This window comes from Enterococcus avium ATCC 14025 (genome assembly GCF_000406965.1).
In the GTDB taxonomy this organism is placed as follows: Bacteria; Bacillota; Bacilli; order Lactobacillales; family Enterococcaceae; genus Enterococcus_A; species Enterococcus_A avium.
In genome coordinates this window covers 208,761-298,589 of the sequence record NZ_KE136367.1, presented here as the reverse complement: position 1 = coordinate 298,589, position 89,829 = coordinate 208,761, and the positions used below count along the sequence as shown (strand labels likewise).

84 protein-coding genes, 8 tRNA genes, 1 rRNA gene and 1 riboswitch (2 of these 94 running past the window's edge) are annotated in these 89,829 nt (G+C 40.2%); of the genes, 71 read left to right on the top strand and 22 right to left on the bottom strand.

The window, feature by feature from the left end; genetic code table 11:
* The 14 genes from rrf to gor form a co-directional block, all read left to right on the top strand.
* Positions 1 to 42 (top strand): 5S ribosomal RNA (gene rrf / locus OMU_RS20805); it begins 74 nt to the left of the window's first position.
* 8 nt (positions 43 to 50) lie between these two features.
* Positions 51 to 123 (top strand) — tRNA-Val (locus OMU_RS20800).
* Between the two features lie 3 nt (positions 124 to 126).
* Positions 127 to 199: transfer RNA gene (locus OMU_RS20795), tRNA-Lys, on the top strand.
* Positions 200 to 208: 9 nt separating this feature from the next.
* Positions 209 to 290, top strand: a tRNA-Leu gene (locus OMU_RS20790).
* A gap of 18 nt (positions 291 to 308) precedes the next feature.
* Positions 309 to 381 (top strand) — tRNA-Thr (locus OMU_RS20785).
* Positions 382 to 385: 4 nt separating this feature from the next.
* Positions 386 to 457 (top strand) — tRNA-Gly (locus OMU_RS20780).
* Between the two features lie 22 nt (positions 458 to 479).
* Positions 480 to 565: transfer RNA gene (locus OMU_RS20775), tRNA-Leu, on the top strand.
* 12 nt (positions 566 to 577) lie between these two features.
* Positions 578 to 651, top strand: a tRNA-Arg gene (locus OMU_RS20770).
* A 16-nt stretch (positions 652 to 667) separates the two neighbouring features.
* Positions 668 to 741: transfer RNA gene (locus OMU_RS20765), tRNA-Pro, on the top strand.
* Between the two features lie 118 nt (positions 742 to 859).
* Positions 860 to 1,327, top strand: coding sequence for a CtsR family transcriptional regulator (locus tag OMU_RS20760; RefSeq protein ID WP_270268334.1), 468 nt, complete (start codon positions 860 to 862; stop codon positions 1,325 to 1,327).
* Positions 1,328 to 1,332: 5 nt separating this feature from the next.
* Positions 1,333 to 3,831 carry an ATP-dependent Clp protease ATP-binding subunit gene (locus tag OMU_RS20755; protein WP_016181826.1) on the top strand — a complete coding sequence of 833 codons (2,499 nt, stop codon included), beginning with the start codon at positions 1,333 to 1,335 and terminating at the stop codon, positions 3,829 to 3,831.
* Positions 3,832 to 3,934: 103 nt separating this feature from the next.
* Complete coding sequence (locus OMU_RS20750) at positions 3,935 to 4,849, top strand: peptidase U32 family protein (RefSeq protein ID WP_016181825.1); 915 nt, start codon at positions 3,935 to 3,937, stop codon at positions 4,847 to 4,849.
* Positions 4,850 to 4,862: 13 nt separating this feature from the next.
* The gene (locus OMU_RS20745) at positions 4,863 to 6,104 is read left to right on the top strand and encodes a peptidase U32 family protein (RefSeq protein ID WP_016181824.1); all 1,242 of its coding nucleotides are present in this window, start codon (positions 4,863 to 4,865) and stop codon (positions 6,102 to 6,104) included.
* A gap of 139 nt (positions 6,105 to 6,243) precedes the next feature.
* On the top strand, positions 6,244 to 7,593 hold the full coding sequence (gene gor / locus OMU_RS20740; protein WP_016181823.1) for a glutathione-disulfide reductase: 1,350 nt from the start codon (positions 6,244 to 6,246) through the stop codon (positions 7,591 to 7,593).
* A gap of 50 nt (positions 7,594 to 7,643) precedes the next feature.
* On the opposite strand, the gene OMU_RS20735 is transcribed toward gor, so the two are convergent.
* From OMU_RS20735 to OMU_RS20720, 4 genes are all read right to left on the bottom strand, one after another.
* Positions 7,644 to 8,597 (bottom strand): biotin--[acetyl-CoA-carboxylase] ligase, encoded by a 954-nt coding sequence (locus tag OMU_RS20735; RefSeq protein ID WP_016181822.1) that lies wholly within the window; start codon positions 8,595 to 8,597, stop codon positions 7,644 to 7,646.
* An 89-nt stretch (positions 8,598 to 8,686) separates the two neighbouring features.
* Positions 8,687 to 9,490: an ABC transporter ATP-binding protein gene (locus OMU_RS20730; RefSeq protein ID WP_016181821.1), complete on the bottom strand. Its 804-nt coding sequence runs from the start codon at positions 9,488 to 9,490 to the stop codon at positions 8,687 to 8,689.
* Positions 9,468 to 10,388 (bottom strand): ABC transporter permease, encoded by a 921-nt coding sequence (locus OMU_RS20725; RefSeq protein WP_016181820.1) that lies wholly within the window; start codon positions 10,386 to 10,388, stop codon positions 9,468 to 9,470. The genes OMU_RS20730 and OMU_RS20725 overlap by 23 nt, the downstream gene beginning before the upstream one ends.
* Before the next feature lie 44 nt (positions 10,389 to 10,432).
* Positions 10,433 to 11,401, bottom strand: coding sequence for an ABC transporter substrate-binding protein (locus OMU_RS20720; RefSeq protein WP_016181819.1), 969 nt, complete (start codon positions 11,399 to 11,401; stop codon positions 10,433 to 10,435).
* Positions 11,402 to 12,144: 743 nt separating this feature from the next.
* Here OMU_RS20720 and rpoB point away from each other — a divergent pair.
* The 4 genes from rpoB (at position 12,145) to msrA (ending at position 21,542) form a co-directional block, all read left to right on the top strand.
* Positions 12,145 to 15,759: a DNA-directed RNA polymerase subunit beta gene (gene rpoB, locus OMU_RS20715; protein WP_016181818.1), complete on the top strand. Its 3,615-nt coding sequence runs from the start codon at positions 12,145 to 12,147 to the stop codon at positions 15,757 to 15,759.
* Between the two features lie 159 nt (positions 15,760 to 15,918).
* Positions 15,919 to 19,572 (top strand): DNA-directed RNA polymerase subunit beta', encoded by a 3,654-nt coding sequence (rpoC, locus tag OMU_RS20710; protein ID WP_016181817.1) that lies wholly within the window; start codon positions 15,919 to 15,921, stop codon positions 19,570 to 19,572.
* Between the two features lie 214 nt (positions 19,573 to 19,786).
* Entirely contained in the window at positions 19,787 to 20,887 is a 1,101-nt protein-coding gene (locus OMU_RS20705; protein ID WP_016181816.1) for an LCP family glycopolymer transferase, read from the top strand.
* A 130-nt stretch (positions 20,888 to 21,017) separates the two neighbouring features.
* A complete protein-coding gene (msrA, locus tag OMU_RS20700; RefSeq protein ID WP_016181815.1) occupies positions 21,018 to 21,542 on the top strand; it encodes a peptide-methionine (S)-S-oxide reductase MsrA in 525 nt (174 codons plus the stop codon).
* On the opposite strand, the gene OMU_RS24125 is transcribed toward msrA, so the two are convergent.
* Positions 21,539 to 22,141: a prepilin peptidase gene (locus OMU_RS24125; RefSeq protein ID WP_071879955.1), complete on the bottom strand. Its 603-nt coding sequence runs from the start codon at positions 22,139 to 22,141 to the stop codon at positions 21,539 to 21,541. The two genes, msrA and OMU_RS24125, sit on opposite strands and share 4 nt — an antisense overlap.
* 198 nt (positions 22,142 to 22,339) lie before the next feature.
* On the opposite strand from OMU_RS24125, the gene OMU_RS20690 reads away from it, so the two are divergent.
* A complete protein-coding gene (locus OMU_RS20690) occupies positions 22,340 to 22,807 on the top strand; it encodes a Dps family protein (protein ID WP_016181814.1) in 468 nt (155 codons plus the stop codon).
* A gap of 104 nt (positions 22,808 to 22,911) precedes the next feature.
* On the opposite strand, the gene OMU_RS20685 is transcribed toward OMU_RS20690, so the two are convergent.
* Positions 22,912 to 23,661, bottom strand: a complete 750-nt coding sequence (locus OMU_RS20685) for a MurR/RpiR family transcriptional regulator (protein ID WP_016181813.1) — start codon at positions 23,659 to 23,661, stop codon at positions 22,912 to 22,914.
* A gap of 145 nt (positions 23,662 to 23,806) precedes the next feature.
* Here OMU_RS20685 and pfkB point away from each other — a divergent pair, with 145 nt between their 5' ends.
* From pfkB to lacD, 4 genes are read left to right on the top strand one after another with little or no spacing between them, the layout of a single operon-like run.
* A complete protein-coding gene (pfkB, locus tag OMU_RS20680) occupies positions 23,807 to 24,757 on the top strand; it encodes a 1-phosphofructokinase (RefSeq protein ID WP_016181812.1) in 951 nt (316 codons plus the stop codon).
* A complete protein-coding gene (locus OMU_RS20675; protein WP_016181811.1) occupies positions 24,739 to 26,178 on the top strand; it encodes a PTS fructose transporter subunit IIC in 1,440 nt (479 codons plus the stop codon). Before pfkB ends, OMU_RS20675 begins: the two co-directional genes overlap by 19 nt.
* Before the next feature lie 11 nt (positions 26,179 to 26,189).
* Positions 26,190 to 26,648, top strand: a complete 459-nt coding sequence (locus OMU_RS20670) for a fructose PTS transporter subunit IIA (protein WP_016181810.1) — start codon at positions 26,190 to 26,192, stop codon at positions 26,646 to 26,648.
* The gene (lacD, locus tag OMU_RS20665; RefSeq protein WP_016181809.1) at positions 26,645 to 27,619 is read left to right on the top strand and encodes a tagatose-bisphosphate aldolase; all 975 of its coding nucleotides are present in this window, start codon (positions 26,645 to 26,647) and stop codon (positions 27,617 to 27,619) included. The genes OMU_RS20670 and lacD overlap by 4 nt, the downstream gene beginning before the upstream one ends.
* 39 nt (positions 27,620 to 27,658) lie before the next feature.
* Here lacD and argH read toward each other — a convergent pair whose 3' ends face one another.
* Positions 27,659 to 29,029: an argininosuccinate lyase gene (gene argH / locus OMU_RS20660; protein ID WP_016181808.1), complete on the bottom strand. Its 1,371-nt coding sequence runs from the start codon at positions 29,027 to 29,029 to the stop codon at positions 27,659 to 27,661.
* Between the two features lie 273 nt (positions 29,030 to 29,302).
* The gene (locus OMU_RS20655) at positions 29,303 to 30,514 is read right to left on the bottom strand and encodes an argininosuccinate synthase (RefSeq protein ID WP_016181807.1); all 1,212 of its coding nucleotides are present in this window, start codon (positions 30,512 to 30,514) and stop codon (positions 29,303 to 29,305) included.
* Between the two features lie 351 nt (positions 30,515 to 30,865).
* On the opposite strand from OMU_RS20655, the gene rplM reads away from it, so the two are divergent.
* The 3 genes from rplM to OMU_RS20640 all read left to right on the top strand — a co-directional run bounded on the left by rplM (position 30,866) and on the right by OMU_RS20640 (position 33,286).
* Positions 30,866 to 31,294, top strand: coding sequence for a 50S ribosomal protein L13 (gene rplM / locus OMU_RS20650; RefSeq protein WP_192935230.1), 429 nt, complete (start codon positions 30,866 to 30,868; stop codon positions 31,292 to 31,294).
* A 15-nt stretch (positions 31,295 to 31,309) separates the two neighbouring features.
* Complete coding sequence (rpsI, locus tag OMU_RS20645) at positions 31,310 to 31,702, top strand: 30S ribosomal protein S9 (protein WP_010744355.1); 393 nt, start codon at positions 31,310 to 31,312, stop codon at positions 31,700 to 31,702.
* Positions 31,703 to 31,840: 138 nt separating this feature from the next.
* Entirely contained in the window at positions 31,841 to 33,286 is a 1,446-nt protein-coding gene (locus OMU_RS20640) for an IS1182 family transposase (RefSeq protein WP_016181586.1), read from the top strand.
* A gap of 93 nt (positions 33,287 to 33,379) precedes the next feature.
* Here the strand turns inward: OMU_RS20640 and OMU_RS20635 are convergent, their stop codons facing one another.
* Together OMU_RS20635 and OMU_RS20630 are read right to left on the bottom strand one after the other, a co-directional pair.
* Positions 33,380 to 34,813: a hypothetical protein gene (locus tag OMU_RS20635; protein ID WP_016181805.1), complete on the bottom strand. Its 1,434-nt coding sequence runs from the start codon at positions 34,811 to 34,813 to the stop codon at positions 33,380 to 33,382.
* 108 nt (positions 34,814 to 34,921) lie between these two features.
* A complete protein-coding gene (locus OMU_RS20630) occupies positions 34,922 to 35,626 on the bottom strand; it encodes a helix-turn-helix domain-containing protein (protein ID WP_016181804.1) in 705 nt (234 codons plus the stop codon).
* Positions 35,627 to 36,005: 379 nt separating this feature from the next.
* On the opposite strand from OMU_RS20630, the gene OMU_RS20625 reads away from it, so the two are divergent.
* The 9 genes from OMU_RS20625 to OMU_RS20585 all read left to right on the top strand — a co-directional run bounded on the left by OMU_RS20625 (position 36,006) and on the right by OMU_RS20585 (position 44,703).
* On the top strand, positions 36,006 to 37,148 hold the full coding sequence (locus tag OMU_RS20625) for an efflux RND transporter periplasmic adaptor subunit (protein WP_016181803.1): 1,143 nt from the start codon (positions 36,006 to 36,008) through the stop codon (positions 37,146 to 37,148).
* Positions 37,141 to 37,818, top strand: coding sequence for an ABC transporter ATP-binding protein (locus OMU_RS20620; RefSeq protein ID WP_016181802.1), 678 nt, complete (start codon positions 37,141 to 37,143; stop codon positions 37,816 to 37,818). Before OMU_RS20625 ends, OMU_RS20620 begins: the two co-directional genes overlap by 8 nt.
* Positions 37,815 to 39,020, top strand: a complete 1,206-nt coding sequence (locus tag OMU_RS20615) for an ABC transporter permease (RefSeq protein ID WP_016181801.1) — start codon at positions 37,815 to 37,817, stop codon at positions 39,018 to 39,020. Before OMU_RS20620 ends, OMU_RS20615 begins: the two co-directional genes overlap by 4 nt.
* Before the next feature lie 166 nt (positions 39,021 to 39,186).
* A complete protein-coding gene (locus tag OMU_RS20610; protein ID WP_016181800.1) occupies positions 39,187 to 39,780 on the top strand; it encodes a helix-turn-helix domain-containing protein in 594 nt (197 codons plus the stop codon).
* Between the two features lie 108 nt (positions 39,781 to 39,888).
* Positions 39,889 to 40,863, top strand: coding sequence for a tRNA dihydrouridine synthase (locus tag OMU_RS20605; protein ID WP_016181799.1), 975 nt, complete (start codon positions 39,889 to 39,891; stop codon positions 40,861 to 40,863).
* Between the two features lie 191 nt (positions 40,864 to 41,054).
* Positions 41,055 to 41,570, top strand: a complete 516-nt coding sequence (locus OMU_RS20600; RefSeq protein ID WP_016181798.1) for a macro domain-containing protein — start codon at positions 41,055 to 41,057, stop codon at positions 41,568 to 41,570.
* A 69-nt stretch (positions 41,571 to 41,639) separates the two neighbouring features.
* Positions 41,640 to 42,026, top strand: coding sequence for an ASCH domain-containing protein (locus OMU_RS20595; protein WP_016181797.1), 387 nt, complete (start codon positions 41,640 to 41,642; stop codon positions 42,024 to 42,026).
* 834 nt (positions 42,027 to 42,860) lie between these two features.
* Positions 42,861 to 44,384, top strand: coding sequence for an AcpB/EbpR/MafR family transcriptional regulator (locus OMU_RS20590; protein ID WP_016181796.1), 1,524 nt, complete (start codon positions 42,861 to 42,863; stop codon positions 44,382 to 44,384).
* Positions 44,385 to 44,403: 19 nt separating this feature from the next.
* A complete protein-coding gene (locus tag OMU_RS20585; protein ID WP_016181795.1) occupies positions 44,404 to 44,703 on the top strand; it encodes a nucleotide pyrophosphohydrolase in 300 nt (99 codons plus the stop codon).
* 45 nt (positions 44,704 to 44,748) lie between these two features.
* On the opposite strand, the gene gloA2 is transcribed toward OMU_RS20585, so the two are convergent.
* On the bottom strand, positions 44,749 to 45,138 hold the full coding sequence (gloA2, locus tag OMU_RS20580) for an SMU1112c/YaeR family gloxylase I-like metalloprotein (RefSeq protein WP_016181794.1): 390 nt from the start codon (positions 45,136 to 45,138) through the stop codon (positions 44,749 to 44,751).
* Positions 45,139 to 45,211: 73 nt separating this feature from the next.
* Positions 45,212 to 45,301, top strand: a riboswitch (TPP riboswitch).
* Positions 45,302 to 45,424: 123 nt separating this feature from the next.
* Between gloA2 and thiW the strand changes: the two genes are divergently transcribed.
* Genes thiW through thiD form a run of 4 tightly spaced genes read left to right on the top strand, consistent with a single transcriptional unit; the run spans position 45,425 to position 48,154 of the window.
* Entirely contained in the window at positions 45,425 to 45,904 is a 480-nt protein-coding gene (thiW, locus tag OMU_RS20575; RefSeq protein ID WP_048717960.1) for an energy coupling factor transporter S component ThiW, read from the top strand.
* Positions 45,901 to 46,719, top strand: a complete 819-nt coding sequence (gene thiM, locus OMU_RS20570; RefSeq protein ID WP_016181792.1) for a hydroxyethylthiazole kinase — start codon at positions 45,901 to 45,903, stop codon at positions 46,717 to 46,719. The genes thiW and thiM overlap by 4 nt, the downstream gene beginning before the upstream one ends.
* A complete protein-coding gene (gene thiE, locus OMU_RS20565; protein WP_016181791.1) occupies positions 46,680 to 47,339 on the top strand; it encodes a thiamine phosphate synthase in 660 nt (219 codons plus the stop codon). The genes thiM and thiE overlap by 40 nt, the downstream gene beginning before the upstream one ends.
* A complete protein-coding gene (gene thiD, locus OMU_RS20560; RefSeq protein ID WP_016181790.1) occupies positions 47,336 to 48,154 on the top strand; it encodes a bifunctional hydroxymethylpyrimidine kinase/phosphomethylpyrimidine kinase in 819 nt (272 codons plus the stop codon). The genes thiE and thiD overlap by 4 nt, the downstream gene beginning before the upstream one ends.
* Before the next feature lie 31 nt (positions 48,155 to 48,185).
* Here the strand turns inward: thiD and OMU_RS20555 are convergent, their stop codons facing one another.
* The gene (locus OMU_RS20555; protein ID WP_016181789.1) at positions 48,186 to 48,539 is read right to left on the bottom strand and encodes a winged helix-turn-helix transcriptional regulator; all 354 of its coding nucleotides are present in this window, start codon (positions 48,537 to 48,539) and stop codon (positions 48,186 to 48,188) included.
* 320 nt (positions 48,540 to 48,859) lie between these two features.
* Between OMU_RS20555 and OMU_RS20550 the strand changes: the two genes are divergently transcribed.
* Positions 48,860 to 50,068 (top strand): MFS transporter, encoded by a 1,209-nt coding sequence (locus OMU_RS20550; RefSeq protein WP_016181788.1) that lies wholly within the window; start codon positions 48,860 to 48,862, stop codon positions 50,066 to 50,068.
* 25 nt (positions 50,069 to 50,093) lie between these two features.
* Here OMU_RS20550 and OMU_RS20545 read toward each other — a convergent pair whose 3' ends face one another.
* From OMU_RS20545 to OMU_RS20535, 3 genes are all read right to left on the bottom strand, one after another.
* On the bottom strand, positions 50,094 to 50,549 hold the full coding sequence (locus tag OMU_RS20545; RefSeq protein WP_016181787.1) for a helix-turn-helix transcriptional regulator: 456 nt from the start codon (positions 50,547 to 50,549) through the stop codon (positions 50,094 to 50,096).
* A 93-nt stretch (positions 50,550 to 50,642) separates the two neighbouring features.
* A complete protein-coding gene (locus OMU_RS20540; RefSeq protein ID WP_016181786.1) occupies positions 50,643 to 52,013 on the bottom strand; it encodes an MFS transporter in 1,371 nt (456 codons plus the stop codon).
* A gap of 306 nt (positions 52,014 to 52,319) precedes the next feature.
* Entirely contained in the window at positions 52,320 to 53,108 is a 789-nt protein-coding gene (locus tag OMU_RS20535; RefSeq protein ID WP_016181785.1) for a TraX family protein, read from the bottom strand.
* Between the two features lie 430 nt (positions 53,109 to 53,538).
* Between OMU_RS20535 and OMU_RS20530 the strand changes: the two genes are divergently transcribed.
* From OMU_RS20530 to OMU_RS20490, 9 genes are all read left to right on the top strand, one after another.
* Positions 53,539 to 53,958, top strand: a complete 420-nt coding sequence (locus OMU_RS20530) for a RidA family protein (protein ID WP_016181784.1) — start codon at positions 53,539 to 53,541, stop codon at positions 53,956 to 53,958.
* Between the two features lie 201 nt (positions 53,959 to 54,159).
* Positions 54,160 to 54,855: a GntR family transcriptional regulator gene (locus tag OMU_RS20525; RefSeq protein ID WP_016181783.1), complete on the top strand. Its 696-nt coding sequence runs from the start codon at positions 54,160 to 54,162 to the stop codon at positions 54,853 to 54,855.
* Positions 54,856 to 54,867: 12 nt separating this feature from the next.
* A complete protein-coding gene (locus tag OMU_RS23790; RefSeq protein ID WP_016181782.1) occupies positions 54,868 to 55,218 on the top strand; it encodes a PTS sugar transporter subunit IIA in 351 nt (116 codons plus the stop codon).
* A gap of 18 nt (positions 55,219 to 55,236) precedes the next feature.
* Positions 55,237 to 55,719 (top strand): PTS sugar transporter subunit IIB, encoded by a 483-nt coding sequence (locus OMU_RS23785; protein WP_016181781.1) that lies wholly within the window; start codon positions 55,237 to 55,239, stop codon positions 55,717 to 55,719.
* Position 55,720: 1 nt separating this feature from the next.
* Complete coding sequence (locus OMU_RS20510) at positions 55,721 to 56,539, top strand: PTS mannose/fructose/sorbose/N-acetylgalactosamine transporter subunit IIC (RefSeq protein WP_016181780.1); 819 nt, start codon at positions 55,721 to 55,723, stop codon at positions 56,537 to 56,539.
* Positions 56,514 to 57,329 carry a PTS system mannose/fructose/sorbose family transporter subunit IID gene (locus OMU_RS20505; protein WP_171030568.1) on the top strand — a complete coding sequence of 272 codons (816 nt, stop codon included), beginning with the start codon at positions 56,514 to 56,516 and terminating at the stop codon, positions 57,327 to 57,329. Before OMU_RS20510 ends, OMU_RS20505 begins: the two co-directional genes overlap by 26 nt.
* Positions 57,330 to 57,386: 57 nt before the next feature.
* Positions 57,387 to 58,091, top strand: coding sequence for an SIS domain-containing protein (locus tag OMU_RS20500; RefSeq protein ID WP_016181778.1), 705 nt, complete (start codon positions 57,387 to 57,389; stop codon positions 58,089 to 58,091).
* Between the two features lie 95 nt (positions 58,092 to 58,186).
* On the top strand, positions 58,187 to 59,356 hold the full coding sequence (locus OMU_RS20495) for a MalY/PatB family protein (RefSeq protein ID WP_016181777.1): 1,170 nt from the start codon (positions 58,187 to 58,189) through the stop codon (positions 59,354 to 59,356).
* Positions 59,357 to 59,493: 137 nt separating this feature from the next.
* Positions 59,494 to 60,126: a copper homeostasis protein CutC gene (locus OMU_RS20490; RefSeq protein WP_016181776.1), complete on the top strand. Its 633-nt coding sequence runs from the start codon at positions 59,494 to 59,496 to the stop codon at positions 60,124 to 60,126.
* Position 60,127: 1 nt separating this feature from the next.
* On the opposite strand, the gene OMU_RS20485 is transcribed toward OMU_RS20490, so the two are convergent.
* Positions 60,128 to 61,135 (bottom strand): YeiH family protein, encoded by a 1,008-nt coding sequence (locus OMU_RS20485; protein WP_016181775.1) that lies wholly within the window; start codon positions 61,133 to 61,135, stop codon positions 60,128 to 60,130.
* A 224-nt stretch (positions 61,136 to 61,359) separates the two neighbouring features.
* Here OMU_RS20485 and OMU_RS20480 point away from each other — a divergent pair, with 224 nt between their 5' ends.
* Positions 61,360 to 62,175: a LysR family transcriptional regulator gene (locus tag OMU_RS20480; protein WP_016181774.1), complete on the top strand. Its 816-nt coding sequence runs from the start codon at positions 61,360 to 61,362 to the stop codon at positions 62,173 to 62,175.
* A gap of 112 nt (positions 62,176 to 62,287) precedes the next feature.
* On the opposite strand, the gene OMU_RS20475 is transcribed toward OMU_RS20480, so the two are convergent.
* Positions 62,288 to 63,466 carry a M28 family metallopeptidase gene (locus OMU_RS20475; RefSeq protein WP_016181773.1) on the bottom strand — a complete coding sequence of 393 codons (1,179 nt, stop codon included), beginning with the start codon at positions 63,464 to 63,466 and terminating at the stop codon, positions 62,288 to 62,290.
* 263 nt (positions 63,467 to 63,729) lie between these two features.
* Between OMU_RS20475 and OMU_RS20470 the strand changes: the two genes are divergently transcribed.
* The 10 genes from OMU_RS20470 to OMU_RS20425 all read left to right on the top strand — a co-directional run bounded on the left by OMU_RS20470 (position 63,730) and on the right by OMU_RS20425 (position 72,137).
* Complete coding sequence (locus tag OMU_RS20470; protein WP_016181772.1) at positions 63,730 to 64,623, top strand: helix-turn-helix domain-containing protein; 894 nt, start codon at positions 63,730 to 63,732, stop codon at positions 64,621 to 64,623.
* A gap of 200 nt (positions 64,624 to 64,823) precedes the next feature.
* Complete coding sequence (locus OMU_RS20465; protein WP_016181771.1) at positions 64,824 to 65,396, top strand: LemA family protein; 573 nt, start codon at positions 64,824 to 64,826, stop codon at positions 65,394 to 65,396.
* 16 nt (positions 65,397 to 65,412) lie between these two features.
* A complete protein-coding gene (locus OMU_RS20460) occupies positions 65,413 to 66,726 on the top strand; it encodes a TPM domain-containing protein (RefSeq protein WP_016181770.1) in 1,314 nt (437 codons plus the stop codon).
* Positions 66,727 to 67,023: 297 nt separating this feature from the next.
* Positions 67,024 to 68,511, top strand: coding sequence for a BglG family transcription antiterminator (locus OMU_RS20455; protein ID WP_016181769.1), 1,488 nt, complete (start codon positions 67,024 to 67,026; stop codon positions 68,509 to 68,511).
* Entirely contained in the window at positions 68,498 to 68,914 is a 417-nt protein-coding gene (locus OMU_RS20450) for a PTS sugar transporter subunit IIA (protein ID WP_016181768.1), read from the top strand. The genes OMU_RS20455 and OMU_RS20450 overlap by 14 nt, the downstream gene beginning before the upstream one ends.
* Before the next feature lie 12 nt (positions 68,915 to 68,926).
* Positions 68,927 to 69,244 (top strand): PTS fructose transporter subunit IIB, encoded by a 318-nt coding sequence (locus OMU_RS20445; RefSeq protein WP_034877290.1) that lies wholly within the window; start codon positions 68,927 to 68,929, stop codon positions 69,242 to 69,244.
* 11 nt (positions 69,245 to 69,255) lie between these two features.
* Entirely contained in the window at positions 69,256 to 69,705 is a 450-nt protein-coding gene (locus OMU_RS20440; protein ID WP_016181766.1) for a PTS sugar transporter subunit IIA, read from the top strand.
* An 18-nt stretch (positions 69,706 to 69,723) separates the two neighbouring features.
* Entirely contained in the window at positions 69,724 to 70,824 is a 1,101-nt protein-coding gene (locus tag OMU_RS20435) for a PTS fructose transporter subunit IIC (RefSeq protein ID WP_016181765.1), read from the top strand.
* Between the two features lie 20 nt (positions 70,825 to 70,844).
* A complete protein-coding gene (alsE, locus tag OMU_RS20430; protein ID WP_016181764.1) occupies positions 70,845 to 71,549 on the top strand; it encodes a D-allulose 6-phosphate 3-epimerase in 705 nt (234 codons plus the stop codon).
* A 120-nt stretch (positions 71,550 to 71,669) separates the two neighbouring features.
* Entirely contained in the window at positions 71,670 to 72,137 is a 468-nt protein-coding gene (locus OMU_RS20425; protein ID WP_016181763.1) for a VOC family protein, read from the top strand.
* A gap of 31 nt (positions 72,138 to 72,168) precedes the next feature.
* On the opposite strand, the gene OMU_RS20420 is transcribed toward OMU_RS20425, so the two are convergent.
* Complete coding sequence (locus OMU_RS20420; protein ID WP_016181762.1) at positions 72,169 to 72,792, bottom strand: TetR/AcrR family transcriptional regulator; 624 nt, start codon at positions 72,790 to 72,792, stop codon at positions 72,169 to 72,171.
* 111 nt (positions 72,793 to 72,903) lie between these two features.
* Between OMU_RS20420 and OMU_RS20415 the strand changes: the two genes are divergently transcribed.
* Positions 72,904 to 74,076, top strand: a complete 1,173-nt coding sequence (locus OMU_RS20415) for an alpha/beta fold hydrolase (protein WP_233421648.1) — start codon at positions 72,904 to 72,906, stop codon at positions 74,074 to 74,076.
* A 42-nt stretch (positions 74,077 to 74,118) separates the two neighbouring features.
* On the opposite strand, the gene OMU_RS20410 is transcribed toward OMU_RS20415, so the two are convergent.
* From OMU_RS20410 to OMU_RS20400, 3 genes are read right to left on the bottom strand one after another with little or no spacing between them, the layout of a single operon-like run.
* Positions 74,119 to 75,870: an ABC transporter ATP-binding protein gene (locus OMU_RS20410; RefSeq protein WP_016181760.1), complete on the bottom strand. Its 1,752-nt coding sequence runs from the start codon at positions 75,868 to 75,870 to the stop codon at positions 74,119 to 74,121.
* Positions 75,860 to 77,581 carry an ABC transporter ATP-binding protein gene (locus OMU_RS20405; protein WP_016181759.1) on the bottom strand — a complete coding sequence of 574 codons (1,722 nt, stop codon included), beginning with the start codon at positions 77,579 to 77,581 and terminating at the stop codon, positions 75,860 to 75,862. The genes OMU_RS20410 and OMU_RS20405 overlap by 11 nt, the downstream gene beginning before the upstream one ends.
* Before the next feature lie 2 nt (positions 77,582 to 77,583).
* The gene (locus tag OMU_RS20400) at positions 77,584 to 78,015 is read right to left on the bottom strand and encodes a MarR family winged helix-turn-helix transcriptional regulator (protein ID WP_016181758.1); all 432 of its coding nucleotides are present in this window, start codon (positions 78,013 to 78,015) and stop codon (positions 77,584 to 77,586) included.
* A 346-nt stretch (positions 78,016 to 78,361) separates the two neighbouring features.
* Between OMU_RS20400 and OMU_RS20395 the strand changes: the two genes are divergently transcribed.
* From OMU_RS20395 to OMU_RS20350, 10 genes are all read left to right on the top strand, one after another.
* Complete coding sequence (locus OMU_RS20395; protein ID WP_016181757.1) at positions 78,362 to 79,126, top strand: ABC transporter ATP-binding protein; 765 nt, start codon at positions 78,362 to 78,364, stop codon at positions 79,124 to 79,126.
* Complete coding sequence (locus OMU_RS20390) at positions 79,123 to 80,796, top strand: ABC transporter permease subunit (RefSeq protein ID WP_016181756.1); 1,674 nt, start codon at positions 79,123 to 79,125, stop codon at positions 80,794 to 80,796. The genes OMU_RS20395 and OMU_RS20390 overlap by 4 nt, the downstream gene beginning before the upstream one ends.
* An 81-nt stretch (positions 80,797 to 80,877) precedes the next feature.
* Entirely contained in the window at positions 80,878 to 81,852 is a 975-nt protein-coding gene (locus OMU_RS20385) for an extracellular solute-binding protein (protein WP_016181755.1), read from the top strand.
* Positions 81,853 to 81,862: 10 nt separating this feature from the next.
* Positions 81,863 to 82,957: a 2-aminoethylphosphonate--pyruvate transaminase gene (gene phnW / locus OMU_RS20380; protein WP_016181754.1), complete on the top strand. Its 1,095-nt coding sequence runs from the start codon at positions 81,863 to 81,865 to the stop codon at positions 82,955 to 82,957.
* Entirely contained in the window at positions 82,947 to 83,762 is an 816-nt protein-coding gene (gene phnX / locus OMU_RS20375; protein ID WP_016181753.1) for a phosphonoacetaldehyde hydrolase, read from the top strand. The genes phnW and phnX overlap by 11 nt, the downstream gene beginning before the upstream one ends.
* 718 nt (positions 83,763 to 84,480) lie before the next feature.
* The gene (locus OMU_RS20370; protein ID WP_016181752.1) at positions 84,481 to 86,694 is read left to right on the top strand and encodes a glucosaminidase domain-containing protein; all 2,214 of its coding nucleotides are present in this window, start codon (positions 84,481 to 84,483) and stop codon (positions 86,692 to 86,694) included.
* A gap of 16 nt (positions 86,695 to 86,710) precedes the next feature.
* Positions 86,711 to 87,277, top strand: coding sequence for a signal peptidase I (lepB, locus tag OMU_RS20365; protein ID WP_016181751.1), 567 nt, complete (start codon positions 86,711 to 86,713; stop codon positions 87,275 to 87,277).
* Between the two features lie 18 nt (positions 87,278 to 87,295).
* Positions 87,296 to 88,039, top strand: a complete 744-nt coding sequence (locus tag OMU_RS20360; protein WP_016181750.1) for a hypothetical protein — start codon at positions 87,296 to 87,298, stop codon at positions 88,037 to 88,039.
* Between the two features lie 18 nt (positions 88,040 to 88,057).
* Positions 88,058 to 89,149, top strand: a complete 1,092-nt coding sequence (locus OMU_RS20355) for a coiled-coil domain-containing protein (protein ID WP_016181749.1) — start codon at positions 88,058 to 88,060, stop codon at positions 89,147 to 89,149.
* Positions 89,150 to 89,311: 162 nt separating this feature from the next.
* The gene (locus tag OMU_RS20350; RefSeq protein ID WP_016181748.1) at positions 89,312 to 89,632 is read left to right on the top strand and encodes a DsrE/DsrF/TusD sulfur relay family protein; all 321 of its coding nucleotides are present in this window, start codon (positions 89,312 to 89,314) and stop codon (positions 89,630 to 89,632) included.
* A 45-nt stretch (positions 89,633 to 89,677) separates the two neighbouring features.
* On the opposite strand, the gene OMU_RS20345 is transcribed toward OMU_RS20350, so the two are convergent.
* On the bottom strand, positions 89,678 to 89,829 hold the final stretch of the coding sequence (locus OMU_RS20345) for a hypothetical protein (protein WP_016181747.1). It continues 259 nt past the right edge of the window; only the last 152 of its 411 coding nucleotides appear in the window; its start codon lies off the right edge, out of view; the stop codon is at positions 89,678 to 89,680.

Sequence of the window (89,829 nt, the reverse complement as noted above, 5' to 3'; positions counted from 1 at the left end):
TAGTGAGGGGTTGCCCCTTGTGAGATTAGGACGTCGCCACGCGAACTCATGGAGGTTTAGCTCAGCTGGGAGAGCATCTGCCTTACAAGCAGAGGGTCAGCGGTTCGATCCCGTTAACCTCCATTTGAGCCGTTAGCTCAGTTGGTAGAGCATCTGACTTTTAATCAGAGGGTCACTGGTTCGAGCCCAGTACGGCTCATAAGTATATGCGGGTGTGGCGGAATTGGCAGACGCACTAGATTTAGGATCTAGCGCCTTACGGCGTGGGGGTTCAAGTCCCTTCACCCGCATTTTATTTTTTTGTAGTTGCCGGCTTAGCTCAGTTGGTAGAGCATCTGATTTGTAATCAGAGGGTCGAGGGTTCAAGTCCTTTAGCCGGCATCGTGCGGAAATAGCTCAGTGGTAGAGCACCACCTTGCCAAGGTGGGGGTCGCGGGTTCGAACCCCGTTTTCCGCTTTCCTGAAGACCAGGGAAGAACGCCGGGGTGGCGGAACTGGCAGACGCACAGGACTTAAAATCCTGCGGTGAGTGATCACCGTACCGGTTCGATTCCGGTCCTCGGCATAATATGAACATGCGCCCATAGCTCAACTGGATAGAGTGTTTGACTACGGATCAAAAGGTTAGGGGTTCGACTCCTCTTGGGCGCGTAGTTTTTTTGTTTATCGGGAAGTAGCTCAGCTTGGTAGAGCACTTGGTTTGGGACCAAGGGGTCGCAGGTTCGAATCCTGTCTTCCCGATCAAAAAGAAGGTGAATGCCTTCTTTTTTTTTATCCTAATTTAAAGAAAGGCGTTCTTCTTTATTTCATGCTCTAAATTCGCTATAATTATGGTCAGGAATAGTCAATAGGAGGCGATATTATGAGCAGAAATACCTCTGATTTGATCGAGTCTTACTTGAAAGATATTTTGGAGAATAGTGAAATCATCGAGATCCGCAGAGCAGAGATGGCGCAGTTGTTTAATTGCGTGCCTTCTCAGATAAATTATGTAATCAACACGCGTTTTACTTTTCAACGGGGTTATTTAGTTGAAAGTAAACGAGGTGGCGGTGGTTATATCCGAATAAGTAAAGTTAAGATTTCTGATCAGCATTATTTTTTGAAGCAATTAATGGAGTCTTTTGGAAGTGAAATATCTGAAACAAATGCTTTTGGAATTATTCAAAAATTATTTGAAGAAGAAATTATTACTGAAAAAGAAGGTAATTTGATGTTGAGTGCGGTATCGAAGAATGTTCTTGGTATCAGTCAAATTGAAAATAGACTACGTTCAAGAATTCTTCACGGATTTTTAGAACGTTTAAGTTATGAGAAAAAGGAGTGAGGAATATGGATCAGCTGTATACAGAACGCGCAAAAGCCGTGCTGGCTATTGCACAACAAGAAGCTAAATACTTTAAACACCGCTCGGTTGGTTCGGAGCATTTATTACTGGCTTTAGTGATTGAACAACAAGGGATAGCAGGCAAAACACTGCGCCAAATGAATTCAAACGAAAATGATATCCGTGAAGAAATCGAGCATATGACTGGATACGGATCAGTTAAGTCTTATCCTGAAGGCGGTTATCTACCCTATTCTCCTAGAGCAAAGCAAATTTTAATTTTTGCTGATGATGAAGCTAAACGCTTCAATGCAAAATTGGTTGGAACCGAACATGTATTATTAGGGCTATTACGAGATGATGAAATCTTAGCTTCTCATATTTTAGTTAATTTAGGACTTAGTTTGCCTAAGATGCGTCAACTTCTATTAAAGAAGATGGGTGTAAATGAAACATCGAATGGAAATCAAGGTACTGGTAGTAGACGAAAAGCACCAGCGAAACCTGTACAAAGCAATTCACAAGGAACACCAACTTTAGATGGATTGGCTCGGGATTTAACAAAATTAGCACGGGAAAAACGACTGGATCCAGTGGTAGGTCGAGATAGTGAGGTTCGCCGCGTAGTTCAAATTTTAAGTCGTCGAACTAAAAATAATCCGGTATTAGTTGGAGAGCCAGGTGTTGGTAAAACAGCGATTGTTGAAGGCTTAGCTCAGCGAATTATTTCTGGAGATGTACCAGAAGATATGCGCGGAAAACGTCTGATGATGCTTGATATGGGTGCCTTAGTGGCTGGAACGAAATATCGTGGAGAATTCGAAGATCGCTTAAAAAAAGTGATTGATGAAATTTATCATGATGGTCAAATCATTCTATTTATTGATGAACTGCATACCTTGATTGGTGCTGGTGGAGCTGAAGGTGCTATTGATGCTTCAAATATTTTAAAACCTGCGTTAGCTCGCGGTGAATTGCAAACAATTGGTGCAACAACGTTAGATGAATATCAAAAGTATATTGAAAAAGATTCTGCTTTGGAGCGCCGTTTTGCTAGAGTGCAAGTGGAAGAACCAACACCGGAGGAAGCGGAAGAGATATTGAAAGGCTTACGTCCTCGTTATGAGGATCATCATGGAGTTGAAATTACTGATGAGGCTCTGCATGCGGCAGTATCTTTATCCGTTCGATATATCAACTCGCGTCAATTACCAGATAAAGCGATTGATTTGATGGATGAATCTTCTGCGAAAGTTCGTTTAGATTCGACGGATGAAGTTTCTGAGCTTACTGAGCTAGAAGATGAAATTCAAGATTTAGTAATAGAAAAAGAAAAGGCGATTCAAAATCAAGACTTTGAATCGGCGGCTCGTTTACGGTTACGGGAAAAACAACTATCTGAAACATTGGAGCAAGCCAAAATTAAAGCTGCTAAGCAAGAAAACGGCTATATTGATCAGGTTACTGATGAGGATGTCGCAGCAGTTGTTTCTCAATGGACAGGTGTGCCGCTACAGCAATTAGAGAAAAAAGAAAGTCAACGACTGTTAGATTTGGAAAAAGTTTTGCATAAACGAGTCGTTGGTCAAGAGGAAGCTGTCAAAGCTATCTCGCGGGCGATTCGTCGAGCGCGCAGTGGATTGAAAGATCCAAATCGTCCGATTGGCTCTTTTATGTTTTTAGGACCAACTGGTGTCGGTAAGACAGAATTGGCGAAGGCACTGGCTGAAGCAATGTTTGGCAGTGAGGAAGCATTGATTCGAGTCGATATGTCTGAATATATGGAGAAATATAGTACGAGTCGTTTAATCGGATCGCCTCCTGGTTACGTAGGATATGAAGAAGGTGGACAATTAACCGAAAAAATTCGTCAGAAACCTTATTCAGTTATTTTGCTAGATGAAGTGGAAAAAGCTCATCCAGATGTTTTCAATATTCTTTTACAAGTCTTAGATGATGGTCATTTAACAGATTCGAAGGGTCGGAAAGTTGATTTCCGTAATACGATCTTAATTATGACTTCCAACATTGGAGCGACGGAAATTCGTGAAGAAAAAAATGTTGGTTTCAATGTGAAGGATATCAGTAAAGATCATGCAATGATGGAAAAACGAATTCTAGAAGAATTGAAAAAGGCTTTCCGTCCAGAATTTCTCAATCGGATTGATGAAACTGTAGTGTTCAAATCATTAGATCAAGAACAAATTCATGAGATTGTAAAAATCATGAGTCGTGCTGTTTTAGATCGTATGAAGGAGCATGAAATCAAAGTGAAGATTACATCGGCAGCTTATGACGTTATTGGAAAAGTTGGATTTGATCCTGAATATGGGGCACGGCCAATTCGTCGGGCATTGCAAAAAGAAATTGAAGACCGCTTAGCTGAGGCACTCTTATCTGGTCAAATTCAGTTGGGAGATACAGTGACTATTGGGGCTAGCAAAGGCAAGATTACATTAACTGTTAAAAATCCAAAAGAAGAAAAAATACCAGAAAAAGTTTAAAAAACTTGGGAATGATGTTTTAACGTCATTCTCTTTTTTTGTCATCAGTTGGAAACTTTTTGTAGCTATGATAGTATGAGAAAGTCTAAAAGGAGGACATACCATGATCGAACTAATTGCGACAGCAGAATCAATGGCGCAAGCTGAAGAATTATTAGCTGTCGGAGTGGATACACTATACATAGGAGAAGAGGATTTTGGATTACGACTGCCCTACTCTTTTTCTCGTGAAGAACAAAAGGCTTTGATTGATTTGGCGCACGCCAATGGGAAAAAAGTGAACGTTTCTATAAATGGTATCATGCATCCTGATAAGATGAAGAAGATACCAGAATATTTAGCCTTTTTGGCAGATGTAAAGCCAGATCACGTAGTTGTTGGTGATACGGGTGTGATTTATTTATTGCAGGAATACGATTTGCCATACATTTATGATGCGGAGACTTTAGTCACCAATGCACGACAAATCAATTTTTGGCAGAAAAAAGGAGCAGTTGGAGCGGTGTTGGCTCGCGAAGTCCCTTTTGAAGAAATGCAGCGTTTGAGTCAGCATGTCGAAGTTTCTGTGGAGGTTTTGGTTTATGGTGCTACTTGTATTCATCAATCAAAACGCCCGCTACTAGATAATTATTTCAATTATACGAAGCAATCGGAAAGTACTTCTAAGGAACGTGGATTGTTTATTTCGGAACCCAAAAAGGCAGAAACACATTATTCGATTTACGAGGATCAACATGGCACACATATTTTTGCTGATAATGATTTGAATTTGATTAAGGAATTGTCAGAGCTTAATCAAGCAGGTTATCAAACATGGAAATTAGATGGTTTGTTTACACCTGGAGCGAATTTTGTGGCGATTGCTAAAGTTTTTGCAGAGGCTAAAGCAGCAATAGAAACGAATTCTTGGGATGATGCGATGGTTGAAAACGCTCAACAAGAAATTCAAAAATATCATCCTGTTGGTCGAGGAATGGATACAGGTTTTTATCATTTAGACCCAACAGCGATTAAATAGGAGTAATAGCAATATGACAGAAAGAAAATTGAAGCGGCCGGAAGTTTTAGCACCAGCCGGGACATTGGAAAAATTAAAAACCGCCATTCACTACGGTGCAGATGCAGTATATATCGGTGGAGATGCATATGGGTTGCGTTCTCGGGCTGGAAATTTTTCATTTGAAGAGATGGAAGAGGGGGTGGCTTTTGCGAATCAGTATGGAGCTAAGGTTTATGTAGCTGCGAACATGGTGACCCATGAAGGTAATGAAGAAGGAGCCGGAGCGTTCTTCAAGAAGTTGCGTGACATTGGAATCTCGGCTGTGATTATTTCTGATCCTGCTTTGATCGAAATTTGTGCATCAGAAGCCCCTGGGTTAGAGATTCATTTATCAACACAGGCGTCTGCAACTAATGCGGAGACATTGAAATTTTGGCAAAATGAGGGTCTGGAACGAGTTGTGTTGGCCCGGGAAGTCTCAATGGAAGAATTAGCTGAGATACGCCGCAATACGGATATTCAAATTGAAGCATTTATCCATGGAGCAATGTGTATTTCTTATTCGGGCCGTTGTACACTATCCAATCATATGTCAATGCGAGATGCTAATCGTGGTGGTTGCTCGCAATCTTGTCGCTGGAAGTATGAATTATTCGATATGCCTTTCGCTCAAGAACATCGTTCATTAACAGAAAATGGTGATGTTACGGAAGAATTTTCTATGAGTGCCGTAGATATGTCTATGATCGAACATATTCCTGATTTGATTGAAAATGGCGTTGACAGCTTAAAAATCGAGGGTCGGATGAAATCAATTCATTACGTTTCAACTGTATCTAATGTTTACAAAGCAGCAGTTGACAGCTATATGGCTGATCCAGATAATTATGTCTGTAAACAAGAATGGATCGATGAACTGTGGAAAGTAGCTCAACGAGAATTATCGACTGGATTTTATTACCATGTACCGACTGAAAATGAACAACTATTTGGTCCGCGCCGAAAGATTCCTGTTTACAAATTTATTGGTGAAGTTCTGAGTTATGATGAAGTTAGCGGAATAGCGACTGTCCGCCAACGAAATCATTTTAAAATAGGTGATGAAATTGAATTTTACGGACCACATTTTCAGCATTTTGAACAGACAGTTACAGAAATGAAAAATGATGAGGGCGAATCAATCGACAGGGCACCTAACCCTATGATGGTTTTAACGATGCCTGTTGCTCAACCAGTCAAACCTGGTGATATGATTCGTAAGAAAAAAGACTGATAAATAAATCACTCGCTAAATTGGGAAGAAAGCTGATTTTTAGCGGGTGTTTTTTTAGAAAATGGTATCGGACAAAAATCAATTCTTTTTTTGCAGAATGTATTAAAATGAACGTAAACGTGAATTAGGAGGCAGATGAATGAAGGAATATGATTACATAGTTGTCGGTGGCGGAAGTGGCGGGATCGCCTCGGCTAATCGTGCTGGTATGTATGGAGCAAAAGTCTTGTTAATCGAGGGGAATAAAATCGGCGGAACCTGTGTCAATGTTGGTTGTGTACCGAAAAAGGTAATGTGGCAGGCTAGCAGTATGTTAGAGATGATTGAGCGAGATGCGCCTAGTTATGGTGTACAGGCTGATGTTGGAAAATTTGATTTTAATGAGTTGGTTGAACGTCGTGAAAAATATATCGACTTTTTACATGGAGCCTACTACCGTGGACTTGATAGTAATAATGTAGAACGAATTGAAGGTTATGCGACATTCAAATCAGATCACGTTGTCAGTGTAAACGGTGAAGAATATACTGCGTCCAATGTCTTGATTGCGACTGGCGGAAGACCAAGTCAGATGGAGATTCCTGGCGGTGAATACGCTATTGATTCTAACGGATTCTTTGAAATGACCGAACAGCCGAAAGAAGTTGTTGTTCTAGGGGCTGGTTATATTGCAGCAGAATTGAGTGGTGTGCTACAGGGGATGGGCACGCAAGTTTATTGGGCTTTCCGCCATAGTCGCCCATTACGGACATTTGATAAAATGCTGGCCGATAATTTAGTGGATATTTATCGTGATAATAAGATGAAGTTGTATGATCATCATGTGGCAAAAGAAATCAAGAAAAATGAGGATGAAACCTATACTGTCTATTTTGAGAATGGAAATACACTGACAGGAGATAAGGTGTTGTTTGCTGGCGGTCGTATACCAAATACTGACAAGTTAGGTTTAGAGAATACTTCTGTGACGTTAAACGAGAAAGGCTTTGTCATTGTCGATAAATACCAAAATACAACGAGTGAAGGTGTTTATGCAGTCGGGGATGTGATTGGCAAGATTGATTTAACACCAGTAGCTATTGCGGCAGGTCGGCGCTTATCCGAACGTATTTTTAATGGCAAAACAGAAGAATTTTTAGATTATGAAAATGTTCCAACGGTAATTTTTACACATCCAACGATTGCAACGATTGGCTTATCAGAAGAGAGTGCTATTGAACGTTATGGAAAAGATCAGATTAAAATCTATCATTCGCGTTTTACACCAATGTATTTTGCATTAAGTGACTATCGTCAAAAATGTGATATGAAATTGGTATGTCTTGGGAAAGAAGAAAAAATTATTGGCTTGCACGCGATTGGTGTGGGTGTTGATGAAATGCTACAGGGATTTGCTGTAGCGATTAAAATGGGGGCAACGAAGAAAGACTTTGATGACACCGTTGCGATCCATCCAACTGGCAGCGAAGAATTTGTAACAATGAGATAATTAGAAAGACTGTAGACAAGATCCGTTTTATGGACAATGTCTACAGTCTTTTATTGAATGGAGCTTAAGCTGATTTCGCCAGAGGAGAGATGAACTTTTTCCTCCCCTAAATCGACTACTAGCTCACCAGTATCAGTGATCGCGATGGCAGTCCCCATGTAGGATTGATCTTTCCGTTTAAAAGTGATTTTTTTACCTAATACGAATGATTTCTTTCGATAAGCATCCAGGTAAGTCGTTTGATCTGCCAATAAATTAAAGAATCGATTCCAGATGTTAATGATCAATTGATTTCTTGTTATGGTTGCTTGACCATTCGGAAACAAAGAAGTCGCTTTTTCCTGCAACTCATCAGGGTAGTTTTCCTGAGGAATGGAGAAGTTGATTCCCATACCAATAATAATGTATTTTAGTGAGTTGGTTTCAATATCGGTCATCGCTTCTGATAAAATGCCGACGATTTTTTTATGATTCAAATAAATATCGTTGACCCATTTAATTTGTGTATCCACACCTAATAATTCATCGATTGCTTCGGATACAGCAACTGCCATCAAGATTGTGTATTGTGGTAATTCTGTTAATTGCTCCTTAGGCTCCAAGAGCAAACTCATATAGATGCCCTGCTGTTTTGCAGCAAAGAAAGGACGATTGAAACGCCCTCGAGGCGCTTCCTGCATATCTGCTACGATTAGTAAAGGTGATCTTTTACCATCCATTACAGCCTGCTGAGCATCTTTCATTGTTGAAGTAGAGGTTTCTAAAACGGTTATATCGACGTCTTGATGAATGCCTTCATGAATTTCTTTTGCATCTAAAATATCAGAAGGCTGGTAACGATAACCGTTCGCGGAATGTTGAATCTGATACCCCTTTTTTTCTAATTCTTTGATTGCTTTCCATATTGCGGTACGAGATACCCCTAATTCTTGAGCTAAGGTTTCGCCGGATAAAACATTTTTTGCTGCTTTTAGACGGGCTAAAATTTTTTCCTTCGTCGACAATTTTTTCGCTCCTTTATTTTCATTCTGGGCTCAGTGTAACAAAAAAACAGGCTACATAAAAGTAGCCTGCCAAGAAAGAAGGGGGTGTATTAACTTAGTAACAAGGCATCGTCTTTTAATTCGACACCGGAGTTTTGATGGAAGAGCTCCATCAATTTTGGTACAGTCAGATTTTGTTTTTCCTCTTGTTTCAAGTCCAAAGCAATCTGTCCCTGATGAAGCATAATTAAACGATTACCATATTTGATGGCATCCTCCATATTATGGGTTACCATAAAAGCTGTTAATTCTTGCTCACGAATCAAGCGCTCGGTTAGTCCCATTACAGTTAATGAAGTTTTGGGGTCGAGTGCTGCTGTATGCTCATCTAATAAAATCAGATCAGGGCGTTGCAGCGTTGCCATTAATAGTGTGATAGCTTGGCGCTGTCCTCCAGATAGTAAACCAATCTCAGCATCTAATCGATTTTCCAAGTTCAGATTTAGCATGGCCAATTGTTCTTGGAAATAACTACGATCTTTACTTTTTACACCTAGTGAGAAGCCGCGTTTGTGACCGCGTTTCATGGCTAATGCTAAATTTTCTTCTACCGATAGACGAACTGCGGTACCCATTTTAGGATCTTGGAAGACACGACTGATTTTTTTTGAGCGACGTGTAACAGAATGTTTAGTGATATCTTCCTCATTTAAAAACATTTGTCCTTCTTCGATCGGTAATGTGCCAGCCACACTATTTAGCAAGGTAGACTTACCCGCACCATTTCCACCGATAATCGTGACAAATTCACCAGGGGCTAAACTCAAATTGATTCCACGCAGCACATGATTTTCATTAACTGTTCCACGTTCGAAATATTGATGCAAATTATTAATTCTTAATACTGGTTGCATTGTTGTCAGCCCCTTTCTTTTTTGATTTTAAGGTAAATTTTGATCGAATTTGCGGTAATGATAAACAGATTACCAGAACAATCGCTGAAGCCAATTTAGAGTCTGTTGGCTCGACGTTCATTTCGAATACTAATGCTAAAATGAAACGGTAAATAATTGCTCCAGCGACGATCGTGATCAGCCGGACTAAAATCGGTTTATTATGGAGCAGAACTTCTGCGATGATGATTGAAGCGAGACCGATAACGATTGTACCAACTCCTGAATTTAAGTCGGCAAAGCCGTTGTTTTGCGCCAATAAAGCACCTGAAAGAGCGATGCTTCCGTTTGAGATCATGTAGCCTAACAGCTTCATGTTTTCGGTTTTGATTCCATTGGCCTCACTCATATCTGGATTATCCCCAGTTGCTCGAACGGCTAAACCAATCTCCGTTCGGAAAAATAAAACTAATAATAGAATGACTAGCAACACGATTAAGAGTCCGACTAGAATAACCGCATTATTTTTTGACAATCCGAGATTTTGAGCTCCTGTAAAAACAGTACTTTCGCCTAATAATGCAATATTTGGAGCCCCCATTACACGGGAAGTAACAGAATATAAACCAGTCATGGTGATAATCCCTGCCAATAAAGCTGGAATTTTGAATTTTGTATTTAAGATACCTGTAACCAAACCAGCTAACATTCCACCACCAAATGCCAATAAAGTAGCTATTGCTGGATGCATACCGTTAACGATCCCAATCGCTGCGATTCCTCCGCCTAAAGGAAAGCTTCCTTCGGCGGTCAAATCGGCAATATCTAAAATTCGAAAGGTCATGTAAACTCCGATGGCTAATAATGACCAGAGCATACCTTGTGACGTCGCTGATAATAACAAAGTGATAACATTCATGATTCTTCCTTCTTTCTTTGTGAAGCTAGACTTAACTATTTCCTTTATTTAGGTTCTTTGATGCTGTCTGGGTCGATTCCCAAAGCTTCTGCCATCTCTTTATTGACTACTAATTTTAGGGTATCAGCAGATTCTACCGGAGTATCTGCTGGTTTTGCGTCCCCGTCTAAGATTTTTGCAGCCATTTTTCCAGTTTGTTTGCCTAGTGATTTGTAGTCAATCCCTACGGTTGCCAGACCACCGCCATCGATTTGTTCTGTTGATCCTGCAACTAACGGAATTTTCTTTTCTTTAACAACATCTCCAATGACAGCTGCGGCGCTTGCGAAGGTATTGTCTGTAGGTACATAGATGCCATCTGTTTCACCAGCTAAAGATTCAGTAACTTGTTGTACATCGTTTGTAGTGTTGGCTGTCTTGACTTTTACAGCAACGCCAGCCTTTTTCAAAGCTTTTTCAGCAAGATCTGCTTGGATTTTTGAGTTGGCTTCGCCAGCGTTGTACATGATTCCGATCGATTTTGCATCTGGAACTATCGATAATAGTAGTTCAATTTGTTTGTCGATGGGAACCATATCTGTTGTACCGGTTACGTTTCCGCCAGGTTTTTTATCACTTTTAACTAATTTTGCCTCTTCTAAATCGGTCACGGCAGTTACAGTGATCGGAATTTCAGTTGTGGCGTTTAGCAAAGATTGAGCTGCTGGAGTAGCAATGCCTAAAAGTAAATCTGGTTCATCTTTGACTAATTTCTCACTCATACTTTTCAGGTTGTCCTGATTATTTTGCGCATTTTGGTATTCGATTTTTAAATTATCGTCTTCTTTGTAGCCGCCTTCTTCTAACCCTTCTTTGAATCCTTCATAGGCATTGTCTAACGATGGATGCTGCACTAATTGTAAGACGCCTACTGTTTTCGTACTATTATTATCGTCTGTTTTATTTCCACCGCCACAAGCACCTAATATTAGTAAACTTACCAATCCAATTCCTGCCAATACTGTCTTTTTCATTATGTTCTCTCCTTTTTTTAACTGGTGAAGCTAGATTTCCATCCTTTTTCATTCATAAAAAAATCACCCGCTTAGAAGTATCGAAACTCCAAGTGGGTGATACGAGTACAAAAATAGTATACTTCTTCAGCCACTTAGATTTCTCTATGCGGCCGTTGGTACATCGAAATGCTCTAGCCATCATAGATACAAAAAACACTCAAGTTGTTTGTATCCATCGTGATGAATACAAACCTATCTAAAATAGCTAAAGTAATAGCGGTTATTCGGTTGTGAGTTTTTCATATTCAGCATGGGAACAACCTCCAACATGTTTAAGATGTAGATTAGTATACGTTAAGAAAAATGAGATGTCAATAATAAATAGTCGAATATTCTGAATATTCAAAAATGTAAGCCGAATTGAATCAATTATTAGTTGCTGAAAGTTTTAAGAAAAACTTGCGAAGCTCTGATCAAAGCCTTGAGACTATTGACTTTTATGTTTACCTCATGTATTATATGAGTTTGCTAAAACTATCTGAAATGATAAAAGGCAGGAACGAAATATTGTCCGTTCCGGTTTTTAATAGGGAAACAAAAGTAGAAGCTCGCGAATAATTTTTCAAGAGAACGTTCTATTTTTGGTTTTTTTTTGCCTAAAAGCCGCAAAAAATGTCGCTTGTTACACTAATTTAATTTTTGTAACATTATTGTAATTTATCTTCGGATCGGTTTTCAAACTTTTAAGAGGGGTGAAGAACTTGGCTGGACACGTAGTAAAATACGGGAAACACCGAGAACGTAGAAGCTTCGCACGAATCAGTGAAGTGTTGGAATTACCGAATTTGATCGAAATTCAAACAGATTCTTATCAATGGTTCCTAGATGAGGGCTTGCGAGAGATGTTTGAAGACATTTTGCCAATTGAAGACTTTAATGGAAACTTGTCACTTGAATTTGTTGACTATGAATTGAAAGAACCTAAATACACGGTTGCAGAGGCTCGTTCACACGATGCAAACTATTCTGCGCCATTACATGTTGTCTTACGTTTAGTAAACCGCGAAACTGGTGAAATCAAATCTCAAGAAGTATTCTTTGGCGATTTCCCATTAATGACGGAACAAGGAACCTTTATCATCAATGGAGCGGAACGGGTTATCGTATCTCAATTAGTTCGTTCTCCTGGCGTTTATTTCCACGGAAAAGTGGACAAAAACGGAAAAGAAGGATTTGGTTCAACTGTAATTCCTAACCGTGGCGCATGGTTAGAAATGGAAACAGACGCAAAGGATATCTCATATGTTCGTATTGACCGTACACGTAAAATTCCTTTAACGACATTAGTTCGTGCTTTAGGATTTGGTTCTGATGATACGATTTTTGAAATCTTTGGCGAAAGCGAATCTTTGCGCAATACGATCGAAAAGGATTTGCACAAAAACCCAAGCGATTCTCGTACCGAAGAAGGTTTGAAAGATGTTTACGAACGTTTACGTCCTGGTGAACCAAAAACAGCTGATAGCTCTCGTAGCTTGCTAACTGCGCGTTTCTTCGATCCAAAACGTTACGATCTAGCAAATGTTGGTCGTTACAAAGTAAATAAAAAATTAGACCTTAAAACACGTCTATTGAACTTAACTTTAGCTGAGACATTGGTTGATGCTGAAACAGGTGAAATCATTGTTGAAAAAGGAACTGTTCTTACTCACCAAGTGATGGAAGAATTGGGACCAAAACTTGAAGGCGGCTTAAATTCAGTTACTTACTATCCATCTGAGGATGCAGTTGTAACTGATCCTATGACCGTTCAAGTGATCAAAGTCTTTTCACCAAAAGATCCAGAACGTGAAGTAACAGTGATTGGTAATGCGTATCCTGACTCTTCAGTACGTACAGTTCGTCCTGCTGACATCATCGCTTCAATGAGCTATTTCTTGAACTTAATGGAAGGTATTGGCAATGTCGACGATATCGACCATTTAGGAAATCGTCGTATCCGTTCAGTTGGTGAATTATTGCAAAATCAATTCCGTATTGGTTTAGCTCGTATGGAACGTGTTGTTCGTGAGCGTATGTCAATTCAAGACCAAGAAACATTGACACCGCAGCAATTGATCAATATTCGTCCAGTTGTTGCAAGTATCAAAGAATTCTTTGGTTCTTCTCAGTTGTCACAGTTCATGGATCAAACGAATCCTCTAGGCGAATTGACCCACAAACGCCGTTTATCAGCCTTAGGACCTGGTGGTTTGACTCGTGACCGTGCTGGTTATGAAGTCCGAGACGTTCACTATTCTCACTATGGTCGTATGTGTCCGATTGAAACTCCCGAAGGTCCAAACATCGGGTTGATCAACAGCTTGGCATCTTATGCGAAGGTCAATAAGTTTGGTTTCATCGAAACACCTTACCGTCGTGTGGATCGTTCAACTGGTAAAGTAACGGATAAAATCGATTACTTAACAGCCGATATCGAGGACCATTACGTAGTAGCCCAAGCAAATAGCAAGTTGAACGATGACGGTACATTTGCTGAAGAAGTCGTTATGGCTCGTGCTACATCAGAAAACTTGGAAGTTACGATTGATAAAGTTGACTACATGGACGTGTCACCGAAACAGGTTGTCGCAGTCGCAACAGCTTGTATTCCATTCTTGGAAAACGATGACTCCAACCGTGCCTTGATGGGTGCCAACATGCAGCGTCAAGCAGTACCATTGATCCAACCACGTTCTCCATGGGTGGGTACTGGTATGGAATACAAAGCAGCTCATGACTCAGGTGCCGCTTTATTATGTAAAAACGATGGTGTCGTTGAATTCGTAGATGCGCACGAAGTACGTGTACGTCGCGACAATGGCGCATTAGATAAATACGACATCACGAAATTCCGTCGTTCAAACTCAGGAACTAGCTACAATCAACGTCCTTTAGTTGGTTTAGGTGAACAAGTTGAAGTCGGCGACATCTTAGCTGACGGACCTTCAATGGAAAATGGCGAATTGGCATTAGGTCAAAACGTCGTCGTAGCCTTCATGACTTGGGAAGGGTACAACTATGAAGATGCGATCATCATGAGCCGTCGTTTGGTGAAAGATGATGTTTATACTTCGATCCATATTGAAGAATATGAATCAGAAGCACGTGATACAAAATTAGGGCCTGAAGAAATCACTCGCGAAATCCCGAACGTTGGGGAAGACGCATTAAAGAACTTGGACGAAATGGGTATCATCCGTATTGGTGCTGAAGTTCATGATGGTGATTTATTAGTTGGTAAAGTCACTCCTAAAGGGGTAACAGAATTATCAGCTGAAGAACGTTTGTTGCATGCGATCTTTGGTGAAAAGGCTCGTGAAGTTCGTGATACATCTCTTCGTGTACCGCATGGTGGCGGCGGGATCGTTCACGATGTGAAGATCTTTACTCGTGAAGCAGGCGATGAATTATCTCCAGGTGTAAATATGTTAGTGCGCGTGTACATCGTGCAAAAACGTAAGATTCATGAAGGGGATAAAATGGCCGGCCGTCACGGAAATAAAGGGGTCGTTTCTCGCATTATGCCAGAAGAAGACATGCCTTTCTTACCAGACGGTACGCCAGTTGATATCATGTTGAACCCATTAGGTGTGCCATCTCGGATGAACATCGGACAAGTGTTGGAATTACACTTGGGAATGGCGGCTCGCCAACTAGGTATCCATGTTGCGACACCAGTCTTCGATGGTGCGCAAGATAGCGATGTTTGGGAAACAGTTCGTGAAGCTCGTATGGCAGCAGATGCTAAGACCGTTCTTTATGATGGACGTACGGGCGAACCATTCGATAACCGTATTTCTGTCGGCGTTATGTACATGATTAAATTGGCCCACATGGTCGATGATAAATTGCATGCTCGTTCAATTGGACCTTACTCTCTTGTTACGCAACAGCCATTAGGTGGTAAAGCTCAATTTGGTGGACAACGTTTCGGGGAAATGGAAGTTTGGGCACTGGAAGCTTATGGTGCTGCTTATACCTTACAAGAAATCTTGACTTACAAATCAGATGATGTCGTTGGTCGTGTGAAAACTTACGAAGCCATCGTCAAAGGTGAACCTATTCCAAAACCAGGTGTGCCTGAATCTTTCCGCGTATTGGTGAAAGAATTACAAGCTCTTGGTTTAGATATGCAAGTCTTAGATATTAATGATAAAGAAATTGAGTTGCGAGATATGGACGATGATGATGATGACTTGATCACAGTTGACGCGTTGACGAAATATGCAGAACAACAACAGTCTGCAAAAGAAGTCGAAGAGCAAGCAGCTGCTGAAAAAGCGGAACAAAAATCTGATTTGATCCAAGAAATCGAAACTGCAGAAGACTTATAAGAGAGTCGCACTTGTCTGAAGAGGTTGTATCAGAAGTGTTTAGCTTTATGGAATTTAGACTTATTTCCGAAGCAGCTACTTCTGGAACGCCGTTTATGCATACGTAAGTCAGCTACTCCCTAGCTGACTTACGATAAAATGAAATGGAGGGAAACCCTTTTGATCGATGTAAATAAATTCGAAAGTATGCAAATAGGTTTGGCTTCTCCTGAAAAAATCAGAAGCTGGTCATACGGTGAAGTAAAAAAACCGGAAACCATTAACTATCGTACATTGAAACCTGAACGCGAAGGGTTATTCGATGAAAGAATTTTTGGGCCAACCAAAGACTGGGAATGTGCCTGCGGGAAATACAAACGAATCCGTTATAAAGGGATTGTCTGTGACCGTTGTGGTGTTGAAGTCACACGTTCAAAAGTCCGTCGTGAACGCATGGGTCACATTGAACTAGCAGCTCCCGTAACACATATCTGGTATTTCAAAGGAATTCCTTCTCGAATGGGTCTTGTGTTAGACATGAGTCCGCGTGCGTTAGAAGAAATCATCTACTTTGCATCGTATGTCGTAATCGATCCAGGTAATACAAGCCTAGAGAAGAAACAATTACTGACTGAACGTGAATACCGTGAAAAACGGGATCAATATGGTCAAGAATTTCACGCAGCAATGGGTGCGGAAGCCATCAAACAATTATTAGATCATGTAGATCTAGATGGTGAATCAGCGGAATTAAAAGAAGAGTTGAAAACAGCGCAAGGACAAAAACGGACACGTGCTATTCGTCGTCTGGATGTCTTAGAAGCGTTCCGTTCTTCTGGTAACCAACCAGGTTGGATGGTTATGGATGTTATTCCTGTCATTCCGCCAGATCTACGTCCGATGGTTCAATTAGAAGGTGGTCGTTTTGCGACTTCTGACTTAAATGATTTGTATCGTCGTGTAATCAACCGTAATAATCGTTTGAAACGTTTATTAGATTTGAATGCACCAAACATCATCGTTCAAAATGAAAAACGTATGCTGCAAGAAGCGGTAGATGCACTGATTGATAATGGTCGTCGTGGCCGTCCAGTTACTGGACCAGGTAATCGTCCATTGAAATCTTTGTCTCACATGTTGAAGGGGAAACAAGGTCGTTTCCGTCAAAACTTGCTGGGTAAACGTGTGGACTACTCTGCCCGTTCAGTTATCGTTGTTGGACCTTTCTTGAAGATGTATCAATGTGGTCTGCCAAAAGAAATGGCGATCGAATTGTTCAAACCATTTGTAATGAAAGAACTCGTTCAACGTGAAATTGCTTCAAATATCAAAAATGCGAAACGTAAAATCGAACGTCAAGAAGACGTTGTATGGGATGTCTTAGAAGAAGTTATCAAAGAACATCCAGTTTTACTTAACCGGGCACCTACGCTTCACAGATTAGGTATCCAAGCATTCGAACCAATCCTAGTTGAAGGTCGTGCAATCCGTCTTCACCCATTAGTGTGTGAAGCTTACAATGCCGATTTCGATGGGGACCAAATGGCTGTCCATTTACCTTTAGGTGAAGAAGCACAAGCCGAAGCTCGTATGCTGATGCTTGCTGCAACGCATATCTTGAACCCTAAAGATGGAAAACCCGTTGTTACACCATCTCAAGATATGGTCTTAGGTAACTACTACCTAACAATGGAAGAAGAAGGCCGCGAAGGTGAAGGAATGATCTTCCGTGACATGAATGAAGCTGTTTTAGCATGGCGTAATGGCTATGTTCACTTACATTCACGTGTGGCTGTTGACCCTAATACATTGGGCGACAAGCCATTTACTGAAGAACAAAAAGAACGCATGCTGATCACAACTGTTGGGAAAATTATTTTCAACGAGATTATGCCGCAAGAATTCCCTTATTTGAACGAACCAACTGATTTCAACTTAACACAACATACACCTGACAAATATTTTGTCGAAAAAGGTGCCGATATTCCTGCAGCGATCAAAGAACAAGAAATCATCTTGCCATTTAAGAAGAAAAATCTTGGAAACATTATCGCGGAAGTCTTCAAGCGTTTCAAAGTTACTGATACGTCAATGATGCTTGACCGCATGAAAGACTTAGGATATAAACACTCAACCCATGCTGGTATGACCGTTGGTATTGCCGATATCATGGCGTTAGCAGAAAAACAAGAAATCATCGACAATGCTCACAAACAAGTTGGCACGATCACAAAACAATTCCGACGTGGTTTGATCACGGACGATGAACGTTATGAACGTGTTATCGCTGTTTGGAATGCAGCCAAAGATGAAATTCAACAACGACTAATGGAATCCTTAGATGCGAAGAACCCAATCTTCATGATGTCTGATTCTGGAGCCCGTGGTAATATCTCCAACTTTACTCAGCTTGCTGGGATGCGTGGTTTGATGGCCGCTCCGAATGGACAAATCATGGAATTGCCGATCATCTCGAACTTCCGTGAAGGTCTATCTGTCTTGGAAATGTTTATCTCGACTCACGGGGCTCGTAAAGGTATGACTGATACGGCCTTGAAGACAGCCGATTCAGGTTACTTGACTCGTCGTTTGGTAGACGTTGCCCAAGATGTTATCGTACGTGAAGAAGATTGTGGTACTGATCGCGGTCTAGAAATCTCTGCGATTCGTGAAGGTAATGAAATCATCGAATCATTAGAAGAACGTCTAGTCGGACGTTATACGCAAAAATCCGTGATGCATCCTGAAACTGGTGAAGTTCTATTGCCTGCTGATGCACTGATCAGCGAAGCAGATGCGAAACGTATTATTGATGCTGGCGTTGAGAAATTAACGATTCGTTCAGTCTTCACATGTAATACAAAACATGGTGTATGTAAACATTGTTATGGACGCAACTTGGCAACTGGTGATGACGTTGAAGTCGGCGAAGCGGTTGGTACTATTGCTGCTCAATCAATCGGTGAACCTGGTACTCAGTTAACTATGCGTACATTCCATACCGGTGGGGTTGCTGGAGATGATATTACACAAGGTCTTCCTCGTGTCCAAGAAATCTTCGAAGCACGTAATCCTAAAGGTTTGGCGGTTATTACTGAAGTTACTGGTGAAGTCGTTGAGATTGCTGAAGATGCTGCGACTCGTACGAAAGAAGTTACCGTCAAAGGTGAAACGGATACTCGTACGTATACGGTACCTTACACTGCTCGCATGAAAGTTGTCGAAGGTGATATGGTTCATCGTGGTGCGCAATTAACAGAAGGATCAATTGATCCTAAACACTTATTGCAAGTACGCGATGTAATCTCCGTTGAAACATACCTGTTGCGTGAAGTTCAACGTGTTTACCGGATGCAAGGGGTAGAGATCGGCGATAAACATATTGAAGTAATGGTTCGTCAAATGTTGCGTAAAGTCCGTGTTATGGACCCAGGTGACACAGATATCTTGCCAGGTACATTGCTTGATATTGCTGACTTTAAAGATCAAAACTACAATACATTGGTTGCTGGTGGCACACCTGCGACATCTCGTCCAGTCTTGCTTGGTATTACAAAAGCTTCATTAGAAACAAACAGCTTCTTATCTGCCGCATCATTCCAAGAAACAACTCGTGTCTTGACGGATGCTGCGATCCGCGGTAAGAAAGATCCATTACTTGGATTGAAGGAAAATGTTATCATCGGTAAAATCATTCCTGCTGGTACAGGTATGTCAACTTACCGTAACATGGAACCAAAGGAAGTTGTTGTAGCTAGCGAAAATGTCTACAGTATCTCTGATATTGAAGCGCAAATGGCAGCTGAAGACGCTTTGAATAATCCATTAGGCTAGAAAATTCTGGCTTTAAAAGACCACAAGATTCTGAAAAAGAATCTTGTGGTCTTTTTATTTTCAGGCTATTATAAAAAGGTATCTGGCAAATAAGCAGGCTCACGTTGAACAGATGTTAAATTTCGTTTAGAGCGCTGTATAAAGACTATTGCCAAAAGTCATTTTATGAGAGAATGACAAAAAATATAGGGATATAAAATTTCTGAGGTGCCATATGAGCAGAGCAAAGAAAATTATCTTGATTGTCGTGGGAATCATCGTGCTACTTGTTGGAACGGCGACTGTCTATTTATTAAAAGTGAATAATGATGTTGATCAAGCAATCAATAAAATGACTAAAAAAGTCAATTATAAAAGTACACGTTCGGATAAGGTCGATTTAAAAAGCGGGGAACCATTCTCTATTTTACTAATGGGAACAGATACAGGTGATAAAGGGCGGAACTATCAAGGACGCTCGGATTCCATGATGTTAGTTACTATTAATCCTAAGAAAAAACAAACGCTAATGACAAGTTTGGATCGCGATATTTATACTCAGATTGTTGGGTATAAAGGTGACAAGAATAATTATGTCGCGAAGGGCGATACCTATTATGATAAATTGAATGCGGCCTATTCACTAGGTGGTACTAAGATGGCGATCGAAAGTGTTCAAGAAATGCTAGATGTTCCTGTTGATTATTATGTTGAGATCAATATGAAGGGGCTAAAAACATTAGTTGATGCGGTTGGCGGAATTGAGGTCGACAACAAGATTGATTTTACTTTGGACGGTGTGCATGTCAAAAAGGGAAAGCAGGTTCTAGATGGCAGACACGCATTAGAATATGTGCGGATGCGCCACGAGGACCCAAAAGGTGACGTGGGCAGACAGGCAAGGCAACGAGAAATTTTATCTAAGATCATTCATAAAATTCTTTCTGTTGACTCTGTCACAAAGTATAAAAAATATTTGCGTGCAGTGGAAGATTATGTAAAGACCGATTTGAGCTGGAGTGAGATGCTGACGATCGCAACAGATTACACACCTGCTGCAAAGAACATCCAACAGACACAGCTAGAAGGCCAGGGCGAGATGATCAGTGATATTTATTTCCAAATTTTGGGATTGAATAATCTGTTAGAGGAACAAAATATCGTGAAGAAGCAGCTCGGATTGCCTACAAAGAAAAAATTACCGAACCTTGATAAAGATGACGACAATCAATTATTCTTTGATGACAGCAGTGTGGATAAAATTAGTGCTGGAACGCATTATGATTATACTGGTTACGGAAAAATAATTTATCCGATTGATACGGATAATTATTAAAAAAGCGAAATACTATTTATGGGAATGACTCAATAATCTGGGACATTCTCTTTTTTTTACGAGTGTCTGAGCAGATTCATTTCAATTTTTCTAAAAAGGGTTATGATGAGATCAAAAGGAGGCATATTTTATGGCAGAAGAAAAAGCAATTTTTGCTGGAGGCTGTTTTTGGTGTATGGTGAAACCATTTGACCAGATGCCTGGTATCAAGCAAGTTATTTCCGGTTACACAGGCGGACATGTACCAAATCCAACCTATGAAGAAGTTTGCAGTGGTACGACAGGCCATACGGAAGCCGTAGAAATTACATTTGATCCAGCGGTGATTTCTTATCAGCAGCTGGTAGAAATCTATTGGCAGCAAACCGATCCTACAGATGCCTTTGGTCAATTTGCGGATCGGGGAGATTCCTATCGGCCGGTAATTTATTATGCTACTCCAGAACAAAAAGAAGTGGCGGAAGCTTCGAAGGAACGACTACAAGCCAGCGGTCGTTTCAAAGAACCAATCGTAACATCGATTGAACCGGCTCAAGCCTTTTATCCTGCTGAAGCGTATCATCAGGATTTTTATCGAAAAAATCCCGAACACTACGATGCTTACAGTGAAGGTTCGGGACGTAAGGGCTTTATCCGTAATCATTGGAACGCTTAACGGTTTTTTAGCAGGAATAATAGAAGGCCGATAAATAAGAAGGGTAAAAACGGCAGCTGTTCAGGAATCTTTTTACGCAAGGTCTGATAACCGAAAAAAATCAAACCACTGAGTGAAGCGATAAATAGGACCTGTAACAATTCATACCAAGATAAAAAGAAACTCCATAATCCAATTACCCAAAGATCTCCCAGACCTAAACTGTCTGGGAGTATTTTTTGACTGAAGAAAAATACTCCGCAAACAATTAATGGTTGGAACCAATGCGGATGAAATAGAACCGCTCCGCTAATTAATAAAATCACTCCCGTTCCCCCAAAAATTCTCATCTCGACAATCATATGATCCCAGTCGATTACGGCTAAAACAAGGGAGCTCAATAACCAGAATACTTGCCATAGGCTTTTCCAATCTAAATCCTGTAAAAAAATTACAAAGAGAATCCCGCAAAATAATTCTAACCAAAAACTTCGCGCAGAGAATCTTTGCTGACAGTGAGTACAATGGAATCTTTGCTTCAAAGCTGAGAGTAGCGGAATCAGTTCAATCGCTCGAAGCGGGTGACCGCAATGATCACAATGTGAAGGCGGATAAATCAAAGACTCATTTCAAGGAATGCGAACACAAACGACAGCTAAAAATGAGCCAATAATTGTACCAAAAATGAAATTTACGATTGTTCTCACCTCCTTTTTCAATAAGATACGAAAAAAAAGCACTTTACCAGCATTTTCTTTGTACTTTTATCATAATTGTATTATGCTTTTATTAGAGTAAAAATTAGGAGGTACAAAGGAATGAAATTTGAGAAAACCAAAGAAGTATTGAACCAATTAGTTGCCGATTTAAGTCAAATGTCTATGGTCATTCACCAAACTCATTGGTATATGCGCGGCCCTGGCTTCTTGACATTGCACCCAATGATGGATGATTTTATGGATGATGTAAATGATCAATTGGATGAGATCTCAGAACGCTTGATTACATTAGATGGCTCACCTTATTCAACATTACGCGAAATGGCAGATAATACAAAAATTTCTGATGAAGTAGGACGCTGGGATCGTACGATGGAAGAACGGTTAGCAATTCTTGTTAAGAACTATCGTTACTTGGCTGATCTTTATCAAAAAGGGATTGACGTTACTGGCGAAGAAGGCGATGATCCAACACAAGATATCTTCATCGAATTCAAAACAGCCACTGAAAAACGCATTTGGATGATCCAAGCTCATTTAGGAAAAGCACCAGAAATCGATGCTTAATTCGTTCAGAAAAGGCACACATCATTAATGATGTGTGCCTTTTCTGTTGCTTAAATTCTTTTTACTAAATTAATTCATTTTATTTGAACATATGTTGTTGCATATTAACTATCCGCAACTCGTAAAGCATAGGAATCCAATAAAATTCTCGCGATGATTTGTAAGGGGAGCCTTGATCGAACTTCATAATCAGGAAAATAAGATCCTTCAGACTTGAAGCCGACCAAAGCAATCTCGCAATAGTTCATTAGACTGGAGGCATTGTTGGCGGTTAATAAAATTGAACCGATTTCGAACTCGTAACAATTTTTGGCGGCGACGACGAGTTCTTTTGTCTCTCCATTTAATGAAATGAAAATGACAATATCTCGCTTGGTTAGTTTTCGACTGATATTTTTGATGATCTCTGGGTCGTTATGCATTTGACAATTCTTCCCCGTCAATTGAAACTTCACCATCATTTCCTGTCCGATCATCTCTGAGAATCCTCGAGCAAAGATGATTACTCGTTCCGCGAATTTGATTTTTTGGATGGCATCTTCAATATTGCCAATTTCTATCATATTGATGGTTCGGACGACTTCCTGTTCATTCTTTAGAATAGCTCGTCGAATCCCTTTATCGACTTTATCTAATGAAGAGAAATTGATATTTTTATTTTCTTGTTCCTTTAGATGATGTTTAAAGGCAGTGAATCCTTCATAGCCTTTCTTTTTCATTGTGCGAACAATCGTAGCCGTAGAAACATTGGCCTGTTCACTAAGTTTGACGATCGAGTAGTTGGGAATATCGAGAATGTGACTTTCAATGTAATCCCAAAGGTATTGTTCTGTTTCGCTCAATTTATGATCCATTGCTTCATTAACCTTCTTTCAATTATCACGAGTTAAAGGTATCACGAGTAATTAAAAGATGTAAAGCTTTTCAGTCATTAGCTTAGAATATGAAAACCTTTTCGTCTATGACTGCCTCATAATAAGATCAAGGAGGTCGTCACTTATGTCCATTTACACTTGTACCTTGAATTTAGCAATCGATCTATTTATTGAAACAGATACTATGGAGCCTTTTACTGTAAACCGAACAAAGGATGATGATATCCAAGCAAATGGAAAAGGAGTCAACGTTTCACTGATCCTAAAAATGCTGGGAGTTGATACGACCGCACTAGGTTTTCGTGCTGGGTTTACTGGGAATTATATAGAAGATTATTTACAGGAAAAGGAGATCAGCACTGATTTTATTGAAGTTCCTGGGATGACACGGATCAATGTGTTTACTCAAGTCAATCAAACAAAGGAGGAATACAAATTAGTCAATCAAGGTCCAGAAATACCGCAGGAAAAGGTTGAAGTTTTTTTGGATCAAATTAGAAACTTGCAGGCTGAAGATTATCTCTGTATCTCGGGAAGTTTGCCGAGGGGGATTGAATCGACAATATTAGTCGATATTAGTCGGATTTGTCAAGAACGTGATGTTCATCTGATCATTGATAGCAGCTACAAGGAGATCATGGACTGTTTGCCCTACCACCCCTTTCTACTGAAGCCAAACGAAGAGGAGCTAGCTTCATGGTTTGGCGAAATTATTGATTCAGAAGAAGCCTATTTATTTTATGGACAGCAATTGATAAAAGCAGGAGCGCAAAATGTGCTGCTATCACTTGGCAGTGGAGGAGCAATTTTTTTCAGTCAGACTAAGATTATTCGTGGGAATTCGCCAATAGGAAAAGTAGTCAACACAGCTTGTGCCGGAGATACATTATTAGGAACCTTTTTGGCTGGTTATTTAACGGAGCAGCCGCTGGAAGAGACGTTACGCAAAAGTTTAGCCGCAGGAAGTTCTACTGCATTTCGCAAGGGGCTGACTGATTTTTCGGATGTAAAAGAACTAAGTAAACAAATTGAAGTCAAAGAAGAGGGGTTAAAAACATGGGAAATTATCAATTAATCGCAGCAACAGGTTGTCCGACAGGTATTGCTCACACGTATATGGCGCAAGAAGCATTGGAACAAGCGGCTAAGAAAAAAGGCGTGACCATCAAAGTCGAAACCCATGGTCAGATTGGGATTGAAAATGAACTGACTGCTGAAGAAATCAAGCATGCAGAAGCCGTTATTATCGCGGCAGACAAAGATGTTCATCCAGAACGATTTGCCGGGAAACGAATTATTGATGTGTCGGTTAGTACCGGAATCAAAGATGCGGAACGTTTAATTGATGACGCTTTGGCTGGAAAAGGCTCAGTAGCAGCAGAAAATCAAGCAGTGGACGCTTTAGAAGAAGAGACGGGATCTAACACAAGTTTCGGTCGCAGCATTTATAAAAATTTGATGAATGGTGTTTCCCACATGCTTCCTTTCGTAGTGGCAGGCGGTGTTTTGATCGCAATCTCATTTGCTGTTTGGGGAATTTATTCCTTCGATCCAGAGAATGCACAATATAATGCGACGGCCGCGATGCTAAAAAGTGTCGGTGATGCAGCAATGGGAATGATGGTTCCTGTTTTAGCTGCTTATATCGCGGAAGGAATCGCTAAACGACCGGGGTTAGTAGTCGGTTTTGTCGGTGGAATTGTCGCAACTAATGGAGGGACCGGGTTCCTAGGCGGAATTCTGGCAGGTTTTCTTGCGGGTTACTTGATCTTACTTCTGCAAAAAGTGATGGCAGGCTTACCAAAACAACTGGATGGCTTAAAAGCAATCTTCTTATATCCAGTGATCGGAGTTGCAGTAATTGGTATTATCATGTCGCTATTAGCTGATCCGATGAAGGCTGTCAATGAAGGTATGATGAGCTTCTTAGCCGGCTTTGAAAATTCTAATCCGTTAATTCTTGGTGTGATCGTCGGCTGTATGTGTGCCTTTGATATGGGAGGACCGGTCAATAAAGCAGCGTATGTTACGGGAACGGCGTTATTAGCGCAAGGCAATACGACTTTCATGGCTGGTGTGTCAGCAGCTTGTATCGCGCCACCGTTGATTACAGGCTTCGCGACATTATTCTTTGGAAAATATTTTGATACAAATGATCGTAATGCCGGATTAGTTAACTTTATCTTAGGTTCTACACATATTACCGAAGGGGCAATTCCTTTTGCCGCAAAAGATCCGATTCGTGTATTACCTACGATGATGCTAGGTTCTTCGATTGCCGCTGTTCTTACCTATATGTTTGGTGTTCAAGTGCCTGCACCTCATGGTGGATTCTTAGTGTTGCCAGTTGTTACAGGGAAAATTCAGTGGGTCGCTTCGATTTTGATTGGTGCGCTTGTCGGCGGTGTGATCTTAGGCCTGATTCAAAAGAGCAGTGTAGCAAAAAAAGAAAAGCAAGCGGCAGAACAGGTAGAAAAATCAGCAGTGGCCAAGTAAAGGAGTACGTAATGGGAATCATTCAAGAAGAGAAAATATTTTTAGATCAGACTTTGACGACACAAAAAGAAGTCTTTGAATTTTTAGCCAAGCAAGCGGTAGAGACGGGGATCTCAGCAGATGAGAAGCACGTTTATCAAAGACTGGTGGAAAGAGAGAACGAAGGTACTACCGGAATGATGGACGGCTTTGCCATTCCACATGCGAAAGATCAATCGATCAGCGAGCCAAGCATTCTCATTGTTACCTTAAATAAAGGAATTGAATGGAATAGTTTAGATGGACAATTGATCGACTTTATTATTGCGCTATTTATTCCAGACACAGAAGCAGGGACCACACACTTGAAATTATTATCCGCGGTTGCACGATTATTGATGCGCAATGAAGTGACTGAAAAACTAAAAGCTGCGCAATCAAAAGCGGAAATTGCGACACTACTAAATGAAAAAATAGGTGAAAATGAATGAAGACAATCAGTGCAGGAAAGAAAAAATATCTCGATCAGCTAACGAATGAGAATGGTGTTATCGGGGCTTTGGCGATTGATCAGCGGGGCGCTTTGAAGAAAATGATCGGTAACTATAAGGAAGCGACAACGGATGATGTAATCAAATTCAAAGAGTTGGTTTCTCAACAGCTCACGCCTTATGCTTCAGCGATCTTATTGGATCCGGAATACGGGTTGCCAGCAGCAGAGGTGCGCGACGCCGAATGCGGTTTGCTTCTGGCTTATGAAAAAACTGGCTACGATGCGACAACACCGGGGCGCTTGCCTGATGTATTGAATGTTTGGTCAGTGAGACGTTTGAAAGAGGCTGGGGCAGATGCTTGTAAGTTCTTACTCTATTATGACGTGGATGAACCAGAAGAGATCAATGAACAAAAACGTGCGTACATGGAACGAATCGGCTCAGAATGTACAGCAGAAGGTATTCCATTTTTCTTGGAGATTGTTTCTTATGATGCAGAGATCGCAGACGCGACTTCCCAGGAGTATGCTCAAGTAAAACCACGTAAGGTGATTGGCGCGATGCAGGAATTTTCACAGGAACGTTATCAGGTTGATGTGTTGAAAGTGGAAGTGCCGGTAAATATGAATTTTGTTGAAGGGTTTGGCGAAACAGTCTGCTATACACAAGCAGAAGCAGCGGCGTATTTTAAAGAACAATCTGATGCAACCGAGTTGCCATTCATTTTCTTGAGCGCTGGTGTTAGTGCCGAGTTGTTTCAGGAAACGTTACGTTTTGCGAAGCAGTCAGGTTCAACCTTTAATGGCGTATTATGCGGCAGAGCAACCTGGGCGAATGGCGTCGAACCATTTGTGAAAGAGAGCGAAGAAAAGGCAATTGCTTGGTTATCTGAACAAGGGAAACAAAATATCATAGAATTAAATGAGGTTTTAAAAGAAACTGCAACCTCGGTTTATACAAAGGCATAAGCAAAAGGACTGTCCATTGCGGATAGTCCTTTTGACACTTTATAAGGCTGTTTTAGCTAGTTCGATTTGCTTTTTGACTTGGTCGAAACCAGTTCCGCCTAATGAATGGCGGCGAGTAATTGCTGTTTTTGAAGCTAGCGTATCATAGATGTCTTCTTCGATCACCGGATTGATGGCTTGATATTCTTCTAATGAGACGTCTTGCAGGTAGATTCCTTTTTGCGTACACTCTAATACAAGTTTTCCAACAATTTCGTGTGCTTGGCGGAAAGGAATGCCTTTTGTGGCTAAATAATCAGCTAATTCTGTCGCATTTGAAAAATCTTTTTCCGTCGCATCGTGCATGATCTGGGTGTTAACGGTCATTGTATCAATCATCCCGGCCATGATATCTAAGCTTGTCGCTACGGTGTGGACCGTGTCAAACATGCCTTCTTTATCTTCTTGCAGGTCTTTGTTATAAGCCAGCGGTAAGCCCTTAATTACGGTGAGCAAGCCAATTAAATCACCAAATACTCGTCCTGATTTGCCGCGGATTAATTCCGCCATATCGGGATTTTTCTTTTGAGGCATGATGGAGCTGCCCGTTGAAAAGGTATCGGTCAGTTCGACAAATTTAAATTCATGGCTGCACCATAATATGATTTCCTCACAAAAACGTGAAAGGTGCATCATTAAAATCGAACTATTGCTTAAAAATTCTAAAATGAAGTCACGATCACTGACGCCATCAAGGCTATTCATGTATAGGTCGCTGAAGCCTAGCTCATCTGCGGTCATCTGACGATCAATTGGAAATGTCGTACCAGCTAAAGCTGCACAGCCTAACGGCGAGATATCCACGCGCTTCATACTTTCCTCCAAACGTGCCTGATCACGTGTCAGCATGCCATAATAGGCCATTAAGTGATGCCCAAAAGAAATCGGCTGAGCATGTTGCAGGTGAGTGTAGCCGGGCATGATTGTTTCGACATGCTCTTCAGCTTTATTAACTAAGACCGCTCTGAAATGGTGGACTTTCTCAATAATCTCAGTTAGATGTTCCTTCAAATATAAATGCATATCTGTCGCAACCTGATCGTTTCGGCTGCGAGCAGTGTGGAGTTTTCCAGCGACAGGTCCAATCTCGTCATGAAGCATTTTTTCCAAGTTCAAATGAATGTCTTCATTTTCAATCGTAAAGGTCAGTTCATCCTTTGCGGCTTTTTCTGCTAATATATTGAGACCCGTAGTGATTTGCTGCGCTTCTTCTTTTGTGATGATGCCCGTTTCGCCGAGCATTTTGACATGTGCTAAGCTGCCGGTAATATCTTGTGTTGCTAATTGCTGATCAAAGGGAATCGAAGCACCAAAAGCGTCGATCCACGCTTCGTTTTTTCCATCAAAACGTCCGCCCCATAATTTTGCCATTGTTTTATCCTCGCTTTTGTCTATGAATTTTTAACAAAAAAGACCGTCGCAACGGTCTTTTTTCAGCGCATAACTCGCGCTTTTCTTTTAGGGAGGAGGCATCTTTTCAGATACCTCAGGATGAAAACATTGCTGGTTTCCTTATTTCCTGACCGGAAAAGAAACTCTCCTATGAGCAATGGCAAGATGTGAAACCGGACGGCCTTATTTACCGGCAAGTAAAAGCCGCCTCACATCTAGTTTCTCTTGCACTTTCATGATTTCAAATTTTTCTTATTGTACAGTGGTCTGCTTGTTTCCAGCTTGGACCTCAGCGTTTACCTTGGTTGGCAAGCCCCATAGTTTTATGAAGCCGATTGCTGCTTCTTGGTCGAACGTATCGGCAGATGTATAAGTCGCCAAATTTTCGTTGTATAAGCTGTTGTCAGATTTACGTCCTTCAACGATCACATTGCCTTTGAATAATTTCACACGGAGTACGCCGTTCACGACTTCTTGTGATTGCTTCAAGAATGCGATCAAGGCATCCATCGTTGGATTGAACCACAGACCATCGTAGATCATTTGACATAGTTGTTGTTCAATGACTGGTTTGAAATGAGCCATCTCGCGAACAAATACTAAATCTTCTAATTCTTTATGTGCCTTCATTAATACTTCTGCACCTGGGCATTCGTAAACTTCCCGAGATTTGATGCCGACCAGACGATTTTCAATATGGTCGATTCTGCCAATGCCATGTACACCTGCGATGGTATTTAGCTTCATGATCAATTTAGCTAATGATAATTCTTCTCCATCTAATGCAGTTGGTACCCCTTTTTCAAACGTGATCTCAAGGATCGTTGGCTTATCTGGTGTATCTTCTAGTTCAGCAGTAATCGCATAGGCACCCGCTGGCGGAGTTGCCCAAGGATCTTCTAGAATGCCGCATTCGCAGGCACGTCCCCATAAATTTTGGTCAATTGAGTAAGGATTATCCAAATCCGCTGGAATCGGTACTCCTTTTTCAGCTGCATAGTTGATTTCTTCTTCCCGGGACCATTTCCATTCACGGACCGGTGCAATGATCTTCAAGTTCGGATCAAGAGCGGCGATGGAAACTTCAAAACGGACTTGGTCATTTCCTTTACCAGTACATCCGTGAGCAATTGTCGTTGCGCCTGTTTGGTGAGCCAATTCAACTAATTTCTTTGAAATCAACGGACGAGACAAAGCAGAAACTAGCGGGTAAGAATTTTCGTAGTATGTATTGCCTTGCAATGCGACTAAAACAAAATCTTGCGAGAACTCCTCGCGGGCATCAATTGCATAGGATTCTGTTGCCCCAACCTGCAATGCTTTATTTTTAATAAATTCGGTGTCGCGACCTTCGCCAATGTCCAAACAGCAGGCAATCACGTCGTAGCCTTCGTCGACGAGCCATTTGATTGAAACCGAAGTATCTAAACCACCTGAGTATGCTAAAATCACTTTTTCTTTCATCCTGATTGCTCCCTTATCGCTTTTTCATTAAATTCTAATTAATGTGTTGAAGTCATATTAGCATCGTAAAATACAAAAAGCAAGCACTTTTTAAATATTTATGCAAAATATTTTTGAAAATACGTTTCTTTATTCATTTTGACCTGTATAAAAGAAAGGATAGTGAATAGTAGAAGAAGTTAGAGAAAATGAAAATATTTTGCGTTTTCAAAGAGAAAAACATTGACATGGCAAGGCTTTGCAAGTATTATGGTAAATGGTATTGTTTGCCCCACGAGAGCCCCGGAAACTCAAGTGTTTGTCAAACATTCGAAATCGAAATTGGAGGAAAAAAACGTGCGTACAACATATATGGCTAAGCCAGGCGAAGTAGATCGCAAATGGTACGTAGTAGACGCAACTGATGTTCCTTTAGGACGTCTTTCAACAGTTGTTGCATCAATGCTACGCGGAAAAAATAAACCAACATTCACACCACACATTGACACTGGTGATTTTGTAATTGTAATTAATGCAGATAAAGTTAAATTGACAGGTAAGAAAGCAACTGACAAGATTTACTACCGTCACTCAAACTTCCCTGGTGGATTGAAATCAATCTCAGCAGGCGAAATGCGTGCTAAAAATTCTCGCCGTTTGGTCGAAACTTCTGTTAAAGGTATGCTTCCTAAAAACACTTTAGGTCGCGCTCAAGGCATGAAACTTCACGTTTACGGTGGAGCAGAACATCCACATGCAGCACAACAACCAGAAGTCTTAGACATCACAAACTTAATTTAATAGGAGGGAAATTCATTGGCACAAGTTCAATATAGCGGCACAGGCCGTCGTAAAAATGCAGTTGCTCGCGTACGTTTAGTACCAGGAACTGGTAAAATTACTGTAAATAAAAAAGACGTTGAAGAATATATCCCACACGCTGACCTACGTTTAGTAATCAACCAACCATTTGGTGTTACTGAAACAGCTGGTTCATATGATGTATTCGTAAACGTAAACGGTGGGGGCTACGCAGGTCAAGCCGGCGCTATCCGTCACGGTATCTCACGCGCTTTATTAGAAGTAGATCCTGATTTCCGTGCACCATTAAAACGCGCTGGATTACTTACTCGTGATTCACGTATGGTTGAACGTAAAAAACCAGGTCTTAAGAAAGCTCGTAAAGCTTCACAGTTCTCAAAACGTTAATTCGTTTATACAGAAATTCAAAGACACTTTCCAATTGGGAAGTGTCTCAGACTGTAGACAAAGTCCATTTTATGGATGATGTCTACAGTCTTTTCTTTTATAATAGATTTATGAAAACGAATGCAAGGAGTGATAGTTATGATGTCTAAAAACAATACGAATGGTAGAAATCAATTTGCGATGCTTACGATTGATGATCTAGTTCCTCAAGATCATCTCGTTCGAAAGATTGATGCCGCGCTTGATTTTGAATTTATTTATCCAATCGTCGAAGCCACTTACTCCGATTTAGGTCGCCCAAGTATCGATCCAGTGATTCTGATCAAATTGGTGTTTATTCAGTATTTATTCGGTATCCGTTCCATGCGACAAACCATTAAGGAAGTCGATACCAATGTCGCTTACCGCTGGTTTTTAGGCTATTCCTTCGAGGAGAAAATCCCCCATTTCTCAACTTTTGGAAAGAATTATGTCCGCCGATTTAGAGAAACGACGGTGTTTGAGGATATTTTTGCCTATATTTTAGAACAAGCAGTTAAAGCAGGTTTTGTAACAGAGGATAATTTGTATCTTGATTCTACCCACATCAAAGCTAACGCCAATAAACATAAGTTTACGAAAGAAATGACCCATGATGAAGCGAAAGCCTATCAGGATGAATTAGAAGATGAGATCAATCGTCAACGAATAGAGGCCGGAAAACGCCCTTTTACTTTGGACTTAGAAAAGGAAGTGAAGCTGAAAGAAAGAAAAATAAGTAAGGCTGATCCGGAAAGCGGCTACTACGTCAAAGGCGAACGAGAAAAACAATTTGCTTATTCTGCCCATACTTCATGCGACGACAACGGATTTATTCTTAGCACAATCATCACTCCTGGAAATATTCATGACAGTCAAGTCGCCTTTCAGCTCGTCAAACAATCGAAGAGACTTTTTCCTGAAATCAACTGTGTTGTCGCTGATGCTGGGTATAAGACACCTAAGTTTGTTCACTTTTTGACTCATTTGAACCTTCGACCTTGTTTGCCTTATTCAAGGCCCAAAGGGAAAAAGGGGTTATTATCAAAAAACGAGTTTCTCTATGACGAGTATTATGATTGTTACATTTGTCCGCAAGATCAAATGCTCGCTTTTTCAACGGTTAATCGAGAAGGGTACCGAGAATACAAATCCAATCCAAAAGAATGTGTGAACTGTCCTCTGCTAAACCAATGTACCAAAAGTAAAAATCATCAACGAGTCATCACGAGACATGTTTGGGGAGATCTGATGGATGAAGTGGAACATCTTCGCCTAACGGATCTGAATAAATCAATTTACAAAAAACGGAAACAAACGATTGAACGAATATTTGCGGATGCAAAAGAAAAGCATGGGATGCGTTGGACCAAGTATCGAGGCTTGGAAAAAGTCGCGACGCATACGATGCTAGTGTTTGCTGCAATGAATTTAAAGAAATTAGCCACCTGGCTATGGAAAGGCAAGGAGCCTTTATTTTTTTGTTCAAAATTTCGAAAGAAATCAGATAAAAAGACGTCTCAAACTCAAATTACGAGTTCGAGACGTCTTTTGTCTACAGTCTGAGACACTTTCCAATTGGGAAGTGTCTTTTTTCTATTTAAAGGTCCATTTTTTCTAAAAGTATTTTCGTTTCAGATGGAGTAGTGTCGCGTATAATTATTTTGTCAAAACGCATGTGAAGATGTAATTTGAGATATCTTTTAAATCGTTGGTCAAGTTATTGATGGAGATTGGAAGAATAAATTTTCGCTCTTGATTTAGTAAGCAACGTTCGCAAACGATAAAACAATGAATGTTAAAAAATAACTCAGGAATATCGTCGATGGAATAATAAATCTCATCATTGATAAAAAAATAGTTTTCTGAAATGATCTTGTTAATATTGTTCCTAAACAACATATGAGAGTATTCATCTTTAGCAACAATTATGATGGGAATCTTCTTTTTTTCACCTTTTTTTAAAAGCGGCATGACTTGTTGACAAAACTGCAAAATGATTGATTCAGACATGGTGATAGTATTTGAAAAGTATTCTTTTAACCAAGCACATATGATTTTACTTACTTTTTCTTTTATATGGAAATCATTGCTGTTTATAAAAAAGTATTGGTTAAGTAAAAACTCATTAATTCCGAAAGAGGTGGTATAGACTAAATCCATCAAGGGTTTTTCAAATTCCATTTCCCCGAGTAGATTCATTTCGAATCCTGCCTCGAAATTTCTGATCAGCTGAACAACAGAAGGATGACTTTTGATTAAACGTGTACGATAGTATTGATAGTCTACTTCAATTAATCGGTAGCTTTCTGGGTTGTAAGGCAAATTTTTATAAACAAAAGAAATGAATGCTAAATTTTGATCATCCATCTCTACGTTTTGCTGTAAAAAGCAAGTGTTGATGCTATTAAAAATAATTCCTGTCTTCAAAAACGCGATCGTTTCGGCTTCTATCATTAGAGTGTCTCTTCTTGTAAGACTTAAAAAAATTGAGTATTGCAGATAAAGCAGACTTTTTTTACTGAGTCTGTTTTTTAAAAGCTCACTTATAGCAAGCGCAATTTTTTCAGATTGGAAGAAGAGCGGATTTTTATTAAGCTCACTAATGCCAATTCCCCGCATCCAGATAGCTAAAAAAATATACCTTATTTTCAATTTATTATCGAAGTCAATTTCTCCTTCAGAATTGAGTCCTAAACTTTGCCGAAAATATCTCTCAGACTTCTTTTTTAAATTGAACACTTTGGTCACTGAAATAAATTCATCCTCAGAGATTGAAGTATAATTATTTTTTCCCAAAAGGTATCGGTAGCATACTCTCAGAAAAAGTGAATCTAAATATAATTTACGAACCAACTCATAACAGCTAGTGTCCGGTTTAAATTGAAAGGATAATTCTGATCGGGATATTTTATAGGAAACTAAGTCGTTTTCTAATTTAGAGGCGATCGTATAACAATCCCTTTTGATTGTGTTAAAGCTAGTATTTATATTCGTGGCCAGCTCGTTTATTTTTATTTGTCTACATTCATATAGTACATAAGTGATTTTAACTCTGCGCAGGATATCTTTTTCTATAAAATTGTCTATCAATGAACTGTCTCCTTATATTGTTAAACCTAATAAAATAAGCATCCTTCTATTTGTTATGGTGAAGATGAGGTGAGTAATCAACTTTTTCTACAAGCCTCTTAGACTTAGTTAACTCATATTTTTTTCTATTTCACTAAATAATAAGTCACCTAAAAAGTATCCCTTATTCCAAGACGTGGTCAATTCGCCATCAGGAAACTGGTAGATAGCTAGTTTCTTTTTGATTCGATTGGCCAAGTTAGAAAGCTGGCATAAATTGGATCTTGTTGCTTCTGTCTCCCAAATTAATGAGCACATCTTTTCTCGAGAGAGCACTTTCCCATCTTTTTGATAGTCATAGAGATGGTACAATAATTTTTTTTCGTTTGAAGAAAGACTGAAAAAGAATAGCTCAGAGTTCTTTTCTTTTTGTAAGCTATGATTCTTTCCAGCAGCAAAAACTGTATGTTCCTGTTCACTTGCGAGTTTAGCAATTTTTTCCGTGATCTCCATATCCGTTGCTTCAGGTTCAATCCAATCATCAATTACATTGATCAAATGAGAAAATTCTGACTTCGTTAGATCTTCTTTATTTCCTTTTCTCAAAATAAACAAACCATTTTTCTTGAAGAAGGCATAAGACTTCGAAATATCTAAAGTAGAGACAGTGTCACTAAAAATGACCAATGAGAAATACTTGATAATTTGTGGAAAAAATTGAGCATCATTTAATAAATCGCAAGAACAATATACTTCATCATTTGAACGTTGTAGGATTGCTTGCAAATCTCTTTCAACCATTAAATTTTTTGTTATGATTAATATTCTTGCCATAAATACCACTCCTATCAGCGAATAAATATTTAGGGATTAGTTAAAATCATCTATTAATAAATTCGCCTTATTTCTTTGTTATTACTGCAATCTTACAGTATCAAAAATAGACTAAATATTTTTTCCTTCTTTTTAATTTTTTTAATTCATAAATTAAATTTTTAAATAAAACACAATTGGATATCAACGCATAACCTATAATTCGTTGTTAATTATAAAAGTTCGCATCGGTCTCACGAGTATATTTAGCTTTATAAATGAAAAGACTTAGAAACTTTTTCGGCATTACTTTTTTGTTAGTTTATACTATGTTGATTCGATGTTGAAAAATTTTCTGACCTTGTAAACTGACTATAGAAAGTTTATTTGGAGGAAATTTATGAAGAAGAAAACGAAGCTTATGTTAGTCGGAGTGATCGGTGTAGTGTTAGCCGGATGTGGCTTTTTTGCATTAAATTCTAAAAAGAAAGAATCGCCATATCATGTCTTTACAGTAAAAGCAGCTGATCCGTTACAACTTAAAGGTAAAGTGGAACCACTTAAGAAGCAGCTCTATTTTTTTGATGGAAATAAAGGGAGAATTAAAAATATTCCTGTAAGTAACGGTGAAGAGGTCGCAATTGGAACGCCATTAATTGAGTATCAGAATGAAGCCGTGGAAAATGAAACAGTCTCACAGCGGCATGCGGTAGAAAAAAGCTCATTAGATGCTTCACAAGCAGAGGCGACTGTAGCGGCAAATGAAAGACAAGTACAAACAATTACCAATCAAATCAATGATACACAGCAAAAAATGACACAAGCAAAAGAAGAAGAAAAGACGGCTTTAAATGAACAGTTAAAACAGCAGCAGGGAGAATTGCAAACAGCGAATGATCAATTGAGTCAATCACGTTTTGCAGTACAAAGTGCTTATGAGGATGTTCAATCGGCTAAAGATGTATTAGCTGGACAACAGAAACAAGCATCATCGACAGTCAGTTCAGAAATTGCGGGGATTGCCTCGGTGGATGAAAAAGGAAAAGGTAGTCCTGAAGTTCCTGTAGTAACGGTATCTAGCAAAGAGAAGCAGGTCAAAGGAATTGTTACGGAATATGACTTAGACAAATTGGTGCCTGGTCAAACAGTTCAAGTAACGACGGTCGGCAATGATAAAAAAGTTGACGGAACGATTAAAAGTATTGCTACTAGTGCGTTACCAACTAGCGGGGACAACAGCAATGTCGCTTCCTACGAATTTATTGTAGAAGGGGACTTTCCTTGGACAGATGATTTATCAACTTTAGTAACTTTGCAGCAAAAGCAGCTTTTGTTGCCTGATTCTGCGATAAAGAAAACAAAAAATGAACAATATGTTTATAAATATGTAAATGGCAAGGTCAAGAAAACAGCGATTCAAATAGTAACTGTCAGTGGGCATAATATAGTACAAAAAGGATTGAAAGCCAATGATAAAATCATTGAAAATCCAGATGATGAGCTAAAGGACGGTTCGGAAATTCAGGTAGCTGCGAATGATTAAATTGGAGCATGTGTATAAATATTATGAGACCGGGGACACACAGTTAACTGTTTTAGAAGATGTCAATTTTTCAATTGCCGCAGGAGAGTTTGTCGCCATTATGGGACCTTCTGGGTCAGGAAAATCGACATTGATTAATCTTTTAGGTTTTATTGATCGTCATTTTGACGGAAGGTATCTATTTAATGGACGTGAAATTGGAGATTTCAAGGATGAAGAATTATCTGAGATTCGCAATCGCTCTGTAGGGTTTGTTTTTCAAAATTTTAGTTTGATTGAAAATTTGTCAGTGGCTGAAAATGTTGAGTTGCCTCTTTTATATAAAGGGGCTAAACATAATGAAACACAAAAGAAAGTGAAGGACGCCTTAAAAAGAGTCGGATTATCAGAAAAACTGGATCAGCTTCCTAAGCAATTATCTGGTGGACAGCAGCAGCGAGTAGCAATAGCGCGAGCGTTGATTAATCAGCCAAATTTTATTATTGCAGATGAACCAACCGGAGCACTGGATACCCACACAACGGATGAAATCATGCAGCTATTCAAGCAGCTTAACGATGAAGGTGTAACAATTATTTTAGTAACACACGATCCTGAAACAGTTGTTTACTGTGATCGGCTATTAAAAATCAGAGATGGGAAAATGATCGAGGAGGTGCTGCAGTCGTGAGAAAGTACATACTCTGGAGGACCGCCTTTCGCTCCATTTTTAAAAATAAACGTCGTAGTTTCTTAACAATGGTGGGTATCATTATTGGGATTGCCGCAGTTATCATGATCGTTGCTTTAGGAAATGGGTTTAAACGAAACATTTTATCTGAGACAACTGGTACAGATGAAACAGGACAAACAAAATACATCAATATTAAATACAATGATTTTGATAATTTGGTCAGTGACAATAGCGGTATCTCGCAGACTGATAAAGATATGGTTGCAAACTTGCCGGAAGTAAAGAATGTTTCTTATTATAAAGCAACGAAAAAAGATAGTAATCCAACAGTTGATTTTTATGATAAGAATACGAAGCTGTCAATGACCGTTAATCCGACGAAGGAAACAAATTTATCTATTTTAAACGGACGTCAGTTGAATGCAGCGGACAGTGATAGCTTGAATAAGGTTGTCGTTCTTGATGAGGTTGTAGCAAAACAGCTTTTTGGTTCAAAAGAAGCGGCATTGAATAAAGGCTTTGATTTAAATGGTCAAGTTTTTACAGTTGTTGGTGTATCTGCAAATACTTCGGGTGAAATCGGACCACAAAACTATGAACCATTGGCCTTTTTTCCAAAAAAGACGTACACACGCTATTTAGGAAAAAAAGAGGATCATTCCGTTTTAGCTATTAAGTTCAATGCGAAAGCGAATAACGAAGCGGCAATGACCAAGGTATTAAAACAGCTCAACATGAATGGTGAGAGTCGAACGCTAGGAGAATATCAAAGCTATGATCCAAGCTCTGAAATTAAACAACTAGGATCAATGCTAGATCAGATGACTCTTTTTATCAGCGCAGTAGCAGCTATTTCATTATTTATTGCGGGTGTGGGTGTAATGAATATGATGTATATCTCGGTCTCAGAACGAACAAAGGAAATCGGGATTCGGCGTGCACTTGGGGCAAATGCCAAATCAATCAAATTACAATTTCTATTTGAAGGAATTGTTTTAACAGCAAGCGGCGGTATTATCGGCTATATTTTAGGTATTCTGATTGCTTTTGGTGCGTCCTTTGCACTGCCGTTTTCTGTTCGCCCTGATATGATGACGGTATTCATTTCGATCGGGACTTCGGTTTTGATCGGAGTAGGCTTTAGTTATTTACCGGCCTCAGCTGCAGCAAAAAAAGAATTGATCGATATATTGAAATAACTATTGCTTTTTAAACAGCTGTTTTAAGGAATCAATCAACAGTGACTATTATTTAGCTAAACCTTCTGAAAATGGTAAAATTTAAGTATTCAACTAATAGTTGAGCACAAATTTTATGATTTCAACAGAAGGTTTATTGTTTGTTAGAATACTGGAGGGTATATTCATGGTAGAGATCGGAGCTAAAATCAAAGAGTTGAGAGAAGCGAAAAAAATGTCGCAAAAGGATTTGGCTGATTATCTAAATGTGACTCCGCAAGCTGTTTCAAAGTGGGAGAGAAAGAAAAGTTATCCTGATTTGGACATGCTGGTTCGATTGAGCAACTATTTTCAGATATCTACGGATGAACTTTTAGGAAAGTCAAAACCGTCATTTTTGGCTTCTTTCTTTTCTAAAATCAAAGGAGAAGAGAACATGGACAAGTCGATCGCGATTAAAAAATATCCTGAAGGTAAGGTGCCTAAAGCAGTAAATGTTGAAAATATGGCTGGATTTCTACGGATTACTTTTGATAATGATGAGATTCGATATCTAAGATCGCATCTTTTTGAGGGGATGATTGATCTTTTCTCTCCAAGTAGAGGAAAGGGGAAACGTGGACCATTGATGTTTGGAAAATATAATTCCTATAATTGGATCGGTTCGCAGTTTGAAATCAAAGAGTCGGGTGAAGTAGTTCTAAATGGTACGGATTTCTATTCACCAGAAGAGCTTTGGTATGATAGTAAAGAACATATTAATGAAATTACCTATCCTTAGTTTGCACTAAGGATAGTTTTTTCATTAGTCAGCAATTTGTATTTTTGCTTCTGCCTTAAAATCTTAGTATAATGACGTTGTTTTGATGTTTAGGAGGAAGTATACATAATGAATAATAATTTTTGGGCGGAGCTGCCAAAGCCCTTTTTTATACTGGCACCGATGGAAGATGTGACGGATGTGGTGTTTCGTCATGTGGTAAAAGAGGCGGGGGCACCGGATGTTTTCTTTACGGAGTTTACGAATTCGGATAGTTTTTGCCATCCGGATGGAATCGAAAGTGTTCGTGGACGATTGGCCTTCACAGAGGATGAACAGCCGATGGTGGCGCATATCTGGGGAGATAAGCCAGAATTTTTCCGTGAGATGAGTATCGCATTGGCGGATATGGGCTTTAAAGGAATTGATTTGAATATGGGTTGCCCGGTACCGAATGTCGCGGAGCGTGGCAAAGGCAGCGGCTTGATTTTACGTCCGGAGGTTGCGGCAGAATTAATTGAAGCGGCCAAAGCGGGTGGGCTACCAGTCAGTGTGAAGACGCGGCTTGGTTTTACTGACACTGCTGAGATGGAGAAATGGATCAGTCATTTACTGAAGCAAGATATTGCGAATCTTTCGGTTCACATGCGGACGCGCAAAGAGATGAGCAAGGTGGCTGCGCATTGGGAGCTGATTCCTCGAATCGTAGAGCTGCGGGATGAGATCGCGCCCCAGACATTGATTACTATTAATGGAGACATTTTAGATCGTCAGATGGGTCTGGAGCTTGCTGAAAAATATGGTGTGGACGGCTTGATGATCGGGCGTGGGATTTTCAAGAATCCATACGCCTTTGAGAAAGAACCGCAAGAGCATTCGCCGAAAGAATTAATCGGTTTGCTGCGATTACAGCTTGATTTGCAAGACAAGTACGCGGAGCAGGTTCCTCGTTCGATTGTTGGATTGCATCGTTTCTTTAAAATCTATGTTAAGGGATTCCCCGGTGCAAATGATTTGCGGGTGAGCTTAATGAATACGAAGTCAACCGCTGAGGTTCGAGAGATTTTGGCTGATTTTGAAAGACAGCATGAAGAAATTTTCTAAGTGTCATTTGTGATAAAAAAATAAAAGGGTGGCTGATTCTGCAAGTAATTAACAGGATTAGCCACTCGTTTTTTCATTTCAAGGAGTCAGGTAATGATCTAGGTTCTATTATTCCCACGATTCTTGTTAGCTTGGTATAATAGAAAGGAGCGATTGCATATTTCATATCTAAAAAATCAAGGAGTGTTTTTATGATCGAAGTAAAATTAGGCGATATTTCTCGTCTTGCTAATCGAGTAGACGCGATTGTGAATGCCGCAAATACAGCCCTAATTCCTGGTGGAGGTGTAGACGGCGCTTTAAATCAGGCAGCTGGTCCAAAATTGAAGCAAGCGATGGCTAAGATTGGTGGAACTCCTACGGGAACAGCCGTGATAACGCCAGCTTTTGATTTACCAGCAAAGTATGTAATCCATGCGGTAGGTCCACGTTATATTGATGGCCAACATGAGGAAGAAACATTATTGTATTCAGCCTATGAAGCTGTTTTCCAATTGGCACGAGAAAATGATATACAAACACTTGCAGTACCGGTATTGAGCGCAGGCATTTATCAGTACCCCAAAGAAGCGGCAGCCCGCGTTTTATACAATGTAACGAATCGAGTTGAAAATCAAAGGATTGCTACTCAAGTGATTGTATTTGATGACGTTTGGCTGGAAATTTTTAAGAAAATTAAACGTGATAGTAAAGATGAAAGCGATTAATTATTTTTATCAGAATTTGGATAAAGTGATAAACTAGTCTATAAATAAGCGAAAAGTGAGGCGAACAATTTGAAAGCTATCTCGATTCATCCTGAGCCAGTAATGGATATTCTACTAGGAAAGAAGAAAGAGGAATACCGATCATGGACAACCCATCATAGAGGACCTTTATTAATCTGCTCGACAGCTATCAAGACTCCTGGTTGCATTTCAGGTTATGCTGTTTGTATTGTTGATTTAACCGATGTAAAAAAATTGGCTGACGATTCTTATGCATGGATTTTTGAGAATGTTCGTTGTATCAAACCGTTTCCAATTAAGGGGCAACGCCGGCTTTACCATGTGCCAGATGAGCAGATTGTTGTACCAGTGGAAGGTGAATTTAAGTTTGATGATGGTGAGAAGGTTGTGACTGAAAAATTTTGGCAAAACCATTATCTAGCGCTGATTAACTAAAAATTTTAGAGAGTACGAATATCAGGTTAAATTATGTAAAACTTGATGTGAGCACAAACGGCTTCCAGTTAGTGATTAGAGGCAAAGAATTCTTAATAATCAAAAGGCAGTTTCTTACTGTTGATCACTGGTACTGGGATTATACTTTTATCATGTAATATTAGCCTTTATATTGGATAACTATAACACTGAATTAATAGAAATAATTAAAGACAAATGGTCTTTAAGAACTGACCTAAAAGATTGAGACAGTAATAAAAAATATTTTTCTAGGCTGCTGATTTCCGAAATTCTATCGGAGATCGGCAGTCTAGTTTTTGTTGAGTTAATAAAGAGGTAATTCTATTTCGTTTCAGGTTATTGTGTCAGGTCCTTACTTTAGCCCTTGCTTTTTTATTTTTTGAAAAAAATTGGGATAACCTATAATCGATGAATTTTTTAACGAAAAATGCTCAAAAATGATGATATTAACAAATAAATAGCCTTTAAAATTGCTTTTAACGTTTTTTAATTTGATTTGAATTCACTATTTTTTTACTTTTTCCTCTTCATCTTAAAAAAATCAATCTGTTAATTACGTATTTTGAATGATTTTGACTAAAAATTGCCACCACCATCTATTTATATTATTATTTGTTAACAACATTAGAATATTTCAAGTGTTTGATATTTCTTTTACTTTAAAAATGGAAAATTACTGAGAAAATGATTTATTAATCAATAGCCTTTCATTTTTTTATCAAAGTACAAAAATTATGAAGAAATGGCGGATGATGACGGTCAGCTAAAGGGGAGAGTTTACTAGCAAGTCGTTCTTTTGAGAGGAGAATGATCATGGATTTTCGTTCAGTTTTAGGAACAAGCAACAAACGGCGATTAGCATTATTAGAACGACTCTATTATCGTCGTGAGGGGTGGTCGAGCGATCAATTATTAAGCGAGCTGAATTGTTCGCTGCCAATTTTATTAAATGATATTGAGTTGATCAATGATGAATATCCTAGTTTTCAAATTACGAAAACAAAAGGGATTTATCGATTGAATGTGGGGAAAAGAGTTAGTCTAGGGAATTTATATGCGAATATTTTGAATACTAGTCCAGAATTCCAGATTATTGAAGAACTTTTGTATGAAGAGTGCGAAAATATTACTGCATTAGCTAAAAAACTGTACCTCAGTTCTTCCAATACACAGCGTTATTTGAAAAAGCTAGAGAAAATCTTATCATTGGCGGGCATGGAGTTATGTTATCGGCCATTGCGAGTAGAGGGAAACGAAGGAGAAATCCGAAATTTTTATTATCGATTTTACAGTGAGAAACAAAATGCTTTTGAAAGCTCGATGCCGAAATTACCAACGAAGCACTACCATATTATCGGAGAATATGTAGAAGAGTTTGTCAGAGTGAATCAAATTCATGAAAAATATGTTTTTCAAAAGCGCTTGATTTATAATTTCTATATTAGTATTTGGCGAGTGAAAAATGGTCATAGTTATCCAAAAGGAGAGCTGCGGACTGAAGGATTGTTTTTGCCTATGGATATCGAGTATAAGAAACTAAGACAAGCCGTTCGAGAAGGTTTAGATCTAGAATTAACACCAGAAATGGTGAGGGAAGGTCTGTGGTTAATTTTTTCTGATTCAATCGTATTCAGCTTTCAACACCGTGAACTTGCTATGACAGATAATGCAAACTATCAGCAGCTATTTATGCGTCATTATGAACTCGTGGAAGAATACAATGAGATGCTAGGCTATCGATTAGAAAAACAAAGCAGAATTGACTTAGCGACAGTTTTATCAAATGATTTTTATATGTATGATCCCCAAGGGCAATATGTCTGTTTACTATGGCGTAACAGAACTATGTTTTTATCGGAAGCATCAAAAATGTATAGTCGCGGAGTAGAAAAAATAACGAATTTAGTAAAAAGATTTGTAGCGAAATACGAGATATATCAGGAAGAAGATTTTGTCCGTAACTATGTCTATCTACTGATTACGATGGAAGAAAGGTGTATGGAATGGTTGGCGAATCAAGAACCACTATTAAAAGTTTTGTTATTATCTGATTTGACCCCTACAGAAGAAAGCTTTTTAGCGAAACAAATTTCTGATACAATTTATGGAAACTTCATAATCAATCATTTTGAGAATCTATCAGGAGGAATCGCTCAGTTGCATTATGAGTTGAAAAATTATGATTGCTTGATTACTACAGGTTCAGCTGAAGGATTGCCGAATGATTATCCCGTAGTCGTAATTGATCCTTTTTTAACTAGTCAAAGTACACATTGGATACAAGAAATGATCAGTAAGCTTGAAGAAAAACGTAACTTGGCCACTATGATAGAATAGTAGCGAAAGAAGGTTGAGTATGGATAATAATAGTATGGAAAAAATCAATCAATTTCGCGATGAACGAAACTGGCGTCCTTTTCATAATGAGAAGGATTTAGCCTTGTCGATCTGCTTGGAGGCGGCTGAACTATTAGAGCTTTTTCAGTGGAAAGATTCAGAAGAGGCGCGGACGCAAACGGAGCGGTTGAAGGAAGAATTAGCGGATGTACTGATTTATTCTTACATGATGGCAGATAATTTGGACTTTGATATTGACGAGATCATTAGTGAGAAATTGAAGAAGAATGCGATTAAATATCCGGTAGAAAAAGAGTAGATATTCGATACTAAGTCGCAAAAAAAGCAGAATTTTCTGCTTTTTTTATTCATGTAATTCCAACGGTAAGCCATCTGGATCAAAGAAAAAGGTCATTTTCTCTCCAGTAAAATCATCGGTGCGCAAAGGCTCGCAATCAATACCGTGACTATTTAAATAAGCGACTGTTGCTTCGATGTCCGTTGTTTTAAACGCAAGATGGCGTAAGCCTGCTGCTTCTGGAAAGCTAGGACGCTTTGGTGGATTTTTAATAGCGAAGATCTCTAATTCCGCATCATTTAGCTGTAAATCCAATTTATAATCTTGGCGTTCTGGTCGGAAATTTTCACGAATGATTGGCAGACCAAGAATATCTACATAAAAATGTCGTGCCTTTTGATAGTCTGAAACGATGATAGCGACGTGATGGATGGCAGAAAAATCTGGTTTTTGCATGAGTAGGTCCTCCTTTTTTCTCATTATAAGCTAGTTGGATTAAAAAAAGTATGTTATACTCCAATCAATTGAAGAGAAACATTTGGGGTGCTTTTTGGCTGAGATTATACCCATGGAACCTGATGCAGTTAAAACTGTCGCAGGGAAATGTAGCTAGTTGACTGATCGTACCCGACCATTTTATTTTGGTTGGGTTTTTCTGTCTTTTACTCCTTTTGTTTCTTGTAGAAAGGAGTTATTTGTCTTGGAAAAAAGTAAAATTCATAAGTTGACGTTATTGGCTCTAATGATCGCATTAGATGTTGTGTTGTCTCCCTTGATGCGGATCGAAGGGATGGCGCCGATGTCCAGTGTGATGAACATTATCGCCGGAGTGTTGCTAGGACCATTTTACGGAACAGTCATGGCGTTAGTCTGTGCATTGATACGGATGACGATGTTGGGGATTCCGCCTTTAGCGTTGACGGGTGCAGTATTTGGTGCATTTTTTGCTGGTCTATTTTATCGTTTAGGAGGAAGACTGATTTGGTCAATGCTGGGTGAAATTGTGGGTACAGGAATCATCGGTTCGCTCTTATCCTATCCTGTAATGGTCTGGTTTACAGGGAGTCAAAATGAGCTATACTGGTTGATTTACACTCCGAGATTTGTCGGAGCAACGTTGATTGGTTCGGCAATTGCTTTTGTTGTGTTGGTTAAATTGCAGGAAACAACGATTTTTAAACGCTGGCAGCGGTTGTTTTCAAGTGAAAGGATGTTTGGATGATCAAAACGAATATTTCAAAGGGATTTCCATTAGAAAATGCTCCGTTAGTTCATTGTATAACCAATGAAGTGACCTGTGAAACGGTCGCAAATGCATTGCTTTACGTTGGTGCAAAGCCGATCATGGCTTCTGATCCTCGCGAGTTTGAGGAATTATTTCAACAAACAGACGGGTTGCTGCTGAATATCGGACATCTGTCGGAAGAACGTGGGACCAGTCTGTTGGCAGCGAGCAAACTAGCAAATAGCGTTCATAAGCCAACGGTGGTAGATTTGGTCGGTTATGGCGTCAGTAGGGTTCGAAATCAAGTAGGGCGTTCGTTGGTGGCAGAAAATCCAACAGTAGTAAAAGGCAATATTTCTGAACTACGGAATTTTTGCGGGCTGCCGAGTCAGGCTCGTGGAGTGGATGGTAGTGAGCTAGATCAAAGTGAAGAAGCAATCGCTGAATTATCGGAAGCTATGCAGAAGTTAGCGGCTCTTTATCCGAAGACCACGTTCCTAGCAACAGGTTCTCAAGATATTATCGTCGATCAAGAACGTATTTTTCATTTAGCGAATGGCGTGCCTGCGTTGGATCGTTTTACCGGTACAGGCGATGTTGTAGGTGCGTTGATTGCAGCATTATTAGGCGGCGGATTGAAAGCGATTGATGCGGCTGTAACTGCGGTTAGCTATTTTAATCTTTGCGGAGAGCAAGCAGGAGATACGATTGGTCTAGCCGCTTTCCGGCAAGAGACGTTGAATCAGCTTTCAATATTGATGGAGGAGAACTGGTGGACAAAAGTGAAAGGACGGGAAAAGCATTGGACTTAACCTTATATTTAGTGACTGGTCGGTATGATTTTAGCGATGAGAAGTTTTTAGCGGTGATTGAAGAGGCCTGTCAAAATGGTGTGACATTAATTCAATTACGAGAGAAGACTTTGTTGACGGGTGCTTTTTATGAGCTGGCTTTGAAGGTAAAAGCTATTACGGATCGTTACGATGTTCCTTTAATTATTAATGATCGTGTTGACATTTGTTTGGCAGTCGACGCAGCAGGAGTGCACATCGGAGATGATGAGATGCCGGTGGATATTGTTCGTTCGCTCATTGGTACAGAAAAAATTCTAGGGGTATCAGCAAAAACTGTGGATCGTGGCTTAGAGGCTGAAAAGGCAGGAGCGGATTATTTAGGGATTGGTGCCATTTTCCCGACAAAAACAAAAGACACTGCTTTGACTTCGATTGAGACGCTAAAAGCGATTAATGAGGCAGTGACGATTCCAAGTGTTGCGATCGGCGGTATCAAAGAAGAAAATCTATCTGATTTTCGTGGAACAGGGATTGATGGTGTTTCGATTGTTAGTGAGATCATGTTAGCGGAAAATGTTGGTAAAAAAGTTCAGGCTCTAAGGGGAAAAATAGCAGAGGTATTGGAGGAACATGTATGATCAATTCAACACCACAAGTCGTAACGATCGCAGGTTCTGATTCTGGCGGTGGCGCTGGAATTCAAGCCGATTTAAAAACGTTTCAAGCTCGAAAAGCTTTTGGTATGAGTATCATCGTAGCATTGACAGCCCAAAATACTTACGGAGTGCAGGATAGTATGGCGATTCCCAGTAGTTTTATCGAAGAGCAGTTTGATTCTCTAGCCGCGGATTTTACGATTGGTGCGGCAAAAACCGGGATGCTGGCAGATGTCGAACGCGTGGAAATTGTCGTGAAGAAATTGAAGCAAGTCAATTTTGGACCATTAATTGTTGATCCTGTGATGGTGGCTAAAGGCGGTCATCACCTGTTGCAAAATGATGCAGTGAAAACCATTAATGAGAAACTATTGCCGTTAGCTACCATCGTGACTCCGAATTTACCAGAGGCAGAGGTGATCATCGGACAGCGAATCGTTACGGATCAGGAGATGATCGAGGCGGCGAAGAAGCTGCAAAATTTGGGCACGAAAAACGTTGTTGTTAAAGGTGGGCATAGCCAAAATAAAGAGGCTGCTGATTTTGTTTTACTAGCATCAGGAGAAAGCTTCTGGATGAGCGCTCCGAGAGTAGAGACCGCCAATACTCATGGAACAGGCGATACCTTTTCGGCTTGTATCGCTGCTGAGTTGGCAAAAGGGAAAGATTTGAAGGAAGCGATCATCATTGGAAAGAAATTTATTCAAGCCGCAATTAGTCAACCTATTTTCGTTGGGCATGGTCACGGGCCAACGAATCATTGGGCAGAGATTTCTGATGACATTTTGATCAGATAAAAAGGAAGTTGAGGTCACCTCAACTTCCTTTTTAATTTGCTTTCAAGCAAATAGCCTGTCCTTGTTTTTGCAGATGAGCGACATGCTGTTCGCCCCAATTGCACAGGCTATCCAAAATATCTGATAGACTGCGGCCGTAGTTGCTTAATGAATATTCTACTTTCGGCGGAACTTGCTGATAGACTTTGCGATCAATGATATTGTCCTCTTCCAATTCACGCAGCTGCTGCGTCAGCATTTTCTGGCTAATACCAGTGATACCGCGCTTCAAATCACTAGGCCGCATGGGTTCATGGCGCAGATTGCATAGAATAATTGGTTTCCATTTTCCGCCAATGACATCCATCGTCGCTTCAACACCGATCATATATGTACGATTTTCCAAAATAAATTTCCTCCTAAAAAACCTTGATATAATCCAAAAGTTACTGAAAGGTACCTATAGTACAAAAAAGTGGGTACTTATCAAAAGGTCAACAACAGTATATAGTATCTTCTCGTAGGTTACAAATACTTTTTTGATGGCTGGTTTCATGAACTAGCTTTACCGCTCAGAGCGAACGTTTATTTAAGAAACCATTTTTCAAAAGGGCGAAAAGTGGTTTTGATTGTCGTCACGCCTACCAATCCGCTAATCGGGCTGAAGCACGAAGTGGAACTGGCCAAGCTGAAGGAGTTCATGAAACCATTCTAAGGAGGAACAACATGGAAAAGAAAATTTCACCAAACTTAACGTTACTGGCTCTCGCAATCAACGCCTTTGCGATCGGGTCAACAGAATTTATTAGTGTAGGGCTTTTGCCGATGATCGTTAAAAGCTTCAATGTCACATTAGCTCAAGCCGGTTTAACCGTTTCTTTATACGCGTTAGGCGTCACGATCGGAGCCCCTTTATTAACGGTGTTAACCGGAAAATGGAATCGTCGCAATCTGATGATCGGGATCATGCTGCTGTTTATTAGTGGGAACTTATTAGCAGCCTTTGCACCGACCTTTATGATTTTATTGCTGGGGCGTATTTTAGCGGCGCTGGCTCATGGCATCTTTATGTCGGTTTCCACCGTGATCGCGGCGGATGTCGTAGAACCTTCCCGTCGTGCTAGTGCGATCGCCATCATGTTTACAGGTTTGACTGTGGCGACCGTAACCGGAGTGCCGTTGGGGACTTTCATAGGTCAACAAACCACGTGGAATATGTCCTTTATCTTTATTGCAGTGGTTGGACTGTTAGGCTTAATTGCCAGTAGCTTCTTAGTGCCTCGTCAGTTGCCAATTCCCGGTAAAGTTGACTTGAAGGGCTTTGTTCGAATTTTTACCAATAAACCATTGGTCATGTCCTTCTTAATCACTGCCTTTGGTTATGGTGGAACCTTTGCGGCTTATACGTATTTGTCGCCAATTTTAGAAGGCTTTGGACTTTCAGCTAGTGCTGTTGTCATTATTTTGATTGTTTACGGAGTGATGGTGGCGATCGGCAATACGATTGGTGGACAGCTTGCCAATGAAAAACCGTTGGCTTCGTTGATTAAAATGTTTGGTCTTTTAATGGCGGCTCTTGTATTCTTATTTGCGACTACTTTGATTGGAAACAATATTCTAGGTTTGCTGGCGGCGTTGCTCTTGGGTCTGTTTGCCTTCATGAATGTACCAGGCTTGCAATTGTATGTTGTACAGTTAGCAGAGAAATATGTGCCGCAAGACATTACTTTAGCTTCAGCGTTTAATATTGCTGCCTTTAATATCGGGATCACACTAGGTTCGACAGTGGGAGCGCAAGTAACTGGGAAAATGGGCATCGCCTACACACCTATTTTTGGAGCCGTGATTGTATTGTTAGCGATTCTCTTGATTGTGCAAGTGAAAAAGAGTGAATCAACAGAAACGTCAAATGAAATGGCCGAATGTGAAGAGTAAATAGAAAAACCGTGACGAACGCTCGTCACGGCTTTTCTGTATCCTTCCAAATTTGAGCCAAAATATCTTTCAAGACTAAAAAGGTATCTTGATCGTTATAGCCATAATTCCTTTTCAAAAGCAGAAGCATATCTTTTATTTTTGGGATGTAGTCATTCAAATCGACTTCCGTTTGATAAGTCGCTAAGATGGGGTATTTTTCCGCCCAGACATTCGTCCAATCGACTTTCGCTTGTTTTTCTTCACTCGTTTTGGCAATCACTTCTTTAATATCGTTAAGATCCGGATCAAATTCGATCAATTCATCCAAAGAAACCTTGTATGTGACGGCTAATTTCTTCGATTGGTTAATATCAGGCAAAGTTTCATCCAGTTCCCATTTTGAAATCGTCTGCCTGCTTACACCGAGTTTTTCTGCGACTTCTTCTTGTGACAAGCCTCTTTTTTTTCGTGCATTGAAGAAATTCGTTCCTAATGTCATGATGTATCCCTCCAAACTTGATAAGTTAAGTTTAGCAGGATTTGATATAAAAACTAGCGAGTATCGGCCGAACATTTGCCCGTTACTTTAACATTAAGCAGGAGTGGCTGCTTTACGAAAATGAATCAAACAAGCAATCAAGACGGCAAGCAATAAAGCCAATAAGAACAACAGTGAAATTTGCGAGCCTGTAGTGGTGGCAGCGATGAAATCTGATTGGGCTTGCTGCGCTAAATTGATGATTGTCGCAACAATCGCGGTGGCAACCGCGCCAGAGAATTGCTGCAAGGTATTGAACAACGTATTTCCATCGCCGTACTCATCTTCAGATAGTAAATTCATCCCCGTGGTCATTAGGTTACTGTAAGAAAAACCGATACCGATCATATAAAAAACATGTCCTGCAACGAAACCAAGTAAAAACGGCGAGCGTAACAACAGAGTCAACGCGATCCAGCCGATGGTGGCAAAGCTTAAGCCTAGTAAGATTGGTTTTTTCGCACCAAATGAATCCAAGACACGCCCAGAGATTGGTGCTAAGATCGCCCCAACAGCCGCACCAGGCATCATGACAAGGCCGGCAATAAAGGCGTCTTTACCTAAAACGATTTGAACGAAGTTAGGCAAGACAAAGGAAATGCCTAATAATAAGAACTGACAAACTAAGAAACCGCACAAAAATAGTACGAAGACTTTATTTTTCAAAACAGTGATTCGGACTAATGGATTTTTTCCCCGTGTCGCTTGCCGATAGAAGATCAATAAGCCAAGGATACCAACTGCCAATGAAAGTAGACTCGCTAAACTTCCAATTTGATTTAAGAACATCAATAGTCCGCTGAATAGCAATGCAACGCCAATGAGACTGACAATATCTAATGCACCAGTTTTTTTGACAGATATTTCTGGAATGGCATAAAGACCAATGATTAGTGAAAGCACTAAGATAGGTAATAAAAATAAGAAGATCGCATGCCAAGAAAGACTTGCAGTCATAATACCGCCATAGGTTGGTCCGATTGCTGGAGCAATGGACGTTGTCAGTGTGCCCACACCCATCATCGTTCCGCGCTTATGCATAGGGGTGAAATTTAAGATAATGTGGAACATCAAGGGTAACGCAATTCCGGTACTAATCCCTTGCAATAAGCGTCCAATTAACAAAATACTGTAAGAAGGAGACCACAAATCTGTCATCAATCCAGCAATGAAAAAAAGATTCGCGATGATAAACAATTTTCGAATCGAAAAATTTTTCAATAGATAATTGGAAAAAGGCACCATAATAGAGATGACTAAGAGATAAATGGTCGTGACCCACTGCACCATCCCGGTGGATATTCCGAACTGCTTGATCAGAGTGGGGAAGGTCACGTTCATGGCGGTTTCGATTAAGACTCCGGCAAAGGACATGATCCCAGTGGCAAGGACAGCTAGTAATAAATGGATTTTCTTTTCTTTCATATAATAACCTCACTTTAATTCGACAAATAACTTTAAATTCGGGCGTCTCCATTATTTATTTTGCCAGAGTAAGAAGCAGCTTTAATGGCAGGCACTTCTTTCATTGCGCATAGCATTCTGCTAAACTGCTCAACGCTTTTGGTTATGAATCTGCTTGTATTTATTTACTGCAAAAAGCAGAACTGACAAAAAGAGAGGTGGTTTCTAAATTAATAGAAACCGCCTCTCTCTCGACACGCATTACGTGTTATCTGTACGATTTATTCACAAAAAGCATTTTAAAGCTTTTTATGGAGAAGGTCAAGTCTAGCGTTGGATCAAAAAGCTGATAATGGCAAAAATTGCAATGTGTGCGGGATAGAAAATATAGAAGAAATTCCGCATACTGCGACCTTTTTCACCATTGTATAAAATGATTGGAATTGCTGAAAACATCATCATCCATTGGTAATTCATCATAAACGCATGCTGTATACCGCCACCGAAAATCAGGGTTAGTAACGCAATGACAACAAGTGCTGCAACCTGTAAAAATTTCTTGCCGTGGAAAAGATAGAATAGAACTGCTAATAAAACAAATAGAATTCCGCCTTCAGTTAACAATAGTGTTGGTACAAGTAAATTAAATGCTTGGAAAAAAAGCATGCCGAATTTAGAATCAAGTAATCCGCTAGACAACAGGCCGATTGTCAAAACACTTAATAGGGTTGGAACAAGGAACCAAATTACTCCCTTAGCCACTTTACGGTCTTTAATATATTCGCATGCTTGCATGTAGACAGTACCTAAGAATAACGTGCCAAAAATATTATTAATAACGATTGCGTCTCCAACCGCAAAATAGCGATTCAAAATCATATTGATAATTCCCATCAGCCAAAAACCGGCTAATAAACGAAACATATATTTTTTTCGATTACGGGTGTGGACAAAACCTTCTGAACTTTCAAAAAGAAAAATTGGTGCGGCGATTCGACCAATCCAATGAAACCACATGGGCACTCCTAAAAATAGAAAAAACTCCGCAATGTGATCGAGTACCATGGTCACGACCCCTAAAACTTTTAACTGGAAACCATTCATCCCTTTATTCATAAAAAAATCCTCTCTTTCTTAACAAGAGGATAACGAAATTTTTTCCATCCATCCATTTATTGAGCGAACAATCTTCTTACAAAAATGTGAGATAGAAATGTCAGAAAATTCTTTAAACTCATTGACAATAAATGGAACCTCCGTTATCATTACAATCATAAATTAATTTAAATGCCATTTAAATTTAATTTTAAAAGGAGAATTTCTATGAACGCGACGACTACTAGACAAATGATCATTATTATTAGACTGAGGACTTGAAATCTGTTTTGGAAAAACAGTTTGAAGTCCTGTTTGACATTTGTTGAGTGGGATTCTCCAAGCATCCCACCAATCGGTGAGATGCTTTTTTCAGTTTAGCAGAGTAATAGTCTTGTTTCGGTTGAATGATTTGTTGGTTAATTGTAATGAAAAAAAAGGAGTGGAGCAATTGGAAAATAACGTAACAGAAGTGAACTTTCAAGAAAAATCAATCTATACGGTGGAAACAACGGAGGCACCACAAGCAATTGGACCATATGTCCAAGCAAAAGTTGTAAACGGCATGCTGTATGCTTCTGGTCAGATCGCGTTAGATCCAGTAAGCGGAGAATTAGTCGGAGAAACGATTGAAGACCAAACGTATCAAGTATTACGAAATGTCGGCGGGGTATTGAAGGCTGTTGGAGCAGATTACGACAAGGTAGTAAAAACGACTTGCTTCTTGAAAAACATGTCTGATTTTGCAGCATTTAACCAAATTTATGCTAGCTTTTTTGATAAGGAAAAACCCAGTCGTTCTTGTGTGGGTGTCGCAAACTTGCCGAAGGATGCGTTGGTAGAAGTTGAGATTATTGCGGTTGTTGAGTAAACGTCAATTTAATAAATACGTTTAAAGCCTTCCTATCAATAATTGGAAGGCTTTTTTATGTTGGTGAAATAGTCATTAGGCTTCATTTTCTAAAATAAGGAAAAAATCAATTTTAAGAAAACGCTTGCAATAGGTTTTTCGAGGTGCTATTATGGACGTGTTAACAGGTTAACGTGTTAAGTAGATAGGAGGAGCTAAATCATGGCCATAGCAAAATATGAAGAAATAAAACAAGATATCGTCAAACGAATCTTATCGAAGGAATTTCAACCCGGACAAAAAATTTCTAGTGAAGCCGATTTGAAGAGTAAATACAACGTCAGTTCCACAACGGTAGTCAAAGCGCTAAATGAACTTGTTTCTGAAGGATACGTTCACAGAATCCAAGGAAAAGGTACCTTTGTTACGAAAGCACTTAGAGGATCAACTGTACGATACTTCGAGAATGACTATAAATATTACGATCGCAGCGATGAGCACACAGAGGTCATTTCTGTTCAAAATGAGTTGACTTCAGAAATTCTTGGTGAGTTTGATGAAGGTATCGAAGTTCAGAAAATTACGCGATTGAAGTATGCGCGGAACGAAGCGATTCAACTGGCAGTGACCTATATTGATTCAAATTACATCCAGGGAGCTTCTAAGGAACAGCTGAAATCGATCTATGACACGGTTCGCGAGAAGAAAAATATTAATTTATTTAATGCCAAGTTTGAAGAAAATTTCAAAATTTTATTTCCTGTTCCTGATGATGTAAAAAAACTACTGAAGTTGTCTGACTCAGAGCCAGTTGTACTCATGACGCAAAAAACATTTTCAACCGATAACAAGTTAATTGAATTTATTCTGTCATATAAAAAATATAACTACTTTGATGTCACTGTGGCATCTGTCTAGGAAGGTGAGAAGATGATTCTTTTATGTGGACATGGCAAGTACGGGGAAACGATAAAAAATAGTGTAGAGATGATTGCAGGAAAGCAGGACAATATCTTCTCGATTGATTTTACAGAAGAGATGTCTGTGACAGATATTATCGAGCAATACAATAAACGGATAGCATTTGCTGAGGATGAGGTATCAATCTATTGTGATATTCCTGGAGGCAGTCCAGCAAATGCGGCTCTGTTGACCAAAAAGAATAGTAACGGGATACGGGTATTTACGGGATTGAATCTATCAATGATGCTCAGTCTGGTCATGGGGGAAAGTATCGAGAATAGTTTGATTGGTGCAAAGGAATCTATCAAGGAATTATAGAAATTGGAGGCGAGGAAAATGATCGTGAATGTTCGAATCGATGAACGCTTGATCCACGGACAGGTAGCAACAATGTGGACGAATCACTTAAAAGTAAATCGGATCATGGTAGTCGATAATGTAGTAGTTAAAAATGAGATGGAAAAAGATGTTCTCAAGATGGCTAAGCCCAACTCAGTCAAGCTCAGTATTTTGACCACAAAAGGAGCTTCTGCTCGAATAACTAATGGACAATACGATGATCAAAGAGTTTTTCTGATCGTCAAAAATCCAGCAACGCTCGTTGAGTTAGTGGACAATGGCGTGATGTTGGAAGAGATAAACATTGGGAACATGTCAGCCAAAAAAGGCTCAAAACAAGTCGCAAAATCAATTGGTGTTACACCTGAAGATATTGAAGCGTTCAAACATCTAAATGAGAAGGGTGTGAAATTAGTCGCCCAGATGGTACCTAATGAGGACAAAAGCGATTTTATGAAATTGTTGAGAGAGGAGAATTAATATGGAGCTAGCTACTTGGCAAATTGCTATTTTAATCATTTTTTCGTTCTTTTGTATTTTGGACAACTTAACGTTAGTCATCGGAATGCAGTTTCCGGTAATCGTAGGGACCATTGCCGGATTGATCGTTGGGGATGTTACTTTAGGATTGACAATCGGAGCTACCTTGCAACTAATGGTTCTTGGGGTGGGAACTTATGGAGGCGCTTCCGTTCCGGATTTCACGACCGGGGCGATCGTTGGTACAGCCTTTGCGCATATCTCTGGTAAAGGGATCGAGTTTGCATTAGCGATTGCGGTTCCAGTAGGGCTGCTGATGGTTCAATTAGATGTCCTAGCTCGTTTTGCCAACACGTTCTTCTTACACAGAATTGATAAAAACATCGAAGAGTTAGATACAAAAGGAATTGCAAGAAATACGGTTTTAGGAATGTTTCCTTGGGGCTTATCTCGTGCTATTCCAGTAGGGATCATGCTCATTTTTGGACAAAAAGTAGTTGATGTGATCGTCAATGATATGCCTGATTGGCTAATGGGCGGATTGAAGGTAGCAGGAGGCTTGCTTCCGGTAGTCGGGATCGCTGTTCTGTTGAAGTATCTTCCCACGAATAAATATATTGCCTACTTGATTGCTGGCTTTTTCCTCGCGGCTTACTTAAAGGTCCCTATGCTGGGTGTGGCTTTAGTCGGTTTTGCACTAGCGATCAATCATTTCAATCATAAAGCTGGTGAGGATAAGAACGTTGAGACCGCGACAGTGGCAGCGGCTAATGCAACGATCACTTTAGGAGGTTATGAAGATGGAGAATACGAAGAATAATATTATCACTAAAAAAGACCTTTTTCGAGCGAGTTATCGCTGGATGTTAGGAAGCCAAATTTGTTGGAATTATGAACGTATGATGTCTACTGGCTATATTTACACGATGCTACCTTTCCTAGAGAAGAAATATAGAGATAACAAAGAACAGTTAAAAGAAATGCTGGAGACCCACAACCAATTCTTCAACTGTAATCCCATGATGGGACACTTTATTGTCGGGATGGACTTGGCGATTGAAGAACAGGAAGGCTTCGAATCGAAAGAAGTTATTACCGGGATCAAAACCGGCTTGATGGGGCCATTCGCTGGAGTCGGTGACACGATCTTTGGGGTTCTACTACCGACGGTTTTAGGATCGATCGCGGCTTACATGGGACAAAAAGGCAATGTAACAGGGGTAATCATTTGGTTATTGGTAAATATTGCCGTTTGTATCGCCAGATTTACCTTCCTTCCATTCGGCTACAAGCAGGGGCTGAAGTTGGTCAATGAATTCAGCGATAAGCTTAATGCGCTAACAGATGCGGCAATTTTATTAGGGGTGACAGTTGTCGGAGCTCTTATTCCAACTGTTATTACCGCAAATGTCTCTTTCGTCTATAAGTCTGGCGAGGTTACGATGAAATTGCAAGAGATTCTTGATCAAATCATGCCGGCCCTTATTCCAGCCTGCTTGGTCGCTCTCGTTTATTGGCTGTTAGGTAAAAAGGGGATGACATCAACAAAAGCTATTCTGTTAGTTATGGTACTATCGATTGTTTTCTACAATCTTAGAATTCTAGGTTAAATGGTACGTAGTTTGCAATGAAAAATAATATATCAGAATGAAAAAGGGGAAAGAAAAATGACATTAGAATTTTTTGAAGAATGTAAACGAATAACGCAAATTATTGAGGAAAACGAAGGGGAAAACATTTCTAAAGCGGCTGAGATTGTAGCCGAAGGAATTATGAACGGAGGAATCACTCAAGCGTTTGGTAGTGGACATTCTTATGCAGCGGCGATTGAAATCAGTGGACGTGCGGGTGGGCTAATCACATCAAAAACAATCATGGACCCGGCTGGCGGCATGTATGAACAGTGTGCAGGTGTTGGGAAAACTTTGATGCATAAAGTAATGGTTGATCCTAATGATATCTTCTTCTTGATCTCAAATTCAGGCAGAAATCCAATGGCTATTGAAATTGCGGAAGAAGTCAAAAAGCGTGGCAATAAACTGATCGTTGTTACTGCTTTGGATATTTCGAAAGCAACGACTTCGCGTCATCATAGCGGAAAAATGTTATACGAATTTGCAGATGTTGTACTAGATAATCACTCAGGATTTGGTGATGCGGCATTAGAAATCGAAGGTTTAGAAACAAAAGTTTGTGGAACCTCTTCCTTTGCAGCGACATTACTTTTGCAGCAAACAATGTATGAAGCAATCAAGATCATGGTGGAAAAAGGCTTTGAACCGCCGGTATATATGAGTGCCAATGTTGATGGCGGGCATGAACGGAATTTAGAAATAGAGAACAACTATGCTGATCGGATCTTCCACATTTAAGAAGTTAGGTCTTAAACTTGTCTTTTTCAAGTTTGAGGCCTTTTTAGAATTTTGGGTCAATCTTGAAAAACTAAGTACATGATTGGAGTTAGTCAATGAAGGCAATTGCAGAGATTAGAAAGCAGACCTATTCAAAGAAATGGTCACGGTATGGAACAAAGGATATTCTTCCTTTTTGGATTGCCGATATGGATTTTAAGTCACCAGAGTTTTTAGCAGAACATTTAATCAATAGAGTAAAAGCGGACTATTTTGGATATACGGACATTTCTAAAGAAATAAATGAAGGAATTAGTAGCTGGTATGAAGAACATTATAATTGTAAAGTTGATGAAGCGGACATTCTTTTTTCAACCAGTGTTTTACACAGCTATCGCGTAATTTTGGAAACATTTATAACAACAGAAGGAAAGCTTTTATTGTTTACACCAATCTATCCGCCATTGATGACTATCGCGAAAAATTGTGGAATTGAAGTGATTGAAGTACCGCTTTTAAATAGGGATGGCAATTATCAGGTTGATATTGAACGAACAAGGCAGTTCTTGACTGATGATCAGAAGATTGAAGCCGTCGTTCTGTGTAACCCTCATAATCCAGTAGGGCGTGTTTGGAATGAACAAGAATTAAGTGAAATAAAGCAACTAGTACAAACGAAAAAACTATATCTAATTTCTGATGAAATCCATGGAGATCTTATCTTTAAAGGCCATACCTTCCATTCTGTTTTACGAAACTGTGAGCCTGAAGAAAAAATAATCGTTCTTTCTTCCCCAGCAAAAACGTTCAATGTTGCAGGAATAAAGGCTTCTTATACCATTACTAGAAATCCTGAAATAAAGAGAAGAATGGAATTCGTTTTTAAATTGAATGGGTTAAATGACTTAGATCTATTTGCAATAGAAATGTTAAATACTATATATAGTCATCCTGAACAAGCGCTTGCGTGGTTAAACGAGCTGATTGAGCACTTAGAAGAAAACTATCATTATCTTGAACAACTTATTGCTGGAATTGAGCGGGTTGAACTAATCAAATCTGAGGGCTCCTATCTCGCATGGTTGAGGATCATCGATAGTCCATGCGCTGATTCTGATGAGATTAGAATGGTTCTGAAAAATCAGTATGGTGTTGATGTGCATGAAGGGACGATTTTTGAAGAGGGTGACGGTGATTATATTCGGATAAATTTCGGCTGTCCATTGGATATTTTAAAAGTAGGAATGGCTCGATTTATGAGAGCCATCGAAGAAAAAGCAATTTAAAAAAGAATATCAGATCAACTTTAATCGGGGTGGCTGACAAGAAAGGAAACAATAAATTATCAAGATAAGTTGCTGATTGAGAGGTTTAATTAGATGATAAACGTTTTGAAAATAAAGTAAGAAAAAGGAGATACAAAATGATTAAAGAATTTTGTGCTGAAAATTTTGAATACATTCCCCAAGCCATTGCCGCGGGTGCTGGCAGAATTGAGCTTTGCGATAACCTTGCACAAGGCGGAACCACACCCAGCTATGGTGTAATCAAGCAAACTCTTTCTTATACGAAAAGAAAAAATGTCCCTACCATGGTAATGATCAGACCAAGAGGCAGGGACTTCGAATATGATGAAGCAGAGGCAGCAATCATGAAAGCAGATATAGAGATATGCCAAGCATTGCAGGCAGAGGGTATCGTATTTGGCTGTCTGAAAGAAGGATGGCTGGATGAAGAGCTGATCCAGATACTATTAGATCAAGCGGGGAATCTAGACGTTACATTCCACATGGCTTTTGACGAATTAAGTATCGAAAATCAGTTTAAAGCAATTGATTGGTTAGCAGACCATGGTGTTAAGCGCATTTTGACCCATGGTGGACCGGCTGATAACACCATTATTGATAATATTCCCCATTTAATAAAGTTGATCGATCATGCCAACCGACGAATCATTATTTTACCAGGGGCAGGCATTCGTTTTGATAATGTGGATTATGTTCTTGCCCAATTAAATCTATCTGAGGCACACGGTACACGAATCGTTGCTATTTAGATTAAATATGTAAAATAAAAATAAATAGTAAGGCAGCAATGGTTTGAACAGCGCCAACCGATAGTCCGTAAAGTAAAAAGCGTGGGCCTTCTTTTAAAAATTTTCTGAAGTCTAGGCGCAATCCGATTGCGGCCAAAGCAGTCGTTTCAAACCAAGTACTGATGAAATGCGCACCATCGCTAAAGATTGGCGGCAGTGAAAAGAAACTATTGATGATACAGAAAATCAAAAAGCTAGTAACATACCAGGGGATCGGGAATTTTTTCTTTGATCCTTTAGTTGTCTTTAGTCCATCTTTTTGTGCTTTGCGTTCGAACAAGAAAACGACTACGACTAAGAAAATGATCCGTGTTATTTTAAAGAGCATAGAGTATTTCACTGTTTCAGGATTAACCAAGCTAGCGCCAGCAACAACTTGTCCCACCGATTGCAACGTTCCGCCAAGTAAGGCACTTTTACTTAATAACGTATCTCCGAAAAGTGACATTCCTAAAAAGGGGAGTGTCAACATCATTACTGTTCCTAGTAAATTAACAAGGGTAATAATTTGACCTTTTTCCTCATCGTTTGCTTCAATCGCCGGTGCAATCGCACCAATCGCTGATGAACCGCAAACGGCATTTCCACCAGCCATCATCAAAGCCATTTTTTCATTAAACCCAAGTTTACGACCGATCCAATAAGCACCGATGATAACGGTAGTCATGATTAGCAGGATAAAAATCAATCCTTTGATGCCCATTTCTCCAATCGTTTGGAAGGTGACGGTGAGCCCAAGCAGTACCACCGAATATTCTAGTAATTTGCTTTCTGAGAACTTCGTCCCAGCGGCTAGATCCGGTTGTTTAAAGAAGGTATTTCCCAAAATGATTCCTAATAGGATGGCTAAAGTGGCACCACCAAGCTTAGGTAAAAACAAAGCGAATAGTTTTGCAATGATTGCTACTCCTATGGACAAGCTTAAACCAGGTAAAATCGGTTTTGTTTTAGTATAAAAATTTGTAAACATCGTTAGACCTCTTTCTTATAAAATTGAAGGGTAACTACTTATTGGGCAAGTGAAACCACCCGAAAATTAGATAGTTCTTGTTATTAAAAAGCTTTTCTTACGTAAAAAATCAATTGATTTTCATTGGTATTTCATTTGCATGATAAATTATAACCGATATCTTCCATTATTATAATTTATTGATATAATACCTTAAATAGAAAAAAATAATGGAAGTGATTGCGATGTTCAAATGGTTAGAAACGTTCAAAGTAGTTTATGAAACGAAAAACTTTTCTAAAGCATCAGAGATTTTATTTATTTCCCAGCCAACTGTCTCAGCCCAAATCAAGCAATTAGAAAATGAATTTGGAACACAATTATTTATCCGTAGCGGAAGAAAAGAAGTGTTAGTAACACCGCAAGCAGATATTTTATATGAACGGGCCGTTGATTTAATGAACGATTGGGAAAATTTATATCAAGCTGTTCAAACCAATCAACAACAGATTATTCGTTGCGTGATTGGGGCTTCCCATACATTTGCCACTTATGTCTTGCCGTCACTTCTAATCCAATTGCAGCAGGAATTTCCGCATATTCGTTTTAGTGTTCAAATGATGAACTCTTTAGAGGTTTTACAAGCGGTAGAGCATCATACAGTAGATCTGGGATTTATCGAGAAGCCTTTGTCTGCTCCTACTATTAAGCGTTTTTCATTGATGGAGGATCAGTTAGTTTTAGCAGGGAATCTAGAAAAGGGTCCATGGCTGGTGAGAGAAAATACATCCGGAGTCTATTATTACACAAAACGATTTTTGGAGGAAAAGGATATAGACAGTCCAGTCATGGAAATCCAAAATAATGAAGTGATTGTGGGCTTATTGAAGCAAGGCTTTGGCTGTTCATTAGTTTCGGAACGAGCGGTTGAAGGAATTTCACATCAGAGATTGGACGAAAGCTACAAGCGGAATTTTTATCTCATCCGACGAAAAACCAGCGCTTCTGATGATATTGTGAAATGTGGGGAATTCATTTACGAATGGAGTAAGCAGCAATAAATGAACGGCAAGGCCCTTCATAATGAGAAGAATTGTTACAGTTTTTTAATGAGCCGATTAATCGGAAAGACACAAAAGACAGCCTACCGGTAAGCGGTAGACTGCTTTTTAGTTACTTCATTTGTGCTGTGGTCAGATTGTTCAAGAAAATGACGGTTTCTTCTAAACGCTGAAAGTCGACGATCGATAAGTTATCTTTTGGTGTATGCATGACCGCTTCCATCAATAGATAGATTTGTGTTGAAGTGATCGCGACCGCCGGGATTCCTACTCCGGCAAACAACATATGATCGCCCATTGGCCAAGGTTCGACTTTTTTGATGGTGGAATAATCCGTCGTAAAGTTTTCCAGCTGTTCGGTTAGTTGATCTGGACATTCGTAAAGGGAGTAGGATATCGTACTATTTTGCATCCCGGCACCGTCTACGTTAATGGCGAATTCATATTCTTCAGGGTGGTTTAACGATTGTTCCATAAACATCATTTCCCCGGGCATTGAATAGTAGTCTTCACCATTAAACAAAACAAATTCAAGTTGATTGTCTAATTCGTTTTGGATCAATTGTTCAGCTAACGTCAGTAGAACTGCGACTCCGGTACCGTTGTCTAACGCACCCGATGTGGTAGGCTTCGTGTCGATATGAGCAGAGTAAGCAAGCTTTTTTCCTTTGCCGAAAGTAGCAATCACGTTTGCGGCAGTGGCTGGTTTACGCTCTGTCATCAGACGTAAGTTAGCGGTTTTTCTATTTAACAGCGAAGATAAAAGAGCACCTTTGACTGTTCCACATGGAACATTGAAGTCGCCATCTTGGATAATCGGGACTGGAACCTCCTCAAGAAAACTAACAGTAATCACAGCTAATGGCTGTTTTTGTTCTAATTCCCGAATAATTGCTTGGTGCTCTTCGCCATTCCAAAAGACCATACTTTTAGGCATAATCGGTTCTTTGCAAAGCTCTCCATACATAACACAAATCTTATTGGTTAAATCCGCTGCTGCTAATTCTTGGATCGTTTGGACACAAACCAACTCGCCGCTGACATTACAAGGCATCGCATATTCCGCAGCCGCTACTTCCACTGTTTGACCATCAACAATTAGTTCTGCGCCATTATTTTGCCAATCCATACAAGGAAACTCCTGCAATCGAACCTCATAGCCTAAAGAACGAAACGTCTCCGCTGCGTAGTCAACTGCTGCTTTATTTCCTGCCGATCCAGTCGCTCGAGGACCGATTTCCTGACATAATTTTTCCATGTGACGTACTAAGCTGTTTTTGATAATTTCCATTTTGGAACACTCCTTTTCCTTTTAAAGTATTTATTTTTCTTCCAGAAAAATAAATCTGATTGTCAAGCCGTATGTCATCCAACTATACTGTTTGACCGTAATGCCATCTCGTTTCACCTGCCATTCCTTTTGCATTAATTAAACTGGGAAAAGTTGGACTGAGATCCTTTTAGTTGATACCATAAGTATAGGAGAGCAGCGGGAGGATTTCTTGACCTTCCTTGTGCACTTGTCGGATTATTTGACAGATACTAGGTGGTATTATGGCAAACTTGGAGCATACTGCGGCGGTTACTCGCATGCAGACATTTATTGAAAGACATTTAGATGAAGAGATCACGCTACATGCTTTGGCACAGCAGGCCGGCTATTCGCCATGGCATTGTGCCAAAATGTTTAAGGAATACACGGATAAATCACCGTTTGAATACATTCGCAAGCTGCGGTTATCCAAGGCGGCTTTGGTTTTGCGTGATGAGGATCTGCGAGTGGTGGATGTTGCTTTGGATTTTGTCTTTGATTCTCATGAAGGCTTTACACGAGCTTTTCGTAAACAGTTCGGTGTTACTCCGAAGGCATATCAAAAGAAGACACCGCCAATCCCGTTATTTACCCCATATCCTGTGGAAAGCTACTATTTAATGGGCGAGGAACGCAGTGATTTACCGCCATTATCGAAGAATCTACATGTTCGACTCATTGAGTTTCCCGCTCGTAAGCTGATTTTATTGCGGGGCAAGAAAGCTAAAACCTATATCGAATATGCACAGGAAGTCGGTTGTGATGTCTGGGGAATTCTTGCCAGTATCAAAGAGGCATTGTATGAACCAGTAGGACTTTGGCTACCGGAAAGCATGCGAACGGAAGAAACATCCGTTTATGCTCAAGGTGTAGAAGTCCCGCTTGATTATCAAGGGCTTATTCCAGAGGGCTTTGATGTAATTGAACTGTCTGCTTGTACGATGCTGCTATTTCAAGGTGATCCGTATGATGAAGTACGTTTTGATGAAGCAATTGAAGCAGTGATGGAGCAGATCGATACATATGATCCTAGTATAAATAATTGTCAATGGGCAGAAAAAGAGGGACCACGGATTCAATTAGAACCACAGGGGTATCGAGGATATATCGAAGCCCGACCAGTGTATCTTAACTAAAAATCAAACGCTTTCGAAGGCTTTAAAGAAAAAGCTTAAATACTTTTTCTCGTACTATATATGAAGGAAAAAATCGGGAGGATTTTTTGTCAACCGTTGAGCTAAAAAATCAGTCGAAAGTCTGAGGCGCGCCCCTACCCGAATGCTATAATTAGCTCAATCACAAATAACAAATAAATCAGAAAAAGGTTGGGATAAAAATGAAACGAAGAGGTTCAGGTATCATTGTTGGGATTGTCGTGATCGCTCTGGCAATCGGAGCATACTTGGTAACGACATATAACTCATTGGCTTCAGCAGAAAACGATGTGGACGCAAAATGGTCGCAGGTGGAAAATGTGATGCAACGCCGGGCAGATTTGATTCCAAATTTAGTAAACAGTGTCAAAGGTAGTATGAACCATGAAGAAAAGCTCGTTAAAGAAATTACTGATGCACGGAAGGCATACAACAATGCCAAGACACCATCGGAAAAAAATGACGCAAACAATCAAATTGATCAAAGCTTAGGTACGATGGTGAACGTGATTCAAGAAAGCTATCCAACACTAGCTTCTAATGAAAATGTAAAAACCTTGATGGTCCAGCTAGAGGGTACAGAAAATCGAATCTCTGTTGAACGGAAAAACTATATCGAACAAGTCAATGACTATAACCAAAGCTTGGTTCGATTCCCTAGAAATATGGCAGCGAAGGTATTAGGATTTGATAAAAAGGCGAACTTTAAGGCTGATGAAGGTGCGAAAGAAGTCCCAGACGTCAGTTTTGAATAAGAATGGGTGAGAAAAAATGAAGAGGGAACAGCGTGCTTCAGGGGAACGGCTCCATCAGGAGGTTGTTGAGAACTATCGCAAGGTACGTAAACGTAATGGAGTCTTTTCCCTAATTTTAATTGTTGTATTGCTAGTCAGCGGGTTCGGCTTATTTAATCTCTTTACGAGTAATGGCTATGGAGATAAAAAGGTGTCCTATGATCAGCAATTGACGAAGTTGAATCAGGAACGAGAAGACATTTTGTCTGGTAAAAAAGTGACAGTTAACAAATCTTTCAAAACAGCTCTAAATGATAATTTGGCTAACTTGAAAGAATATCCGAAGAAAGCCAACAACTACGATGTGGCAATTGAAGAAACGGATGGTCATTTGACCATTAATAAGAACAATATCTTTGTTTCTGACAACGCTAATATGCTGAGTCAGAAAATGAAGGAAAAAATTTATCAACTAAACAAACAATTAGCAGCAAGTACCAATGGTGCGCAATTAGAAGTGGTTACGATCCCGGAATTGCCCCGTGGAGAAGATATTGAATCGTATGCCAATAAGATCTTCAACCAATTAGGTATTGGGGATAGGAATGAAGACAATGGTGTTTTATATTTAATCGCCTTGGACGAACGAGAATTTCGTTTAGAAGTTGGCTATGGTTTAGAAGGTCTGATTCCTGATGGTAAAGCCGATGACATTATTAATAATGATGATGTAGTGGATGCCTTCAAGGATGAGGATTACGATACAGGGGTCAGCCAGGTTGTGGATGAAGTATTCGGAATTATGAATACGAAGACGGCTTTAGTGGATTCGCAAATTAAAAACGTCGAAAGTCAGCGGACAAAATTGATGTTCTTCCACTGGACAGGAGTAGTAGTTTTAGGCTTGCTGGTCTTTGTCAGTCTATTATTAGTAGTAAATTTATTGAGGGCTCGTGTTTTTCTCAAAGAAAACTATAAAAAGTATCAAACGGAAACTACTTCGATTACTGGTGACGATGAGATGCAACGGGTTGTTAAACATACGGAACTCTACCACATTTTATTAAGCGGTTTGCTGATTGGAATGTCAGTAAAAGGTGTCAATCGTGCGATCGTTCAAGGAAGATTGTTGCGAAATCCTTCTGCAGAAAAGAAAATGTTCGGTCGGATATTAATCGGCGATACGTTATACTCTGGTAACGGCGATATCCTGACAACGGCTTATCTAGCATCGAATTATAACTCTGATAATTGGTCCGATAATAATAATAGCGGATCAGGTGGTGGCTCCTCATGGGGGTCCTTCGGCGGCGGTTCATCCGGCGGCGGTGGCGCTTCTGGTGGCTGGTAAGTGAATAGGATTGAAGAAAACGTGAGGGGATTCCTCACGTTTTTTTTCGCTAGCCTTTAACTAGGATACTACTGTGAGTCTGGCTTTAAAAAGAATCCGTGAAGCCTTTTTTCTGGATATGCGGACGAACGCGGATAATTTTTGTGAAGGATTCGAATATTTTCTGCTTTAGGAGTGCTTCCTGACTATAATAAACGTGAGACGCTTTATTTTTTGTCCGTTGCAACGGTCAAAAACGAGTGAAGCGTTTTCTTTCTGACAGGTTATGATAAAAACAAGAAGGGGAGGTTGATAGCCATGGGAGCAAAGAAAAATCGTGAACAACGGCTGTTACTACTTCTAACGAAACGACATGATTATATCACGTCCGAGGAATTGGCGGAGCATCTAGAAACTTCGCCAAAAACAATTTATCGCCTAATCAAAAAAATCAATGAAACACATGGTGAGGGCTTGATCCAGTCAGAAAAGGGGCGAGGCTACAAATTAAACTACGAAAAATATATCAGCCAAGCAAACATTCAACCCAGTCAGCGCAGTCAATATTCTCCTCAGGAGCGTAGAAATCGTGTGATGGAGGAACTACTGCTATCATCGCCGAATGCGAAAAATGTTTACGACCTGTTTGAAGATTATTATGTTGGCGAGTCCGTCATTTTCAGTGATGAGCAAGTGATCGCTGAACACCTGCAGCGTTACGAGTTGAAATTGGAACGCAAGCAGCGGACGTTGGCAATTTTAGGGAAAGAGGCGAATCTGCGGCGAGCGATTGCTGATTTGATTCAGGTGCACAATATCATTGAAATCGATGATTTAAAGAATCATTCAGAACTGAACTTCAATAATTATGATGTGCTGTTTATCTTAGACCAGCTGAAGTTGATTGAAAAGCAATTGCAATTAACGATCCCGTATCCCTATAATGTCAATATTTTTTCTCATTTGTATATTTTAATCAGCCGTTTGCGCAAGGTCCATAGACTTCCGAACGAAGAAATGAGTCCGCTTTCTAAAAAGGAACAGGAACGTTTGGAGCAAGACAAGGCGCTTTATCAGGTCGCTAAGTCCGCGATTAAAAATGTTGAAAAGTATTTGCACAACGAGCTGCCAGAATCAGAGGTTTATTATCTTTATCAATACTTAGCTTCATCGCGGATGCAAGGATCGTTAAGTAAAGTAACAAAATTTTCTTCAAAGGTCGTGGAAATCACCAATACTTATCTGGATAGCATGAGTCAGCGGCTGAATATCTCGGCGAAAGGCGATTCGATCTTTCTTGATTTAGCGAATCACATCAAGCCTATGCTTAATCGCTTGGAACATGGGATTCATGTAAAAAATAGTCTGTTGGATCAGATTAAAATGACCTATGAATCCATCTTTTCAGATGTCAGTGATGTTTCTGATGAGGTGAGTCAGCATTTTGAACTGCCGAAGATCAACGAAGACGAGAATGGCTTTATCACTTTGTATTTCGCACGGATCATTGAAACGAACCAATTACCAATTCGTACGGTGATCATGTGTACGACAGGTGTCGGTACTTCAGAGCTGCTGCGAGTCAAGATCGAAAAGAAATTTCCTGAGTTGGAGATTGTTGATGTCGTAGCTTCAAGGGATGCAAAGCATTTTACGGAAAAATATCCAGGCATCGATTTGATTTTAACCACAATCAGTGTCAGCGATATGATCCCTATCCCATCCTTGTTAGTCAATGCGATGTTCACACGAGATGATCAAACCCGACTACAAAAGAAAATCGAGGCGATTTATGATGAACGATAATTTTTTCCAAGTTTTCTTGGACCAGCCATTTAAAGACAAAGCACATGTGCAACGTTTTATTGCAGAGTTCGCTAATTCGGCTGAGTCGGAAGAATTGATTGATCTGTTGCAGCAGAGGGAAAAAGTCGGGAATACCATGATCGCGGAGCATGTAATCTTGCCGCATTTAGAAAGCCCGAAGATCAAACAAAGTCAGGTCCTACTGATCCGTTTAGCAGAACCGATTGATTTTGACGAGAAGACATCAGCAGTCCAGCTGATAATTACTATTCTATTGAAGAGCAATGAGAGTCAAGTAATGAAGAAGAAAATTGCCCAATTCACACGGCGCTTAGCAGATGATGATTTTATCGAACAATTACTAAGCCTTGAAAATGAAACGGCAATTTACCATATTTTATAGGAGGAATAAATGATGAAAATCGTTGGAGTAGCAGCATGTACAGTGGGGATTGCCCATACCTACATTGCACAAGAAAAATTAGAAAATGCCGCAAAAAAAGCGGGTTGTGAAATGAAAGTAGAGACGCAAGGTACGATTGGGATCGAAAATGAATTAACCCAAGAAGAGATTGATCAAGCGGATATCGTAATCTTGGCAATCGATGTAAAGATTTCCGGCAGAGAACGTTTTGACGGCAAACGAATCATTCAAGTACCGACAGAAATCGCCGTTAAGTCACCAAATAAATTGATTGAAAAAGCCCAAGAGGTTGTTGCTCAAAAGGTTTAGGGGGAATTTAGATGGAAGTAAAGGACATTGTGGATTTAGACATCGTCAAAACCAATATGGCCGCTAAGACCAAGGATGATGCCTTGAACGATCTAGCGAATCAGTTACTGAGGAATGGCTATATCTCTGAAGTAGAAGGGTTTATCAAAGACATTTACGCACGAGAGGCGGAAGGCCAAACGGGTATCGGAAATTATATCGCGATCCCTCATGGAAAAAGCGCCTATGTCAACAAGGTCGGCGTAGCGATCGGGATCAATCAAGAGGAAATTCCTTGGGAAAGTTTAGATGGCAAAGGCGTGAAGGGGATCATTCTCTTTGCGGTGGGTAATGACAATGACGGAGCGACCAATCATTTGAAATTATTGTCGCTGTTTGCCAGAAAGCTAGGCAACGATGAAGTGGTTGGCAATCTGTTGCAGGCGAAAAAGCCAGAAGATGTTGTTGAAGCATTCGCTTAGTTAAATGGAGGAAGAAAAATGAAAAAAATTAAAGAGTTAAATCTTAAAGGACACTTATTGACGGCGATCTCTTATTTGATTCCGATCGTCTGTGGTGCCGGCTTCTTAATCGCCATCGGAATGGCCTTTGGCGGTTCAAGTCAGGATGCATTGGTTCAAGGGGAATTTACAATTTGGGATGCGTTGGCAACGATGGGCGGTAAAGGCTTAGGCTTACTGCCAGTCGTGATTGCGACGGGTATCTCCTATTCAATCGGCGGCAAACCAGGGATCGCTCCTGGGTTCATCATTGGTTTGACAGCAAATGCCATCGGCGCTGGTTTTATCGGCGGAATCTTAGGCGGTTACTTAGCAGGTTATCTAGTATTAGCAATTTTAAAATATGTGAAATTACCGAATTGGGCAAAAGGGTTAATGCCAACACTGATCATTCCCTTCTTAACCTCGATCATCGGCGGGTTGATCATGGTCTATATCATTGGGGCACCAATTGCAGCGTTAACATCATTATTAACAAACTTCTTGGATGGTTTAGGCAATTCTTCGTTATTAGTATTTGGCGGTGTGATCGGTCTGTTAAGTGGTGTTGACTATGGCGGTCCGATCAACAAAACGGTTTTCGCTTTTGTATTGACGATGCAAGCAGAAGGATTGAACGGTCCGATTACTGCTTTACAGTTAGTGAATACAGCAACACCAATTGGATTTGGTTTAGCCTTCTTCATCGCAAAATTATTTGGCAAAAATATCTACACGAAATTAGAAGTTGAAACCTTGAAGTCAGCGGTTCCAATGGGTGTGATCAATATCGTTGAAGGGGTCATTCCGTTAGTTATGAACGACATCGTGCGGGGTGTTGTAGCAACAGCTATCGGTGGTTTTGCTGGTGGCGCAACAACAATGATCTTAGGCGCAGATGCGACAGTACCGTTTGGTGGTGTGCTGATGATTCCGACAATGTCGAGACCATGGGCAGGTGTGATTGCGATTTTAGTCAACGTGGTCGTAACAGCAGTTGTCTTAGCCGTAATTAAGAAAAATGTGACAGAAGAAGATGCAGCGATGCAGGTTGAAAAAGAAGAAGAGGACATCAACCTAGAAGATATTCAAATCTTTTAATCCGGAAAGAGTGGCGACACATGAAAAAAGTAGAATTTTCCCCATCACTAATGACGATGGACTTAGATAAGTTTAAAGAACAAATCACCTTTTTGAATGACAAGGTAGATTCCTATCATATTGATATTATGGACGGGCATTATGTGCCGAACATTACCTTATCTCCTTGGTTCATTGAAGAATTGCGGAAAATCACCACGTTGCCGATGTCGGCGCATCTGATGGTGACAGACCCAAGTTTTTGGGTACAGCAGCTAGTAGATTTGCAGTGTGAGTGGATCTGTATGCATGCAGAGGTGTTAGATGGTTTAGCCTTTCGTTTGATTGATCAAATTCACGACGCCGGTTTGAAGGCTGGGATCGTGTTGAATCCTGAAACACCGATTGAAACGATTTTCCCTTATATCGAGCTGGTTGATAAGATCACGATTATGACGATTGATCCGGGCTTTGCTGGCCAACGCTTTATTGAAAGCACCTTAGATAAAATCGTGGCTCTCCGCGAATTACGTGAAGAAAAAGGCTACGATTACGTGATCGAAATGGATGGTTCCTCTAACCGTAAATCTTTCAAACGGATTGATGCAGCCGGGCCAGATATTTACATCGTTGGTCGCAGCGGACTCTTTGGTTTAGACGAAGATATCGCTAAAGCTTGGGAAATCATGGTTAAGGATTATGAGGAAATGACTGGTAAAAAGCTTAGTTATGCAGAAGTAAACTAACGATAAAAATCTTGGAGCTGGAAAAGCTTCAAGATTTTTTGTTTATACAGAAGCAGTAAGCCGGTCTTTTGTGATATAGTATACAATAATGTAAACGGTTTAAAAGAATGGAGGAATGTGATGGAATATCGGGGACCTATGCTAGTAGTGAAGGATATGGAGCGGTCAAAAGCATTCTATCGTAAATTTTTAGAGGTGGATATCGTTTCTGATTTTGGCGAGAATGTGACCTTCAATGGCGGCTTGTCATTACAAACGGAGGAATCGTGGATTCGATTTACCGGCTGTGAGAAAGAGTCATTCAACTATCAGAATAATACGGTAGAGTTCTATTTTGAAACGAAGGACTTTGATGGGTTTATCGAGCGGACAAAGGAAGAAGAGTTAGATTTTTTACGAGACATCGCTACGATGGAGTGGGGGCAAAAGGTTGCGTGCTTTTATGATCCAGATAAGCATGTAATCCAAGTCGGAGAAGATCTGACGGTCATGGTGAAGCGCTTGGCTGCTGATGGAATGACTGTGGAGGAACTAGGTGAGAAGACCTTTCTCGGAAAAGAAATGGTTGAAAACATGTTGAATAGTTAAAAAGTTGAAGGCAGATAATTCTGAACTGCCTTCAACTTTTTTTATTTAACCGCTGAGTTGTCCAATTCTCATACAAAAAAGCAAATGAATTGATCGGAGCCTGAAGACTAGCCTCTAGCATTCGTGCTAAAGCCGTTAGCTTCATTTGTACTTCTTGATCGGTCCAAGTAAATAACCCGGGATCGAGTAAAAAAATAATCGGCGACAGTAAAATTTCCGCTAGCTGTTCGGGATGTTCACAGACAAAGACGTTTTCTTCGACTCCTTGCTGCAAAATTTCACCAACGATTGGCGCCAGACGTCCCATGATAAAGGCCATTGATTTCTGATGGATTGCGGCATTTTGCGGTTCGTGCAACGCACTATCAACTGTTTGATCGACAGCGGTGTTGCGATAAAAATACAGTAAGAGCTTTATTTTTTCTAAGGCCGGAGCCTCGACAGTGGCTAATTTTATCCGACAGGTTTCAATCACGTGATTGTATTGGCGTTCAACTAAGGCATCTAAGACTTCCTCTTTACTTTTGTAATAATAGTAGAGACCACCTTTTGCGATCCCCGCTTTTGTGGCAATATCCTGAACAGAAGCAGTACCGGCAGTTCCTTCGTAAAGCAGTTCCTGCAAGGCATCTAAAATTAACTCTCGTTTACTCATCACATCGACCTCCAAAAATAGTATAGCATATTAAGTTGACCATCGTTCAAAAAGTTGTTATGATGAAATTGTTGAACGATGGTCAAAAACGAAGGAGGAGTTATTTTGTTAGTGTTAGGTGTATTTATCATCAGTGTGTTAGTACTTGTTTTGTTCAGTGTAGGATTACTGATCAAAGGGGTGCTTTATTTGTTTAATCGATTTCGCGGAAGACAGGTCCTATTTGCAACAAAAGGAGTGAGAAGAAGTTTGTTAGGGATGTTGATAGTTCTGGTTTTAGGAATTGTCTTAATAATGTTCACTCAGCTGACGGCATCGACACCGAAAATCGCTAAGGAGAATAGTATCGCAGAGTTGCGGAAGGTTGAATTGAATGGTCGTAAGGAATGGATCAGCATTCGAGGAGAAGACCGCAGCAAGCCAGTACTTCTATTTTTAGCGGGCGGTCCGGGGGGATCACAGCTGGCAGCTACACGTTATGAACTTGCAAAATTAGAAAAGGATTTTATCGTAGTTAACTGGGAACAGCCTGGTTCGGGAAAATCCTACTCAGCGATCCCGCGGAAAAAGTTGGCCCCTGAAATTTACGTTGAAGATGGAACGGCTTTGGTTCGTTCGTTGTTAAAAGAGTTCAAACAGGAAAAGCTTTATCTGCTAGGAGAATCGTGGGGGAGTGCACTAGGAATTTTTATGGTAAAAGAACAACCGGGGCTTTACCATACCTTTATAGGCACCGGACAAATGGTAGCCTTTGAAGAAACGGAGAAAATCGATTACGCGCTGGCGATGAAGCTGGCAAAAGAGAATGGAGATCAAAAGGTCGTGGATACGCTAAGAAAAAATGGCGAACCGCCTTATCACGGAAATTCTGTTACCACCAAAAGCGCGACCTATCTCAACTATCTCAGTCAAAAGATGGCAGGAAATCCTGAGATTCAAAATGGCGGCTTCCAAACGATGCGGGATCTTGCGGCGAAAGAGTATGGCATCTTGGATAAGGTCAATTATCTGCGAGGCATTCTGCAAACCTTCAATCATGTGTATCCGCAACTGTACAATGTAGATTTGCGGAAGGAGTACTCAACATTAGATGTTCCCGTCTATTTTCTATTAGGGAAGCACGATATCAATGCGCCACTTAGCTTAACTGAAGATTACTATCAAAAATTGGACGCTCCCAACAAGGAAATCATTTGGTTTGAACACTCCGGCCACAATCCTTGGATCAACGAACCAGAACGCTTTGTAGAGGCGGTTCAGCAAATTGCCGAAAATAAAAAATAAGACTAGAGCACCCACGAAAAAATCGTGGAGACTCTAGTCTTTTTAATTTTCGAATTGGGCTTGATGCAGTTGATAATAGCGTCCTTGTTTAGCTAGCAGCTCTTCATGATTGCCTTGTTCGACAATATTGCCATCATTGACGACTAAGATCAAGTCAGCTTCACGAATGGTCGAGAGGCGGTGAGCAATGATGAAGGAGGTTTTGTTCACCATTAAACGACCCATCGCTTCTTGAATCTGCAATTCGGTCTGTGTATCAACATTCGACGTTGCTTCATCGAGAATCAATAATTCGGCATTCAAAAGCATTGCCCGGGCAATTGTCAGTAATTGCTTTTGTCCTTGTGAGATTGCTAAACCGTCTTCGGTCATCACCGTGTCGTAGCCCTTTGGCAGTTGTGCAATGAAATCGTGAATGTGAGCGGCTTTTGTCGCTTTGATCACTTCTTCTAACGTGGCATCTTCATTTCCATAGGTCAGATTCTCAAAAATCGTTCCCGTAAAGAGCCAAGTATCCTGTAGGACCATCGCATATTGCTTTCGCAGACTGCTGCGAGTCGCTTCTTTGATATTTTGTCCATCCAAGTAGATTGCACCGCTATCCGGATCATAAAAACGCATCAGCAAATTCACGATTGTGGTTTTTCCGGCACCGGTAGGACCAACAATGGCAACAACGCTACCGGCAGAAATATCAAAGGATAAATCTTTGATGACCGGTTGATCTGCTTGATAGCCGAAGGAAACATGGTCAAAGCGTACGTCTCCATGAACTTTTTCAAAGACATGAGCATTTTTTACGTCTTGAACTTCAGGGTCTTCATCTAATAGTTTGAAGATTCGTTCAGCCGCGGCAATAGACGATTGCAGGTCACTGAAAATATTTGCTAATTCATTGATCGGACCGGAGAATTTTCGTGAATACAATACAAATGAGGAAAGCTTTCCTAATGTTAAGTGACCAAACAGGAATAAAAAGGCACCTAAGATACTGATCAATGACAATGAAACATTATTTATGAAGTTGACAGAAGGACCAGTCATACTGCCGTAATATTCTGCATTGTAATAAGCAGTCATGGCTTCTTCATTCTTCTTGCCAAAGCGGGTGATCGTTGTTTTCTCTTGATGATAGACCTTGGTGGTTTGTTCACCGGATAGCAGTTCTTCAGTCAGACCATTTAATTCACCAAGCTTGGCAGAACGTTGTCTAAACAAAGGCTGGAACTTATTGGTTAAGTAACGGGTCAATAAAATCGACGCGGGAACAGTAACTAAAAAGATCGTCACCATCACTGGCGAGATTACCAGCATCATAACAAAGGAGCCGATAACCGTGACCAGACTACTCAAAACCTGAACGGAGTCACTGGCCAATGAAGTGTTAATCGTATCGATATCGTAGCTCATCCGACTGACGATGTCACCGGTTTGGTGCTGGTCAAAATAACCAACGGGCAACGAAACGATTTTCTCAAACAAATCTTTCCGTAAACGAAACGCGATTTTTTGACTCAGAAAGATCATCAATCGTTTGATCCCGTAGCTTAAAATTGCGGAAGCCGCATAGAAAACTACCATCCAACTACAATAGAAGAAAACTTTTTGAAAGGCGACATTGCCTTTGCCAATCTGGATCGCATCAATCGCGTACCCAGACAATAGGGGACCGACTAAAGCAAATAGGTTACTGGCAATCGTCAAGACGACAGCTAAAAACAGCAGCCATTTGAATTGATACAAATATCCCCATAAACGCAGCAGTGTACCTTTGCGTGAGCCTCTATTCTTCAATGGCTTGCCCTCCTGTCTGTCCCTGATAGATTTCTTGATAGGTTGGATTTTCAGTTAGTAACTCTTCATGAGTGCCATAACCAATCATTTTCCCTTTATTTAATAGTAGAATTTTATCCGCATGTTGGATCGAACTGATTCGCTGAGCGATCAAAATCTTGGTGGTATCACCGAAATGTGTTCGCAAAGCCCTTCGTAGATTCGCATCGGTATGATAATCCAGCGCGCTAGAAGAATCGTCTAGGATCAGCAGATCAGGCTGCCCAATCAAAGCACGAGCCAAGAGCACGCGTTGTTTCTGCCCACCACTGAGATTTTGTCCTTTTGCTTCCAAGCGGTGCTCCAGACCATCAGCAAGTTTGTCGATAAATTCTCGAGCTTGTGCATCATCGATGGCTTGCTGGAGTTGCTCTTCTGAAAAGTTACGACCGAACAAAATATTTTCTCGAATCGTATCGGCAAAGAGTACGTCCTTTTGCAGGACAGCACCGATTTTTTGATGCAGTGCATCAAGAGAATAATGTTTGATCTCTTGTCCGTCTAATACTATCTGACCGGCAGTTCGATCGTATAGACGTAAAATCAGACTGGCGATCGTGGTTTTCCCGCTGCCGGTCGCGCCCATAATCCCTAATGTTTCACCAGGATTTACGCTGAAGCTGATGTGTTCGATCGCATGACCGCCGTCAGGATAAGAAAAAGTCACATCATCAAAGACCAGTTTAGTAGAAGCAGCTTTTCTTTGATTCAATGATCCTGGTACTAATGAAGGTTTTTTCCGTAAGACTTCATTGATCCGATTCGCCGAAGCCAGACCACGGGAATACAGGACAAAGATGCGGGTGATAGAAAGCATCGCGTTCAGGATAATCGTGAAATAGGTCAAGAAGGCAACGATCACTCCTGGCTGTGTCAATCCAGCGTTTACACGATAGGCGCTAACGACAATCACTAGGGTCAAACCTAAATTCAAAAATAAATCCAACAACGCAGGAGAAGCAGCCAACGTTACATTGGCAGTTGTTTCCGCATTGACCAACGATTGATTGACGTTTTCAAAGCGCTGGCGTTCGTAGGCTTCTTTTGATAAAGCTTTAATCACGCGAGAGCCTGTTACATTTTCCCGCACCGTCAACACAAGTTGATCAACTTGCTTTTGCAATTTTCCAAATAAGGGCACGCCCTTTTTCGAGATATGCGTCACCATTACAAAGATGATCGGCATCACTGCCACTAAAACTAAAGTCAAAATCGGATCTAAGGTAGTAGTAATCAAGATTCCTCCGGCCAAAAGGATCGGCGCGCGAATTCCCATACGCAGCATAACACCAAGGGTCAAATGAATATTGTAGGTGTCCGATGTTACACGTGAAACTAATGAAGAGACCCCCACATCTTCAATCTGGGTCGTGTCTAGATAGGTGATTTTTTGAAATAGATCGCCGCGAATGTTTTCTGTCGTATCTTTTGCGATCCGTGAGACCATGCGGTTAGCGACGATATTCGCCCATAAGGAAAAAGCGGAAGCTGCCAACATCACACCGCCCCAAAAGAGAATTTTCTTGGGATCTTTTTGCGGAATCACATGATCTAGAATATAGGCCAAATTCCATGGAAGAACCAATTCCATCATGGTCCCCAAAAATTTGATGATAACACCTAACGTGACACGAGAACGGTAGGGTTTTAAATAATTAAGAATTAATTTCATGTTTACTCCTTTTTACACATTTCTGTTTCGGCTTTCTCTACGATCGTTTGCAATTCGGATAATAAGTTCTGTTGCTGTTCAGTCGGAATCTCCGCTAACAGCTTTTGATTCCAGTCTGCTAGGATCGAACGGATTTCTGCTTCGATTGCCAAAGCTTTATCTGTGGGGAAGATTCGTAAACGACGTGCGTCTTTCTCATCGTTTTGTCTCGTAATGAAGCCTTTTTGCTCCAGTTGTGCCAATTGGCGAGCGACATTGCTTTTATTGATAAAGATTTTGCAGGCCAAGGCTTCTTGTGAAATTCCCGGCTCGTAACAAATACTTAAGATGTAGGTGTGATGCATTTCCCCTAAGCCCAATTTCTTAAATTCTTTTTCGCGATACAAAGCAGAAAGCCGCGCAATACGATTGATCATTTTTACAAAAGAATCCACCTAATTATTCCTCCTTGGTAGTTACGAATTCGCGTTTAAACAAGCACAGTACAGTATAGAAGAAAAACGTTGCGGGTGCAACGTTTTTGAGCTGTAAATAATTTACTTCTCTATTTAAGTAGTGGCAGATGTAATTTTCTGTTGTTTATACACAAAAATTTACGTTCTTTACATAAAAACAACAATCTTTATTTTATCTTTGCAGGAACTTGACGGTGCCTTTACACTCCTTCGCTATACTTTTTATTAGAGAAAGTCAGCTTACAATGAGCAAGCAAAAGTTAAACTCGCTAGAAAATCACCTAAGAGCATAAAAGAATGGTAAACGAAAGAAGGAGTGGATCAGGTGCTAAAACTTGAGAATATCACGAAGAAATTTCAGGAGACGACAGTACTGGATGGGATCAATTTAGAAATTGAGTCTGGTGAGATCGTTTCAATCCTGGGGCAATCAGGTTCAGGAAAAACGACGCTATTAAATCTGATTTTAGGATTGGATGAGCCAAGTGGGGGAGAAATTTTCTTCAATAATCAGAAGATCACCCATACATTGATGGAAAAACGTCCCTTCAATATTGTTTTTCAGGATTATGCCTTGTTTCCTAATTTGACGGCTTATCAAAATTTGACCTACGGACTACGCAATAAAAAAGAGTGCTCCACCAAAGCGGAGGTAGACGAGCTGATTCAATTGTTGAATCTGGAAAAGCACCTAGAAAAACCAATTCATCAATTGTCAGGCGGACAAAAGCAGCGGGTTGCACTTGGCCGGACATTAGTGATGAAGCCGCAGCTGCTTTTGTTGGATGAGCCGTTGAGTGCCTTGGATGGAGTAATCAAGGAATCAATCAAAGAAAAAATCCAAGAAATTGCCCGTAAGCTACATTTGACGATCATCATTGTTACGCACGATCCGGAAGAGGCCTTGACGATGTCAGACAAGATCGTTGTTTTAGATGAAGGGAAAATTGCTCAATGCAGTTCACCGATCGAAATTATGAGTCAGGCTTCCTGTCATTTTGTTGAGGAGTTTATTGTCAATCAATTGGCAATCAAGCAACAGAACATTCAGCAAATCTTTCAGCAATCAGTCAATATGGTGGCCTCATGAGAGCGGCTTTTTCATTGAAACGAGTGATTAGCTGGAGTGTGCTGATCTTCTTCTTTTTATTTTTAGCTTATCCGATCATTCAAATCGTGTTAACAGCTTTCCCACGATCCGACGGGAGCAGCTTGGATATTTTCACTCCAGAATGGCAGCGATCATTTGCTAACAGCTTGAAATATTCTTTAGCGGCTACGAGCTGTTCAACAATTTTAGGCTTTTTCTTGGCCTATGGAAATAATTTTACTCGAATCAATCGGCGATTTTTAAAGGTAAATGAAAGTGTTTTGCATTTTCCGATGCTATTACCAACGATTACTTACGGATTTGTCCTTATTTATGCCTTTGGCAAGCAGGGATTGTGGAGCAAAGTTTTTCAACAGGAACTGTTCCATATCTATGGTTCCATCGGTATTTTATTGGGATTCATCATTTATACATTGCCACCAATCTTCATTTTGATCAACAATTCGATGAAATATTTAGATACTCAGCTATTCATTGTTTCACGCCTGATGGGGGATAGCTGGTATCGGTCGCTTTATAAAACGATCTTGAATCCATTGACGCGCGTGTTGGCGGTGGCTTTTCTACAGGGCTTTTTTATGTCCTTTACAGATTTTGGGATTCCCAGCGCGGTAGGAGGACAAACCCCGTTCATCACGACATTATTATATGAAGGATTCATGGGAACCATTCCAGATTTCCAGTTTGGCTCATTAGTGGCTTTAACGATGCTATTGCCATCAATCATCAGTATTTTGGTTTTGAACTATTTACAGAAGAAGGTGGTGCGCTATGAGCGTCCACGGCAGGCAGTGATCAAAAAGAATCCGGTAAGAGATTGGTGTTTTCGACTACTTTTCATCAGCATCTCTCTTTTCATTTTAGGAGTATTCGCGGTCTTGATCATTATTCCAATGGTGAGCAATTGGCCCTATGAATTGACCCCAACCTTCAATAATTTCGCCCGCTTTATCCAAGATGACAGCTTGATTTTAACCTTGAAAAATTCACTGCTGATGGCTTTGCTGACGGCGGGAGTTGGGACAATTATTGCCTATTCGGCGGCGATATTGACCTCCAGAGAGCGGAAGCTTTATAAGGTCAATCAAGTAATTGATAGTATCGCCACCATTACGAATTCAATTCCCGGGATGGTTTTGGGAGTGGCCTACTTATTGCTATTCAGTGGCAGTCAGCTGCACAATACATTACTAATCTTAGTGATTGTGACGGTCGTCCATTATTTTTCAACACCGTATCAGATGGCGAAAGAGGCACTGCAAAAGATGAACTTGAACTGGGAGAACACTGCCAAGTTGATGGGAGATAGCTGGTTAAAAACAGTTTGGCGAATTCTGATCCCGAATTCAAAGGTGACAATTATAGATATCTTCGCGTATTACTTTTTCAATTCGATGGTCACAATCAGTGCGGTCATTTTCTTAACAAGTGCCAATACGATGGTTATTACCGCCAAATTAAAAGAGCTTCAGCATTTTGGCCGATTTAACGATATATTTATGCTCTCGCTGTTTTTACTAGTAATTAATTTAGTTATGCAAGGAATTACTCAAATTATTAAAAGGATTGCCAGTTCCACTTTTCCCAGTCAGACAGCTGGTAAAAAGCTGCCTACAAAATTAACTGCTATTCAAAGAAACAAAGTATAAAGGAATGGTATACGGCTTGAAAATCGGACTAATTTTTCTCAAGAAAAATTAATCCATTAATATGAAAAAGGAGAATGATGAATGAACAGAAAAAAACTACTCGCACTGCTTGGAAGCTTGCTTTTCCTTCTATTATTAGGCGCTTGTAGCAAAAGTAATGCGGCTGACGAGAAAGTCACGATTTATACTAACGCTGACGAAGAACCGGTGGAGGTAATCAAGAATGTTTTAGACAAAAACGGTTACAAGGGCAAATACACGCTGCAATCATTCGGCACTTCTGAGCTAGGCGGAAAGCTCTTAGCGGAAGGAAAAAATATTGAAGCGGATTTAGTCACGATGAGTACCTTCTATTTAAATAGTGCTCAGAAAAAAGACAAGATGTTTAAAGAATTAACGCTTCCAGTCGAATCGTTAACGAAAATTCCGGATTACACGGCACCTTTTACCGTTCAAGAAGGAACAATTTTCTATAATACCGATGTCATGAAGGAAATGAACTTACCAATTCCAACTAGTTTGAAAGATTTAGCCGATCCGAAATACAAGGATGCCTTGTCAATCTCAGATATCAAACAATCGTCTACAGCGTGGCTGCTGTTCCAAGCGTTAGTTGATAATTACGGAGAAGATGAAGCGAAAACGATCTTGAAGGGGATCTACAAAAATGCAGGGGATCATTTAGAAAGTTCTGGTTCAGGTCCGTTGAAAAAGGTTCGGCTAGGTGAGGTTGCGATCGGATTTGGGTTACGACATCAGGCAGTCAAAGATAAACAGGATGGATTGCCGATTGATTTTGTTGAACCCTCAGAAGGAACGTATACATTAACTGAATCTTTGGCGGTGATTAATAAAGGCGACAAAACCAATCCTGAAGCAGAAAAAATGCTGGATTTGATTTTGGAAAAGGGTCGTAAAGACATATTGGAAATCTATCCAAGCGCACTGTACAAGGATGAGCAGGTAGATAGCGCACACGTAGCGAATGACCAAAAAGTCTTTCCAACAGAATTAACCGCAGAATTATTAGAGCAGCACCAAAAATTAATCGATTAAGGAGCTTAGCATGGACTACAAATTATTGACACCCGGACCGTTAACGACGACTCAGACGGTTAAGCAAGCAATGATGGTGGATCATTGTACATGGGATGAAGAATATAAAACGATTACTCAGGAAATTCGACAAAAGCTATTGTCTTTAGCAGGTGCCTCCCCAGTAGAATATACGACGATCTTAATGCAGGGAAGCGGATCATTTGGTGTGGAATCAGTTCTAAGCTCGGTGATCGGACCGACGGATCATGTGCTCGTTTGTGTGAATGGCGCTTACGGGCGTCGAATGGTCAGCATGTGCGAACGGCATCATTTGGCTTACAGCGTTTATGAAGTCGCAGAAGATGAAATTCCGCAAGCAACGGACATAAAAAGCATTCTCGTGAATGATCCAACCATTTCTGCGCTTGCGATGGTTCACAGTGAGACGACTTCTGGTATTTTAAATGAGTTAGAAGAAATTGCTGCACTTGCCAAAGACAATGAGCTGCTGTTTATCGTGGACGCAATGTCTAGCTTTGGGGGAATTCCAATTGATGTTACGGCATTGTCCATCGATTTTCTAGTCTCAAGCTCGAACAAATGTATTCAAGGAGTACCAGGCTTTTCCTTTACGTTGGCCAAACGGGCACAGCTTGAGCAACGTACAGAGTTTTCACGAACGGTGTCTTTAGATCTTTATGATCAGTATGAAACGATGGAAAAGGACGGCAAGTGGCGCTTTACTTCACCCACCCACACGGTTTTAGCCTTTCATCAAGCTTTAAAAGAGCTAGATGCAGAAGGCGGAATCTACCAACGCTATATGCGCTATTTAACAAATAATCGACTGCTACGGCAAAAAATGAGTGAATTGGGCTATCAGCCCTTCATCAAGCAGCATCAAGGGCCATTTATCACTTCATTTTTATATCCCAAGCAGAGTGCCTTTAACTTCGACCATTTTTATCAGCATTTGAAACAAAATGGCTTTGTGATCTATCCAGGAAAAATAAGTTCCGTCGATTGTTTCCGCATTGGAAATATCGGTGAGATTTATCCAGAAGATATTGATCAGTTAGTCAAAGTAATTGAAAATTACTCGGAGGTAGCATATGTCAGTTAAAACAATTATTTTAGACTGGGCTGGGACAACAGTCGATTTCGGCTGTATGGCACCGGTTCATGCTTTCAAAAAAGCATTTAGAAATAAGAACATCGAGCTTTCCAATGAAGAAATCAGAAAACCGATGGGGATGCTTAAAATTGAGCATATCAAACAGCTGCTTTCGCTTGAGCAAGTAAAAAAGCAATGGTTTGAGCTTTATGGACGTCTTTCTGAAGAGAAAGATGTGCTAAGTATCTATCAGGATTTTGAGAAATACTTGTTTGCAGATCTCGCAGAGAACAGTCATTTAAAACCGGAAACCAAGCAGGCGATGAAAAAAATTAAGCAATTAGGCTATAATATTGGCTCTACGACTGGCTATACCAAAGAAATGATGGCTGTTGTATTAAACACGGCCACGATGGAAGGTTATCGTCCTGATTATGTCGTAACACCAGATGAGGTTGATTCATTGGGGCGGCCATATCCATTCATGATTTTTGAGAATATGCGCCATTTTCAAAACCATTCGATGGAAGAAGTGATTAAAGTAGGAGATACAATCGCTGATATTCAAGAAGGAAAAAACGCAGGGGTCTTGAGTATCGCTGTCACTGAGGGAAGCTCAGTGATGGGACTTTCTTTAGAGGAGTACAAACAGCTCTCAAAAGAAGAAATGGAACGGTTGAACCAACAAACAGCGGAAATCTTTTATCAGCATGGGGCGGATCTTTGTATTAAAAATCTACTGGAATTAGCTGAGCTTTTGCAGGAGCATTCAACGATTCCAAAATTACAAACAAAAAAGCGAGAATCAGCGTAGGCGAAGAGAAATATCGGCTTTAAAAGTCGATATTTCTTTATTTATTCAAAAAATAAAAAGAAAAAACAAAAAAAGATTTTTTCTGTTTTGCTATTCTTAATAATTTCATATTTAGCTAGATTTAGGCTATTACAAATTTGTAAGCGAATTCAAAAACCCAAATTCCTTATTTTTATCCAAAAATTAAATTTTATATTTCAAAAATGGCTGAGACATTCCTTATAAATGCGGGTAGAATAATATGTGTAACCAATGGTGCGTACAATGAAGGAGTTCTCGCTTTTTTATGGTGTTAATGCAAGGGATTTGATGCAAATTACTAGCAAACGATAACACTCATAAAAGTTCATACAAAAAATAAAAAATACATATAAAGATCCGGTCATTGTAATTTTATTACTGACAGCATGCTGAAGGTTGATAAGCACTCAATCATGGATCATGTTGATTAGCTTCTCTCCTTATGCGAGGAGAAGCTAAAGTGCCGCGAGTCAGTGAAATAGTGTGACTTATCAAGTTGCTATTTAAAGGTTTAGCGATGAGCGGCGGCAGATGATTAGCATTCATTGGAAAATTTAAGTGGATGCATCATTATTGAAGAATGAATCAAGGATGCGGATTATTTTCAGCATCCTTGATTTTTTTCCATTCATTGGTTGCCCCTAGTATTTTATTAAATACTTAGCTTGATTTGAGATAGAAAGAAGGGGAAATGTTCATGAAAAAGATTGTTATGGTAATTTGTGGGGTAGCAGTAGTTTGTTGGGGAGTTGCTAGTCTGCAAAGTGGGGCACTAAAAGCGGATAATTTACTTCAAGAATCCTCTGTCGTAGAGACGACAGTTCCTGAAAGTTCTACCGTTCTACCGGTTGAACCTGAATCCGTACCGAAAGCATCGGAGCCGAATACTGAAACACCAGCGCCAGCTGCACCAGCATCGGAAGTATCTGCTGTACCAGAGACTCCTGTGGAACAGCAGCCGGCAGAACCTGCACCGACAGATACCATACCAGAAATGCCTACACAAAGCAGCACAGTAGATCCACCGAAAAGCGATAGTTCAACTAGTGAAAGTTCCACAAGTAGTGGTACATCTAGTGAGAGTTCGACAAGTCAGAGTTCGACGAGCCAGACCTCTAGTACGTCCAGTTCAACTACTACACCAAGTGAGTCATCGTCTTCCAGCAGCAGTGTACCTAGTGGATCGACTAGCTCAACTACTAGTAGTTCAACAGGAACGACCAGCAGTTCTTCAACGACACCGTCAAGTTCTGGTCAGGAACAGCCGCAGCCTAGTACACCGTCTACGCCGGGACCAGTTCCAAGTCCAGCCCCGGCACCTCCGGCTCCAAGTGAGCCTAAGGTTCAAACAAATACTGATGCTATTCAACAGCCGCCAGCTGCTTTTTCAGAGACGAGTACTTTACAGCTTCCAAGTGAGTTGAAGACATCTGAAGTTGCACAATCCGATTTAAAAGGTTATGAACTACCCTTGCTGTCAAGCTTTGAAAACAAAGCACAGGCCGCTTTGATTTATGACGGTATTAAAAAGCTTGGGACGGAACAGGCGAAGGATTTTAATGTGGAACAATTAACCGCTAAGCTTTATAGCGATTTGTTTGCGATTGAGATCACAGGCACTCCAGAACAAGCAAGCGAAGAAATCAGTGTCGGCAGTCTGCTCTATCAAAAGAAAAACGACCAGCTTGAATTAGTCGGTGTCTATATTGGAAAAGAGTATTATCTGACAGTGGAAGATGTTGAAATCGATGATTCTGATGAAGCAACGGAAACTGCGAAGGATGACGGCACAGAGACTGATACGGAGAAGGCTGAGAATGAAGAGTCAGATAAAAAGGAAAAACAACGACAGGTCGTTCTTCAACCAATGAGTATTGATGAAGACCTATTGGTTCAAGCTTTGCCAACCGTTGAATTGACTGAATATGGACAAACAATCTTGGCAGAATATCCCGCTTCTATTAATTTTACTGAAAATGAAGGAGCGAAGAATTTTATTTCAACCATCGCGGAGGATGCACGTAAGCTGGGACAAGAATATGACGTCTTTGCATCAGTGATGATCGCACAGGCTTTATTAGAAAGTGGTTCTGGAACGAGCAGTTTGTCATTGCCGCCAAATTATAATCTATTCGGTGTAAAGGGAACTTATCAAGGTCAGGCCGTTTCAATGGCGACTCAAGAGGACCGTGGGAATGGCGAGCTGTATTCGATTAATTCGGCTTTTCGAAAGTATCCTAATTATGCCGCTTCATTAGGAGACTATGTTCAATTATTACGCGGCGGAATCTCTGGTAATGACGGATACTATAAAGATACGTGGCGCTCTACCGCAAAGAATTATTTACGATCGACACAGGCCTTAACTGGAAAGTATGCTACGGATACTTCTTATAATAGAAAGCTAAACTCGATTATTGCTGTCTACAACCTGACACAATACGATCGTGTCAAAGTTGATCAGTCTTCAGGGATTTTCATTAAGGGAAAAGATGAGATTCCTGAAGAATACCGAACGATGATGCGCTACCCGGATTATAACGGGGTCAATTACAATACCTCCGGTTCGTACCCAGTCGGGCAATGTACTTGGTACGCCTTTAACCGCGTGAAACAATTAGGCAAGAGCGTCGATGACTTTATGGGAAACGGCGGTGAATGGGGAACCAAAGGAAAAGCATTAGGCTATGAAGTCAGCCGCGAACCAAAAGCTGGCTGGTTGATTTCCTTTACACCAGGCACAGCTGGCTCAGACCCGCGTTATGGACATGTTGCTTTTGTTGAAGTGGTTCGACCAGAGGGAATTTTGATCTCAGAAGGCAATGTTTATGGAGGAACGGTGATTTCATATCGAGTCATTGATTCGAACTTAGCGAAATCAGATTTGGTTACTTATATTAAAGCAAAATAAAGGGGTGCCATCACTCATGGCAAATAAGCGACACGGGCACGCAGAGGATCCGTCGAATGACAGGAGGGCCTTACTATTAACTGCTGGTCTTCTCATCATTCTATCTGTAACGATGCTGCTTGTTATGAGAGGACAATTAAAAAAACACTATAGTGTCCACACGATTTCAGGTACTTCGATGATTCCGACGTTGACGGAAAAGGATCAAGTTCTCGTTAAAAAAAATGTTCAAGTTCAACGTTACGATATTATTGCTTTTTCAATGGATAAGGAAGAGGGGATGTTTGTCAAACGGGTGATTGGTTTACCAGGTGACAGTATGTTTGTTCGAAATGGCCGAATGGTTTTAGATCTCGGAGAACAAGGTGATTTTGAAACAACGAATACGTATCAGTTGTCACCAACTGTAGCAGATGAATTTCAAACGTTAAACAAAATTCCAGAAGATGTTTACTTCGTTATTGGCGATCATGTAGATGTTTCTAAGGACAGCCGATCGTTTGGTTTTGTCCATCGAAAGTCAATCGAAGGAACTGTCCAATTCCGTTTTCCAGCGGTTCATCTCGCTAAATTGGAATACTAAAAGAAAAGGGGAAAATACGTGATAATCATTAACTGGATTTGTGTAGGGCTCATCATTTTAGTGCTCCTAGTGTGGTTATATCGAATGGTTATCAACGTTCGATTGCAGATGATTAAGCCACCAAGAGATGCATCGGCGACTTTTCAGCGGAAGTTGGATTATGTTAAGCAAATTCAACAATCAAAGCATGTATCGGCGTTATTATTCGTAATCTTCTGTCTCGCAGTGGGAATGCTTCTAAGCACATACAGCCTGTTTCAGGTACAAAATCAGCTGTATGCGATGAATGAGCAGAACAATACACTGAAAGATGATGTCCAAGTAATGAAAAAGGAACAAAAGAAATTAGTCAATAAGCTGCCTGTCAAAGAGTACCCGCAAGAGGGAATCGGCTTGCAGGATTATGCGTGGGACGAATTATTTTCTGATGATAGTCGTGAAAATCAATACGCAATGGAGAGTGATCTTTCCAGCAAACTCAGTCCTTACTTTGGGTTACCGACGACATTGATCGTCTTAGATATACCGACTCAAACGTTGAATATTGCCTTGGCTGGTGACTTGACCAGTGAAGACAATCGTCAACAAATTAAAGACAATATCACAGCCTTTGCTGCTGAAGCAGAGGGGATATCCAATCTAACACAGATCACCTTCCAGCTAAATGTAAGGGATGGGGAGAAGCAGAAACAAGATTATAGCTGTACTTTCTCTCGTGAGAATGGAGAAGATAAATTTTTAATGATTCAAGAAGAAGACTAACGGAAAGAAGGGAAAAAAATGGTAGCACAACAAAAAAAGAGCGGATGGTTTTTCAACAAGAACATTATCGATGAGATCAATTCTGTTCCAGAAGAGAGAGTTGAAAACGAGGAGCAAACCCCGCCGGCAGCGCAGGCGCAAACACAGGCGAAGCCTGCTCCCGCTTTGAAGATGGTTTCTGATAACACAATTCCAGAGACTCCAGAAAAGCAAGCGGAAGAAATCAAAGAGTTAAAACGTTTGATTTTTGAAAAGGAACAAGTTTTACAGAAATATAAAAAGGAAATGTCGGCACAAACTCAGCAGTTAACCAAAGAAAACGAGAATTATCGTCAATCTGTATTAAGGATGGGAGAAGAAAAGGCCCAAAATCGCCGCCAAATCCAAGATTTAGAAGCAGAGGTCCAACGAGCGCGTCAAGAAGTTCAACGACTGAAAGAGACACAAGAATTGGATCAGTTGAGACAGCAGTTGGAACAAGCTCTAGCAGAAAATGAAAAATTAAAGGATTCGGTAGCCCATTTAGCTACTGTAGAACAGGAGTTGGAGGAAATTCACGAAGAACATCAAGCGCTAGTTGCCCAGCAAAAAGATGAAGAAATCCAACGACTAGAAAAAATCCATCAATTGGAAGGCCAGATCGATGAATTGATTGCAGAGATCAATGAGAAAGACGAAGAATATTCTCAATTAGATAAGGTAATCGTTGAAAAAGACCAAGCGATGGACCAAATGGCGGAAGAACAAGAAGCGAAAGAGCTTCAAGAAAAAGAACTCCTAGATCTAAGAGAAAAAGTTGCCGAGCTTCGTGCAGAAAATGAACAATTAAAACAAGAAGCAGTTTCAGCACAGCAGGAAATCGGTGAAGTGTTGATTTCAGCACGAAAACAAGCCAATCGCATGGTAGAAAAATCCAAGATGGAAGCATATCGGATTATAGAAGAAGCGAAGAAAGAGTTGGCGATGATCAACGAGCAAGCCAAAGAGATTTCTGAAGAAGTAAACGAGTCTCGTCAGTCGGTTGCTTCAATGTATGAAGAGTTGCAAACTCGAGTAAATATCCTTGCGCAAGGAAAAATGCAAGAAGATGTAACGAAAATTCTAGACTAATCTATTCATAAGTTAAAAGAATGAAGGTATCAGCGTGTGCTGGTACCTTTTATTTTTATAGTAAAAAGCGGATTGTTTTCAGTTTTTTTTAAGGCTATACTTTAAAGTGATTGGGGTAGAAATATCCACTGTATAAACTATAAGACTAAAGGAGCGGATGAAATGAAATTAGCGATTATTTTGGAAACCAAAGAGCATGAGAAAGCTTGGAACGCTTTTCGATTTGGTGTAGCGGCTTTGAAGAAAGGGCATCAGGTGAAATTTTTCCTTATGGGGGAAGCCGTGGAAGTTGAAAGTATTGAAGACGATCAATACAATGTGCCAGCGGAAATGCAGAAGTTGGAAGAGCAAGGCGGCGAGCTATTGGCTTGCGGCACTTGCCTCAAATCTCGACAATTAGAGGATCAAACCTCCTGTCCAATTTCAACGATGTTTGATTGTGTTGAAATGGTGGAGTGGGCGGATAAGATCGTAACATTTTAAAAGCATAGAAAAATCCCTGACTTGAAAACAAAGTCAGGGATTTTTTTAATCATTCAGATTGTTTAATGCTGCGGCCATTTTTTTATTATCGTGTTTTGAGTAGAAATAAAAGGTGATGATATGCAGAATCAATGTAAGCAGCAATACGGCGATAAAGAACGGTCGGATCAGGTCAAACATCTGAGTCGAATAAAGAT

Excerpts from the sequence above, each read along its gene's own strand:
- OMU_RS23785 (WP_016181781.1), top strand. The coding sequence starts at position 55,237 with ATGATCGTGAATGTTCGAATCGATGAACGCTTGATCCACGGACAGGTA.
- OMU_RS20490 (WP_016181776.1), top strand. The coding sequence starts at position 59,494 with ATGATTAAAGAATTTTGTGCTGAAAATTTTGAATACATTCCCCAAGCC.
- rplM (WP_192935230.1), top strand. The coding sequence starts at position 30,866 with ATGGCTAAGCCAGGCGAAGTAGATCGCAAATGGTACGTAGTAGACGCA.
- thiW (WP_048717960.1), top strand. The coding sequence starts at position 45,425 with ATGATCGCATTAGATGTTGTGTTGTCTCCCTTGATGCGGATCGAAGGG.
- argH (WP_016181808.1), bottom strand. The coding sequence starts at position 29,029 with ATGGCAAAATTATGGGGCGGACGTTTTGATGGAAAAAACGAAGCGTGG.
- OMU_RS20705 (WP_016181816.1), top strand. The coding sequence starts at position 19,787 with ATGAGCAGAGCAAAGAAAATTATCTTGATTGTCGTGGGAATCATCGTG.
- OMU_RS20670 (WP_016181810.1), top strand. The coding sequence starts at position 26,190 with ATGGGAATCATTCAAGAAGAGAAAATATTTTTAGATCAGACTTTGACG.
- OMU_RS20675 (WP_016181811.1), top strand. The coding sequence starts at position 24,739 with ATGGGAAATTATCAATTAATCGCAGCAACAGGTTGTCCGACAGGTATT.
- OMU_RS20640 (WP_016181586.1), top strand. The coding sequence starts at position 31,841 with ATGATGTCTAAAAACAATACGAATGGTAGAAATCAATTTGCGATGCTT.
- OMU_RS20725 (WP_016181820.1), bottom strand. The coding sequence starts at position 10,388 with ATGAATGTTATCACTTTGTTATTATCAGCGACGTCACAAGGTATGCTC.
- lacD (WP_016181809.1), top strand. The coding sequence starts at position 26,645 with ATGAAGACAATCAGTGCAGGAAAGAAAAAATATCTCGATCAGCTAACG.
- OMU_RS20655 (WP_016181807.1), bottom strand. The coding sequence starts at position 30,514 with ATGAAAGAAAAAGTGATTTTAGCATACTCAGGTGGTTTAGATACTTCG.
- OMU_RS20440 (WP_016181766.1), top strand. The coding sequence starts at position 69,256 with ATGGAAGTAAAGGACATTGTGGATTTAGACATCGTCAAAACCAATATG.
- OMU_RS20355 (WP_016181749.1), top strand. The coding sequence starts at position 88,058 with ATGGTAGCACAACAAAAAAAGAGCGGATGGTTTTTCAACAAGAACATT.
- OMU_RS20385 (WP_016181755.1), top strand. The coding sequence starts at position 80,878 with ATGAACAGAAAAAAACTACTCGCACTGCTTGGAAGCTTGCTTTTCCTT.
- OMU_RS20550 (WP_016181788.1), top strand. The coding sequence starts at position 48,860 with ATGGAAAAGAAAATTTCACCAAACTTAACGTTACTGGCTCTCGCAATC.
- OMU_RS20755 (WP_016181826.1), top strand. The coding sequence starts at position 1,333 with ATGGATCAGCTGTATACAGAACGCGCAAAAGCCGTGCTGGCTATTGCA.
- OMU_RS20730 (WP_016181821.1), bottom strand. The coding sequence starts at position 9,490 with ATGCAACCAGTATTAAGAATTAATAATTTGCATCAATATTTCGAACGT.
- OMU_RS20535 (WP_016181785.1), bottom strand. The coding sequence starts at position 53,108 with ATGAATAAAGGGATGAATGGTTTCCAGTTAAAAGTTTTAGGGGTCGTG.
- OMU_RS20435 (WP_016181765.1), top strand. The coding sequence starts at position 69,724 with ATGAAAAAAATTAAAGAGTTAAATCTTAAAGGACACTTATTGACGGCG.
- OMU_RS20630 (WP_016181804.1), bottom strand. The coding sequence starts at position 35,626 with ATGGCAAGAATATTAATCATAACAAAAAATTTAATGGTTGAAAGAGAT.
- OMU_RS20500 (WP_016181778.1), top strand. The coding sequence starts at position 57,387 with ATGACATTAGAATTTTTTGAAGAATGTAAACGAATAACGCAAATTATT.
- pfkB (WP_016181812.1), top strand. The coding sequence starts at position 23,807 with ATGTCCATTTACACTTGTACCTTGAATTTAGCAATCGATCTATTTATT.
- thiD (WP_016181790.1), top strand. The coding sequence starts at position 47,336 with ATGATCAATTCAACACCACAAGTCGTAACGATCGCAGGTTCTGATTCT.
- OMU_RS20480 (WP_016181774.1), top strand. The coding sequence starts at position 61,360 with ATGTTCAAATGGTTAGAAACGTTCAAAGTAGTTTATGAAACGAAAAAC.
- phnX (WP_016181753.1), top strand. The coding sequence starts at position 82,947 with ATGTCAGTTAAAACAATTATTTTAGACTGGGCTGGGACAACAGTCGAT.
- OMU_RS20505 (WP_171030568.1), top strand. The coding sequence starts at position 56,514 with ATGAAGATGGAGAATACGAAGAATAATATTATCACTAAAAAAGACCTT.
- OMU_RS20460 (WP_016181770.1), top strand. The coding sequence starts at position 65,413 with ATGAAGAGGGAACAGCGTGCTTCAGGGGAACGGCTCCATCAGGAGGTT.
- OMU_RS20470 (WP_016181772.1), top strand. The coding sequence starts at position 63,730 with ATGGCAAACTTGGAGCATACTGCGGCGGTTACTCGCATGCAGACATTT.
- OMU_RS20540 (WP_016181786.1), bottom strand. The coding sequence starts at position 52,013 with ATGAAAGAAAAGAAAATCCATTTATTACTAGCTGTCCTTGCCACTGGG.
- OMU_RS20610 (WP_016181800.1), top strand. The coding sequence starts at position 39,187 with ATGGTAGAGATCGGAGCTAAAATCAAAGAGTTGAGAGAAGCGAAAAAA.
- OMU_RS20510 (WP_016181780.1), top strand. The coding sequence starts at position 55,721 with ATGGAGCTAGCTACTTGGCAAATTGCTATTTTAATCATTTTTTCGTTC.
- OMU_RS20485 (WP_016181775.1), bottom strand. The coding sequence starts at position 61,135 with ATGTTTACAAATTTTTATACTAAAACAAAACCGATTTTACCTGGTTTA.
- msrA (WP_016181815.1), top strand. The coding sequence starts at position 21,018 with ATGGCAGAAGAAAAAGCAATTTTTGCTGGAGGCTGTTTTTGGTGTATG.
- OMU_RS20370 (WP_016181752.1), top strand. The coding sequence starts at position 84,481 with ATGAAAAAGATTGTTATGGTAATTTGTGGGGTAGCAGTAGTTTGTTGG.
- OMU_RS20745 (WP_016181824.1), top strand. The coding sequence starts at position 4,863 with ATGACAGAAAGAAAATTGAAGCGGCCGGAAGTTTTAGCACCAGCCGGG.
- gloA2 (WP_016181794.1), bottom strand. The coding sequence starts at position 45,138 with ATGCAAAAACCAGATTTTTCTGCCATCCATCACGTCGCTATCATCGTT.
- OMU_RS23790 (WP_016181782.1), top strand. The coding sequence starts at position 54,868 with ATGATTCTTTTATGTGGACATGGCAAGTACGGGGAAACGATAAAAAAT.
- OMU_RS20625 (WP_016181803.1), top strand. The coding sequence starts at position 36,006 with ATGAAGAAGAAAACGAAGCTTATGTTAGTCGGAGTGATCGGTGTAGTG.
- OMU_RS20445 (WP_034877290.1), top strand. The coding sequence starts at position 68,927 with ATGAAAATCGTTGGAGTAGCAGCATGTACAGTGGGGATTGCCCATACC.
- OMU_RS20390 (WP_016181756.1), top strand. The coding sequence starts at position 79,123 with ATGAGAGCGGCTTTTTCATTGAAACGAGTGATTAGCTGGAGTGTGCTG.
- thiM (WP_016181792.1), top strand. The coding sequence starts at position 45,901 with ATGATCAAAACGAATATTTCAAAGGGATTTCCATTAGAAAATGCTCCG.
- OMU_RS20455 (WP_016181769.1), top strand. The coding sequence starts at position 67,024 with ATGGGAGCAAAGAAAAATCGTGAACAACGGCTGTTACTACTTCTAACG.
- OMU_RS20405 (WP_016181759.1), bottom strand. The coding sequence starts at position 77,581 with ATGAAATTAATTCTTAATTATTTAAAACCCTACCGTTCTCGTGTCACG.
- OMU_RS20690 (WP_016181814.1), top strand. The coding sequence starts at position 22,340 with ATGAAATTTGAGAAAACCAAAGAAGTATTGAACCAATTAGTTGCCGAT.
- gor (WP_016181823.1), top strand. The coding sequence starts at position 6,244 with ATGAAGGAATATGATTACATAGTTGTCGGTGGCGGAAGTGGCGGGATC.
- OMU_RS20720 (WP_016181819.1), bottom strand. The coding sequence starts at position 11,401 with ATGAAAAAGACAGTATTGGCAGGAATTGGATTGGTAAGTTTACTAATA.
- OMU_RS20350 (WP_016181748.1), top strand. The coding sequence starts at position 89,312 with ATGAAATTAGCGATTATTTTGGAAACCAAAGAGCATGAGAAAGCTTGG.
- alsE (WP_016181764.1), top strand. The coding sequence starts at position 70,845 with ATGAAAAAAGTAGAATTTTCCCCATCACTAATGACGATGGACTTAGAT.
- OMU_RS20525 (WP_016181783.1), top strand. The coding sequence starts at position 54,160 with ATGGCCATAGCAAAATATGAAGAAATAAAACAAGATATCGTCAAACGA.
- OMU_RS20685 (WP_016181813.1), bottom strand. The coding sequence starts at position 23,661 with ATGGATCATAAATTGAGCGAAACAGAACAATACCTTTGGGATTACATT.
- OMU_RS20465 (WP_016181771.1), top strand. The coding sequence starts at position 64,824 with ATGAAACGAAGAGGTTCAGGTATCATTGTTGGGATTGTCGTGATCGCT.
- lepB (WP_016181751.1), top strand. The coding sequence starts at position 86,711 with ATGGCAAATAAGCGACACGGGCACGCAGAGGATCCGTCGAATGACAGG.
- OMU_RS20750 (WP_016181825.1), top strand. The coding sequence starts at position 3,935 with ATGATCGAACTAATTGCGACAGCAGAATCAATGGCGCAAGCTGAAGAA.
- OMU_RS20475 (WP_016181773.1), bottom strand. The coding sequence starts at position 63,466 with ATGGAAATTATCAAAAACAGCTTAGTACGTCACATGGAAAAATTATGT.
- OMU_RS20450 (WP_016181768.1), top strand. The coding sequence starts at position 68,498 with ATGATGAACGATAATTTTTTCCAAGTTTTCTTGGACCAGCCATTTAAA.
- OMU_RS20545 (WP_016181787.1), bottom strand. The coding sequence starts at position 50,549 with ATGACATTAGGAACGAATTTCTTCAATGCACGAAAAAAAAGAGGCTTG.
- OMU_RS20590 (WP_016181796.1), top strand. The coding sequence starts at position 42,861 with ATGGATTTTCGTTCAGTTTTAGGAACAAGCAACAAACGGCGATTAGCA.
- phnW (WP_016181754.1), top strand. The coding sequence starts at position 81,863 with ATGGACTACAAATTATTGACACCCGGACCGTTAACGACGACTCAGACG.
- OMU_RS20495 (WP_016181777.1), top strand. The coding sequence starts at position 58,187 with ATGAAGGCAATTGCAGAGATTAGAAAGCAGACCTATTCAAAGAAATGG.
- OMU_RS20420 (WP_016181762.1), bottom strand. The coding sequence starts at position 72,792 with ATGAGTAAACGAGAGTTAATTTTAGATGCCTTGCAGGAACTGCTTTAC.
- OMU_RS20425 (WP_016181763.1), top strand. The coding sequence starts at position 71,670 with ATGGAATATCGGGGACCTATGCTAGTAGTGAAGGATATGGAGCGGTCA.
- OMU_RS20620 (WP_016181802.1), top strand. The coding sequence starts at position 37,141 with ATGATTAAATTGGAGCATGTGTATAAATATTATGAGACCGGGGACACA.
- OMU_RS20600 (WP_016181798.1), top strand. The coding sequence starts at position 41,055 with ATGATCGAAGTAAAATTAGGCGATATTTCTCGTCTTGCTAATCGAGTA.
- OMU_RS20585 (WP_016181795.1), top strand. The coding sequence starts at position 44,404 with ATGGATAATAATAGTATGGAAAAAATCAATCAATTTCGCGATGAACGA.
- OMU_RS20605 (WP_016181799.1), top strand. The coding sequence starts at position 39,889 with ATGAATAATAATTTTTGGGCGGAGCTGCCAAAGCCCTTTTTTATACTG.